Below are 115,343 nucleotides of genomic sequence, written 5' to 3'. Positions count from 1 at the left end.
GCAATAAACTGCGGGTGCTGGCGGTGTTCGCGGAAAATCGCCTGCCCGGCGCGCTGGCGCAAGTCCCTACCGCCCGGGAGCAGGGCTACGACCTGGTCTGGCCGATTATTCGCGGCTTTTATGTCGGCCCGAAAGTCAGCGATGCCGATTATCAGTGGTGGGTGGATACCTTTACCCGACTCCAGCAGACCGACGAGTTCAAAAAGCAACGCTCTCTGCGCGGGCTGTTTGAATTCAATCTGAACGGCAAAGCGCTGGATGAGTATGTCAAAGCCCAGGTTAACGACTATCGCGAAAAAGCGAAGGCGTTCGGACTGGCGAAATAGCGGAGACTGACCATGAGCGATCGTATTTTTGCCGCGATCTGGCTGACCCTGTGCCTGGCAGGGCTGGTGGTCGCCTGGCACATTAACAGCGAATACAGCTACGAACCGGTTGGGCCGCGCCCCTTTCCGCTAGGAATCATCGGCCTGATGCTGTTCTGCGCCCTGGCCCTGCTACTGCGTCATCCCGACCGCGTGGAGTGGCCGCAACAGCGCATTCTCCTGCGTTTACTGATCATGGTGGTGGTGCTGGTGGCTTACGCCCTCAGTTTTGAATGGCTGGGATTTCCGCTGGCCACCGCCCTGCTCACCGCGGTGTTCGGTCTGCTGTTCGGCGCGACGCTACCAGCGGCGCTGATTTCCGGCGCGGTGCTGGGTGCCGCTCTGTGGTACGCCTTTGATCGGCTGCTGGATGTCACCCTGCCGCTCGGCGCCTGGCTCAGTTAACGGAGAACGCTATGGATACCTGGATCTACCTTTCACAGGGTTTTGCGGTGGCGATGACCCCGGAGAATCTGGTCATTGCGCTGATCGGCTGCTTTGTCGGCACTATTGTCGGGCTGCTGCCCGGGCTGGGTCCGATTAACGGCGTGGCGATCCTGCTGCCGCTGGCATTCGCGCTGCATCTGCCGGCGGAATCGGCGCTGATCCTGCTGGCCACGGTGTATATCGGCTGTGAATACGGCGGACGTATTTCGTCGATTCTGCTCAATGTGCCGGGAGACGCGGCGGCGATCATGACGGCGCTGGACGGCTATCCGATGGCCCGCCAGGGACGCGGCGGGGTGGCGCTGTCGATCTCCGCCGTCAGTTCATTCTGCGGTTCCACCATCGCCATTTTAGGCATTATCCTGTTCGCCCCGGCGCTGGCCCAGTGGTCGCTGACTTTCGGCCCGGCGGAGTACTTTGCCCTGATGGTGTTCGCCATTGCCTGCCTCGGCAGCATGATGGCGCAGAATCCCCTGAAGTCGTTCCTGTCAGCGCTGATCGGACTGGGGCTGGCTACTGTCGGCGTCGACGCCAATACCGGCGTTTACCGCTTCACCTTTGATAACGTGCATCTCTCCGACGGTATTCAGTTTATTGTGGTGGTCATCGGCCTGTTCTCGGTTTCGGAAATCCTGCTGATGCTGGAAAGCACCAGCAGCGGCCAGACTCTGGTGCGGAAAACCGGGCGGATGCTGTTTAACGCCAGAGAGGCCGCCCAGTGTGCTGGCGCCACCCTGAGATCGTCGGTTATCGGCTTCTTTGTCGGTATTCTGCCGGGGGCCGGCGCCACCATCGCCAGCGCCATCACCTACATGACGGAGAAAAAAATCAGCGGCAACAGCGACAGCTTTGGTAAAGGCGATATTCGCGGCGTCGCCGCGCCGGAAGCGGCCAATAACGCCTCCGCCTGCGGATCGTTTATTCCGATGCTCACCCTCGGCGTTCCCGGATCCGGCACCACGGCGGTGATGATGGGCGCCCTGACCCTGTATAACATTACGCCGGGACCGACCATGTTCACCGAGCAGCCGGATATTGTCTGGGGGCTGATCGCCGCACTGTTGATCGCCAACGTGATGCTGCTGGTAATGAATATCCCGCTGATCGGCCTGTTTACCCGCATGCTGACCATTCCTTTGTGGTTTCTGGTGCCGGTCATCGCCGCTGTTTCCGCCGTCGGGGTTTATGCGGTACACAGCACCACCTTCGATCTGGTGCTGATGGTGGGCCTCGGGGTGTTAGGCTACATTTTGCGTAAAATGCATTTTCCGATGTCGCCGCTGATCCTCGGCTTTGTGCTCGGAGAGATGCTGGAGCAGAACCTGCGCCGGGCGCTGTCGATCAGCAACGGCGAGCTGGCGATCCTGTGGGGCAGCGGCGTGGCGAAGGGTTTGCTGTTGATGGCGGTGCTGGTCATTGTGATGCCGCCGCTGGTGAAATTGTGGCGCAAACGCCGCCAGAAACCGCTGCCGGAGGCCGGTTAACATAAAGACGGGGCATATGCGCCCCGTCTGACGATTAACCAGGGAGGAAATGCGTGATTTTTCCTCCCTTATCATTCTCAACACAACTCAATACATTGATTTTATTTATTTTTATTGGCCGATATCAACCGGTCCACGACTGATATGAGGCTTGTCAGCCATCTCCCGAAGCGCCCGGCTCATTATTTCTGTTCCGCGACCCAGAGACTCAGCGCCCGGCGGGAAATTTTAATCCCCCCTTCCCGGAGGCTGTCCGGCAGCCGGTACCAGCGCACGGGCTGCTGGAAGCGCGCCACCCGCCCTGCCAGCCAGCCCGGCAGCGCCGCCAGCAGCGCGTCGTCGGCGCACTCGACGATAGCCACCGGCCGCTGACCAAATTCCGCATCGGCGATCGGTACCACAAACGCCTGACGTACCTCCGGATGGGCGGCAATCACCCGCTCCACTTCCTCCGGCTGTATCCCCTCACCGCCGCTGAAAAACAGATTATCTTTACGGCCCAGCACCGTCAGACGTCCGTCGCGCATCTCGCCGCGGTCGCGGGTGGCGAACCAGCCCTGCTCATTGACCAGCGGCGTCAGTACTCCCTGGCGCCAGTAGCCGCTGGCGAGGCTGGCTGATTTAATCCAGATCTCGCCATCGACGATGCGCACTTCCCGACCGGGCAACGGCGCGCCGACGTCCGCCAGGCCATCGGCCCGTTTGGCGCACACCGTGGAGGCCAGTTCGGTCAGGCCATAGCCGCACCAGCAATGGATACCGCGCGCTTGCGCAGCCTGCGTCAGCGCCACCGGAATCGCCGCGCCGCCCAGCAGCACCGATTTCAGCGCCAGATGCGCTGCGCTGCCGTTTAACAGCCGCCAGAGCTGCGTCGGCACCAGCGAGGCGTGGGTACAGCCCGCCAGCGCCTGATCCAACGGGTGCATATCACGCACCACCAGCTGCGCCCCGGCCAACAGCCAGCGCCACAGAATCCCCTGACCAGAGACATGAAACAGCGGCAGCGACAATAGCCAGCTGTCGTGATGCGCCAGCGGGATCATCGCCAGTACTCCCTGGGCGCTGGCCAGATGCGCCGCCGCACTGTGGACCGCCGCCTTCGGCAGCCCGGTGGAACCAGAAGTCAGGGTCATGGAAACCAGGCGCTCCGCGCGCCATTCCACCGCGGCATCAACCGCCGCGTCCGCCGGCGCGTAAACCAGCGGCGCAACATCAGGCAAAGGAGAGGCGTTGAGCGCCAGCCCGAAATGCAGCGATAAATCCGCCAGCAGCGACGACAATAGCGCATCCGGTAACTGTGGATTGAGCGGCAGAACCCGCGCGCCGCACTGTAACAGCGCCAGCCAGCTCAGCAGGGCCTGCGGGCTATTCTTCGACCGCAGCGCTACCCCCTGTCCCTCGCTAACGCCCTGGGCGGCAAACCCGGCCGCCAGACGATCCACCTGTTGGCACAGGGTGTGCCAGTCCAGATTGTCATCCGCCAGGCGCAGCGCTGTCTCGCCGCCGCGCAGATGGCGCCAGTGGCGCCACGGCCAGTCAGCAAACGTCATAACAGCCTGTCCATCTCATCGGTTCCCCACAGCGGCAGAGAACTGTCCGGCCACGGGCGCAGCAGTTGCGCCTGCATCAGCGAGAGGGTATCAAGGCCCGGCACCACACCCGGCGTGAGCCAGGCGGCGATACGCGCCAGTTGCGTCAGGCCGAGGCTGGATTCGATTGAAGAGCTAATCACCGCCGTCATCCCCAGACGCTGCGCTTCGGCCACCTGCTCGCGGACGGTTTGCAGGTTCCCGGTGAGGGTGGGTTTAATCACCACCGCCCGCACCTCCGGCAGAGACTCCAGCACAAATCCCGGTTCGCGGACGGTTTCATCCCAGGCGATGGCAATCGCGGTTTCCCGGGCAAACTCCAGCGACTGTTCCGGCGTTTTGCAGGGTTCTTCAAGGAAGGCGATACGCGGGCGATATTGCGGGTTAAGGTATTTAGCGAACTGCCGGGCTTTCAGCGGCGTCCAGCTCCGGTTGGCGTCAAGGCGAAGAGTGAGGTCGGGAATCGCTTCCAGCAGCAGATTGGCCACCATACCGTCGCGCACCGCTTCATACAGGCCCACTTTGATTTTGGCGACTTTTTCGCCGGGCATGGCCTGCAGCGCGGCGAACAGTTCATCAGGATCGCCGCTGCACAGCGGCGCGGCGCGGTAATCAGCCGCCTGGGGCAGCGTGTCCTGTAGCTCCGCCAGCGCACAGCTAACGCCGAAGGCTACTGACGGCTGCTGTGCCGCCAGCGGCGAATCGCCGTCGCGCCAGGCTTCGCACCAGCGCAGCAGTTCATCGAGGGCATCCTCCACTGACTCAGCGCTAAACCCCGGCAACGGAGCGATTTCCCCCCAGCCCCGGCGTTCGCCCTCGGCCAGGCACAGGATCAGCCCATCGCGCACTTTCAGACGCCTGTCGCGCAGCACTACGCCGGCATCCATTGGCAGCTGATAGCGCCAGATTTGCACGCTGCGCATTACGGATTCCGTTTGAATTTACTGAAATCAGGCTGGCGTTTCTGATTAAACGCGTTGCGCCCTTCCTGACCTTCTTCAGTCATATAGAACAACATGGTGGCGTTGCCGGCCAGCTCCTGGAGGCCCGCCTGCCCGTCGCAGTCGGCGTTCAGCGCCGCTTTCAGGCAGCGCAGCGCCATCGGGCTGTTCTGCAGCATTTCGCGACACCAGCGCACAGTCTCTTTTTCGAGATCCCCCAGCGGCACCACGGTATTCACCAGCCCCATATCCAGCGCCTGCTGCGCGTCATACTGGCGGCACAGGAACCAGATCTCGCGGGCTTTTTTCTGGCCGACGATACGCGCCATATAGGAAGCGCCCCAGCCGCCGTCAAAGGAGCCCACTTTCGGGCCGGTCTGGCCGAAGATGGCGTTTTCCGCCGCAATGGTCAGATCGCACATCATGTGCAATACGTGGCCGCCGCCAATCGAGTAGCCGGCCACCATCGCCACCACCGGTTTCGGGCAAGTACGGATCTGGCGCTGGAAATCCAGCACATTCAGGTGATGGACCCCGGAGTCATCTTTATAACCGCCGTAATCGCCGCGGATTTTCTGATCGCCGCCGGCGCAGAACGCTTTGTCTCCTGCGCCGGTCAGGATAATAACGCCAATATTGTCGTCATAACGGGCATCGGCCAGGGCGTTAATCATCTCTTTCACGGTCAGCGGCCGAAACGCGTTACGTACTTCGGGACGATTGATGGTAATTTTCGCAATACCATCGCTGGATTTTTGGTAGCGAATATCCGTGTAACCTTCGGAGCAATCGTGCCATTCCACCGGGGCGTAAAGCAGTTGTTCATCTGGGTAGATCATGGTTGGTCCTTAGTGATATTGACGAAAAATCGTGTTCAGGCAGTGGGCGAAGGCGCCGGGCTGTTCCCGGTGCGCGTTATGGCCCGCCGCCATAATAGTATGGGAATGTACCGGCAGCGTCGCGGCAATTGCCTGAAATTTAGCATCGCGCTCGCCGCACAGATAGTGAACCGGTATCGCCAGTTGACGCAGCGCCGGGGTTAAATCCGGCTGGCGCCCCAGCGATGTGGCTTCAAGCATCGCCGCCAGCGCCTGCGGATCATTATTCCGGCGATCGGCCACCAGCTCGCGACGCTGCGCATCGCTCAGCGAAGAAAACACCGGCTGCTGATACCACGCCGCCAGCACCTGCTCCACAGGTTCGCCGCGCAGCCGCTGCGCCCAGTGGCGATCGGCGCGCAGACGTTGTTCGCGCAGCGCCGGGCTGGCGAGACCAGGGTTGCCCCCTTCAATGATCATGCCCTGTAGTCCGCGGCTATCGCCATGGCAGGCGTGATACATCGCCAGTCGGCCGCCGAGGGAGTAACCAATCAGCCAGTAGTTAAGTATGTTGTAACTAACCAGCGTATTATGCAGCCATTCACTGACCTGCTGAAAACTGTGCGCCGTACAGCCGGCCGAGCCGCCATGGCCCGGCAGATCGATAATCAATTGCGGCCAGCGGACGAAATCGCCGCGGGCCACCGGCAGCCATTCGCGGCGACTGCCGAGAAACCCGTGCAGCCATACCAGCCATGGCCTGTCACTGCCAGGCGCCGGCAGGTGCTGTGCGGCGAGTATCACAGTTGGCTCACCTGCGCCACCAGGTTTTGCAGAGTGCGGGCGCCGTCCTGTTCCGCAACCTTCAGCTCCACCAGGGTGGCTCCCGGGTGACGCCACGCATCCGCCACCACCTGTTGCAGCGTTTCCCGGTTGCCCGGCTGATGCCAGGGCAGGCCGAACATCGCCGCGGCATGATCAAAAGAGACATTCTGCGGCATGCAGTAAAAGCGCTCACGCTCACTGACCGGAGTCGGCAGCATTGAAAAGATCTGCCCGCCGTTATTGTTCACCACAATCAGTACAAAAGGCGCCGACGCCTGGCGCAGCAGCGCCAGGCTGTTGATATCGTACAGAGCCGATAGATCGCCAACCACCGCCAGCGTCGGGCGCGCCGTTGCCCGCTGTACCCCAGCCGCCGTGGCAATCAGGCCATCAATACCACTGGCGCCGCGGTTGCTGTATACCGGATAGCCCTGCGGCAACTGCGCCAGCGCGTCAATCAGACGCACCACCAGACTATTGCCGACAAATAACTGCCCCTGATGCGGCAGTAACTCGTTGATACGCTGCGCCAGTTGCGCTTCGCCGAAAGTGCCCGTGGCTGCCGCCGCCTGTCGCTGCGCCTCCACCGACAAATCCTCCACATCGGCGGCCCAGGGCGGGCGTTTTTCCGCCGGGTGCAGCGCCAGCCAGTCGCCAATGGGTGCAACCAGGCGCCGCCCGCGGTGGTGCGCCGGATCGAGCCGCCCGTTCAGCGAGTCGACAATCCAGTACTCCTCCGGCTGGCAGGCGGCCTGCCACTGCAACAGACGTTTACCGGTCAGACTGGCGCCAAACTGCACCACAATGCGCGCCTCATCCAGCCGCGTCGTGGCTTTACTGTTACTTAACCACAGGTCGGCACAGGGTAATGGCTGGCCGGTCTGGGACAGAACGTCGCCAATCAGCGGCCAGCCCAGGGTTTCCGCCCAGGCCGCCACCAGCGCGCCCTCCTCCGCCGTCAGGCGTCCGGCAACCACAATCCCTTTCTTCTGGCGCCAGAAAAACCAGTCGCGCCGCTGTACCGGCTGTAATTGATGGGCCATTTGCAGCCAGGGCGTTTCTGCCTGCCACCAGTCGCCGAGCGCCTGCTGCCATTCCACACCGGTATCGTCCATCTCGCCGTACAGCGGTTCGGCAAACGGACAGTTGATTTGTACCGCGCCAGCCGTCAGTTCCCCGAGCAAATTATCCACCGACGACACCAGCCAGCGGGCCGGTATATCCTGCGCCGGGCGCGGCAGGTTAAGCACCCCCGCGGTATGAGGACCAAAAATGCCCTGCTGACGAATCGCCTGATTGGCGCCGCAATCAATCAGTTCCGGAGGGCGATCGGCGGTCAACATGACCAGCCGCTCGCCGGTCAATCCCGCCTCAATCACCGCCGGGTACAGGTTCGCCACCGCAGTGCCGGAAGTAACGATCACCGCCACCGGTTCGCCACTGGCTTTAGCCAGCCCCAACGCCAGGTGCCCCAGACCGCGCTCGTCAAAATGGGTATGGCAGATAAACGCCGAATTCTCCGCCGCCGCCAGGGTCAGCGGCGTGGAACGAGAACCAGGAGCGATACAGATGTGGCGAACGCCATGGCGGGCTAAAGCTTCCAGAATGACCGCGGCCCAGCGGCGGTTGAATGCACTTATCGACATACTATTGTCCGGTGTCAATTTTGCCGACTCATTATAGGTGCTACGGCAAAGGTTATTTTGATATGTATCGGGAATCAGTACTCTAATTGTACCGCTATGGCACCAGCAGTGAGCGCAGTCCCGCAGCTTTATTATTTATTTCCTGCCACTCCTGCTGCGCATCGGAACCGGAGACAATACCGGCGCCGGCATACAGCCTGACATGATGCTGACTGACCTGCGCCGAGCGCAGCGCCACACAGAACTCGCTGCGCGGACCGGAAAGATAACCGGCAGACCCGGCGTACCACTGGCGCCCGAACGGTTCATGCGCGGCGATAAAGCGCCGGGCCACATCGCGCGGCAGTCCGGCGACGGCGGCCGTCGGCTGTAACAGATGTAAACACAGCGCATCGTCCGGCTCAGCCAGCCGGGTCCAGATACAGCGCCGCAGGTGCTGGACTTTACGCAGCCGCAGCACCCGGGCGGGCAACACCTCGAGCGACGCGACGTTACCCTGCAGGCGCTGGCAGATATCCTCCACCACCAGCATATTTTCACGCTGGTTTTTATCATCCTGTAGCAGCCACTGTGCGAGTTGCTGCGCCCGGCGATCGTCATCGTCGCCGACCACCGTGCCCGCCAGCGCTTCGGTACGCAGCTCGTCGCCGATACGCCGCCACAGACGCTCCGGCGAGGAACCGAGAAACGCTTCGCGGGCATCGAAGGCCATATAAAAATGATAGCAGCGCAGATTAACCTGGCGGCTGGCCGCCATCAGCGCCGCCGCGTCAACCGGCCGGGAAAACTGTAAGTCGCTGGCCCGGGCCAGTACCACTTTATCCAGCGCGCCGCCCGCAATAGTACGGGTAGCTAACTGCACCAGTTCACACCACGCCGCTTCACCGGGAAAGTGGTTTTCCTGGCGGATGTCGCGGCGCAGCGCCGGCAGCGGCTGCGCGGGCCGGAGCGCCCCCAGAAGCGCCCGGCATGCCGCTTGTTCTCCCGGCTTTAATGTGAGCGTCAGCGTCGCGCTGTCGCCCTGGCGCAGCCAGAGCAGGCGCGGTAAAAACAGCGCGCCACGCGCCGGATCGAAGGCATTCAGACCGCAGATACGGCTCTGCTGAGCGCCGGGAGAGTGTCGGAGAAAATCCTGCGCCGCCGGCAGTGAATCAAAGCGCGTTACCGCCCCCAGCGCCGCCAGCTCTTCATCGCCGTCGCGTTGCTGCCAGTAGAACTGCGGCCACATCGCCTGCGCGGCCAGCCAGGCCAGCGGATCAACGCCATCGCACAGCGAGACGGGTACCGACAGAGTATACAGCGCCGCAGAATCGGCAGGCGGTTGCTCCAGCGCCTGAAGAAGGTGGTGTAGCGCGGCATCAACGGCGTTCACATTAACCTCGGTATCCCGGAAAAACCCTGGATTATACGTGTTTAGTCAGGCAAAAAAAAATCCCACCCATTGGGTAAGATTTTTCAGCAAACCCACAGCGGCGCCGTGGGTCAATGCGTATCAGCGACGCGCCAGCAGCAGCCCCAACACCAGACCCGCCGCCGCCCCGACGCCAATTCCCCGCCAGGGTTTTTCATGGACATAATCATCCGCCCGATAGACGGCGCTTTTTGCCCGGTAATAGTAGCGATCGGAAGTGTGGCTGAGGCGCTTTTTGACATCGTTCAGCGCCTCTTCGGCGCGCGCTTTCAGCTCAATATATTTCTGGTCCGCCGGATCGCCGGACGAGCGCAGCACTTCTTCAAGGGTTTCACTTAATAATGTCAGATCGTCGTCCAGCTCCGCAGCATAGTGTCGTGAATTCGCAGACATAACCGTTCTCCATGTCAGAAAAAAGTGGTCTGGTAACTATAGACCAGGATCCGCGCTTGCTGCGCCCCCTCATCCTCTGGCCATACCGATATGCGGGATCCCGTCTTCGTCATATACCCCGGTTACCGCGACAAAGCCGAAATGACTATAGAACGGCTGTAAATGGGCCTGCGCCCCAAGATAAATGCTATGTTCAGGCCAGTGGCGGGCGCAGCTTGCCAGAGCCCGCTCCATCAACTGGTAGCCGAGCTTTTCCCCTCTGGCGCGGCTATCGACGATCACCCGGCCAATCACCAGCGGCTGATTTTCATCGGCGCTTTTCAGAATTCTCGCATACGCCACCAGTGAGCCGTCGCGCCAGCCCAGCAGGTGGCGATTATCACCCAACAGATCGTCGCCGTCGACATCCTGATAGGGACACTGTTGTTCCACCACAAATACCGCGCTGCGCAGTTGCAGTACCGCATACAGCGCCGGCACCGTGAGCTGCGCATGGTGTAAATCCTGCCAGTCAATCATGAAAGTCTCCTTGTTGATCCGGGTTAACAGTATACCCGCAGGCGTCCGGCAATTGTCAGCCAGAACCGCACTGGTTATTGTGGGACACGGGCAGGTATTTTTGTCATTAGCCGGGAGAGATTTTCATGGAATTGTTTTTTCTGGGCACATCCGCCGGCGTTCCAACCACGGAACGTAATGTCAGCGCCGTGGCGCTGAATCCACGCGATCAATCTGCGGCGTGGTGGTTGTTTGATTGCGGAGAGGCGACCCAGCATCAGATACTGCGCAGCCCGCTCAGCGCGGGAAAAATCGAAAAGATTTTTATTACTCACCTGCACGGCGATCATCTTTTTGGCCTGCCCGGCCTGCTGTGCAGCCGCTCAATGGCCGGCAGCCCGGCGCCGCTCGACATCTACGGTCCGCCGGGCATTAAAGCGTTTGTAGAAATGGCCCTGCAGATCAGCGGCTCCTGGACCGGCTACCCGCTGGCAATCACGGAGATCGGCGAAGGGGTAATTTTTGACGACGGCCAGTTAAAGGTCAGCGCCCGGGCGCTTAACCATCCGCTACTCAGTTTTGGTTTCCGGATTGAACAAGCCGAGCGTCCGGGTACCCTGGACGCCGCCGCGCTGATGCAGGCCGGCGTGGCGCCTGGTCCGCTGTTCCAGCGCCTCAAGCGCGGCGAAGCGGTACAACTGGAGGATGGCCGGATGATTGACGGCGCCGACTACCTGGGGGCGGCGCAGAAAGGCAAATCACTGGCGATTTTTGGCGATACCGCGCCAACCCCGGCGGCGCTGGCGCTGGCAAAAGATGTCGATCTGCTGGTCCACGAAACGACCCTGGAAGCCGCCATGGCGGAAAAAGCCAATAGCCGCGGTCACTCCACTACGGCGCAGGCCGCCATGCTGGCCCGTGAGGCCAATGTCGGTCGGCTGGTAATGACTCATTTCAGTTCACGCTACGATCTGGCGGGCTGCCAGCGCCTGCTGGCTGAGTGTCAGGCCATCTTCCCGGCCAGCGAACTGGCGGCGGATTTCTGCCATCTGACGCTGTAAAAATGCAAAAACCGCCAAACTCTCAGGCGGTTTTTAGCATCACAGCATGCGGATATTACATCAGCGGCTGCGCCATCTGCACCAGGCTAATCAGCGGCTGCGGCCAGACCCCTAACAGCAGCACCAGCAGCGCGGAAATCAGTACCACCACGCCACCTGCGGTGAACGCCCAGTTAGAGGGGGTATCGCGATTAAGCTGCTGCGGCGCATTGAGGTACAAACTTACCGTCACACGCAAGTAATAGTACAGGCCAATCGCCGAACCAATCACCACTGCCGCCGTCAGCCACCACAGTTGCGCCTGCACGCCCACCGCCAGTACATAGAATTTACCGATAAAGCCCAGCGTCATCGGAATACCGGCCAGCGACAGCATGACCACCGTCATTACCGCCGACAGCAGTGGTCGATGCCAGAACAGACCGCGGTAGGAGAACAGCGAGTCGGCATCCGGTCCGCGGTACGGGCTGGACATCAGGCTTACCACCCCGAAAGCGCCAAGGCTGCTGAACAGATAGCCCGCCAGATATACCCCGACGGTTTCCATTGACATCTGACCGCTTTGCAGCGCAATCAACGCCACCAGCAGATAGCCAAGATGAGAAATCGACGAGTAACCGAGCAGACGTTTGATGTTGCTCTGACCCAGGGCCATCAGGTTACCGAAGATGATGGAGACAAAGGCGATAATCCCCAGCACCACGCGTACCGCTTCGCTATTGCCCAGCGGGGCATACAGAAACAGGCGCATCACCACGCCGAAAATAGCAATCTTACTGGCGGTCGCGAGGAAGGCGGAAACCGGCGCCGGGGCGCCCTGGTAAACGTCCGGGGTCCACAGGTGAAACGGAACCAGCGACAGTTTAAAGCCCAGGCCGACAATCATCAGCCCCAGCCCTGTCAGCAGCAGCGGCTCATGCAGCATGTGATCCGACAGGCTCTTGCCGAGCGCGACAAACGACAGATCGCCGGATTCGGCATACACCAGCGCCATACCGAACAGCAGGAACGACGAGGCCGCGGCGGACAGGATGGTGTATTTAATACTGGCTTCCAGCGAACGCTTCTGGCGGAAGGCGTAGCCCACCAGGCCAAACAGCGGCAGCGAAATCAGTTCAATACCCAGGAACAGCGCCGCCAGATGATTGGCGTTGGCGAGCAGAATCCCCCCCAGCGCGGCAATCAGGACCAGCAGATAAAACTCTTCCCGGTTATCGTTGTAGCCCTGTAGCCAGGGATAGGCAAAGGTGCAGGTCGCCAGACTCGCCAGCAGCACCAGACCGGTGTACAGCATGGCGTAGCCGTCTACCCGCATCAGCGGCGTGACGTCCATCGCCCCCGCCTGGCCGACAAACCACAGCGACAGCAGCGCCGCGTTCAGACCAATGACCGACAGCGTGGCATTAATAAAGTGGTCGCGTCGCCACGCAATGGAGAGCATCACAACCACCACCGTCAATCCGACGATCAACAGCGGCAGTAGCGCGATCAGTTGTTGAGGAGTTATTGTCATGGCGAATTACGGCCTTGTAGTTGAAATTGAACTGGTAAACCACTGCTGGATATTACTCATCGCTGAATGCGAGGTATCCAGAATCGGCTGCGGGTAGAAACCGAGCAGCACCAGCAGCACCACCAGCAGCAGAATAATCGACACTTCGCGCAGCGACAGCCCCGGCAACGTCTGACTGGCGGCGTCGCTCTTCGGCTGGCCGAAATAGGCGCGATGCAGCATCGCCAGCGAATAGACTGAAGCAAACACCAGACCGAAGGTGGAGATAACCGTAATGGCCGGCACGACGTGGTAGCTGCCAAACAGAATCATAAATTCGCCGACAAAGTTACCGGTGCCCGGCATCCCGAGGGTGGCGACCGCAAAGAACATTGACAGCGCCGGCAGCCATTTAATCTTGCTCCACAACCCGCCCATCAGACGCATATCGCGGGTATGCAGACGTTCGTACAACTGACCGCAGAGAATAAACAGACCGGCGGCGGACAGACCGTGGGCGATCATCTGGATAACCGCCCCCTGGTAGGCCAACTGGCTACCGGTATAAATGGCGATCAGAACGAAGCCCATATGGGAGACTGAGGTATAGGCGATCAAACGTTTAATATCGTACTGCGTGAAGGCCATCCAGGCGCCGTAGAAAATACCGATAACCCCCAGCCACATAGCGATCGGCGCAAATTCGGCGGAGGCGTTCGGGAACAGCGGCAGCGAGAAGCGCAGCAGGCCGTAAGCCGCGGTTTTCAACAAAATCCCCGCCAGGTCGACGGAACCCGCGGTCGGCGCCTGGGAGTGCGCATCCGGCAGCCAGCCGTGCAGCGGCACCACCGGCATTTTCACCGCGAAAGCGATGAAGAAGCCGAGCATCAGCATCCACTCAACGGTATGGGACATCGGGGTTTTCAGCAGTTGCTGGTAGTTGAACGTCCACTCCCCGGTCGCGTTGTAGTGTACAAACACCAGGCCGAGAATGGCGATCAGCATCACCAGACCGCTGGCCTGGGTATAGATGAAGAATTTAGTGGCGGCGGTGATACGCGTCTTCCCGTCAGAGGCTTTATGGCCCCAGAGCGCAATCAGGAAGTACATCGGTACCAGCATCATCTCCCAGAAGAAGAAGAACAGGAACAGGTCGATGGCCAGGAAGACGCCGATGACCCCACCGAGGATCCACATCAGGTTGAGGTGGAAAAAGCCCTGATATTTTTGAATCTCATTCCAGGAGCAGAGTACCGCCAGCACCCCAAGCAGACCGGTCAGCACCACCATCAGCAGCGACAAACCGTCGATGGCCAGATGAATGCTGATGCCAAAGCGCGGGATCCACGGCAGGATAAATTCGGACTGCCACTGCGGCAAACCGGCCGCCTGGGTCAGAGAGTACCCGCCCTGCAACCAGAGCTGCAGGGAGAGGGCCAGCGTCAGCCCCATCGTAATCAGCGCTATCCAGCGCGGCACCTTGACGCCGAAACGCTCAGTTTGCCAGCAGAGGAATCCGCCGATGAAGGGTATTAGTATTAACCAGGGTAATAACATGACCGTCATTATTCCTTGTAAAAGTCCGGCTCAGGCTATCTTACTCGCCATACTGAACCCCGGCTGCGCTCGCAATCCTCACGTATTCCAGTACGCTGCGGTTGCTGCGCGCAGGCGGCGCCCAGTCTGGCTTCGCCGATAACGCCTGTCCTTCCGAACCTGATTTTTAACGCATTCTCACAAGAGAAAATTCACTTCAATTCCTGCCAACTCAGCGCAGTACCATCAGCAGCGCCAGCACCACTACGGCGCCGATGCTCATTGATGCCACATACCAGCGCAGATAGCCGTTCTCACTCAGCACCAGAACGCGTCCGGCGAGGCGGGAAAGCAGCGCAGGAATGTTCATCAGCGCATTCAGCGGATCGCTTTTCAGCAGCCAGGCTATGCCGAGGAACGGCTTAACAAACACTTTGTCGTACAGCCAGTCAAAGCCCCAGGCGTTATACCACCAGGTGCTGAGCAGACGGCCCGGCCCGCTGTCGGCAACGGCCGCCACCAGGCGACGTTTGCCCAGCCACAGCCCTGCGGCAATCAGAATACCGATAATCGCCACCACCCCGGAGGTGACCTCCAGCGCCATCTTACCGTCATGGCCGAAGTGACTTTCCGGCAGCACACCCGCCAGCGGCGGCGTAATCAGCGCCCCGACAAAAGTAGACAGCACCAACAGCACAATCAGCGGCAGATGATGGGTAATGCCTTTCCCGGCATGGGCGTGGATCTTCTCTTCACCATGGAAGACGATGAAAATCATGCGGAAGGTGTATACCGAAGTCAGGAACGCCCCAACCAGACCCGCCAGCATCAGGTAATGGTGGCCGCCGGCCGCCGCACCCCAGAGAATTTCATCTTTACTGTAGAAGCCCGCCGTCACTACCGGCAGCGCAGCCAGCGCGGCGCCGCCCACCAGGAAGCAGATATACACCAGCGGAATCGACTTACGCAGACCGCCCATCCTGAAGATGTTCTGCTCATGGTGGCAGGCCAGAATCACCGACCCCGAAGAGAGGAACAGCAGCGCTTTAAAGAACGCGTGGGTCATCAGGTGGAAAATCGCCGCATCCCACGCCTGCACGCCGAGCGCCAGGAACATGTAGCCAATCTGGCTCATGGTGGAATAGGCCAGCACGCGTTTGATATCGGTCTGCACCAGCGCCGCGAAACCCGCCAGCACCAGAGTAACCGCCCCGACAATCCCGACCAGATGCAGCACTTCCGGAGTCATCAGGAACAGGCCATGGGTACGGGCTATCAGATAGACCCCGGCGGTCACCATGGTGGCGGCGTGGATCAGCGCCGAAACCGGCGTCGGCCCCGCCATCGCATCGGCAAGCCAGGTCTGCAACGGCAACTGCGCCGATTTACCTACCGCGCCGCCCAGCAGCATCAGCGTCGCCCAGCCGAGCATCTGGTTGCCGTCAGCAAAGTGCGCCGGCGCCAGTTCGACCATCTCCCGGAAGTTGAGGGTGCCCAGCTCGTTGTAGAGAATAAACAGCGCAAAGGCGAGGAACACGTCGCCGACGCGGGTGACCACGAAAGCCTTCATCGCCGCGGCGCCGTTTTTCGGATCGGTATAGTAGAACCCGATCAGCAGGTACGAGCACAGCCCTACCCCTTCCCAGCCGAGGTACATCAGCAGCAGGTTATCCGCCAGCACCAGAATCACCATGCTGGCGATAAACAGGTTGGTATAAGCAAAGAAGCGCGAATAGCCCTCTTCACCGCGCATATACCAGGAGGCGAACATGTGGATCAGAAAACCAACGCCGGTAACCACTGACAGCATGGTCAGCGACAAGCCGTCCAGCACCAGGTTAAAACCGATATTGAAATTACCCACCGACATCCAGGTCCACAGCGGCAGGGTAAACGCCTGGCGGCCGTGATTCAGGAAATCGATACCGACGTAAGCAGTAACCAACGCCGCCAGCCCCACGGACCCGACGCCAACGGTAGCGGACAGATTTTCCGACCAGCGACCGCGGGAAAATGCCAGCAGCACATAGCCAAGCAGCGGCAAAAGAATAGTTAAAGCGAGCAGATTCATCCGCGCATCTCACTTACTGAATCGATATTCAGATTCTGGCGACGACGATGAAGCTGTAGCAGCAGCGCCAGGCCAATACTGGCTTCGGCGGCGGCAAGGCTAATCGCCAGGATATACATCACCTGACCGTCCGGCTGCCCCCAGTAACTGCCGGCCACCACGAACGCCAGCGCTGCGGCGTTAATCATGATCTCAAGGCTAATCAGCATAAAGAGCAGGTTGCGACGGATCACCAGCCCGGTCAGTCCAAGGACAAACAGGACAGCGGCGAAGATCAGTCCATGTTGTAACGGGATCATACGCGCTCCTCGGTTTTTCTTTTGGCGTCATCCGGACGGTTGCTGAGCACTTCGCCCTTGCGGTCTTCACGCCCGATATGAAAGGCCACCACCAGACCGGCCAGCAGCAGCATTGAGGCCAGCTCAACGGCCAGAACATATGGACCGAACAGCGTAATACCGACCTGTTTCGCGTCAATGACATTACCTTCAATGCCCTGATCGTTGAGAGTGAGGATGGCGTAAACCATCACCACCAGCAGCAGCGCGGACAGGATGCCAGGCCCAATCCACAGTTGTGGTTTGAGCCATTCGCGTTCCTGCTCGACAATCGAGTTACCGAGGTTGAGCATCATCACCACGAACACAAACAGCACCATGATGGCCCCGGCGTACACGATTATCTCCAGCGCACCGGCGAAATAGGCGCCGAGCGCAAAGAACACCCCGGAGATCGCCAGCAGCGAAACAATCAGATACAGCAAAGCGTGCACCGGATTGGTATGGGTGATCACCCGCAGGGTGGTCAGGACGGCCACAAGGGCGCAAACATAAAAAGCGAATTCCATTCCTGACTCCTTAAGGTAACAGGCCTTTGACGTCGATAGGTTTGGCTTCGTTTTCCGCCTCGCCCTTATCTTTGCCGTCGATTGCCATCCCCGCCATCCGGTAGAAGTTGTACTCCGGATATTTACCCGGGCCGGAAATCAGCAGGTCCTCTTTTTCATACACCAGATCCTGGCGTTTAAACTCGCCCAGTTCGAAGTCCGGGGTAAGCTGAATCGCCGTGGTCGGGCACGCCTCTTCGCACAGGCCGCAAAAAATGCAGCGCGAAAAGTTGATGCGGAAAAATTCCGGATACCAGCGACCATCCTTCATTTCAGCTTTTTGCAGCGAAATACAGCCCACCGGGCAGGCCACCGCGCACAGGTTACAGGCCACGCAGCGCTCTTCGCCGTCCGGGTCGCGGGTCAGAACAATACGCCCGCGGTAACGGGGCGGCAGATAGACCGGCTCTTCCGGATACATCTGGGTTTCACGTTTGGCGAAGGCATGCAGGCCTATCATCCAGATACTGCGCACCTGGGTGCCGAAACCCACCACTAATTCTTTCAAGGTCATGGTTTATTCACCCCTTATTGCGCCTGCCAGAGAATGACAGCCGCCGTCACCAACAGATTGACCAGCGTCAGCGGCAGGCACACTTTCCAGCCGAAGGACATTACCTGGTCATAACGCGGACGCGGCAATGAAGCGCGAATCAAAATGAACATCATCATGAAGAACGCGGTTTTCAGCGCGAACCAGATGAAGGGCGGTAACCACGGGCCATGCCAGCCGCCGAAGAACAACGTCACAATCAGCGCGGACACGGTCACAATCCCGATATATTCCCCGACAAAGAACAGCCCGAACTTCATCCCGGAGTATTCAATGTGGTAACCATCGGCCAGCTCCTGCTCCGCTTCCGGCTGGTCGAACGGGTGACGGTGACACACCGCCACGCCGGCGATAGCAAAGGTGACAAACCCGAAGAACTGCGGAATGACGTTCCACAGATGCGCCTGGTTATCAACGATAGCCGCCATATTAAAGGAGCCGGCCTGCGCCACCACGCCCATCAGCGACAGACCGAGGAACACTTCGTAGCTCAGGGTCTGCGCCGAAGCGCGCATCGCGCCCAGCAGGGAGTATTTGTTGTTACTGGACCAGCCGGCGAACAGCACCGCGTAAACCGCCAGCCCGGCCAGCATCAGGAAGAACAGGATGCCGATATTCAGATCGGCAACCACCCAGCTCGGGCTGACCGGCACAATCGCGAACGCCAGCAGCAGCGAGGTAAAGGCGATCATCGGCGCCAGGGTGAATACCACGCGATCAGAGAAGCGCGGTACCCAGTCCTCCTTGAAGAACATTTTGATCATGTCCGCCACCAGCTGGAGCGAGCCGCCCCAGCCAACGCGGTTCGGTCCGTAGCGGTTCTGGAACAGACCCAGCAGACGGCGCTCGCCGAAGCTCATGAATGCCCCGCAGGTGACCACCACCAGCAGAATAACAATCGCTTTCAGCACGCTCAGCAGGATGTCGATCACATCCGGTGTTAACCAACTCATTGCGCAGCCTCCTGCAGATTATCGAGACAGGCGCCGGCCAGCACCGGGGCAATGCCCGGCATCCCCATCGGTAATCCGACCTGCCCTGCCGTCAACCCCCCGGAGATTTCCAGCGGCAGCACCACAGTCTGCCCTTCATAGCTGAAGGAGACTCTGGCGCCGGCGTTAACGCCCAGACGGGCGGCATCCGCCGGGTTCAGACGCAGATACGGCTGCGGCATACGGCTCTGGAAGACCGGCGAACGCTGGGACATCTCGTCGCTGCCGAACAGGTGGTAATAAGGCGCGATGCGCCACTGGCCTTCCGCGGCCTGGAAATGGCCGGGCACGTCTGAGAAGTAATCCAGCCCGCCGCCAGCGGCTTCGATCAGGCGCACTCCGGGATCTCCGTGGCGCAGATGGCCGCCCACTTCCGCCTGGAATTTGTTCCACGCCTGCGGCGAGTTCCAGCCCGGCGCCCAGGCGAACGGGATTTGTGAACGCGGCGCATCCGGCTGGTTGTTACCTTCCATCGAGAAGGCGAACATGGTGTCTTTATCCTGCGGCTGGCGCGGCTCATGAACGCTGATATTCGCGCGCATCGCCGTACGGCCGCTGTAGCGGTGCGGTTCACGGGACAGTTTCTGACCGCGAATACGGAACGCGGCGTCCGGCGCGGCATCTTTAATACCTGCCAGTTGCGGCAGTCTGGCGATACAGGCGTCGATCACATGATCGAGCTGGGTCCAGTCCACCTCGCGGTTTTCCACGGTGCTGTGCAGCGAATGCAGCCAGCGCCAGCTCTCCAGCATCACCGCCTTACTGTCGTAATAGCCCGGATCGAAGACCTGGAAGAAACGCTGGGCGCGCCCTTCGTTGTTGATCACCGTACCATCGCTTTCCGCGAAGCTGGCGGCGGACAGCACCAGATGCGCGTTTTCCATAATCGCTGTGCGCTGATGGTCAATCACCATCACCAGCGGCGCTTTGGCCAGCGCGGCATCGACCCGCGCCGCAGAGGCGTGGCGATGCAAATCGTTTTCCAGCACGATAACCGCATCCGCGGCGCCGCTTTCCAGTTCGGCCAGCGCGGCATCAAGCGAACCGCCGCCGATCATACCAAGCCCGACGCTGTTTACCGCCCGGGCGACCATGGTGATGCCTACGTCAGCGCCGCGCCCTTTCAGAGCTTTGGCGACGTTTGCCGCTGCCTGCAGCACCGCAGTACTGCCGGCGTTAGTGCCGGAGATAATCAGCGGTTTTTTGGCTCCCGCCAGCGCCTGCACGATAACATCCACTTTGCCCTGCAGATCGCGGCTCAGGTCGTCAACCGCCGGGGCGTTGTTATCCAGAGCGTGGGCAATGGCAAATCCGAGGCGCGCCTGGTCTTCCACCGGCGCCCGGTAAGTCCAGGCGGCGATGTCGTCGAGACGAGTACTGTCGACGTTGGTCACAAACAGCGGATGTTTGGCGCGCTGACCGATGTTCATAATGGCGGCAATCTGCCAGTCCGCCACTTTCTGGGCGGCGGCCATTTCACGGGCCTTGCCTTTCACTGCCTGACGCACCGCCAGCGCCACCCGGGCACCGGTCTGGGTGATGTCTTCGCCGAGGATCAGCACCGCGTCATAGGATTCGATGTCGCGCAGCGCCGGAGTATGCACCCCGCTTTCGCGCAGCACTTTCAGCATCAGTTGCAGACGCTCCTGCTCGCCGGCGGCAATCCCGGTATAGAAGTTTTCCGCTCCGACCAGCTCGCGCAGCGCGAAGTTGCTCTCGACGCTGGCGCGCGGCGAGCCGATACCGATCACTTTCTTCGACTGACGCAGAATATCCGCCGCCCCCTGCATCGCCTGTTCGGCGTTGAGGTGGATCAGATCGTCGCCGCGGCGCTGAATCGGCTGACGCGGGCGATCTTTAAGATTGACATAGCCGTAACCGAAGCGGCCGCGATCGCACAGGAAGTAGTGGTTCACGGTACCGTTATAGCGGTTTTCAATGCGGCGTAGCTCACCATAGCGTTCGCCGGGACTGGTGTTACAGCCGATAGAACACTGCTGGCAGATGCTCGGCGCAAACTGCATATCCCATTTACGGTTGTAGCGTTCAGAGTGCGTTTTATCGGTAAACACCCCGGTCGGACAAATTTCCACCAGGTTGCCGGAAAACTCGCTCTCAAGCGTGCCATCTTCCGGACGCCCGAAGTAGACGTTGTCATGAGCGCCGTAAACCCCGAGATCGGTGCCGTCGGCATAATCTTTGTAGTAACGCACGCAGCGGTAGCAGGCGATGCAGCGGTTCATCTCATGGGAGATAAACGGCCCCAGATCCTGATTGCGGTGGGTACGTTTGGTAAAACGGTAGCGGCGGAAACTGTGACCGGTCATGACGGTCATATCCTGCAGGTGGCAGTTGCCGCCCTCTTCGCATACCGGGCAGTCGTGAGGATGGTTGGTCATCAACCACTCCACGACGCTTTCGCGGAACTGTTTCGCTTCCGCATCATCAATGGAGATATACGTACCGTCTGACGCCGGGGTCATACAGGACATCACCAGGCGGCCGCGGGTATCTTCCGCGTTCTGGTATTGCTTTACCGCACACTGGCGGCAGGCCCCAACGCTCCCCAGCGCCGGATGCCAGCAAAAGTAAGGAATATCAAGCCCAAGGGAGAGGCACGCCTCCAGCAGGTTGTCTGCCCCATTGACTTCATACTCTTTGCCGTCTACATGAATCGTTGCCATAGTCAGCATGCTTCCAGTTGGCCCGAATAACTTGTACCGTTCACGCCGGGCGGCATGCGCTGCCGCAGCGTGAATGGTAATGTTACTTTTCGGGCATTAATCAAAATTCTTTTATCACCGTCCCGCCGTTATGCTCATCAGGCGGGCGGCGGGCATCACCAGCGCGTTTTCAACAGGTTCGGCTGAATACCATTAATGGCATGGGTATTGCTGAACGGCTGTTTAATGCCCGCTTCGAATTCTTCGCGGAAATATTTAATCGCACTCTGCAGCGGTTCGACGGCCCCCGGCGCGTGCGCGCAGAAGGTCTTGCCCGGCCCGAGGAAGCGGCACAGTTGCTCCAGGGTTTCGATATCCCCGGGCTGCCCTTCGCCACGCTCAATGGCGCGCAAGATTTTCACGCTCCACGGCAGGCCATCGCGACACGGAGTACACCAGCCGCAGGATTCACGGGCGAAGAACTCTTCCAGGTTGCGCACCAGCGAAACCATACCTATTTCGTGATCCACGGCCATGGCCAGCGCGGTGCCCAGTCGACTCCCGGCCTTACCGATGCTTTCGAACTCCATCGGCAGATCGAGATGCGCTTCGGTGAGAAAATCAGTTCCGGCGCCGCCCGGCTGCCAGGCTTTAAACTTCAGTCCGTCGCGCATACCGCCGGCGTAATCTTCAAGGATTTCCCGGGCGGTGGTACCGAACGGCAGCTCCCAGAGGCCCGGATTTTTCACCCGGCCTGAGAAGCCCATCAGCTTGGTGCCGGCATCTTTACTTTGCGAAATGTTCTGGTACCACTCCACACCGTTAGCGATGATCGCCGGAACATTACACAGGGTTTCCACGTTGTTGACGCAGGTGGGTTTACCCCATGCGCCGGAGGAGGCCGGGAACGGCGGTTTGGAGCGCGGATTAGCGCGCCGCCCTTCCAGCGAGTTGATCAGCGCGGTTTCTTCGCCGCAGATATAGCGGCCGGCCCCGGTGTGGACAAACAGTTCAAAGTCAAAACCGGTACCAAGAATGTTTTTGCCCAGCAGCCCGGCCTCTGTGGCTTCGGCAATGGCGCGGCGCAGATGGTCGGCCGCCTCAATATATTCGCCACGCAGGAAGATATAGCCGCGATACGCTTTCAGGGCGAAGGCGCCAATCAGCATACCTTCCACCAGCAGGTGCGGCAGTTGTTCCATCAGCAGACGGTCTTTATAGGTGCCCGGCTCCATCTCATCGGCGTTACACAGCAGGTAACGGATATTCATGGATTCGTCTTTCGGCATCAGGCTCCACTTCAGGCCGGTGGAAAAGCCCGCCCCGCCGCGCCCTTTCAGCCCGGCGTCCTTCACCGCGTTGACCACGGCGTCCGGCTCCATGCCGGTCAGAGCTTTACGCGCCCCTTCATAGCCGTTTTTACTGCGATACTCATCCAGCCATACCGGTTGTTTATCGTCGCGCAGACGCCAGGTAAGCGGGTGAGTCTCGGCAGTACGAGTTATGGTTTTCATTTGTACTGCTCCAGAAGTTCAGGAATCGCTTCCGGGGTCAGATGACTGTGGGTATCCTCATCAATCATCATGGTTGGCCCTTTGTCGCAGTTACCCAGACAGCAGGTCGGCAGCAGCGTAAAGCGGCCGTCAAACGTGGTTTGACCCGGTTTAATCTTTAAATGGCTTTCGATAGCGGACTGGATCCCCTGGTAACCGGTGATATGACACACCACGCTGTCGCAGTAGCGAATAACGTGGCGGCCAACCGGCTGGCGGAAGATCTGGCTGTAGAATGTCGCCACCCCTTCCACATCGCTGGCGGGGATCCCCAGTACCTGGGCAATGGCGTTGATGGCGCCGTCCGGCACCCAGCCACGCTGTTTCTGAACGATCTTCAGCGCTTCAATGGACGCCGCACGCGGGTCTTCGTAGTGGTGCTTCTCGTGTTCAATCGCCTCACGCTCGGCCGCACTCAGCTCAAAAGCCTCGGTTTGTGGTTGTTGATTCTCGTGCATAATTAGCGATCCACATCAGACATAACAAAATCGATACTACCCAGATGGACTATCAGGTCAGACACCAGGCTGCCGCGCACCACGGCCGGGATCTGCTGCAAATGCGCATAACTCGGAGTGCGGATACGGGTACGGTAACTCATGGTGCTACCGTCGCTGGTCAGGTAGTAACTGTTGATCCCTTTGGTTGCCTCAACCATCTGGAAGGATTCGTTAGCCGGCATTACCGGGCCCCAGGACACCTGTAGGAAGTGGGTGATCAGGGTTTCAATATGCTGCAGCGTGCGCTCTTTCGGCGGCGGCGTGGTCAGCGGATGATCCGCTTTGAATGGGCCTTCCGGCATATTATTGAGGCACTGCTCAAGAATGCGCAGACTCTGGCGCAGCTCTTCTACTTTCAGCATCACGCGGGTATAGCAGTCGCTGACGCCGCCGCCCACCGGTACTTCAAAGTCAAAGTTCTGGTAGCCGGAATACGGGCGAACTTTACGCACGTCGAAATCAATCCCGGTCGCGCGCAATGCCGCGCCGGTACAGCCCCACTCCAGCGCCTCTTTCGCCGTGTAGGCGGCAACGCCCTGAGAACGGCCTTTCAGAATGGTATTGCGCAGCGCGGCCTTCTCGTAAGAGTCCAGGCGCTTCGGCATCCAGTCGAGAAAATCACGTAGCAGTTTATCCCAGCCTTTCGGCAGATCGTGCGCCACGCCGCCAATGCGGAACCATGCCGGATGCATACGGAAACCGGTGATGGCCTCCACTACGTCGTAAATTTTTTGCCGGTCGGTAAAGGCAAAAAACACCGGCGTCATGGCGCCGACGTCCTGAATGAACGTCGAGATGTACAACAGGTGGCTGTTAATACGGAACAGTTCGGAAAGCATGACGCGAATAACATCCACGCGCTCCGGCACCACAATGCCCGCCAGCTTTTCTACGGCCAGCACATACGGCATTTCATTGACGCAGCCGCCGAGGTATTCGATACGGTCAGTGTAGGGAATGTAGCTGTGCCAGGACTGGCGCTCACCCATTTTCTCAGCGCCGCGGTGGTGATAGCCGATATCCGGTACGCAGTCGACAATCTCTTCGCCATCAAGCTGCAGAATGATACGAAATGCCCCGTGGGAGGATGGATGGTTCGGCCCGAGGTTGAGGAACATGAAGTCCTCATTTTCACTGCTGCGCTTCATCCCCCAGTCTTCTGGTTTGAAGGTCAACGCCTCCATTTCCAGATCTTCTTTCTGCTTCGTCAGGACAAACGGATCGAATTCGGTGGCGCGCGCCGGGTAGTCTTTACGCAGCGGGTGTCCTTCCCAGGTCGGCGGCATCAGAAGACGCGTCAGGTGAGGATGGCCTTTAAACGTAATGCCGAACATCTCCCAGGTCTCACGCTCGTACCAGTTAGCGTTAGGAAACAGGGAGGTAAAGGTCGACACGTTGAGATCGTTTTCCGCCAGCGCCACCTTCAGCATGATGTCGCGGTTGCGTTCAACGGAAATCAGGTGATAGAAAACAGAGAAATCTGCCGCCGGCAGCCCGGCGCGGTGGGTGCGCAGACGCTCATCCATCCCGTGCAGATCGAACAGCATCGAATACGGTTTCGGGAGTTTGCGCAGGAAATCGCCGACTTCCAGCAATTGCTCACGCTTCACCCACACCACCGGAAATCCGGTGCGGGTAGCCTGAATGGTAAAGGCATCCGGCCCAAAACGGTTACGCAATTCGCCAATCACAGGATCATCAAGATGATCCCGGGTCTGCCATGCTGGCTGAGCGGCTTCTTGCGCGGTTAAATCGGTCATATTGTTCACCATTGCAAATGGTTTCTGGTGACTGTGCGGTGTGGCTTCGCGCTATAATTTATTGGTTTGCAAAGAGATTGCCCACGATGCACAGGCGCATATTAAATTTCGTCTGGTGTTCGCAGGTTAGTAACGGCAATGCGTTCCCCGCGCTTGCGCTCTTTTTCTGACTGCATGTTGGCGCGGTATACCCCCTGATCGCCAACCACCCAGGAGAGCGGGCGGCGCTCTTTGCCAATCGACTCCTGCAGCAGCATCAGCGCCTGCATATAGGCTTCCGGACGCGGCGGGCAACCGGGAATATACACATCGACCGGGATGAATTTGTCCACGCCCTGCACCACTGAATAAATATCGTACATCCCGCCGGAATTAGCACAGGCCCCCATGGAAATCACCCACTTCGGCTCCAGCATCTGGTCGTAAAGACGCTGAATAACCGGGGCCATTTTGGTAAAGCAGGTGCCGGCCACAACCATCAGGTCCGCCTGGCGCGGCGAGGCGCGCAGTACTTCCGCCCCAAAACGCGCTACGTCATGCACGGCGGTGAACGAGGTCACCATCTCCACGTAGCAGCAGGAAAGCCCGAAGTTATACGGCCAGATTGAGTTCTTACGGCCCCAGTTCACCATGTCGTGCAGGGCATGTTCGAGCTTGCCCATGTACACGCTACGGTGTACGTGCTGCTCCAGAGGATCGGTCACAATCTCCTGTTTTTGCAGGGGATAACGGTCATTCTCACCGTCGGGATCTATGCGGGTGAGCGTATAGTCCATCTTATTGCCTCGCTTTTACTGCGTATGACGATTAGTAACGCGGGTAGCGTCATGGTTAACCAGCTCGCGACGTGAGCGCGCGGGCGTCCAGTCCAGAGCGCCGATGCGTACCAGATAAACCAGACCAGCCAGCAGTACTAAAATGAAAATAGCGGCTTCGACGAACCCTACCCAGCCGCTTTCGCGAATGGAGGTTGCCCACGCATAGAGATACAGGGCTTCGACGTCGAAGATAACGAAAAACATCGCCACCAGATAAAACTTGGCGGAGAGACGTAAGCGGGCAGTACCGACAGAGTCAATACCGGATTCAAACGGGGTATTTTTATGGCGCCCGCGCGCCCTGCCGCCGAGAAACCAGGCGCCGGCCAGCATCAGGCAACACAGACCAATGGCAACGATAAAGAAGATAGCGAACGCCCAGTGGTGAGCAATAACTTCAGTGGATGTAGACATACTCATTGCTTACTCATCAAAAGCGGCGCTGTATCCACTGCTCTGACTGGCAGGTGAACGCCGCATCGATACAAAGGGAGGAGAAACCGTAACAACCGCCGCCAGAATTCAGACAGGCAACAATTTTGTTGAGGGTTTTACTCCTTTCCATAACCTTTTGTCAACTTTGACAAAAGTTACCACACATTAGTTTACAAAAACTCAAATTGTTTAACATTTCATGCCGGTCATGAAATCGCTCTCATTTCAGAGGGATTGTTGACCAGTTGAATCGTGTCCGTACCTCATGGAACATTCCTTTGTCCCCCTATTCTGGCAGGAAATGTTGTATATTCCTGCCCCCACGAAGGAGTAATTTTTTGATCCAGGACACGGTTTTGTTAATTCATATAAAAAAGAAACAACATTTCATATTTTTGTTTAACATTACCACCTCCGATCCTGGCGCCATTTTCGGGCAAAAAATCACCAGATGAGACGATTACCTCGTAATTACTGAGTGTTTCATTCGGGAATTCACATACTAAGGGTAATTGATCGACAAAAAAAGGCCACCCGCAATGTTTTTCATCACGGATGACCTTTTTTTACAGCTATACAGAGAAGGGAAAAACCTGCTACCGATATGATATCTGGCGGTTATTCAATGTCCCCTTCGATTAACATTCCTTTATCGCCCTCACCGTTTGATGCCACATAATGGTAAGGACTCTCGGTATTCTCCATGGCAAAAAACACCGCTTCCGCCAGTTCATTGTTGCACCTGGGGCTGCGGCACAGCAGATACTGAGTATCGGGCAGTGAAGGAAGACCATCGGACTTCCCCAGCACCCGTAGTTCCTGACTCATCATCTCAACCGGCCTTGCGGTAACGCCCAGACCGGCCTTAACAGCAGCGCGTACGGCGGCCAGCGTGGAAGCGACATAGGAAATGCGCCAGGGAATATTAGCGGCATTGAGGTGTTCAATAATCATATCGCGATACGGACTGGGTTCATCCAGCAACACCAGCGGCACAGACTCCCCGTTCAGGAAAACGTAATCCGCGGCACAGTACCATAGTGTTGGCGATGTCCTCAGCACAATACTCTGAGAACCAGGCGATTTCGCAGTTGTAACGACTAAATCGACCTCCTGCTGATTGAGCGTTTCCATGATAAACGGATTTCGCTTAACCCGAACATCCAGCGCCAGCTTGGGGTAAACGGAACTTACGCGATTCAGCACATAAGGGAGAATGGTATCCGCAGATTCATCTGACGCGCCTATCGTCAACACCCCCTGCAGGTTATTAAACATCAGGGAGGTACAGGCTTCATCGTTGAAGCGCAGGATCTTACGAGCATACCCCAGCAGTTGAATACCATGCTCGGTCAGGAGTTTGTTACGCCCGTGGCGGGCAAACAGTTCTTTCCCTACCAGTTGTTCCAGCCTCTGCATCTGCTGGCTGACCGCCGACTGGGTACGGCATACCGCGGCGGCGGCGGCGGCAAAAGTGTTCAAGTCGGCCACGGCGACGAATGTTCTTAGCAGATCAAGATCCAGATTGAGTATCGGACGATTAGCATTAATCATAATTTAATTCACTCGTAGGTTGCTCATTCTGGAGCTGCCCCGGTACTGTTGCTATGTGTCTATACTCGCCATCCCTTCATGCCGCAGGCGCGTCGCTGACGACCCACGCTTTGCCTTTAACGGATGTCTGCGCCGCTGCGTGGCATCCGTTCTGTAACCTGAAGGGTTGTTAGAGTATTTTTAACAAATAAAGCAATTCCATTTGAAGCATGCATCCAGCCTGTTTTTGCTTGTGCCTTAACGGCATCCTGCGCAATATTTCGTTCGCCGTATTGTTTACTGACAAGCAACTTTTATTGTCTTTGCGAACTTACAGAGAATAATATGCCGCGACTGCCAACATACAAACTTTCTCTCTGAACTGCCAGTCAGATTAATTAAAATCCGGCCACTTTTGTAAATTAATGTCGGGGAAACTTTTTCCCTCTTTACCTGTTAACTAATGGCCGTTCGGTGTAAAGAAAATCTAAAGAATCCCGGAGAGAGTAGATGGAAGGTGTCCTTTCATACTTTGAGGAGGCTAACTCAACTCGCACCGGATATCCTTATCGTACACCGGGTTTTACCGCAACCCGCAGGGGCACTTGCCAGCTATCTTAGCGCAAATTTAATCAAACGATAAGTTTTTATACGAATAATCTGATCTTATTCTCCTTTTATCTCAGTGCCCGGGCTGCTTCTTTGTCAAATTTCTACATCATCCATCACCCATAGCAATAAAAGCTAATCTCTGGTTACACTCACATTCACTCATTACATTAATAACCAATATTCCCTACATTTCATTAACTCTGCTAATGATTGATTCCGAAAAAGCCGTAGATAACTGTTTATAGTTACTAATGTAAATTACGGCCATCAATAATAATTAACTGATAAAGATTTTCCTGACTTTCATTGCTTTTCATTTCCGGCGCTCTCTGTCGCCAGCCGCAGAACATCATATTATGGATAATAAAAATAGCAGAATATCTGTTTACCCTTAAGCCGGTATCGCCTCACTAAAATTTACCGACCTTCGTTAGCCGATAACAACTTTTCTCCTGACCAACCTTCAAAACTTCGCGTCACAGGAGTAAATTTAAAACAATGCGCTTCCACGGCAGGAAGTCAGCAATTACACAATAAGGTCAAAGATCCATGTCTCCTATCGAAAAATCCAGCAAGCTCGACAATGTCTGTTATGACATCCGCGGCCCGGTACTGAAAGAGGCCAAACGCCTGGAAGAAGAAGGCAATAAAGTCCTGAAGCTTAATATCGGCAACCCGGCGCCGTTTGGCTTTGACGCCCCGGACGAAATCCTGGTGGACGTTATCCGCAATCTGCCTACCGCCCAGGGTTACTGTGATTCAAAAGGGCTCTACTCGGCCCGCAAAGCCATCATGCAGCACTACCAGGCCCGGGATATCCGCGATGTGACCGTGGAAGACATCTATATCGGCAACGGCGTTTCCGAACTGATCGTACAGTCCATGCAGGCGCTGCTGAACAGCGGCGACGAAATGCTGGTGCCGGCGCCGGACTACCCGCTGTGGACCGCGGCGGTCGCGCTGTCGAGCGGTAAGCCGGTTCATTACCTGTGCGACGAATCCGCAGGCTGGTTCCCGGACCTTGACGACATCCGCAGCAAAATTACCCCGAGAACCCGCGGGATTGTCATCATCAACCCGAACAACCCCACCGGAGCGGTGTATTCACGGGAACTGCTGGAAGAGATCGTGGAAATTGCCCGCCAGCACAACCTGATCATTTTCGCCGACGAAATTTACGACAAAATCCTTTACGACGACGCGCAGCACCACTCAATCGCCGCGCTGGCGCCGGATCTGCTGACCGTCACCTTTAACGGATTATCGAAAACTTACCGCGTGGCGGGTTTCCGCCAGGGCTGGATGGTGCTGAGCGGACCGAAAAAACACGCCAAAGGTTACATTGAGGGACTGGAGATGCTCGCCTCAATGCGCCTGTGCGCCAACGTTCCCGCTCAGCACGCCATTCAGACCGCGCTGGGGGGATATCAAAGTATCAGTGAGTTCATCATCCCCGGCGGCCGTCTTTATGAGCAGCGCAACCGCGCCTGGGAGTTGATTAACGATATTCCCGGCGTTTCCTGTGTGAAACCCCAGGGCGCGCTGTATATGTTCCCGAAAATTGACGCGAAACGCTTCAATATCCACGACGACCAGAAAATGGTGCTGGATTTCCTGCTACAGGAAAAAGTCCTGCTGGTCCAGGGCACCGCCTTCAACTGGCCATGGCCGGATCACGTGCGTATCGTGACCCTGCCGCGGCTCGACGATCTGGAAGCCGCAATTGGTAAATTCGGCAACTTCCTGTCCGGTTACCATCAATAACGCTCTGCGGGGGAAGAATTTGCATCTTCCCCCCTTCTCGCCGCACAATAGTTTTCCCATGCGGTAAAAACAGAGTGCACCATGAATCAGAGCCATTTTTTCGCCCATCTTTCCCGTCTGAAACTGATCAATCGCTGGCCCCTGATGCGCAATGTGCGTACTGAAAATGTTTCCGAGCATAGCCTGCAGGTCGCCATGGTCGCCCATGCGTTGGCGGCGATAAAAAACCGCCTGTTTAACGGTAGCGTCAGCCCGGAGCGTATCGCGCTGCTGGCGATGTACCACGATGCCAGCGAAGTGCTGACCGGGGATTTACCCACGCCGGTAAAATATTTTAATACCCAGATCGCCCATGAATACAAAGCGATAGAAAAAATCGCCCAGCAAAAACTGATCGAGATGATACCGGATGCGCTGCGTGATATTTTTGAACCGCTGATCGATGAGCAGCAGTACAGCGAGGATGAAAAAGCGCTCGTCAAACAGGCTGATGCGCTGTGCGCGTACCTGAAATGTCTTGAGGAATTATCGGCGGGCAATAACGAATTTCTGCTCGCCAAAGGCCGGCTGGAAAAAACCCTGGCCGATCGGCGCAGCCCGGAAATGGACTACTTCATGGACGTGTTTGTACCCAGTTTCCACCTGTCGCTGGACGAGATTAGTCAGGATTCGCCGCTCTGATAAAACGGACCGCCTCAGCGCGAGGCGGTCTGGCGACAGAGATCAGAAGGGGAACAATAGCGGCACCATCAGCACGCACACCACCATCACAATAATGGTAAATGGCACGCCAATCTTAACGAAATCGCTGAATTTATAATTACCAGGCCCCAGCACCAGGGTATTGACCGGTGACGACACCGGCGTCATAAATGCCGCCGAAGCCGCCATCGCGATAATCATCGCGAAGGGATACGGGGATACCCCCATGGTTTTCGCCGTCGCCAGCGCGATCGGCGCCATCAGCACCGCCGTCGCGGTATTAGAGATAAACAGCCCGATAGTGGCGCATAGTACAAACAGACAGACCATCATGATGTACGGTCCATGTCCGCCGCCCACATCCATCAGCCCACGCACAATTAAATCGACCCCGCCGGTTTTCTGCAGTGCCAGCGCAAAAGGCATCATCCCGACAATCAAAATAATGCTTGGCCAGTGGATAGCCTTATAGGCGCTCTCCACGCTGACGCAGCGGAATTTACCCATCAGCAGGCAGGCGATAATCGCGGCAATAGCATTGGGGATCTCATCGGTGAGCATCAGCGCCACCATCAGCGCCAGGCAGAAAATGGCGTGCGGCGCCTGGCTGTGGGCCGGCGAGGCTTCCCCCTCCTCCACCGGCAGGTTCATCACCAGAAAATCGCTGTTCTTTTGCCCTAACTGGCTGATCAGTTTCCAGTCACCAACCACCAGCAGGATATCGCCCAGCAAAACCGGCTCATCCGCCAGCGCCCCGGAGATGGCTTCGCCATTACGCTTCATTCCCACCACGTTCAAACCATAGCGGCTACGAAAACCGATTTGTCGCAGCGTTTTACCCGTCAGTTCCGACTCAGGGATCAGCGCCACTTCCGCCATTCCCACGTCCAGCGCCTGCTCGGAGAAATACTCGCCGCGCAGCACCATTGGCTCAAGCATCTGCTCGCTACAGAACTGGCGCAGATCCACGTCGGAGGCGGACATATCGATCAGCAACACATCCCGGGCGCGGAATTCGGTCACCCCATTAACATTGACGATAACCTTACGGAAGCGGCGCCAGCGCTCAACCCCAATAACATAGGCGCCATAACGCTCGCGCAGCTTCAGATCGTCCAGACGACGCCCAACCATCGGCGAACCCGGGCGAATCGCCAGGCGTCGCGCCCTGCCCGCCAGACGATAGGTTTTAATCAGATCCCGGAAGGTACTGCGCCGCCACCCCTGCTTACCGGCCATATCGTCCTGGCCCTTCAGGGCATAGCGCGCCACCAGCATATAGCCGATGCCCAACACCAGAATAATCAGCCCGATCGGCGTAACGCTAAAGAAAGAAAAACCATTTAACCCTTCGCGCACCAGCTCGCTGCTGACCACCAGGTTCGGCGGCGTCGCCACCAGCGTCATCATCCCGCTGATAAGGCCGGCAAAGCTGAGCGGCATCATCAGACGTGAAGGAGAGGTTTTCATGCGCGCGCATACGCTAAGCACCACCGGAATAAAGATAGCCACCACCCCGGTGGAACTCATAAACGCCCCCAGCCCGGCCACCGTCACCATCAGCAGCACCAGCATTTTAACTTCACTGCTGCCCGCCACCCTCACCAGCCAGGCCCCGAGTTTAGTGGCCACGCCGGTACGCACCAGACCATCGCCGATGATAAATAGCGCGGCAATCAGAATAACGTTTGGATCGCTGAAACCGGAAAACGCTTCATTCACCGTCAGCGTTCCGCTGAGCACAAAAGCAAGGATCACCAACAGTGCGACGACATCCATGCGCATTTTGTTGGTTGCGAATAACACCACGGCAATGAGCAGCAGGGTAAGCACCCAGATCAGTTCACGGTTCACAACGCTTCCTTGATTAAGATGACGGGTAAGGAGGAGGATGCCATAAAAAAGCCCTGACAATGCAGGGCTAAATCATGAGATTAGCGATTTTTAGTGATGATGACATCCCCGTTCGCTGATTTTTGAACCGCCAGTTCATCCAGCCGTTTGATCACCAGATCGACCTTATCAAGCTGTGGGGTATCCGCGGGCGCATTAACCGCGATGACGCGGCACCCGGCGGCAAGACCGGAGGCGACGCCTGCCGGCGCATCCTCCACCACCACGCACTCCTGCGGACTGAGCCCCAGCAGTTCGGCGCCCAACAGATAAGCGTCCGGCTCCGGCTTACCGCGCTGAACGCGCTCGGCGGTGACCAGCACTTCCGGCATCGGCAGATTAGCGACGCGGCGGCGCGCGGTCGCCACGGGCACAGAACCCGAGGTCACAATCGCCCACGGCACCCCAATACTGTTGAGCGTTTCGAGCAGTGCAATAGCGCCCGGGAGCGCGGTAATACCGTCGGTATCCTCTGATTCCACTTTCTCCAGCGCCAGAAACTCGCGCTGGATAGCCTCTTCGGACTGACCGGCAAGAAAATGGCGAATTGAGGTTATCGCCTGTTTACCGTGGATAAATGCCAGCAGCTCATCATGGGAGATTGCGTGCCGATCGGCGAACTGGCGCCAGGCGCGCTCCACCACCGGCAGCGAGTCGACCAGCGTCCCGTCGAGATCGAATAAAAAACCTTTACACTTCACGGCTGCCCCCGCCTCAGGCGTTAACGATTTGATTGATTTCATTAGCGCTCAGGTGATACTGACGCGGGCAGGCATGCCAGGCGTTAAGCATGCGCAGGTATTTTTCCCACATGGGCGTCTGGGCATTAAAACCGTGGGTGCCGGCATCAAAATGCGCGTAGCGGCCTTCGATATTAACCATAAAGCGCACATAGCCGAGGTAACGGGCTTCCGTGGCGGCATCGAAGCCCAGAAAGGTGACGCGGCGTTCATCAATGGATTGCGACGCGTCTTTCAGGTTGGTCCACGAAACGTGCAACGCATGATACATCTCCATAATGTCGATGATCTGGCGACAGGTTTCCTCGGTCAGTTGACCAAATTCGCGATCCAGCTCGCGCATCTGTAACCCATAGCCACGCTCAATGATGGTCTGCAGGCGACGATAGCGTTCAGCGTTATCCGGATCCAGCATGGTCATCATTTTGTACTGATTCGACAAAATCAGACGCTGGGCATTGGTCATTTCCATTTTTGACTCCTGTAGGCAGGCCTGGCCTGCTGAAAAAGAAAACCGCCACGGGGGCGCTCAATCAATTGCCTTCACTATGCCTTTTATACAGGGGATCCTTCAAGCGGGCTGGCGGCCGGTTAGCATCTCATCAGAGGCGAATAGCGTTGCCTGACGCCGCCATCGGCTGAACTCACAAATCGTCGAGAAACGTTTTATCCAGTTGCCGGAAGGCTTTCTTCAGCGTATCCGCCAGCGCCTGGTAATCCGGCTTGCGCTCCAGCGGCGCCAGCGCCTGGCCTGCCTCCTGCAGTTTACTACGCACATCATAAAACCACTGCAGCACCGAAGGCGGCAGCGGCGTGACGGAACGTTTACCCAACCACCACAGCCCCTGCATCGGCAAACTGACGGCAAACAGCGCCGTCGCCACCGCCGGCCCGAGCTGGCCGCCCAGCGCAATCTGCCAGGTTAAAGTGAAAACCGCGACCGGCGGCATAAAGCGGATAGCGAAACGGGTGGCGCGGATAATGCGATTTTCGATAAATACCGGGGCCAGCTGTTTTTCCATCGGCCACGTCTTCGCGTAATGCTGCCCTCTGCGAAACAGACTAAACCAGCTTACTGGCGCTTCAGGGGAGTTCGACATGGCTTTACCTCAACTTCACATATAAAAAATAAAATTTTTGTGCAAGATAACAACTACTGATAACAACGTTCAAAATATTTTGTCACGGCGGCCCTCGATCGGGTATCCTGTGCCAGCCAAAAGATGGTCGTAGCCGAAGATCTATGCGCCGTCAAATTATCGCATATAACGCCGCTGTCTGAAATTCACACAAAATGGCGTAAACTCATGAGTATTTCTTACATCATGCCTGAAAAGCAGTTCAGGGATGATGTTAATCATAAATGTCAGCGTCATCATGCGCTACGCTGAAAGACTAACTGACGTTTTTTTAGCCACGTATCAAAAATAGGTACTTCCATGTCGAGTAAGTTAGTACTGGTTCTGAACTGCGGTAGCTCCTCACTGAAATTCGCTATTATCGATGCAGTAAACGGTGACGAGTACCTTTCTGGTTTAGCCGAATGTTTCCACCTGCCGGAAGCGCGCATTAAGTGGAAAATGGACGGCAACAAAGAAGAAGCCGCACTGGGCGCCGGCGCAGCCCACAGTGAAGCCCTGAACTTCATCGTTAATAAGATCCTGGCACAGAAACCGGCGTTGTCTGCTCAACTGACGGCTATCGGCCATCGTATTGTTCACGGCGGTGAGAAATACACCCGCTCGGTGGTTATCGATGAGTCGGTCATTCAGGGTATTAAAGACGCGGCGCCGTTCGCTCCGCTGCACAACCCGGCGCATCTGATCGGTATTGATGAAGCGCTGAAATCATTCCCGCAGTTGGCCACCAAAAACGTGGCGGTATTTGACACCGCGTTCCACCAGACCATGCCGGAAGAATCTTACCTCTATGCCCTGCCGTACAAACTGTATAAAGAACACGGTATCCGTCGCTATGGCTTCCACGGCACCAGCCACTACTATGTGACCCAGGAAGCGGCCAAAATGCTCAACAAGCCGGTGGAAGAGGTTAACATCATCACCTGCCATCTGGGCAACGGCGGTTCGGTTTCCGCTATCCGTAACGGCCAGTGCGTCGATACTTCTATGGGTCTGACCCCGCTGGAAGGTCTGGTGATGGGTACCCGCTCCGGCGATCTCGACCCGGCGATTATTTTCCATCTGCACGATACTCTGGGCATGAGCGTTGACGCGATCAACAAGCTGCTGACCAAAGAGTCCGGTCTGCAGGGGCTGACCGAAGTGACCAGCGACTGCCGCTATGTGGAAGATAACTACCACGACAAAGCCGACGCGAAGCGTGCGATGGATGTTTACTGTCACCGTCTGGCCAAATACATCGGCTCCTACACCGCGCTGATGGATGGCCGCCTTGACGGTATCGTGTTCACCGGCGGAATCGGTGAAAACGCCGCCATGGTGCGCGAGCTGACGCTGGACAAACTGGGCGTGCTCGGCTTTGACGTCGACCATGAACGTAACCTCGCCGCCCGTTTCGGCAAGTCCGGCTTTATCAACAAGGAAGGCACCACCCTCGCCATGGTCATTCCGACCAACGAAGAGCTGGTTATCGCTCAGGACGCATCCCGCCTGACGGCCTGATTTCTCCACCGCCAGCCTCGCTGGCGGTGTTGTTTTACGTCACGCCAGAAACCGTTCTGACGTTAACGAGAGAGGTTACATCGTGTCCCGTACAATTATGCTCATTCCTACCGGAACCAGCGTCGGTCTGACCAGCGTCAGCCTCGGGGTTATCCGCGCTATGGAACGTAAAGGCGTTCGCCTGAGCGTCTTTAAGCCCATCGCCCAGCCGCGCTCCGGCGGCGATGCGCCAGATCAGACGACCACTATCGTGCGCAACAACTCTTCCCTGCCCGCCGCAGAGCCGCTGAAGATGAGCCACGTCGAATCTCTGCTGTCCAGCAATCAAAAAGATGTGCTGATGGAAGAGATCATCGCTCGCTACCATGAAAACACCAAAGACGCCGAAGTGGTGCTGGTGGAAGGCCTGGTGCCAACCCGTAAACATCAGTTTGCCCAGTCCCTGAACTTCGAAATCGCCAAAACGCTGAACGCGGAAATCGTTTTTGTGATGTCCCAGGGCACCGATACGCCGGAACAGCTCAAAGAACGTATTGAACTGACCCGCAGCAGCTTCGGCGGCGCTAAAAACGCCAATATCACCGGCGTTATCATCAATAAGCTGAACGCGCCGGTAGACGAGCAGGGCCGTACTCGCCCGGATCTGTCGGAGATCTTCGATGACTCTTCGAAAGCCAAAGTGGTCAACATCGATCCGCAGAAGCTGCAGCAGGCCAGTCCGCTGCCGCTGCTGGGCTGTATTCCGTGGAGCTTCGATCTGATTGCCACCCGCGCTATCGATATGGCTCACCACCTGAAAGCCACCGTGGTTAACGAAGGTGATATCAAAACCCGCCGCGTCAAATCCGTGACCTTCTGCGCGCGCAGCATCCCGCACATGCTGGAGCATTTCCGCCCGGGTTCCCTGCTGGTGACCTCCGCCGACCGCCCTGACGTACTGGTCGCCGCCTGCCTCGCCGCCATGAACGGCGTGGAGATCGGCGCCATTCTGCTGACCGGCGGTTACGAAATGGATGCCCGTATCGGTAAACTGTGCGAACGCGCTTTCGCCACCGGCCTGCCGTTATTTATGGTCAATACCAACACCTGGCAAACCTCTCTGAGCCTGCAGAGCTTTAATCTGGAAGTCCCGGTGGACGACCACGAGCGTATTGAGAAGGTGCAGGAGTATGTGGCCGGCTACATCAACAGCGAATGGATCGACTCGCTGTCCGCCTCTTCCGAACGCAGTCGCCGCCTGTCTCCGCCGGCATTCCGCTACCAGTTGACCGAACTGGCGCGCAAAGCCGGCAAACGCGTAGTGCTGCCGGAAGGCGACGAGCCGCGTACCGTCAAGGCGGCGGCGATCTGCGCCGAGCGCGGTATCGCAACCTGTGTGCTGCTCGGCAACCCGGACGAGATCACCCGCGTTGCGGCGGCCCAGGGTGTTGAACTGGGTACCGGTATCGAAATCGTCGACCCGGAAGTGGTGCGTGAAAGCTACGTTGCCCGCCTGGTCGAACTGCGTAAAAACAAGGGCATGACCGAAACCGTCGCCCGCGAACAGCTGGAAGACAATGTGGTGCTCGGCACCCTGATGCTGGAGCAGGACGAAGTGGACGGTCTGGTGTCCGGCGCGGTTCATACCACGGCCAACACTATTCGCCCGCCGCTGCAGTTGATCAAAACCGCCCCCGGCAGTTCGCTGGTCTCCTCGGTGTTCTTTATGCTGCTGCCGGAACAGGTTTACGTGTACGGCGACTGCGCCATCAATCCGGATCCGACCTCGGAGCAACTGGCGGAAATCGCCATTCAGTCAGCGGATTCCGCGGCAGCGTTCGGCATTGAGCCGCGCGTGGCGATGCTTTCCTACTCCACCGGTACCTCCGGCGCGGGTAGTGACGTCGAGAAAGTGCGTGAAGCCACCCGTCTGGCCCAGGAGAAACGTCCGGATCTGATGATCGACGGCCCACTGCAGTACGACGCCGCGGTGATGGCTGATGTGGCGAAATCCAAAGCGCCGGACTCACCGGTTGCCGGTCGCGCCACGGTGTTTATCTTCCCGGATCTCAACACCGGCAACACCACTTACAAAGCGGTACAGCGTTCCGCCGACCTGATCTCCATCGGGCCGATGCTACAGGGCATGCGTAAGCCGGTGAACGATCTGTCCCGCGGCGCGCTGGTAGACGATATTGTCTACACCATTGCGCTGACCGCGATTCAGGCGACCCAGATGTAAGCGGGTTTTAGCTGGTCATCAATGCCGGCCAGTGCCAACTGCGCCGGCATTTTTTTCGCCGCTACGGCGACGCTAAGTCAATAGCGCATTCATCTATCAGCGATTTTCTTTTTCTTATTTTTCTCCTGAACAGGTCATTTTTTCACCACAAAAAATTAGCACGCTATGCTTACTTAAGAGTTTTCTAAAATTTTTAACGACCTGTATCACATAACCCAATCGCGGCATCCTGGCCCGGTATCACCTTTGATTTTCATCATCTTTTCCCGCGCCATAACCATCAAAATATTTTATCCCTCTGGAAGTTCAATCACTCAGGAGATTATAAAAAATGGATAATCCATTAACCCCCCGTCAGGAGAAAGTCGGCCCCGGCGCCTGGTTTTCACTGGCATTTGCCGCAGTCTTTTTTTCCGGCCTGTTAGGCGGCAAAGAATGGTACGGCGTTTTTGATTTCACCACCCTTAACGGCGCCTTCGGGAAAGTAGTCAGTAAAGTCAGTACCAACGACGGCCAGCTGGAAACCGCCTTCAGCGCTTTCCGCGGTGCGGGCGGCCACGGCGCCATGGACGGTTTTCTGTTCGCCCTGGGCTTGATTCCGGCGGTAATGTTTGCCCTCGGGATGATTAATGTCCTGGAGCACTATGGCGCGCTGCGGGCGGCGCGCAAACTACTGACGCCACTGCTGCGTCCGCTGATGGGTATCCCCGGCGCCACCGGACTGGCTCTGATCGGCAGCCTGCAAAGCACCGATGTCGGCGCTTCCCTGACCCGCAATCTTGCCGATGAGAATGTGATTAGCGAAAAAGAAAAAGACATTTTCGCCATGTTCCAGTTTTCCGCCGGCGCCATGATTACCAACTTTTTCTCCTCCGGTGCCATTATCTTTACCCTTATCGCCGTCGATGGCTCCACAGTGGTTCCCACCTCCATCGGCGCCTGTATCGCCGTGATGTTTATCATGAAAATCGTTGGCGCCAACCTGATGCGGCTGTGGCTAAGCGTCGCCCCGGGAAAGAAAACTGACACCACCACTTCACAGGGAGAAACATCATGAGCGCACCCACCTCTAACCCGGTCATTACCGATATCTTTGTCGAAGGCGCGCGCAAGGGCTGGAATATCGCTACCACCAGCACCCTGCCCAATGTGGTGATGGCGTTCATTATCATAAAAGCGCTGAACATTACCGGCGCGCTGGACGCCATGGGGACCCTTTTCGCCCCGGTGATGGGCCTGTTCGGCCTGCCGGGCGAAGCCGCCGCGGTGCTGATTGGCGGCTGGATGTCGATGGGCGGCGGCGTCGGCGTGGCCATCGGGCTGTTTGATAAAGGCGTCCTGACCGGGGAGCATCTGGCTATTCTGGCGCCGGCGATTTACCTGATGGGTTCCCAGGTACAGTACCTCGGGCGCATTCTTGGGGTTATCGGCACCAACGCCCGGCGCATCCCGGCGATGATTATCATTTCCGTCATCAATGCCATGCTCGCCATGCTGCTTATGCGCGTCATTATCTGAAGCAAAAGGAATGTCGAATGGATCTGCAACAATACATCAAAGAGCTCAGCCTGCTGGTTAATGAGGACTGTGGTACCCGAACCCCTGCCGGGGTGGCGAAAATCGCCGCTATTCTCGACGAACTGTGGCGAGACGCAGGCTGGCATACCCGCACCGTCAACCTGGGCGAAGAAGTCGGTCCGGGCCTGCTGGTCACCAATAAGCCAGATGCCGAACGTTTCGATGTTCTGCTGGTCGGCCATATGGATACCGTCTTTCCGCCGGGTACTGTGGCGCAGCGCCCGCTGACCCATGACGAGCAGCGTCTCTATGGGCCTGGCGCGTCGGATATGAAGTCCGGCCTGCTGAATATTCTCTGGGCAATGCGCGATATGCCGCCGGAAGAGCTGGCGCGTCTTTCCATCGCTATTGCCATGAACCCGGATGAAGAGACCGGCTCGGTTCATTCCCGCGAATGGATTGGCCAACTGGCGCAGCGCGCCAGCGTCGCCCTGGTCTGCGAAGCCGCCCGGGTCGACGGTTCTCTGGTGAAAGCGCGTAAAGGCATGGCCCACTACCGGTTGACCTTTAGCGGCGTGGCCGCCCATGCCGGTAATGAGCCGGAAAAAGGCCGCTCCGCCATCACGGCGCTGGCCAATGCCGTCCTTGCCGTCAATGCGCTGGCCGATACCCGGCAGGGCACGACCCTGAATGTCGGCGTCATCAGCGGCGGTGATGCGCCGAATGTGGTCGCCGCCCACGCCTGCGCCGATCTCGACGTGCGTTTCTGGAACAATGAGGAACACACCCGGGTCGATGCGGCGCTCCGGGCGCTGTGCGAAAAAGGATATCTTGACGGGGTTACCACCCATCTGTCCTGCATGTCCCACACCCCGGCCATGACGCCGGGCGCCGGTACTGAAGAGCTGATGGCGCTGGTTGAACGCGCCGGTGAGCGGGAAGCGATCAATATCACCTGGCAGGCGGTCGGCGGCGGCAGCGACGCTAACCATATCGCTACGCTGGGCATTCCCACCATCGACGGGCTGGGCCCAATTGGCGGCGGATTTCACAGCCCGGCGGAGTACCTGGAAATCGCCTCTATTGAGCCGCGCATTCGCCTGCTGCGGCGCATTGTCTGCTTACTGTGACAACAATGGCGGCCAGTCTAACTGGCCGCCTCTTTCCCGTTCATTTGGTCAGTTACGGTCCTCTGCTATTCCCGCGTTTCCAGCCTCAGAGAAATCTGTGCTGCGACTTGCTCCGGACTACTGACCCGAAAGTCGCTTTGCTCCATATTGGGTTGAACCCGGACAACAAAGCTGATGTTCTGTCCCGCGATAACAGTATCGTGCTCCACCGGCGCTACCCCTTCCTGGTTAAGCAGTGATACAGCGCTGACCGGCGCACCCGAAAGCGCCAGTTGTCCTGGCGTGCGCATTTTCACTATCTGGCGCGTTTGTCCATCGACCATCATATTTGTTACAGCTATCAACACATTGCTTCTGGCTGTAAAACGAAATTCTCCCCGCGAATCCGCATCGCCGGTAAAAAAAACGCCTACCCGCCGTGGAGAAGGGCAAACAATAGAAACCTGAATCTCCTTCTCAGACAGCCGAAAATTTCCCTGAAGATTTTTAACAACATCACCCCAGACAATTTTGCCGTATTGAATTGATGGCTGTGACACCGCCATCCGGCACTCATCATCGGCATGTACCGGTTGCACTATAGTGAATAACATCAGTAAGCAAAAAGCAGGCAAACGGTATTGCCCTGAAAAAAGAGTCATTGGCATACTCCCTGATAACGTGCATAAAACGCTTGCGGATCGGACTCCTGCTCAGGACGATAATCGATCCGACAGCGGCGCTGTCCTCCCTGTCCTGCCAGATACAGTGCTTTAAGTTGAGAGAGGTTATTCACGAAGGCCAGACCATCATCAACCACCGTCACCACATAGTTGCCTTTCTCATCCTGAATCAGAGAACCACGCGCTGCGGGAGAACCATCGGCATGCTGCACTTTAATCACCGCGCGATTCACTTCCAGCACCCTGAATTCCACCTTACCGACTGAAGCATATCCGGCAGCAATAACGCGGGTACCATTCCCGACTTCAATATTACCCGGCAGTGTCGCGTTGTTAATTTCAATCCTGGCCCGACGGTATTCTGGTAATGCGGGAACAATCGCCTGCCCTTTCGCATCGGTCCAGACAGGACCCTGCGGTGTAGCGATTTCTACACCTCGTAATGGATATCCCAGAGATACTACCGCATAAGTATCCTTCACAGCATAAGGCGAGAATGTCACTCCTTTGTCGTGCGCAACAACCCCACCACTTAATGACACGCCATAATTACGATAGTGCTGCGCTGTACCAGCATTAATATTCAGACGGGTATAATGAAAATTGCTGTAAATACTCCCATTGAAGCTATCATTTTTTTGCTGCCAGTCTCGATCATAAGACAAACTATAGCGGGAATTCTCGCTGATGTTGCCATCCGCCTGCAGACCATATCGATGATTAACGCCATCTTTCCTGATGTAACTCCCGATACTGCGGTTCTCAAAAGGGATACTCAGGTGTAAATAAAAAACATCGTCGCCACTTTTATTCACTTGACGATTCCAGGATGCTGTCACACTGGCGCGTTTAAATGATTTACTCCATGACACCATCGTTGATTGCGAATCATCATCGTCATTGCGCCCCTCACTCATTAAATAACTGAAAGCCAATGTGCCCAATAAATCCTCCGACCAGGAAATACCGACAGAATAATCTTTTTGATACACCGTTGCGTTTTTATTTAATGCCTGAGCAAGATCCCGATAATTCTTACTACGCTGAGTCGATGTGGCAAAAATACTGGTATTGTCCGCTAAAGCCAGAAAAGCGGAGATCTCGGTTCCAGCTCCCCGACGATGGCCATAATCATCATTACTGAAACTGAACCGACCACTCAACCGTAGAAAACTCGACACCTGAAATGACAGCTCTGTGCCAGCGGACTGGTAACGCCGGGACAGAAGCCCTCCCACATTGACTTTACTGCGTAAGCCCGATGTCCATGCATTGCTCGCCGAGAGTACTATCGGCATGTCGTAATCGCTTTCCATATCCCGCACTCTTCCCAGAGCGATACTCATTCCTTTCGCCCTGGCGGGTCGCTTACCCGTCAATGCCGCCGCCGGAACAACAAAATGGTGCTCACGACCATCCGCCTCCACCACCTTAACATCCAGATTGGTGGAAATACTGTTTACCGGAACATCTTCAAAACGAAACGGTCCGGCGGTCACCATCGTTGAATAAACCAACTGCCCTGACTGCCATATTTCTACTCGAGCCTGGTTCGTAGAGGCCATCCCTTCCACAACAACGCCAGAGCCGCTATCAGCATTAAGCGCCTCCTCAGGAACTAACTGAGCACCAAGGATGGCCGGGATCGCCAACAACGTATTTCTGGCATTAATCTCTCCGGCCTGTATCGACTTTTTATGGTCAACAAACGTGTGCTGCACATAAGTATATTGAGATTCATTCTGCCGTTTGCCATCGTTATCCGTCATAATATGGCGACTGCGCAGTAACCAGTCCCCCATATTAACACCTCCTTCCAGAGAGGCCTGAGAGTAGCGAGATACCTCTCCAGAATAGTGATTTAACAGGGTGAACAAGGAATAATTCATCATCCCGGCAACCCCTCCCCGGGTATATACCCGGGATGAACCGGATTGCATATCAATCGCTTCGGCCGGTACCACCATGTCAATTCGCTCCCTGGAAGGGAGCAGAACAATCTGGACCCCGTCAAACATCTCGCGATAATCCGGACAACTATTTTTAGTTTGCGTCGCGACAGAAAACCTCTTCTCAGCTTTCAGCCCGCCATCTGCAAGAAATTGCTCATCCGCGCACAGATTACCTTCATCGTTAAAGGTTGCCAGAACCATTCCGCGTTCCTTACCGTTGATGCGTAAGGCCACTAAGTGTCTCCCCGGAAGAAAACGCGCCTCCCGGGAAAAGTAATCAGCAATATTACTGTCCAGCCCTCTTTCATTAATAATGCTGGTATTAAAAATCACACTTTCAGCATATACCGTGGCAATAACGACATGTGAAGCAACAAATCCGCTGACAATGCCGTTGCACCGGCGTAATACATTGCTTATTTGCATATTTTTAATTCGTATTATTAATTTACCAACTGTGCCGTCCATGAATCGACGTCAACACCATAGCGTCCGCCGGGAACAAATTTCACCTGCTGGTCCCCTTTAATATCTCGCTGTAAATTCACAAATATCTTTTCGCCAGGCAAAATATAAGTTTTTGGTAATGAGGCTTTATAACTGGAAGGTTGCAGAATTACACCGGGGTTTAACCGAATAATGTTTCGGGTAGGATTTTCTACCGATAGCTGCCTGTTTTTAATAGACCACTTCAGCAATTTCCAGGCAGTTGGGTTAACCGGAACGGAGCGTGGCTGAATGATGACAGGAATATCCTGCTGAATATTGATAGTCAAATAATTACCAGTTTGGTCCGCTGGCGGTATCCCTTCAAACATCACGCGCTTCAGGTGTTCCCTTTTCAACTCCCCCCTGGTTTGCAGAATAAACCTGACCTGCTGTACCTGCCCAGCCTCAACCCGAATGACAGGCTGAGTAACCAGTAATTTAACAGAACGATCTTCTTCAGGAAGGTCAACAACGCGAGTATAAAGTAATACCGGGAAAGGCTCTGTATTTTTAACATTAATCTGCCCCCCCATATTTTTTTCATCGATATTCAGTAGAATTTCTTCCGGGACTACTCCTGCGGCTGCTACAGAAAAAGAAAATACACTAAAAAAAAGAAATAAAATCACACCCGAAAAAAAATTAACGTGCAACATGTATTGTCCTCCATGACAACATATAAAAACACTGTAATATTGCGACATTCAGGAGACAACCCGTCTCATAGCAACCATCTGGCAAAATAAAATTCACTCAATAAAAATCACACCACCATTCAAACCCAAGACCTCCCCCCCAAATAAACACATACTAAAGAATACTATTTCGATAAAGCTACCGGGTATTCCCGGTAGCTTTAGCACATCAGAAGTTAAAGGTAGGAAATAGAAAATGTTGTGCTACCATTAAGCTTTGAACCAGTAACCCCATTACCGAGAATAGATTTATCCTGCAGCGCGACCTGCACTTTCAGTGGAAAAGTCGCTGTTGTAAATGCTACAGGAGTAGTGCTACCGTTAATCTCACCAACGGTAAAACTTCTTTTTCTGCTGCTATTATCCAAAGTCATTAACAGCCCATCACTTAACTGACCCCAGTTAGTTGTTCCCAGAGAGCTCTCCCTGACAATGACGGGTAAAGAAATCCCATCTGCAATAGCATCCTTACCAACTATAATAGAATAAGCGCCAAGTTTAACATCGGTTGACGTTCTCCCCAATCCACCCTGAAAACTAGTGCCGCCTTCCCCTTTAATAGTAATACCAGAAGCCCTGCTTTCAGGATTATTATCCAGCGCAGAAAATAACACTTTGGCCGGATTGTCACAGGTGATAGTCAGATTCAAATCTTTTGCATCCACCAGATGTTGACCAGAGTCGGGCATTGAACTTAAATTAATTTTATCAAAATCAACCACATTACTATCCAGAGAAGGCTGGCAGGCAGCAGTAATTAACTCACCTTTTATTTCCAGATTTACAGAGTTGGCGAATACTGAACACGACGCGCCCGTTAGCGCCAGAGTCAAAAGCGTTTTTTTAAATACCATCAGTAAGTCCTTTACTTGATAAATATCAATAACAAATTCATAACTGAATATATATTCAGAAATGAAATAAATTCCCCTCGTTGCGAGTCAATCAAGTATTACCCGATCAACTAACGATAAATTTAGAAAAAATAATTTACAAGGTCAATTGAATTTTCGGTTCCAGGAATAACACCTGACTCCATAAGAAACATATATAACTCAAGCAATAACTTCATTAACTCTGCTCCGGCAGAAAACAACCAGGAGATAAACCATAAAAAAATTCCTAATACATTATCTAAAAAACGCCACTATTATTTATGCATTCAACGTAACGCGAAATTTCATTCTCATTATGTATATATCTTCTCAATGCTTTCCACCAGAAAAAACATTCAGTCGGCGTGGATATTCGCGGAAATTAATCAGGTGAGGAATAAAAGATTCCCCCGCAAGAGGGAATCGTTCGCAGAAATGTGATAAACCGATGGTTTATTCCGGCTGCACGCTGTCATTATTTGCGTTACGGCTCATCCACAGCGCCAGCGCCTTCAGGGAATCCGGAGTGAACTCATCGCAGCGGGCAGTTATCTCTTCTGGCGACATCCAGCAAACTTCGCTGATCTCCTCTTCCTGCAGGGCGAAGGGCCCGTGGGAGACGCAGCTGAATAACCCGCCCCACACCCGGCAGTGCTGATCTTCGAAATAGAACTGACCATGTTCAGCAAACGGAACGCCGGCAATCCCCAGCTCCTCTTCCGCTTCGCGGCGAGCGGAATCGAGCAACACCTCTTCCGCCTGCACCACGCCGCCCGCCGTAGCATCCAGCATGCCCGGCAAGAAATCTTTGCTCTCAGTACGCCGCTGCACCAGAATCTTGCCCATCCCGTCATGCACCACGATATACGTCGCACGGTGGCGCAGGCGCTGCGCGCGCATCTGCTCCCGGGTCGCCTGCGCAATCACTTCATTGTCTTCGCTGACAATGTCCACCCATTCCGTGCCAGAAAAATCACTCTGCTCCACCATCGCGGAAACCTTCTTCAGGGCGCTCTAAACGGCGCGTTAATGTGAGTTAACGATGAATGACCAGCTCAGCAATGACCCGATCGTCGGCCAGATCGCGCACGCTCAGCGTGCCGTTTTCCAGCATCCCGTAACTGGCGCTGAAGCCCCCTTTCGGGATGCTCACTGAGCCGGGGTTAAATAATCCAATACCATCACGCCACTGTGCAACCGGAATATGCGTATGACCGGAGATAAAAATGTCTCCGGCACGCAGCGGCGGCAAATTATCCGGGCTATAGAGATGCCCGTGGGTCAGAAACAGACGGCACTCAGAAAGCAATATCTGCTGCCAGTCGGCGGTCACCGGAAATGCCAGCATCATCTGATCCACTTCGCTGTCGCAGTTGCCGCGCACCGCGATAATCCTGTCCGCCAGCGAGTTTAAACACTCAGCGACCTGCGCCGGCGCATACCCCGGCGGCAACGCATTGCGCGGGCCGTGGTAAAGCACATCGCCAGAAATAATCAACCACTGCGCGCCGCTGGTGTTAAAGCGCTCGACAATGCGCCGGGCGGCAGGCAATGAGCCGTGAATATCCGAAGCAAACATCAGTTTCATTGTCCGGTACCTCATCATCTCTTCAGGACGCAGAAAGGGAATGATACTGAATTTTTCGCCGCGCTTCAGCCGCTTACCTGGTCTGAAAGCGCCACAAACTGCTGTACCGACGCCCGCTGCCACTGGAACTGCGCATATTCCTCCAGCCGTGCCGGCAATGCGTCGCCGTTCAGCGCCAGACGATTAATCATCAGCGCCAAATCGGTATCGGCAATACACCACTCGCCGAACAGGTTCTGCTGCCCCTCAGGCAATAGCGTTTCAACATGGGCGATAAATTTCTCCGCCGCCTGACAACCCGCGGCGCTGAGCGGCGGCATACGGGCGCCGGAGAAAATCACCTCCGTCGGCCGCTCCTCGCGGATGGGCAACAAATCGCTGCGCAGCCACGCCTGAATTTGCCGGGCGCGGGCGCGCTTTTCCCGGTCTACCGGATAGATGCGCTCCCACACCGGCGGCGCAAAGCGTTCTTCAAGGTACTCATCAATCGCCGATGACTCGCTCAGGATAAACTCCTGCACCGCCAGCACCGGCACCCGACGCGTCAGTTGGTATCCCTGCCAGCCAGGCTGCAGATGCTGACCGCTGGCAAGGTCTACTGTCTGCAAAGTAAACGCCAGGCCTTTTTCCTTCAGGGCGACATAGACCGACATCACATAGGGGCTATGAAAGTGGGCATCGCTCCACAGGGTTATCACTGGCTGTTCCATAAAATCCTCATCGGCGAGTGGCAATTCAATGAACATATAACGAAACCTGATTTCTGTCACATCGGTAAATTGCATGTTCCTGCCAGCATGGCTTACCCGATGGGCGCCCTGCGTAACTTTGTGTATCATGACGCCAGCAATAATAAGGAGAAAGCCTGTATGCCATCGCACCCGGATGCCGTTATCCGCATCAAAAACCTGCGCCTGCGGACTTTTATCGGTATCAAAGAAGAGGAAATCAACAACCGTCAGGATATCGTCATCAACGTGGCGATTCACTACCCCGCCGCTCAGGCGCGCCACAGCGTTGATATCGACGATGCCCTGAATTACCGCACGATCACCAAAGCCATTATTGCCCACGTCGAGAGCAACCGCTTTGCGCTACTGGAAAAATTAACCCAGGATGTGCTCAATATCGCGTGCGATCATCCCTGGGTGACATATGCTGAAGTAGAGATCGATAAACTTCACGCGCTGCGCTACGCCGACTCGGTATCAATGACCATGAGCTGGCGGCGCTAAGCGCCACCGGGAGGTCATATGCGGATACTGGTTACTGGCGGTACAGGGTTAATCGGACGCCAGCTGTGCCGGCGGTTGCTGGCGTTACACCATCAGGTCACAGTGGTCACCCGCTCGCCAGACAAGGCCCACGCCCGCCTCGGGCCTGACGTCACCCTGTGGCAGGGGCTTGCGGAACGCCAGTCCCTGGACGATATCGACGCGGTCATCAACCTGGCCGGAGAGCCGATAGCCGACCGGCGCTGGACCGCCGCCCGCAAAGAGGCGCTGTGCCAGAGCCGCTGGCAGATAACCGAACGGCTGGTCGCGCTGTGTAAAACCAGTCGCCAGCCGCCGGCGGTATTTATCTCCGGTTCCGCCACCGGCTATTACGGCGATCTCGGCGAAGTCGTGGTGGCGGAAGACGAACCGCCGCACAACGAGTTTACCCATAAGCTCTGCGCCCGCTGGGAACAGATAGCCAGCGGCGCGCAAAGCGACCAGACCCGGGTTTGCCTGCTGCGTACCGGCGCAGTGCTGTCCCGCGAAGGGGGAATGCTCGGTAAGCTGCTGCCCCTGTTCCGCACTGGCGTCGGCGGGCCGATAGGCAACGGTCGCCAGTATCTGCCGTGGATTCATATCGACGATATGGTTAACGGCATTCTGTGGTTGCTGGATAACGATCTCCGCGGCCCGTTCAACATGGTTTCCCCTTATCCGGTGCGCAATGAGCAGTTTGCCCATACGCTGGGTCAGGTACTCAACCGTCCGGCCATTTTACGGGTGCCGGCGACGGCGGTGCGTCTTATTATGGGCGAAGCGGCGGTACTGGTACTGGGCGGGCAGCGGGCATTGCCGAAACGCCTGGAAGCTTCTGGCTTTGGTTTCCGCTGGTACGATCTGGAAGAAGCGCTGCGCGATATTATGCAATAACCTCAAATATCACGATCTTACGCCAGACATCACCTCATCAGCGGTGATGGCATCATTCATCGCGATATACTGTTCGCAGCGGGAATGTTAAGACCGGCCGTTAGATTGCCGGCGATTTTTGCGCAGGGGCGTCGCCAGGCCGGGGAGAAAACCGGCCTGCGGGTAAGACGGTCCCGGCGCAAAGGGCCAGGCCCCGTTTACGGTAGGGCGACCCTGTGCCGAAGGCAACCATAAGAGCGAGCGCTCCTCTCTTACTTCAATGCCCCTTTCAGGAACTGCTGTAGTCGCGGGCTGGAAGGATTGCCGAACACCGCCTCCGGCGTCCCCTCTTCCTCAATCAACCCCTGATGCAGGAAAATCACATGGCTGGAGACATGGCGCGCGAACTCCATTTCGTGGGTCACCACTACCATGGTTTTTCCTTCTTCAGCCAGCTGTTGCATGATGCGCAGTACCTCGCCGACCAGTTCGGGATCGAGGGCCGATGTCGGTTCGTCAAACAGCAGCACTTCCGGCTCCATCGCCAGCGCCCGGGCGATCGAGACCCGCTGCTGCTGGCCGCCGGACAGATGTACCGGATACTTGCCGCGCACCCGCTCGTCGATCCCCACCTTCTCCAGGTAGCGAATCGCCCGATCCCGGGCATCCTGCTTGCTCAGCCCCAGCACCTGTACCGGCGCTTCCATAACGTTTTCCAGCACCGTCATGTGGCTCCACAGATTGAAATGCTGGAACACCATGGTCAGCCGGGTGCGCAACAGTTGCAGCTGCTTTTTATCCGCTACCTTTAGCTGGCCGTCTTTATCACGCACCAGATGGATGTTTTGGTTATTAACGACGATCGTACCTTCACTGGGCTTTTCCAGAAAGTTAATACAGCGCAGAAAAGTGCTCTTCCCGGATCCAGAAGAGCCGATAATGCTGATAACATCCCCGGCCCGCGCTTTCAGGGAGACCCCTTTCAGCACTTCCAGTTCGCCGTAACGTTTATGCAGGTCAGTGACGCTTAATTTATAGTCGGCCATTAGTTGTCCACTCATTACAACGACGAAGGTTTCACATGCTGCAGCCAGCGCCGCTCCGCCTTACGAAACAGGCTGATCAATACCCAGGAAATACACAAATACAGCACGGCGGCAATGCCAAAGGCGGTAAACGGCTGGTAAGTCGCGGCGTTAATATCGCGGGCGATTTTCAGCAGATCCGGTACCGTGGCGGTAAACGCCAGCGCGGTGGAGTGCAGCATCAATATCACTTCGTTGCTGTAGGCCGGTAGCGCAATGCGCAGCGCCGACGGCAAAATAATGCAGCGATACAGCTTAAAACGCGAAAAACCGTATGCCCGGGCGGCCTCGATTTCCCCATGGGGCACCGAGCGAATCGCCCCGGCGAAAATTTCCGTGGTATAGGCGCAGGTGTTGAGGGTAAACGCCAGCACGGTACAGTTCAGACCGCTGCGGAAAAAGTCGCTGAGCATCGGCGTCCCTTTAACGATTTCCAGGGTATACATACCGGAGTAAAACACCAGCATCTGAACATACAGCGGCGTACCGCGAAAGACATAAGTAAACAGCCAGATGGGCAGGCGAACATATTTGTTCGACGATACCCGCCCGACAGCGAGAAACAGCGCCAGAATACCGCCCATCACCACTGATGAGATCAGCAGCCACAGGGTGATCGCCACGCCGGTAAAGCGGTAACCATCGGTCCACAGCAGCGATTTCCAGTACTCCTGGATAATCTCAATCACAGATCCGCCCTCCTGACGCCCACCGAATAGCGCCGTTCAAGCAGCAGTAAAATACCATTGGATACCGTAGTGAAAATCAGATAGATAGCCCCGCAGACAATGGCGAAATAGAACGGCTCCCAGGTGCTTTTCCCCGCCAGTTGGGTAGCTTTAACCACATCTTCCAGACCGAGCAACGACACCAGCGCGGTCGCTTTCAGGATCACCTGCCAGTTATTGCCGATCCCCGGCAGCGCAAAACGCATCATGGCCGGAAACAGAATGCGTCGAAAAGTCTGCGACGGACTAAAACCAAAAGCCGTCGCCGCCTCAATATGCCCTTTTGGCACGGCCATCCAGGCGCCGCGAAAAGTTTCGGTAAAATAGGCGCCGTAAATAAAACCCAGTGTAATGATCCCGGCAATCATGGGATCGATATCGATTTGCGACATACCCAGCGCGTCGGTCACTACGTTCAGCGCCATTTGCAGACCGTAAAAAATCAGCAGCATCAATACCAGATCGGGCACGCCGCGGATCAGTGTGGTATACCCTTCAAACACCAGGGCCAGCGGCCGGTTGCGCGACAATTTCGCCGCTGCGCCGGCCAGGCCTATCGCGACTGAAAGCAGCACGGAACTGATGGCCAGCTCCAGGGTAACGAGCGCCCCTTTAAAAATCACTTCTGAAAAACCATACAGCATGGCGCTTTTTTCCTGCCGTCAGTATCTGTTCAGTTTCAGCCTGCCCGCGGTGGGCAGGCGCGATAAGGACGTGGATTAACCACCATAGATATCAAAGTTAAAGTATTTGTCTGACAGCTTCTGATAAGTACCGTCGGCGCGCATATCGGCAAAGGCCTTATTCAGCGCTTCAAGCAGCTCTTTGTCCTCTTTACGCAGACCAAATCCGGTACCCACGCCGAAGATTTTCTCATCTTTAATCGATGGGCCGCCAAACTGGTAGTCTTTACCCGCCGGGTGTTTCAGGAAGCCTTCGCTGGCGGCGACTTCATCCTGGAACGCGGCGTCGATACGTCCGGCGGCCAGGTCAGCGTAGATATTTTCCTGTCCCTGATAAGAGACAATTTCTACCCCTTTCGCCGCCCAGTGGGTATTACCGTAGGTCTCCTGAGTGGTACCCTGCAGGACGCCGACTCGCTTGCCTTTCAGCGCTTCCAGGGTCGGCTCAATGCTTGAACCTTTGGCCACCACCAGCCGGGAGTTGGCCGCGTACAGTTTGTCGGTGAACGCGATTTCCTGCAGACGTTTTTCAGTGATCGACAGCGAAGAGACGATAATATCGACTTTTTTCGCTTTGAGAGAAGGGATCAACGCATCCAGCGGGTTTTCGACAAATGAGCACTGCGCTTCAATACGCTTACACATCTCTTTAGCCAGATCGATATCAAAGCCGATCAGCTCCCCTTTATTATTTTTCATCTCAAAGGGGGCGTAGGTCGGATCGGTACCGATGCGCAGATTTTTCGGGATGGCGGCGAAAACGTTGGAGACGCTGGAAAATGCCAGTACCAGAGAAAGGGCAATTACCTTCTTGTTCATACTTATCCTCAATAGACTATATTCAGAACCTGACCGCCAGGCTTTCGGGCCTTTGGTCGCATCAGGCTCTTCTTTCCTGAACCCTTTTTATAAGGACAAATTGCAGGTTTCGTGCCACATCACGCCGCGACGATACCCGGCCAGCTTTCTGAGCGGCAGCACACTGCCGCACGCGACCGCTGACGCGCGCGCCATTATAATGCATAACTAGCACCAAAATAGTGCTAATTATGCATATCGCACCACAACGGCGCACCGAAACGTAGCGCGCCGCTAACCTGAAATTCCCCTGCCTGGGCCGTTCAATGGCCAACTTACAGACTACGGGAAAGTATCATTCACCGTAAACATTAAAATCAAAGTACTTTTTGGCAAACTTATCGTAAGTACCATCCTGGCGCATCTCCGCCAGCGCTTTATCCAGCGCGGCCTTCAGCTCCGTCTCGTCTTTACGCAGGCCAACCCCGGTACCATCGCCAAAATACTTTTTATCTTTCACCGACGGGCCGGCGAAAGCAAAATCTTTCCCCGCTGGCTGCTTCAGGAAACCTTCGCTGGCCGCGACTTCATCCTGTAATGCCGCATCCAGCCGCCCTGCCGCCAAATCGGAGTAAATCAGATCCTGATTCTGATAGGCCACCACATCCACACCTTGCGAGCGCCAGTTGTCGTTGGCATACGCTTCCTGAGTCGAGCCCTGCAGAACGCCGACATGTTTGCCTTTCAGGCCGTCCAGAGAGGGCAGAATCGGCGAGCCTTTAGCGGCAATCAACCGCGAATCGGCGGCGTACAGTTTGTTGGAAAACGCAATCTCCTGCTCACGTTTGGCGGTGATCGACAGTGAAGAGATAATCGCATCAATTTTCTTCGCCTTCAGCGAAGGGATCAGGGCGTCAAAATCGCTACCTACCCAGCTACACTGCACCTGAATGCGCCGGCACAGTTCATTACCCAGATCGATATCAAAGCCGACAAAATCTCCTTTCGCGTCTTTGGAAGAAAAAGGCGCATAGGTGGCATCCGTACCAATACGAATACTCTGCGGAAGGGCTGCGAACGCGCTGGCGCAAAACAGGCCGGACAGCAGAGACAAGGCGAAAATCTGCTTCTTCATAGTAACCCTCTGTGTGGTGGCTTTTATCATGATGTTGTGTGGTACTGACTCCCTGAAGTCATTAGCACGTCTCATGCCACTTTTTCACCGGGCCGGGAAATGTAAACAGAAAGTTGCATAACAATTCAGGGCACCGCAAGATAACAGTTTTCCCTACCCTGAAAAAATTCCTCAATGCTAAAATCTCCCTGCCACAGCTTCAGGATTTGATCCCGCATACACTATTGCACCAGTATCGGGCAGCGGTTTGCACTGCTCTCGGACTCAGACCACATAAATCAGCTTCCGGCGCCGGACCAGCGGGTGAACAGATCTTCGCTCAGCGTAATGTCAAACTGATCCAGTACCCGATTAACCGTTTGATTGATAACCTCATCCAGGGTCGCCGGGCGATGGTAAAATGCCGGTAGCGGCGGCATGATCAGCGCCCCCATCTCCGCGGCCTGCGTCATCAACCGTAAATGACCGAGGTGCAACGGCGTTTCACGTACGCACAATACCAGCGGACGGCGCTCCTTCAGCACCACATCCGCCGCCCGGGTCAGCAGGCCGTCGGTATAACTGTTAACGATGCCGGAAAGGGTTTTGATCGAACAGGGCAGGATCGCCATGCCATGGGTTTTAAACGAGCCGGATGAGATGCTGGCGGCGATATCCCGGGCATCATGTACCACATCCGCCAGTCCCTGCACCTCACGCAGGGTAAAATCCGTTTCCAGCCCCAGGGTCTGGCGCGCCGCCTGGCTCATCACCAGATGGGTTTCCACTTCCGGCACCGACTGTAACACCTGCAGTAAACGGACCCCATATATCGCGCCGCTGGCGCCAGAAATACCGACAATCAGTCGTTTCATGACTTTCGCCTGCAATAAATCAACAATGATGCGGGGGAGTATAACAGGAGTTGCCCGCAGGCAAAGAAACCGGCCTGTGCCAGATAGCAGAGGCCGGGAAAGGGCTTACCCTTCGTTATGCATTTCCAGACTTTCCACTTCGTTCTGACGCTGCAGCGCTTTGGCATCGTCGTTACGCAGGGATTCGAGATATTCCAGGTACTGCAAATCGACATCTTTGGTCACGTAAACACCGTTGAACACCGAACATTCGAACTGCTGAATATCCGGGTTTTCGGCGCGAACCGCTTCCACCAGATCGTCCAGGTCCTGGAAAATCAGCGCATCGGCGCCGATTATCTGGCGAATTTCGTCGACTTCGCGGCCATGGGCGATCAGTTCATTGGCGCTCGGCATATCGATACCATAAACGTTCGGGAAGCGAATCTCCGGGGCGGCGGAAGCCAGATACACTTTTTTGGCTCCGGCTTCGCGGGCCATCTCAATGATCTGTTCTGACGTCGTGCCACGCACAATGGAATCATCCACCAACAGAACGTTCTTATCGCGGAACTCCGCCCGGTTGGCATTCAGCTTGCGGCGTACCGATTTACGGCGCAACTGCTGGCCGGGCATGATAAAGGTGCGGCCGACATAACGGTTTTTCACAAACCCCTGGCGATACGGTTTACCGAGAATACGGGCAATTTCCAGCGCGATATCGCAGGAGGTTTCCGGAATCGGGATCACCACATCAATGTCCAGATCTTCCCACTCGCGGGCGATCTTTTCGCCCAGCTTTTTGCCCATCCCCACCCGGGCGCTGTAGACCGAAATCTTATCGATGAACGAATCCGGACGGGCGAAGTAGACATACTCGAACAGGCAGGGATTGCTGGTCGGGTTATCGGCGCACTGGCGGGTAAACAGCTGGCCGGTTTCCGCGATATAGACCGCTTCACCCGGCGCCACGTCGCGCAGAAACTCAAAGCCCAGGGTATCCAGCGCCACGCTTTCCGAAGCCACCATATACTCGCTGCGGCCATCGCCCACGTCGCGCTTGCCCAGCACCAGCGGGCGGATACCGTTCGGATCGCGGAAGGCGACCATACCGTGGCCGATGATCATCGCCACACAGGCGTACGCGCCGCGAATCTGGCGGTTAGTGGCGGCGACCGCCGCGAAAATGTTATCGGGCTCCAGCGGGTAATGGCGGAAATTATCCAGCTCGCTGGCGAAGATGTTGAGCAGGATTTCCGAATCGGAGGTGGTATTGATATGGCGGCGTTTTTCTTCAAACAGTTTTTTACGCAGCTCGTGGGCGTTGGTCAGGTTGCCATTGTGGGCCAGGGTAATACCGTACGGCGAGTTCACGTAGAACGGCTGCGCCTCAGACGCGCTCGAGCTCCCGGCGGTCGGGTAGCGTACGTGGCCGATCCCCATATTCCCCTGCAGACGCTGCATATGGCGGGCTTCAAACACATCATTCACCAGGCCGTTGGCCTTACGCAGACGGAAACAGTTGTTCGCATCAATTGTGATGATGCCTGCGGCATCCTGCCCACGGTGCTGAAGCACCGATAACGCGTCATAAATCGACTGGTTTACCGGCATAACACCGGCGATACCGACAATACCGCACATGTTGTCTTTTCCTCACTAAGCCACAGCCCGGGCCCTATGACCGGGGCAAGAAACTTGACGAGCCTTGCAGATAGTCAAAAAACCACCTGATGATGAAACTGAAGTGCGGAATAAGCTGCGACTTCTGCCAGTCTTCGCTTTTAGACAGACCGGTGAAGGTATCCAGAAAGAACAGAATGGCGGCGACAATCAGTACGCCGCGTAACGCGCCGAAACAGACTCCCAGCACCCTGTCTGTCCCCGACAGGCCAGTTTTTTCCACCAGCGCCCCGATCACATAATTCACGATGGCGCCGACGATAAGCGTCGCAATAAACAACACCGCGATCGCTATACCATTACGAACCAGTTCCTCTTCAAAGCCAGTGAACCAGACAGCCAGGTAAGTGTAGTAGTGACTGGCGACAAAGAAAGCGCAGCCCCACGTCACCAGCGACAACGCTTCGCGCACAAACCCGCGGATCAGGCTAACCAGACAGGAAAAACCAATCACCGCAATAATGGCGTAATCTATCCAGACCATGAATGTGTCCCACGATAAATCACCCCGACGTCCGGTTCGGGGCGCATTCTAACAGAAAAAGAAAACGTTTGCGTAGGGATTTCCTGTCCCTGCGTAAATAAAAATGGCGCTGAAAAAATCTTCAACGCCAGCGTTAAAACTTCGCCCCGACACAGGAAAGCGGCGCATTATTTCCGCCGCTCAATCCACGCCGGCGCCGGAAATAACAGATTAACGCGCACTATAGTTCATCACCACGCCGCTCAGGCCGGAAAGCCGGTTCAGCTCGCCCAGCGATGCTTTAAGCTTATCCCGGGAGGCGTCCGGCCCCACCAGAATGCGGGTGATTTTACCCTGCACCGGCGTAGAGGGCACGGTATACACCCGGTACCCGGCGCCGCGCAGTTTGCCGACGATTTCATTGACCTTATCGGCGTTCTTCAACGCGCCGAGTTGTACCACATAGGCTTTACCGGCGGGGGCATCCTGCGGCGCAGTCTGCTGAGCCGTCTGGGTACCTGGCGTCGGTTCCGGCTTCGGCGCTGGTTCAGGCTTCGGCTTTACGGCCGGCGCTGGTTTCGGCTGCGGTTTTTCAACTGGCGCTGGCTTTGGTTGCGGGCGCGGTATCGGGACTTCATCAATACCGGCGCCGTTATCTACCGGCAACGCCGCGGTATTAAACGCCGGCGATGTCGCCGTACTGGCCCGGACCTCTTCCCCTGCCCCTTCCGGCGGCTGGGAAGGTAGCGCCTGGCTGGCGGTCGGCAACATATCCGGCTCATCGGTATCCCCGGGCTTTGGCACCAGCGGAATCGCGGCGAACTGGTCCTGATAATGCTTCTTTTGACCATCCAGCAGACCGGGCAGCACAATAACCCCCAGCGCCACCAGGACGATGGTACCCACTAAACGGTTCTGAAATTTACTCGCCACCTTTTCTCCCCGTATCCAACACGACCATCACCTGCGCCACGGTATGGAACGAACCGCAAACCAGCACGATATCCTGCGGCCGCGCGTCACGCAACGCCGCGCGCCAGGCATCGGCCACGCAGGCAAATACCGTCCCCTGGCCAAGGTGTTCAATTAATTGCTCCGCCGTCGCGCCGCGCGGCCCTTCCAGAGGAGCACAATACCAGCTATCCACCTGCGGCGACAGGTGGGCAAGCGTTCCGGCAATATCTTTATCATGCAACATGCCGATCACCGCCAGCACCCTGCCCCGTTCAGGCAACTGCGCCAGCCGGGAAGCCAGATACTGCGCGGCATGGGGATTATGAGCGACATCGAGGATCACCCGCGGCTGTAAAGCTACCGTCTGGAAGCGACCGGGCAAAATAGCGCCAGCGATCCCGGCGCGAATAGCCTCGTCGCTGGCCGGAATACCGCTGGCGCGCAGCGCGGCTAACGCCGTGGCGGCATTAGGCTGCGGCACCTGCGGTAGGGGCAATCCACTGAGGACGCCATGCATATCGCGAAAATCCCAGCTATCGGCGTGCAGCTGGTAGTCCCAGTCAACGCCGCGGCGCTGCAACTGCGCGCCCTTCTCGCGGGCAACCCCGGCAATGGTTTCCGGCATGTCCGGCTCCCCCACCACCGCCGGCCTGGCGGCGCGGAAAATGCCGGCTTTCTCACGCCCGATACTCTGGCGATCCGGTCCCAGCCAGTCGGTATGGTCCAGCGCAATACTGGTGATAACCGCTACATCGGCATCGACGATATTGGTGGCGTCGAGACGCCCGCCGAGACCCACTTCGAGGATCACCACATCCAGCGCCGCCTGCTGAAACAACAGCAGCGCCGAAAGGGTGCCATATTCAAAATAGGTTAACGAGGTTTGTTGGCGATGCGCCTCAATTTGGGCAAACGACGCGGTGTGCAGCGCCTCCGGCAGTTCGTCGCCCTGAATCCGCACCCGTTCGGTATAGCGCACCAGATGGGGCGAACTGTATACCCCCACCCGATAACCAGCGGCCATCAGCATCGCTTCCAGGGTCCGGCAGGTGGTGCCTTTACCGTTGGTGCCGGCAACCGTAAATACCTTCGGCGCCGGTTTCAGTACCCCGAGGCGCTGCCCGACGGCGCGCACCCGGTCCAGCCCGAGATCGATGGTTTTACTGTGCAGGTTTTCCAGATAAGAAAGCCACGTGGCCAGGGGCGACGTGGCTTGCGGTAACGATTTAATATCCATGATGCCCGTTCTACGCTACGGTTCAAAAGTTCCAGGGGTAGCGCCGTACCCGGCATTACCCCTGATGAACAATCAGCCCTGCTGTTCCTGTTCCGGTTCATCCGGCTGTTCGGCGACCGGTTCCACCACCGGCAGCGGCTCGGCCTGCGGCGCCGGCAGATTCATCAGCTTAGCCAGAATGCTCGCCAGCTTCAGACGCATCTCCGGACGACGGACGATCATATCGATCGCCCCTTTCTCGATCAGGAACTCACTGCGCTGGAATCCCGGCGGCAGTTTTTCACGTACCGTCTGCTCGATAACCCGTGGGCCGGCAAAGCCGATCAGCGCCTTCGGTTCGGCGATATTGAGATCCCCGAGCATGGCAAAACTGGCGGAAACGCCGCCCATGGTGGGATCGGTCAGGACTGAAATATACGGCAGACCGCGCTCCTGCATTTTCGCCAGCGCCGCCGAGGTCTTGGCCATCTGCATCAGCGACATCAGCGCTTCCTGCATCCGGGCGCCGCCGGAAGCGGAGAAACAGATTAGCGGACAGTTGCCTTCCAGCGCCTGCTCTACGGCGCGGACAAAACGGGCGCCGACCACCGAGCCCATAGAACCGCCCATAAAGGCGAATTCAAACGCCGCCGCCACAACCGGCATACCGTACAGCGTCCCTTTCATCACCACCAGCGCGTCTTTTTCGCCGGTCTCTTTCTGGGCGGACGCCAGACGATCCTTGTATTTCTTGGAATCTTTAAATTTCAGAATATCTTTCGGTTCCAGCTCGCTGCCCAGCTCCACCAGCGAATCTTCGTCCAGCAGGCTGTGCAGGCGGTCGCGGGCCGACATACGCATATGGTGATCGCACTTCGGGCAGACCTCAAGGTTGCGTTCCAGCTCGGCGCGGTAGAGTACCTGGCCGCAGCTGTCGCATTTGGTCCACACCCCTTCCGGAATACTTGCTTTACGGGTAGGGGTTACATTGCTTTTATTGAGAATTCGTTCAATCCAGCTCATTGATGACCTTTCTGCCTGAACCTGGCTACACCCGACCCGCCGTTAATCGCGCAGGCCGGCATAAATACCAGTATTGTTTTCAGGGGGATATCCCGTCATACCTCGCATCCCAGGCGCATGCGCTTTCCTGTGACGCAAACTATTCCGGGCAAGACACCCCCGAGCCCATAAATGGTGCTCATTAAAACATAACGGCTGACGACTTGGGATAAAAAAGTGGTCGAACCGCGTAATACGTCTTATTTTGACTGACGCGCCGCCGCGCGCCGGTGGCGAATAATTTCCACCACGCCGGGTAAAATCGACACCACAATAATGCCGACAATCAGTAATTTAAGATTTTCCTGAATCATCGGAATGGTGCCAAAGAAGTAACCGGCATACGTGAACAACAGCACCCACAGCAGCGCGCCAATCACGTTATAGGCGGCGAAATGACGATAGGACATATGCCCCATTCCCGCCACGAAGGGCGCAAAAGTACGCACAATCGGAACAAAGCGCGCCAGAATAATCGTCTTGCCGCCGTGCTTTTCATAGAACTGATGGGTTTTGTCCAGATAGCTGCGGCGGAAAATTTTCGAATCCGGATTACTGAATAACCGTTCACCGAACAACCTGCCGATGGTGTAGTTCACCGCATCGCCGACAATGGCGGCGACCAGCATCAACAACACCATCAGATGAACGTTGAGGTCATTGGTTTCCAGCGATGCAAGCGCGCCGGCGACAAACAGTAATGAATCGCCAGGCAGGAACGGGGTCACCACCAGGCCGGTTTCACAAAACAGGATCAGAAACAGTATCGCGTACACCCAGATGCCGTATTCGGCCACCAGTTCCGCAAGGTGTACGTCAATGTGCAGAATAAAATCAATCAGAAAGCGAATAATATCCATTATGTTAGCCTTTGGTCACGACACTCAGTCCGCCAGAAACAGCGGACCCATGGGCGGCTTCGGCAGGTCGAAACGATCCGGGTAATCCACAGACACCAGATACAGTCCTTCCGCCTTTGCCGTTGCTGCCGCAAGCGTTCGGTCCTTTGCCGCCAGCAGCTCAGCCATCCAGCTCTCCGGCCGGTTTCCGCAGCCCACTTCCATCAGGCTGCCAACAATATTCCGCACCATATGATGAACAAACGCGTTCGCTTTAATATCCACCACCACATATGCACCATAACGGGTCACGTTAATGTGCATCACGTTGCGCCACGGCGTGCGCGACTGGCACTGTACCGCGCGAAACGAGGTAAAATCATTTTCCCCCAGCAGGCACCGGGCGGCGCGCTGCATGCGCTGCGCGTCCAGCGGCAGGTAAAAATGGGTCACCCCCTGGCCCAGCACCGCCGGACGCAAGCGCTGATTATAAATGATATAGCGGTATCTGCGCGCCGTGGCGCTGAAACGAGCGTGGAAATCATCCGGCACCGCTTTTACCCAGCGCACCGCAATATCCGCCGGCAGGTTAGCGTTAACCCCCAGTGTCCAGGCCGCCTCTTTACGCTGCGCCGTGGTATCGAAGTGCACCACCTGTCCGGTGGCGTGAACGCCGGCATCGGTGCGCCCGGCGCAGAATACGCCGATCGGCTCGTTGGCCACCCGGGAGAGCGCTGTTTCCAGCTTCTCCTGCACGCTACGCACTTCCTGCTGGCGCTGCCAGCCGTAGTATTTGCGGCCGTCGTACTCGATACCGAGGGCGATTTTATACAGCGGCTTTTCTTCCGGCGCCAGCATCAGTACAGATACTCCTGCAGCAACTTCTCCGCCGTTTTCACCGCCATCAGCGCGCCGCCGAAGCGTACGTTATCCGCCACGGACCAGAACTGCACCTGCTCGGGCATGCCGTAGTCGTTGCGCACGCAGCCGACGGAAAGCTGCACACTACCGGAGGCATCCCCCACCTGGGTCGGGAATTCATGCTCTTCAGAGAGTACGATATCTTCGCCGCGCGCCAGCGCGTCCCGCGCCTCTTCAGCGGATAACGGACGCAGCGCTTCCATGCTGACCATCTGGGCGTGGCCGTAGAATACCGGCGACTGCACACAACTGGCGGAGATCAACAGACCCTCGTCCTGGAGGATTTTGCGCACCTCGTCAACGATGCGCCGCTCTTCGCGCACGCTGCCTTCGCTGTCCGGAAGCAACGGCAGCATATTGAACGCCAGCTGGCGACCAAAATGGTCATCCTCATCAATCGGCATCCCGTTGAGTAGACGCGCGCTCTGGCCGGCCAAAGCGTCGACCGCTTTTTTCCCCTGCCCGGAGACCGACATCAGGCTGGTCACCTGAACGCGCGACAGTCCGCCCTGTTCCATCAGTGGTTTCAGCGCTGCCAGCAACTGGCTGGTGAGACTATCCGCCACCGCCACCAGATTACGGTTGCGGTAATCCGCCAGTACGTAAGGATTCACCTCCGGCACCACCAGCGGCACATCCGGCTCAAGGGCGAACAGGCCGCTGGAGTCAATCACCAGGCAGCCGGCGTTCGCCGCCTCTTCGGCATAGCGCGCCGCCGCCTGCTGACCCGCGACAAAAAACGCCAGTTGCGCCTGAGTCCAGTCAAACTCTGCGGCATCCTGCACCCGCAGCGTTTTACCGGAAAAACGCAGCGTTTCGCCGGCGCTTGCTTCACGGGCCAGCGCGTACAGTTCCCCCACCGGAAACTGGCGTTCGGCCAGCAGCTCAAGCAAGGCCTCACCCACGGCGCCGGTGGCGCCCAGTATGGCAATATTCCAGCCTTCAGACATGGTGGTTTACTCCAGACAATAAAAACGACGCCCCCTGGCGCTGGACGCCAGAGAGCGATAAGACAGTATTACGCTGCCGGACTGACGGCGTTAAAACCCAGTTTTTGCAGCGTTTGCGCCGCCTGCGGGTCATCGCACACCACTTCCAGAGACGACCATTCCCGGCGCTCCTGGTAGTACTTGCGCAGCCTGTCGAACTCGCCGGGCCGGTTGGCGACCAGACGCAGCGCAGCATCATCGCGGCGCACATCATACACCAGATGAACCAGTCTTTTCAGCGTTGCCTGATCGAGCGGGCCATGCAGCGCAATACGCCCAAATTCCGGGGCTGGCAGCAGGGTATCCAGCGGCACCTGTTGCCGTTGGCCGATAAACTGACTAAAAGCCTCAAAAACCTGAGTGGTGCCGCGCGCTTTCCCCTCCAGGGTATAACCGGCGATATGGGCGGTACCAATATCGGCCCGGGCCAACAGTTGCAGATTCAAATCCGGTTCCGGCTCCCAGACATCCAGCACCACGCTCAGCGCCTGTCCCGCCGCCAGCCGGCGCAGTAAAGCCTCGTTATCGACCACCGGACCGCGACAGGCGTTAATCAAAATACAGCCCGGCTTCAGGGCGCTAATCAACGCCTCGTCGGCCAGGTGCCAGGTGTTATAGGGGCCATCTTTAAATAGCGGGGTGTGGAAAGTGAGAACATCGGCTTCCCGCACCAGGGTGTCCAGCGCCAGAAACTCGCCCGGTTCTCCGCGGTCGGCGCGCGGCGGATCGCACAACAGCGTACGAATCCCCAACGCTTCCAGCCGCGCCTGCAGGCGCCCGCCGACATTGCCCACCCCAACAATCCCCACGCTCCGATCCGCCAGCGAGAAACCATCGCGTTCGGCCAGCATCAACAGCGCGGAAAAAACATACTCCACCACGGCAATGGCGTTGCACCCCGGTGCCGCGGAAAACGCAATCCCCGCCTGGCGCAGCCAGTCCTCATCGACATGATCGGTGCCCGCGGTGGCGGTACCGACAAACTTCACCGGCTTGTCGTTCAGTAATGCGGCATTCACTTTGGTGACCGAACGCACCATCAGCGCATCGGCATCGTCCAGCTCACCCTGCGGCAACGGACGCCCCGGCACCGCTTTCACTTCCCCCAGCCGGCTGAACAGCTCGCGCGCATAGGGCATATTTTCATCGACGACAATTTTCACGCTACGGTACCTGTTTGTGCACGCCATACGGCGGATAAGTGTGCCATAATCTCGCCACCCGGTCCTGGTCCGGGCCGTTTTTTTTCATTCAAGGACTCAACGCGATGCAATCTATTCCGGGCCCTTCCGCCCGCCCTCCCGGCGTTCCTCCCGACCCCCTCTCACCCCTTGCCGCTCAACCGCTGTCCAGCCAGCAGCGCACCACTCTTGAACGGCTGGTGACGCGCATCATCGCCCTGTCGCAACAGCAAAGCGCTGAAGTCTGGGCCGGACTGAAACACCATTTAACGCTTAAAAATGGCGATCCCCTGTTATCACGCCACTTTGCGGCGGCTGAGCAATACCTCAACCAGCGCCTGCTGCAGGCCGAAGGGTTACTGGAAAACCGCCAGACTCTGCATCAACTGAGCGAACTGCTGCAGCAGGGCAATAATCGCCAGGCGGTGAGCGACTACATCCGCCAGCAGTTCGGCCATACCGTGTTGAGCCAGCTGAGCGGGGAACAGCTGAAAAACGTGCTGGCTCTGCTGCGCGACGGCCAGTTAACCATTCCGCAGCCGCAGCCGCGTCCGGCCACCGGGCGCCCGCTACTGCCGGCGGAGCACCATGCCCTGAATACCCTGGTCACCCGGCTGGCGGCGGCGACCGGCGAATCCCCCAAACAGATCTGGCAGTCAATGCTGGAACTGAGCGGCGCTCCCCGGATAGAGACCATTTCAGCAAAATATTACGCCCTGCTGGCCAGTTGGCTCCAGGCCAGACACAGTCTGACTCAACAGTCGGCGCCGACGCTGCACATCCTGCAAAGCATGCTGAAACAACCGCTGGAAAGCGGCGAATGGCGGATGCTGAGCGATTATCTGCAACAGCAGTTTCAGGCCACGCCGCAGACAGCGCTGACGCCGGTGCAAATTCAGGATGTGGTGAATCACCTGTTCCTGCGCCGCGCCGCCAGCCTTCACGACATCTCAGACCACGATCCCTCGCCGATCGCCGCGCCGGTGGTGGCGCCGCTGACCGGCCTGGTAGAACGCCTCAGCGCTCGCCCGCTGGCCGCGGCGATCCTCCTGCTGGCGGCGCTGGTGCTGCTGTGGCTGGTACTGTAACGTTTCAAGCCGGCGGGGAGATCCGGCGGCGAAACGCCACCAGCGTCACCACAATTCCCACCGCCGCCGATACCGCCCCCGCAAGGAAGACCGACGGATAGCCCAGCGAGGTCGCCAGCAGGCCGCTAAGCGGGCCGGTGACGCCGTACGAAATATCCTGAAACGCCGCATAGCCGCCAAGGGCGGTACCGCGCACCTGCGGCGGCACCCGTTTGACGACCTCAACGCCGAGGGCCGGGAAAATCAGCGAACAGCCGCAGCCGGTGAGCGCCGCCCCAAGCAGGGCCACCCACTCCAGCGGCGCCTGCCACAGCAGGAGCAATCCGCAGGTCTCCACCAACAGCGACACTATCGCCACGTTAACGCCGCCAAAACGATCGGGCATCCAGCCAAACAGCACGCGCACCAGCACAAAAGCGCCGCCAAATGCCGTTAACGTAAAGCCCGCCATTGGCCAACCGCGGGTCGAAAAATAGAGCGACACAAAAGTGCCGATTACCGCGAAACCGACCCCCTGCAGAGCCAGCCCCAGCCCCGGCTGCCAGATCATCCCGACCACGCTCCACAGCGAGGGGCGCTCTCCTTTCTGGGCCGGCACCCGTTTTACCGTGCCGTTAAACGCCCAGGCCAGCAGCGGCAGCACAATGGTGACCGCCGCCAACGCGGCGAAGCCCCACTGCTGGTGAATTAACAGCCCCAGCGGCGCGCCGACGGCCAGCGCGCCATAGATTGCCATGCCGTTCCACGACATCACTTTGCCGGATCGCGCCGGTCCCACCAGCCCCATCCCCCAGGTCAGGGTGCCGGTCAGCAATTGGCTTTCGCCAAATCCGAGAATCAGCCGGCCGACAATCAGCAGAGCGAACTTCGCCAACGCGGAAACCGGCAACAGCGCCGCCAGCAGCCACGCCACCCCCGCCAGCCCGCAGGCCAGCATCCCCTGCAGCGCGGTGCGCTTTGCCCCTTGCTGATCCGCCAGACGCCCGGCGTAGCCGCGGGTTAAGACCGTGGCCAGAAACTGAATACCGACCGCCACGCCGACCATGGTGTTACCATAGCCCAGCTCATGATGGACAAACAGAGGAATCACCGGCAGCGGAATGCCGACCGTCATGTAGGTCAGGAAAACGGCAAACGCAATTCGCAACAGCGATGGGTTAGCCGACGCAGATTTTGTTTTTTGAGTCACACTGGACATGAATTCTTACTCCATCAGACAGCAGAGTAAGGCGGGAAAAGCCACGCCCTCGCCACCTGAGTATCAGGTCAGGCGTTGGTTAACGTAAAACGCTTACGCAATATCGCAAGATATTGAGGGAGTGGCAGTTTGCCAGGGGAATGAAAGGCTGTCAATCATCAAAAAAATATATCGAACAGGCGCCAGCCCCGGCTTGCCGGCAACAAAAAAGGGAAAGCCGCTTTACGGACTTCCCCTGCTGTTACAGCCAGACTGAAACGGTTATGCGCGGTACTTGCGCATCACCAGAGTGGCGTTGGTGCCGCCGAAGCCAAAGCTGTTAGACATTACCGTGGTCAGTTGACGCTCAGTTGGCTCGGTAACAATGTTCAGCCCCCGGGCCTGTTCATCCATTTCTTCGATGTTGATGCTCGGCGCCACAAACCCGTGTTCCAGCATCAGCAACGAATAGATGGCTTCCTGAACCCCTGCCGCCCCGAGGGAGTGGCCGGTCATCGCTTTGGTAGCGGAAATGGCCGGGGTATTGTCGCCAAACACTTCGCGGATCGCCCACAGCTCTTTAACATCGCCCACCGGCGTGGAAGTCCCGTGGGAGTTAAGATAGTCAACCGGGGTATCGAGGTCGTTCATCGCCATCTTCATGCAGCGCACCGCGCCTTCGCCCGACGGGGCTACCATATCCGCGCCGTCAGAGGTCGCGCCATAGCCGACGATTTCCGCATAGATATGCGCGCCGCGCGCCAGCGCGTGCTCCAGTTCTTCAACCACCACCATACCGCCGCCGCCGGCGATGACGAAGCCGTCGCGGTTGGCATCATAGGTACGGGAGGCTTTTTCCGGTGAGTCATTATATTTGGTGGACAGCGCGCCCATGGCGTCAAACTCACAGGCCATTTCCCAGCACAGCTCTTCGCCGCCGCCGGCAAAAACAATGTCCTGTTTCCCCAACTGGATCTGCTCGACAGCGTTGCCGATGCAGTGCGCAGAGGTGGCGCAGGCGGAACTGATGGAGTAGTTAACGCCGTGAATTTTGAACGGCGTGGCCAGACAGGCGGAAACGCCGGACGCCATGGCTTTGGTCACCACATAGGGACCGACCGCTTTCAGGCCACGCGGGCCGCGCATTGCGTCAGCGCCGAATACCTGGAATCTTGGCGAACCGCCGCCGGAGCCGGCGATCAGACCAACGCGCGGGTTATTCTGATACTGTTCTTCCGACAGGCCGGAATCCTGGATGGCCTGCTCCATTGACAGGTAAGCGTAGACAGATGCATCGCTCATGAAACGCACAACTTTGCGATCGATGAGGCCGGTAGTGTCCAGTTTCACATTGCCCCATACGTGGCTGCGCATACCGGAATCTTTCAGTTCCTGAGAGAAAGTGATCCCTGAGCGCCCTTCACGCAGAGATGCCAGAACTTCCTGCTGGTTATTACCGATGCTGGAAACAATGCCCAGGCCAGTAATCACTGCACGTTTCATTCAATACCTCTTCCTACTGCACGTAAATTTTAAGAATTCGACAGGCACAATAGCGTACAGATGTACGCCGAACAAGTCCGATCAGCATATTAGTCTATAAATTTGCGCACCTGCACACACATCGTTAAGATCGTCACACTGCCTGCCAGACGAGCAACTTACGTGAAACAATCCCCTATTCAGTCCGCCAGCCTGCATTTTAACGAAGAGGGTACACCTGTATCCCGAGAATTCGACGACGTCTATTTTTCCAACGACAACGGTCTGGAAGAAACCCGCTACGTTTTCCTGACCGGCAACCGAATCCCGACGCGTTTCGCCGCACACCCGCGGCCACTGTTTATCGTCGCTGAAAGCGGTTTCGGTACCGGGCTGAATTTCCTGACGCTCTGGCAGGCATTCACGCGCTTTCGCCAGCAACAGCCGCAGGCTGCGCTACAGCGCCTGCACTTTATCAGCTTTGAAAAATATCCCCTGACCCGCCGCGACCTGGCGCTGGCCCATCAGCGCTGGCCGGAGCTGGCGCCCTGGGCCGACGAACTTCAGCAGCAGTGGCCGGAGCCGTTTGCCGGCTGCCACCGCCTGCTGCTTGACGGTGGTCGGGTGACGCTCGATCTGTGGTTTGGCGATATTAATGACACTTTGTCACAGCTTGATGACAGCGCTAACCAGCAGGTCGACGCCTGGTTTCTCGACGGCTTTGCGCCGGCGAAAAATCCCGATATGTGGACGCCGGCGCTGTTCAACGCCATGGCTCGTCTGGCGCGTCCGGGCGGCAGCGTCGCCACCTTCACCTCCGCCGGTTTTGTCCGCCGCGGGCTGCAGGAGGCCGGCTTCACGATGCGCAAGCAAAAGGGATTCGGACGCAAACGCGAAATGCTTACCGGCAGTCTGGAACGGCCCGTCGACAGCGCGCCGCGCAGCCCGTGGTATTTGCGCCGCGCCGCCTCCGCCGGCGGCGAGATAGCGCTGGTCGGCGGCGGTATTGCCAGCGCGCTACTCAGTCTGGCGCTGCTGCGTCGCGGCTGGCGAGTCACGCTATACTGCGCAGATGACGCGCCGGCACAGGGCGCTTCCGGCAATCGCCAGGGCGCGCTCTATCCGCTACTCAGCCATGCGGATGACACCCTGACCGGGTTCTTCACTCATGCCTTCAGCTATGCCCGGCGCCTGTACGATAGCCTGCCGGTAGCTTTTGATCACCAATGGTGCGGCGTAACCCAACTGGCGTGGGATGAAAAAAGCCGCCACAAAATTGATCAGATGCTGGCGCTCGGCCTGCCCGAGACTATCGCCCACGGACTCTCCGCGCAGCAGGTCGCTGAACGCTGCGGACTGGAAACCCACTGCGGCGCTATCACCTATCCGATGGGCGGCTGGCTGTGCCCGGCGCAGCTGACTACCGGCGCCATTGCGCTGGCCAGTAGTCAGGGGCTGCAAGTACAGTACCACAAACGGGTACAGAAACTGGCCAATCAAAGCGGCTGGACAATAGACTTCGCCGATGGCAATTCAGCCCACCACGAGGTACTGGTACTGGCGAACGGCTGGCAGATCAGTCAGTTTGCCTGGACGGAAATGCTGCCGGTCTACCCGGTAGGCGGCCAGGTCAGCCATATCCCCACCACGAGGCAACTGGCGCAGTTAACCCAGGTGCTGTGCTACGACGGTTATCTGACCCCTCACCATCCACAGCGCCGCGAGCACTGTATCGGCGCCAGCTACCATCGCGGCGTAGCGCAAATTACCTGCAATGCGGCAGATCAGTTGCACAACCGCCAGCGATTAATTGACTGCCTGCCGCAGGCCCGCTGGACTTATGACGTGGATATCAGCGCCGGAGAGGCCCGCTGCGGCGTGCGCTGCGCGACCCGCGATCATCTGCCGCTGGTGGGTCAGGCCCCGGACTATCCGGGCACTCTGACGCAGTATGCTACGCTGCGCGACGATCTGCGCGCCGCTAAGCCAATCGCCGCGGCGCCAGCGCTGGAAAACCTGTATCTCCTCGGCGCGCTGGGCTCCCGGGGGCTGTGCAGCGCGCCGCTGGCGGCGGAGATCCTCGCCGCCCAGATAAGCGGCGAACCACTGCCCGCCGGTGCCGCCACGCTGGCGGCGCTCAGTCCGAACCGCTACTGGATACGCAAATTGCTGAAGGGGAAACCCGTTATCGTCTGACCAGCCATGGAAAAAATATCCCGGACCCAATACACTGCCTGACAGACGCAAGGAGCGCCGAACAGGAATATCAATTAATGACCAGGGATAGATTCAAACTGCTTATTGCTTATGGCTTTCTCGCTCTTTCATCCGCCATATTGCTGTCTATTTCCGTCATCATATTGAAAAGCACTGGAGAGATACTGTCCGATGGCTGCGTACCGGGTCAATTTTCGCGCGTCACAGGGGTGGGAGAGGATATTTGCATCACGGAACATCCGCTAATTTATTTTCTCTCGGTGATAGCCAGAGCCCTGATGGGCCTGCTGCCAGGCGTTTTATCTGTAGTAATTATTCTCTGGCTGATTGGGATTCCGTCAAGGACGGGTCGGCGAAAAAACATTCGCCGACGCCGCCAGTGATATCAGCGCCGGCGCAATAAAAAGTTACAGCGCGCAGGGGGGATGTTCCTCCGTAAGCTTTACACACGTCCAGCCGGAAGTGGACGGCATAATCGCGCGGTTATGATTGCGCCTGCCGCCAGAGTTTGTCCCACATCTCCAGCACCAGCGCCTGATCGCGTGGGGAAAGTTCCCCGGCGTGGATAGCCTTTTCCAGACTGTGAGTCACATTTTGATATACCGCCTGCGCGCAATGATCTTCCCCCGCTTCCAGTTCAGCCACCGCCAGCGTCAGGTGGCCGCGCAGATAACCGCTGGCAAACAGTTCATCATCACTGGCATGCTCCACCATGTCGTCAATCAGCGCCAGAATGCGAGCTTCAAATTCCGCGATCATCGTATTTCCTCTTGTTGCATAGCGATTAGTTCAGATCTTCCGGCCACGGAAACTGTTCCGCTGACAGCGCCGGCGTATTGTAATAATTGCCCAGAGCGGCAATCAGCCGCGCCGGTCTTGCCGGGATCCCATGCTCCAGATAGGCCATGACCTGAGCATGGACCCGGCGCTGGAAGGCGATGCGATCGGGCTCGAAATCCCCTTCCAGGTTGTCACAACTGACATTGAAAGGAAATCCCGCGGCCACGCAGAACAGCCAGTCCAGCGCCTGAGGTTTCACTTCCACATCTTCAAACTGCCCCTGGGTGGCGCGATCCCGACCGTCCGGACAATACCAGTAGCCAAAATCAACCAACTCGCGGCGCGCCTTACCGGCGATACACCAGTGGGAAATTTCATGGATCGCGCTGGCGTAAAAACCGTGGGCAAAGACAATCCGGTGGTAAGGGATTGCGTCATCGGCGGGCAAATAGATGGGCTCATCGTCCCCCTTCACCAGCCGGGTATTAAATTCTTCAGCAAAACAGCCGTTAAAAATATCAATCAGCTGTTGATAGTGGTGCTCGACACAACTCATATTCACAACGTTCCCAGCCATTGCATCAACTGCTGTCCGTGGCTATCAAACAGCAGTTTGGCGCTCATCACCAGTGAGACAATGACAATCATCGGGCGGATTAGCCGCTGCCCTTTACTGAGCACCAGCCGCGATCCCATCCTTGCCCCACAAAACTGACCGGCCATCATCACAAAACCGGTCCCCCAGACAACTTTACCGCCGATGATAAACAGCAGCAGCCCGCCAATATTCGATGTCGCATTCAACAGCTTGGCGTGCGCTGTCGACTTTGCAAGGTTATAGCCGCACAGCGTCACATACGCCAGAGCATAAAACGACCCAGCCGCCGGGCCAAAAAAACCATCGTAAAACCCCACACAGCCGCCGGCGACCAGAGCAAACGGCAGGCCGTACAGGCGCCGCTGACGGTCTTCTTCGCCGAGCCGGGGCATCAGCAGAAAATAGAGCCCGATACAGATAATCAGGAGCGGTAGGATCTGGCGCAGAATATCGGAATTTACATGCTGCACCAGCAGCGCCCCGGACATGGAGCCGATAAAGGTCATCAGGACATTCAGTTTCTGCTCGCGCAGATTCACCACTTTACGGCGAATAAAATAGAGTGTGGCAGAAACCGAGCCGCCGCAGGCCTGCAGCTTGTTGGTCGCCAGCGCCTGGGCCGGCGACATACCCGATGACAGCAGCGCCGGAATCGTCAACAGCCCGCCGCCGCCGGCAATAGAATCAATAAACCCGGCGAGCATGGCGACCAGAAACAGCACCGCCAACGCCAGGGGAGACACCACAAACCACTCCATCACACACCATCCCAACCGCGGAGTTACCCGGTTATTTTTTGCCGCGCATTATGACACGTCCGCAGATGTCCGACGAATCGTTTGCTACTGGCGGACAATAAAAAACCCGAATTTACCATTCGGGTTGAGTCGATAACCGATGCCGAAAATAACCGCCAGTTAGAGTACGTGCTCATCCAGCAGCGCCTGACAGGAGGCCGGCAACGGCGGCGGCGTCTTCTTCTTCGGCGGCGTGCTACCGGGCACAGGAGGCGCAAACCAGCTCTGCAGCTCGGCGCCGCAGCCGTCGCCCGGCGGCGGTAGCGGCTGATCTTCGCACTCCAGGCTTCCCGCCGGACAGCGCAGGCGCACGTGCATATGGGCGCGATGAGCAAACCACGGCCTGACCTTACGCAGCCAGTCGCGGTCGGCCCCAGCCTCTTCGCACAGGCGCAGTTTAATCGCCGGATTGACGAAAATGCGCGTTACGTCGTTATCTTTAGCCGCCAGTTTGATCAGGCTGCCGATTTTCGGCTGCCACAGCGAATCCACCACCCGCTTGCCGTCCCGGGACACCAGATCCAGCGCCTGCGGCTTCAGGAGCTGCGCGGGGGTCCAGCGAGTCTGCGGCAGTTGCAGGAAGATATCGACATCCAGACCGCTCTGGTGGCTGGCGTGGCCGCTATTGAAGCGTCCGCCGGCAGGCATCCCCATATCCCCTACCAGTACGGTGCCCAACCCGAGATTTTTTACCTGCATGCTCAGGCGCTGAATAAACAGCACCAGATCCGGATGGCCAAAATAGCGGCGCTGGTCGGTACGCATCACCTGGTAATCCGTTGACGCCAGCGGCAGCGCCTCGGCGCCGACGATACAGCCATTGGAAAACGCCCCGATAGACTGGGCGCTGCCGGGAATCGGCTGGGTCACTTTCTGCCACGGCGTCGCGGCGCCGACAGCGGCGCTGGCGACCAGCGCCAGCAGAGCAATCAGGGTTTTCTTCATGGCATCACCAGCGCGGCAGAGTGGTCGAAACATCACCGTTTTGCGCCCGCTGGCGCAGAAGATGATCCATTAATACAATAGCCATCATCGCTTCGGCGATCGGCACCGCGCGGATCCCGACGCAGGGATCGTGGCGTCCGCGGGTCACCATTTCTACCTCTTCGCCGAAGCGGTTCAGCGTCCGCCCGGGCACCATAATGCTGGAGGTCGGTTTCAGGGCGATATTGGCCACGATCTGCTGGCCGCTGCTGATACCCCCGAGAATACCGCCGGCATGGTTGCTCTGAAATCCCTCGCGGGTGATCTCATCGCGATTCTCGCTGCCGCGTAAACCCACCACGCCAAACCCGTCGCCAATCTCCACCCCTTTCACGGCGTTAATGCTCATCAGCGCATGGGCAATATCGGCGTCGAGCCGATCGAAAACCGGCTCGCCCAGGCCTGGCGGCACGCCGTCAGCCACCACCGTTACCCGCGCGCCAATGGAATCGCCCTCTTTCTTCAGGGCGCGCATCAGTTCGTCCAGCGTCTCAATCTTGTCCGGATCCGGGCAGAAAAACGGATTCTGCTCCACCTGATCCCAGTCCTTAATCGCCAGCGGAATGTCACCCATTTGGGTCAGACAGGCGCGGATAACGATAGCGTATTTCGCCGCCAGGTATTTTTTAGCAATCGCCCCCGCCGCTACGCGCATGGCGGTTTCACGGGCTGATGAGCGGCCGCCGCCGCGGTAATCGCGCAGGCCGTATTTCTGTTCGTAGGTATAATCGGCGTGGCCGGGACGGAACACATCTTTAATGGCGCTGTAATCCTGGGAACGCTGGTCGGTATTTTCAATCAACAGGCCGATACTGGTGCCGGTAGTCACCCCTTCAAACACCCCGGAGAGGATCTTCACCTGGTCCGGCTCCCGGCGCTGGGTGGTATAGCGCGATGTCCCCGGACGGCGCCGGTCCAGATCGTGTTGTAAGTCGGCTTCGCTGAGGGCGATGCCCGGCGGTACGCCGTCGACAATACATCCCAGCGCCAGCCCGTGTGATTCACCAAAAGTGGTAACGCGAAAAACCTGTCCAATCGTATTCCCGGCCATCACGGCTCCTTACCGTTGTCATCGTTATATATGGCAGATAAATATACGGGCGACCCGCGCCCGCGCTCAGGGATTAGTCCCGGTAGATGCTGAAGTGCTCCCGCGCCGCCATCAGTTGCGCTTTGGTCAACATAAAGACGCCGTCCCCACCGTTATCAAACTCCAGCCAGGTGAACGGCACGTCCGAATACTGCTCCATCAGATGTACCATGCTGTTGCCAACCTCACAAATCAGCACCCCGTCATCCGCCAGATAATCCGGCGCGCAGGCCAGGATTCGCCGGGTCAGTTTCAGACCATCGCTGCCCGCCGCCAGCCCCAGCTCAGGTTCGTGGCGATATTCGCCGGGCAGATCGGCCATATCTTCAGCATCGACATACGGCGGGTTAGTGACGATGATATCGTATTGTACCTTCGGCAGGTCGCGGAACAGATCGGAACGGATCGGCGTGACGTTATGAATCATGCCGTGTTCTTCGATGTTACGCTCGGTAACGGCCATGGCGTCCGGTGAAATATCCACGGCGTCCACTTCCGCCTCCGGGAACGCGTAAGCACAGGCGATCGCAATACAGCCGCTACCGGTGCACATATCGAGAATATGCTCCGGCGCGCGCTCAATCAGCCCGGAAAAATGGTTATTGATCAGTTCGCCGATTGGCGAGCGCGGCACCAGTACCCGTTCGTCGACATAAAATTCGTGGCCGCAAAACCAGGCTTTATTGGTCAGGTAGGCCACCGGAATGCGCTCATTGACCCGGCGGATCACCCGCTCAACAATGCGGTGGCGTTCGCTGGACGTCAGGCGACAGGTGCGCATATCTTCCGGGATATCCAGCGGCAGGTACAGTGTAGGCAATACCAGTTGCACAGCTTCGTCCCACGGATTATCAGTGCCGTGACCATACCAGATCCCGGCGGCGCTGAAGCGGCTGACGGCCCAGCGCAGCATGTCCTGAATGGTGTGCAGTTCACCGACTGCCTCATCAACGAAAATTTTGTCCACTTTGCCCTCCGCAGGCGATTCGCGCTGTTAATTCAGCGGCTAGTTTGCCATGAAGACGGTCACAAATCAGCAGGCAAGCGCGAAACAGCGCGCGGATAGCCGGCTTTTCTTTAATCATGGGCGCTAAAGCGGGTAAACTGGCGTCAGCAAAAATAACGATGAGAGAAGTATGAAAAAGAAAGCGACACTCAGCGGGGAGGACCAGGCGCTGTTTCGCGAACTGATGCGCGGCACGCGCGAGCTGGTTCAGGATACGATTGTCCACCTCCCGACGCGGACAAAACTGCGCGAAGTGCCGGAAAAGCGCCTGCTCCAGGAGCAGGCCGACGCCAGCCACTATTTTTCTGATGAATTCCAGCCACTGCTGGCCAGTGAAGGGCCGGCCCGCTACGTACGCGAAGGCGTCAGCCATTTTGAGCTAAAAAAACTGCGCCGCGGCGACTATTCCCCGGAGCTGTTTCTCGATTTGCATGGCCTGACCCAGCTACAGGCCAAACAGGAACTGGGCGCGCTGATCGCCGCCTGCCGGCGTGAACATATCTGGTGCGCCTGCGTCATGCACGGCCATGGTAAACATATTCTGAAGCAGCAGACGCCGCTGTGGCTGGCTCAGCATCCGCACGTGATGGCATTCCATCAGGCGCCGAAAGAGTACGGCGGCGATGCCGCGCTGCTGGTATTAATAGAAGTGGAAGAGTGGCAACCGCCCGAACTGCCCTGAATAAGGCAGCCCGCAGCGGACTATTGTCTTCAGTGAGCGATTCGGCAAGCCCCCCGGGATCGGGCGACTGAACGACCGTCCGCAGGTTTAAATCGCTTTGGCGATTCTCAGGTTGCAGGGGCTCATCTGCCAGTTAAATTCCCCATTCCCACCTTCAGCATCCAGCGTGACGCTGGCAATTGCCGAGGTGCAGAACATCGGCGGCGTCTCCTGCGGGCACAGCTCGGACACCAGATAGCCCACCAGAGGCAGGTGGGAAACCACCAGCACCGAGGCCACCCCTTGCTGAGCCAGCGTATGGAGATAAGCGCCAACCAGTCCGATATCGCCGCACGGAGTCAGCTCCGGCAGCACCTCTTCCTGAGCCGGAAGCGCCAGCGTCTCTCTCAGCACATCCAGCGTCTGTTCTGCACGCAGATAGGGACTGACCAGAACCCGCTCTACGTCCACCTGCTGACCTTTCAACCAGATAGCCATTTGATGAGATTCATCGCGCCCGTGCTGGGTCAGAGGACGAACCGCATCGCTGGCGGCATCAAGAGCTGCGTCGCCGTGACGCATAATTAAGACTTGCATATTGCACCGCTGTTGTTGACCAGAAACGCCGCTGAGACCCGGCAAATAAGGAAATAACGCCAGGGCCTTGCGGCGGTTGGGCATTGTGCCTTATCCGTACATCGAATGAAACGCAGTGTTTTACCTCATTGCTGTAAGTATAGTCAATCACTGTTTACAAAATGAGCACAGGCAGCTACTGCGCAGGTTTTGCTGCAACCGGCTGCGGCGCTGGCGGCCAGAAATGCTCACCGCTTTGCGCCATCGCCAGCAACCGCTCGCAGGGCGCAAAACGCTCGCCATAACGCGCCGCCAGTTGCTGCAACTCCGCCACCGCTTCCCGGGCGCCGAGAACATCCAGATAGCGGAACGGCCCGCCGCGAAACGGCGGAAAACCGATGCCGAACACCGCGCCAATATCACCGTCGCGCACACTGCGCACCACCCCTTCATCCAGGCAGCGCACCGCCTCATTCAACATCATCATTACACAGCGCCGGGCAATCTGCTCGCCGCTAAGGTGCGCTTTCGGCGCCACACCCAGCAGCGAGTATATCGCTTCATCCGGACGTTTTTTGCTTTTACGCCCTTTCGCCGGATAAAGATAGAAACCGCGATTATTTTTTCTCCCTTTGCGATCGTCGTTCAAAATCGCCGCTACCGCTGTCGGCGCGGTAAAGCGCGGACCATAAGCCTGCTCAAGAATGGGAATAATTTTTGTCCCGACATCAATGCCAACCTCATCGAGCAACTGGATGGGCCCGACCGGGAAGCCAAAATCCAGCAGCGCATCATCAATGTGCTCTATCGGCTCCCCTTCCACCAGGCAGCGCAGCGCTTCGTTGACATAGGGAGCGAGGATCCGGTTGACATAAAACCCGGCGCTATCGCCCACGACAATCGGCGTTTTACCCTGCGATTTCGCCAGCCTGACAATAGTGGAAATCGTTTCCGCGCTGGTGCCGGTATGGGGAATAACTTCCACCAGCGGCATTTTATCCACCGGACTGAAATAGTGCAGGCCAATCACCTGCTCCGGGCGGCGCGCCCGGGCAGCGATTTCGCCGATCGGCAACGATGACGTATTAGAGGCGAACAGCGTATGGGGAGCGGCGAATTGTTCGACTTCATCCACCATCTGCTGCTTGAGCGCTAAATCTTCGAAAACCGCCTCAATCACCACATCGCGCCGGGCAAATCCCCGGTAGTCGGTAGCGCCGGAAATCAGCGCCATCTCTCTGGCGCGCTGCGCCGCGTTGATATGGCGCCGCTGCACTTTACGGCTGAGTAAATCCCAGCTATAGCGCAGAGCATGGTTAATCCCCGCGCTATTGATATCTTTTATGCGCACCGGCAGTCCGGCTTTAAGCGCCGTGACCGCGGCAATCCCGCCGCCCATCAGACCGCCGCCCAGGATACCTACCGACTGAACCGGTAGCGGCGGCGCATCGCTGCCGGGATCTTTTTTCAGTTCAGTGCTGGCAAAGAAAATCCCGCGCAGCGCCGCAGACTGGGGCGACATCGCCAGTTCACCAAACGCCCGGGCCTCCGCAGCGTAGCCATTGCCGCTGCCCTGGCTAATGCCGGTTTTCACCACCTCGATAATCCGCGCCGTCGCCGGATAGTTACCGCGGGTTTTCTGTTCGGTCTTGCGGGAAACCACGGAAAACAGCAGCGAACGCGCCAGCGGACCGGCCATAATGCGCTCGGCGAGCGGCAGGCTGCGGGAAGGTTTGCCCTTTTTCGCCAGCGCCGCCGCGGCATCGGCAAGAATCGATACCGGAACAACGTCATCCACCAGACCCATTTTCAGCGCCTGACGCGGCCGAATATGTTTGCCGGTGAGGATCATCTCCAGCGCCCGACTCAGGCCGATCAGACGCGGCAGACGCTGCGTGCCGCCGGAACCTGGCAACAGCCCCAGTTGTACTTCCGGCAGGCCGAGCGCTGTTTTACCGTCATCGCTGCAGATTCGACGATGGCAGGCCAGCGCCAGTTCCAGACCGCCCCCCAGGCAAGGGCCATGGATTGCGGCCACCACCGGTATCCCCAGCCCGGCGATATCGTTCATAATCTGCTGCCCCTGACGAGCCAGCGCTTCGGCTTCATCGGCGCGCTGGCAGGCGGCAATCATGTTAATGTCCGCCCCGGCGATAAAGTTGTCCGGCTTGCCGGAAATAAAGACAACCCCCTCCAGCCCGCTACGGGATTTCAGTTCGCGCAGAATTGCCCGTACCTGCTCGCCAAACGCCGCCTGTAGGGTATTCATCTTTTCGCCTGGCACGTCAATGGTAATCACCGCGACATTGTCCGGGCGCACGGTCATACGAAATGCGGATGTGGTTTCCATTATTCAGCCTCCAGTACCATGGCCGCGCCCAGGCCGCCCGCCGCGCAGGCGGTGACCAGCCCGAGACCTCCGCCCCGGCGCCGCAGTTCATTGAGCGTTTGGGTAATCATTCTGGCGCCGGTGGCGGCGAAAGGATGGCCGTAGGCAATAGATCCTCCCAGCACATTGAAACGCGCGTCATCCACCTCGCCGGTCGCTTTCTCTCTGCCGAGCACTTCCCGGGCAAAACGATCGCTGGAAAGCATTTTCAGATTCGCCAGCGTCTGGGCGGCAAAGGCTTCGTGCATATCAAACAGAGTAAGATCGCCAAGCGTGATGCCGGCCCGATCCAGCGCCAGCGGCGTTGCCCACGCCGGCCCCAGCAGCATATCCTGCCAGACATCAATGGCGGTAAACGCATAACTACGCAGATAGCCGAGCGGCGTCAAACCCAGCGCCTTCGCCCGGGATTCCGTCATCAGAATAACCGCTGCTGCGCCGTCGGTGAGGGGCGTGCTGTTGGCCGCCGTTACAGAGCCGTGCCGGCGATCGAAGGCCGGACGCAGCTTTGCGTAATCGGCCAGACTGCTGGTTTTACGGATGTTGTTATCTTCCGCGAACGGTTCCCGGTATGGCGGCACATAAGCAGTCATGACCTCATCGCTTAGTTTTCCCTCCTCCCAGGCTCTGGCAGCCAGTTGATGGGAACGATGCGCCAGCGCATCCTGCTGTTCGCGGCTGATTTGATGACTTTTTGCCATCTGTTCCGCAGTATCCCCCATTCTTAATCCGGTAGAATATTCCGCCACCGCCGGGGGCACCGGTAGCAGGTCCCGGGGGCGCAGGCGAGAAAAGAGTTTCAGTTTCTGGCCGAGAGTACGCGCTTTACTGGCATCCACCAGCACCCTGCCGAGGGTTTTACTGACCCCAATCGGCAATACCGAAGAGGAGTCCGCACCGCCGGCGATACCAGCCTGAATCGTCCCGGCCATCAGACTTTCCGCCACATTGGCTACCGCCTGGAAACTGGTGGCGCAGGCGCGGCTGACGCTATAAGCATCAGTATGGATGTTCATGCCGGTACCCAGCACAATTTCCCGGGCGATATTGGGCGCTTCCGGCATCTGTACCACCTGGCCGAATACCAGTTGATCTATCTCCTGTGCCGGAATACCGCTTCTTGCCAGCAGTTCCGCAACCACTATTTTTCCCAAATCAACGGCGGGAACGCCATGGAAGGCCGTCGCCTGGCGGGCAAACGGCGTACGTAATCCGCTGATAATCGCGATACGATCCCCCTGACGGGTTACCAGCGGTAATGCCTGATTCATAACACGCCCCTGTTAAACTGTTCAGCGCCAAAGTGGTCTGACCTGATATTAGTTTTAACTAAATATTTACATACAGCCAACAGGTAATAGAAAAAATGCGAGGACAAACACGAATTTAAAAACCGCTAAACGTTTCTGGTAACACCCGGTGAGAGAACGCGGAAAATAAACCAGACAATCGCGCCAGCGGCGATTCCCGCCATAAAACGACAAAACCCAAAAAACGTATTTTTTGGGTTTTGTATACCGCTACTGCCGGCTCCGGAAACGAAGTCGCGACAAAAACAAGAAATTAACGCAGGCCCAGCTGGAAAATCAGGGTTTCTGCTTCGCAGCAGAATACAAAATCGATATCCATACGTACACCATCAGCTTCATCTGTAAAGCGGGTAGTAATCTGGCAAGGCTCTGATTCAACGCCACGGGCCTTCGCCGTCAGCGCCGCCAGTGTTTCTTCGGCCTCTGCTTTAGTAGCGAAAACGCGGCTGTAAGACGCGGTACAATCGGAGTTGTCCATGATGGTGCCAACATCCATACAGCAGCAAACCGGGGTTTCATCAGCACTGCATTTACTCATTATGATTTCCTCTGTATTTGGCGCACCCGCTGGTGCTTCAATAAATATCGATATATTTTACGCCCCGTCGTCAGCCCTCTCCAGTCGAGAATAAAGCAAACCCTCTTTAGTGACGGAAATCACACTTAAAAATGATCTAAAACAAATCCGGTCCTGGACAGAGCGTGACTAAAGCGGCAAATTTGCCAGCCAGATCTCGTTTCCACGATCATATTTGAAAAATTCCATAAACAAACTTGCAACATATCATCTGGTCCGACCTATACTCTGGCCACTGGTCTGATTTGTATGTCATGCACCAGCCCCTACACTTCGCGCTCCTGTTACGGTATGTAACATTGCTTGAATAAAAATAAATGATGAGGTTTTGGTCATGAGCCAGAAAAACCTGTTTGCTAAGTCAACTCTCGCTATCGCAGTGGCACTGGTTTCATCCCAGGCGTGGTCTGCTGGCTTCCAGTTAAACGAATTTTCTTCCTCTGGTCTGGGCCGGGCCTATTCGGGGGAAGGCGCAGTTGCTGATAACGCGGGCTCCGCCAGCCGTAACCCGGCAACCATTATGATGTTCGACCGTCCGATGTTCTCTGGCGGCGCCATTTTCGTCGACCCTGGCGTGGATATTTCCGGGACATCGCCGACCGGAAAAAGCCTTAATGCGGACAATATCGCCCCCACCGCCTGGGTACCGAATCTGCATTTTGTCGCGCCGATTAACGACCAGTTCGGCTGGGGGGCATCGCTGACCTCCAACTATGGCCTGGCGACCGAGTACAACAACAGTTATGCGGCCGGTTCCATGGGTGGTAAAACTGACCTGGAAACCCTGAACCTCAATCTGAGCGGCGCATACCGTCTGAACCCGAACTGGAGCTTCGGCCTCGGCTTTAACGCAGTCTATGCTAAAGCGAAAATTGAGCGCTACGCCGGCGACCTCGGCCAGATTATCGCCGGGCAGTTGGTTCAGAGCGGTGCGGCACAAACTCCACAGGGCGCAGCGCTGGCGCGGTCAGCGGCAGGAATTCCTGCGGATACCCAAATCGCCCGCCTGAAAGGCGACGAGTGGGGATTTGGCTGGAACGCCGGTATTCTTTATGAAGTGGATAAAAATAACCGCTACGGCTTTACCTACCGTTCTGAAATAAAAATCGACTTTGATGGCGATTATCGCAGCCAGTTACCGTCTTCCTTAAACCAGTATCTGGGCGTTTATGGCCTGCCGTCAGGCACCGATGGCAATACAGTCGGCGGTTCATTGTCGCTGCATCTGCCGGAAATGTGGGAATTGTCAGGCTACAACCGTGTCGCGCCGAAATGGGCGGTGCACTACAGCCTGACCTACACCAGTTGGAGTCAGTTCAAAGAACTGAAAGCCACCGGCGGCAACGGCGAAACCCTGTTCTATAAAGACGAGAGCTTTAAAGACGCTTATCGTATCGCACTGGGTACCACCTACTATATGGACGACAACTGGACACTGCGTACCGGTATCGCCTTTGATGACAGCCCGGTGCCAGCCCAGACCCGTTCCATCTCCATTCCTGACCAGGATCGCCTGTGGCTGAGCGCCGGGGCTACCTATGCCTTTAACCAGGATGCGTCGGTGGACGTTGGGGTATCGTATATGCATGGCCAGCACGTGAATGTTAACGAAGGCCCTTACACTTTCCGCTCAGAAGGCAAAGCCTGGCTGTACGGTATGAACTTTAACTACGCGTTCTAATCCCTCAGCAAAGCCGCAACCATCGGGAAGCGGCTTTATCCTGACCATAAAAAAGGTGAGCCGCAAACGCTCACCTTTTTTGTCTGTTCCTGAACACGCCACCGACTCAGCAGTTGATGGCGCCGTGGTTCAACAGAGAGACTATTCGGAATCGATATCCTTCAGATCGCCCTCAATCGCTTTGGCGTTGGGGTTTTCCTGGGGCTTCAGCTCGCCGCCGTTGGCGATAAAGTCATGACGCTGGAAGTAGGCTTCACGCACCATAATGTACGGGTCGGAAGACTGGCGCAGCAGGCCATCGGAATCCAGTAACTGGGCGCGGGTTTCAATCCCCTCCACCGTCCATTTACCAATCGACAGCGGCCAGGTCAGCCATGACAGCACCGGATAGAAATCATCCGCCATATCGCCCACGTCTTCACGCAGGGTGAAGCTGCCATAAATCGGCAGATGCAGATACGGGCCATAACCTACGCCATAACTGCCCAGCGTACTGCCGAAACGGTTCGGCTCCATCCGCTGCAGTTTCGGGTTTGCCATACCAGCCACATCGATTAACCCCCCCATCCCCAGCACGGTATTGAGGAAGAAACGAGTAAAGTGCACCATCCCCTGGTAAGGTTTCCCTTTCAGGAAATAGTTCACCATGGTGGCCGGTTCTTCGAGGTTGCTGGTGAAATTGCTCAACCCATTACGCGCAGGCTGCGGCACGTAGTCGCGCCAGGCGACGGCAACAGGACGTACAATGTACGGATCCAGTACATTGAAGTTAAAGTTGTACATAGAACGGTTAAACCCTTCGAACGGGTCCGAACGCCCCTGTTGCTCATCGTTAGCCGAACTGGCGCATCCTGTTAACAGCGTCATCGCCAGAGCCAGTCCGGTTACGCGAAATTTCATAAAGGTCTCCCTGTAAATATGGCATCCCGATTCAGGGCTGTTGTCGGGAAACGATCACGCTCAGCGGTTGTTGACGCTCCAGCGCCGTAAATGCGCTTTCGCCATACCAGTCGCCGGCGCGTCGCTCGGGCGTCCCATCCGGCGAGATATGGACCCTGACAACTCCCTGCTGCAAGGACGATAATAATCTGTTCGGCATCATGGCGCTGGTATCGTCAAGCGTGACCGTCAGCGGGAAATGACTTAAAGGAATTCTCTTCACCGCCACCGGTACTTCAGATGCCTGTTCGCCAACCGAAACAAAAACCACCCCGCTTTCAGGCAGGGATTTTTCAGCTTCAGACGAAAGCGTGATTGTAACAGTAAGTTTCACTGTGTCTATGCCCGCTTCCACTTTCGCCTGGCTGATACTACGTTCAATGATGGCACGTCGTTGGTCATTTTGTGGCAGAATGCGCAGCAAAATTTGCCAGGCGCCGATCGCCTCCTGGTAGTTCTGCTGTTCAAAAGCGTTAAACGCCAGCAGCGACAGCGCCCGGACGTTAGTATGGTCAGCGCGCAGCACTTCACGCAGCAGCTGGCTGCCCAGTTGATTATCCTGAGGGTCTGCCGAACGGGTCAATACTTCAGCATAGCCCAGCTTGACCTCTTCATTGTTCGGCGCGCGCTTATAGGCCTGCTCGAACGCCTGGGTGGCGGTAGTGGCGTTATTCATCACCATCCCGATACGACCCAGCATGACCCAGCTTTCAATATTTTCCGGATACTCCTGCAGGCGGGTGCGCAGCCCCAGCCCCAGACGCGCCATCTCCTCCATGGTCAGCGGCGCCGCGTCCTGATCCATCACGCGCTTCATCAGTTCCGGAGTCTGGGCGGTAACTGCCCGCCATTCCTGCACCCGCGGCAGGCCAGTGGTTTTAATAAACACGCCAATACTCAGCACCGCCAGCGCAATCACCCCCGGTAACAGCGCCCAGCGGCTTACCGGCTGCGCCGCCGCAGCCTCCGACTGTTCCGGAATATCCTGCAGCAGGTTGTGTTGCAGTTCCGCCACCATGCGACTGCGCTCTTCTTCATTCTCCGGCGGGTTGTCCTCTTCCAGCTCTTTCAGACGGCTTTCAAAAAACGCCTGATTGAGCGCATCCCTGTCCGGCGCCGCGGCTTTTCCCCACGGGTAGAACATCACCCCGGCGACGCTCAACAGCAGTACGGCAATTACAATGATAATGACGGTCATTCTCGCATCCTTTCACGCTTTAGCAGCCGCTGCAGGCGCTGCTCTTCACTCTCGCTTAAATGCGTTTGCTCCGCCGCGCCCTGCGGGCGACGGGCGCGCCTGACGATCACCACCGCGCCGCCGACCACAAACAGCGCCGGCAGCAGCCAGAGAATCAGCGTCGACGGCGTCAGGGGCGGATCGTAAGTCACGAAGTTGCCGTAGCGGTCCACCATGTACTCAATGACCTGCTGCTTATTTTTCCCCTGCTGCATCAGCTCATACACTTTCTCACGCATATCGGAGGCAATCATGGCATTGGAATCGGCAATGCTGTTATTCTGGCACTTCGGGCAGCGCAGTTGCTCAGTCAACTGGCGAAACTGCTGCTCCTGGGCTTCGTCCTTAAACTGATAGGTATCAATGGCCGCCTGCGCGCCGAGCGGCAGCAAAAATGCCAGCAGTACAATCAGAATACGCTTCACGAACCGGCCTCCTTACTGTATTTGTCCCACAGCGGTTTGATCTCCTGCAGCCAGACCCGATCGTTAAGATCGCCGGCGTGACGATAGCGGATGATCCCTTTGCCGTCGATCAGGAAGGTTTCCGGCGCGCCGTAAACCCCGAGATCCAATCCCAGCATGCCGTTGCCGTCAAACAGACTCAGGGCATAGGGGTTGCCTAAATCATTAAGCCAGCCGATCGCTTTCTGGCGATCGTCTTTATAGTTCATGCCGACCACCCGCACGCCTTGCGCAGACAGGCGGTTCAGATACTGGTGCTCCGCGCGGCAGGTGGGGCACCAGGTCGCCCACACGTTCAGCAGCAGCGGCTTACCGTCGATCAGTACGGACTGATCCCAGACTTTGCCGGGCTGATCCAGTGATTCAAGACGAAATACCGGTACTGGTTTGCCGATCAGCGCCGACTCCAGACGGGTCGGATCGTCACCGTCGGCGTTACGCATCAGCTGCCACATCAGCGCCAGCGCCAGGATTAAAAATAGCCCCAGCGGGATAAACAGCACCTTACGGTTCATTTCGCCTCCTTCAGCGTTTTACGCAGGCGATAACGGGGATCCAGCATACACAGCAGCCCGCCGAGCGCCATCAACATGCCGCCATACCAAATCCAGCGCACAAAGGGCTTGTAATACAATCTTACCGCCCAGCTACCGTCTTCCAGCTCTTCCCCCAGCGCCGCATACAGGTCGCGGGTCAGGCCGCCGTCGATAGCCGCTTCGGTCATCATCATCCGGTTACTATTGTAGAAGCGTTTTTCTGCCCGCAGGGTAGCTTCATGCTTGCCGTTGCGGGTGACATCGATAATCCCGACGCCGCCGCGCCAGTTCGGCCCGGTCAGGTCATGAACATCGCGGAATACGAAATGATATTGATGAATATCCACGCTATCGCCGGACTTCATTCTGACGTCGCGCTCAATACTGTAATTCTGGCTGAAAGCGATGCCGACAACCGTCACGGCGAGGCCGAGATGGCCCAGTACCATGCCCCAGTGGCTCCGCGAGAGCTTACCCAGCCCCTTCAGCAGCCCCTGCCGATCGGTGGCGCGCTCATGCACTTCCATCAGCGCCAGCAGGAAAACCCAGATAGCCATCAGCAGCCCGACTACCGTCATGGCTTCGATACGATCCTGCATCAGCCACGGCAGCAGCACCGACAGCGCCACGGTCACCACCAGCGCGATAATCAACCGACCGCGCAGCTTGTGCGGCTCGTCGCGTCGCCAGCGCACCAGCGGGCCAATCCCCAGCAGCAGGGCAAACGGCGCCATCAGAATAGTAAACAGGCTATTAAAGAACGGTTCGCCGATAGAGATACTGCCCAGCCCCAGTTGCTTGTGCACCAGCGGCAGCAGCGTGCCGAGCAGCACCACCAGCATGGCGGCCATCAGCAAAATATTATTGCCCAGCAAGAACGATTCCCGGGACCACAGTTCATTATTCACCCGGGCGCGCACTTTGCCGCCCTTCACGGCATACAGCAACAGCGAACCGCCGATAACAATCACCAGGAAAGCGAGAATAAACATGCCCCTTGACGGGTCAGAGGCGAACGAATGTACCGATACCAGCACCCCGGAGCGCACCAGGAAGGTGCCCAGCAGGCACAGCGAAAAGGCAGCGATCGCCAGCAGTACCGTCCAGGCTTTAAAGCTGCCGCGTTTTTCGGTGACCGCCAGCGAGTGCATTAACGCGGTCCCCACCAGCCACGGCATGAAGGAGGCATTCTCCACCGGATCCCAGAACCACCAGCCGCCCCAACCCAGCTCATAGTAGGCCCAGGCCGACCCCAGTACGATACCGACGGTCAGGAATACCCACGCCGCCTGGGTCCACGGACGCGACCAGCGCGCCCAGGCGGTGTCCAGACGCCCGGCCATCAGGGAAGCAATCGCGAACGCAAAAGCCACGGAAAAACCGACATAGCCCATGTACAGCAGCGGCGGATGGAAAATCAGCCCGATATCCTGCAGCATCGGGTTCAGATCGCGCCCGTCGATGGGGAAATCGGGCAGCGTGCGGGTAAACGGGTTAGAGGTCAGGATGATAAACAGCAAAAAGCCGAAGTTGATCATCCCCATCACCGCCAGCACCCTGGCCACCGCGTCCTCGGGCATACCGCGGCTAAAGATCGCCACGGCAAATGTCCAGGCGCTCATCAGTTGCACCCACAGCAACAAGGAACCTTCATGAGCCCCCCAGGTGGCGGCGATCCGATACCACACCGGCAGTTCCAGATTTGAGTTGCTGGCCACGTACAACACAGTGAAATCGTTGACCACAAAGGCGTAGACCAGTACCAGAAACGCCGCGGTGATCGACAAAAACAGCGCCCAGGAGAGCGGGCGCGCCAGCGCCATCAGGCGGGCATCCTGGCGCGATGCCCCCCACTGCGGATAGACGCTCAACAGAAAAGAGATGCCCAGCGCCAGGCACAGCAAATAATTGCCAATTTCCGGCATCATGAGTGGTTATCCTTCCCATCGCCCATGGCCACGTGATTCTTTTCCATCGCCTTTTCAATTTCCGGCGGCGTATAGTTTTCATCGTGTTTGGCCAGCACTTCTTTCGCCACGATCAGATCGCCGGACTCCAGCACGCCCTGCGCCACCACGCCCTGCCCTTCGCGGAACAAGTCCGGCAGAATGCCTTCATAACTGACGCTCACCACGCCGCGCGCGTCATACAGTTTGAAATTCACTTTCAGCGTTTCGTTATCGCGTTTCACGCTGCCCGGCATCACCATGCCGCCGATGCGCAGGCGCTGGCCAGGTTCCGGTTTCTGACCGGTTTCGTCTTTACCGTAAACCACTTCACCCGGCGTATAGAAGAGATCGATATTCGAACGCAGCGCATACAGCACCAGCGAGATGGTCAGACCCAACCCTATCAACACCGACAGGGCGAGCCAGAGACGAGTTTTGCGACGTGTATTCATCTATTTTTCCTCCGCCGTTGCCCGCTGACGGGCCGCCTGCACGCGTTGCTCACGCGCGTGCTGACGACGTACTTCCAGTATTAACGAACGACGCTGCCACCAGGTATGCAGCACCAGTACAGCCAGCGGCGCCAGAGTAAACGCGACCGCCAGCCAGACATAAAAGGCGTATCCGCCCATGGCGAAGAAATCCTGCCATCCACTAAACGCGCTCTTCATTGCGTGTTGCTCCCTTTATTTGCCAGCTCTGCCACCCAGGGTCGGCGGTGCTCCTGTTGTAGAATCAGGTTACGCAGGCGCATCAGCGTCAGCGTAACGAACAACGCCAGAAAACCGAAAATCGTCCAGCGCAACGGCGTACGCATTGAGGGGTCGATGGTTTTCTGCATATTGGTCGACCCCTGATGCAGGGTGTTCCACCATTCGACGGAGAAGTGAATAATCGGCAGATTGACCACGCCCACCAGCACCAGAATGCCGGCGGCGCGGCCCGCAAGGCGCCGATCGTCAAACGCGTTATACAGCGCAATAGCGCCGATATATAAAAACAGCAGCACCAGTTCCGAGGTGAGCCGGGCGTCCCACACCCACCAGGTGCCCCACATCGGTTTTCCCCATGCCGAACCGGTCACCAGGGCAATAAAGGTGTAAACCGCGCCGACCGGGGCCATCGCCGCCATGGTCAGATCGGCCATTTTCATCTGCCAGACCAGCCCGATAAACGCCGCGATGGCCATGGAAGCATAAATGCCCATCGACCAGATTGCCGCCGGAACGTGCAGATACATGATTCGGTAGCTTTGTCCCTGCTGATAATCCGCCGGCGCATAGACAAAGCCCCAGACGCAGCCCACCACCAGCAGCACGGCGCTAATCAGCCCCAGCCACGGAACGAAACGACCGCAAAGGGTGTACAGCCGTTCCGGTTTAGCTAATTGATGTAATGCTTTCCACATGCTTCGCTCACTCTTTGTGCCAGAATAGCGCCCATCCGGGACGTTGAAGTTATTGTATGCTTACCCGTAGCGCCGCCGCCGTGGCGAACGGACTCAGGGTCGCGCTACCGGCCAGGAATGCGCCGAGGATCGCCAGATAACCGTCCAGCGGCATCCCCATTTGCGCCGCATCCACGGCGGCGGTAGCAAAAATTAATAACGGAATGGTTAGCGGTAATACCAACAAACTGAGCAGCACGCCACCGCGCCGTAGCCCAACCGTGAGCCCCACCCCGATCGCGCCGATAAAACTGAGCGTTGGCGTGCCCAACAGCAGCGTTAACGCCATGGCATACCAGCTGTAAATATCCAGTCCCAGCAGCATCGCCACCAGCGGCGACAGAATAATCAGCGGCAGACCGGTGACCACCCAGTGAGCGATTACTTTCGCCAGCACGACCGCCGGCAAAGGCAGCGGCATCAGCATCATCTGTTCCAGCGAACCATCCAGCCAGTCATCGCGGAACAGTCGCTCCATCGCCAGCAGGGAAGAGAGCAGCGCGGCCACCCAGATAATCCCCGGCGCGATACGCTGCAACATCTGCGGCTCCGGGCCGATGCCCAATGGGAACAGGGTAATCACCATCAGGAAAAACCACAGCGGGTTAACGATTTCCGCACCCTTGCGAAACGCCAGGCGAATTTCCCGCTTAATAATTTGCCCGATCATTGCCCGACCACCTCCCCGGCGGTGAGCCGGATACTGCGCAGCGGACAGACCAGCGCGCGCAGCGGTTGATGGGTGGTGAGAATAACGGCGCCGCCCCGCCCGACATGCTGCTCCATTTTGACGGTGAGCTTCTCAATACCCGCCACATCCAGCGCGGTAAAAGGTTCATCAAGGATCCACAGCGCGGCATCGCTCAGCCACATCCTGGCCAGAGCGACCCGGCGCTGCTGGCCGGCGGACATTTGCGCCACCGGCACATCCTCATAGCCGAGCAGTTCAACCTCTTCCAGGGCCTGCCAGCGCGCCTGGCGGGTGGAATGCGGGTGATAAAAACGTAGATTCTCATCCGGCGTCATCACACTTTTAACGCCGGACTGATGACCGAGCCACAGTAGATTACGATGCCAGATATCCCTGGCCCGGGAAATCAATTCCCCCTGCCAGAATACTTGTCCGTTATCCGGGCGCGCCAGCCCGGACAGAATGCGCAGCAGGGAGGTTTTCCCCGCGCCGTTATGACCGGCGACCTGCACCACTTCCCCACCCTGCACAGAAAATGATAGCCCGCTGAACAGTTCCCGTTCATCGCGAATGCAGGTAAGTGCTTTGGCCTCAAGCATGAGGAAATGGCTCCTTATTCATCATGAATGTGAATCATACCATATACAGGTAAGCACACCGAAGTCGCGCAAAAACCCAAAGCATCACCCGAAAGGGGTAATCTTATTGATCAGATCAAAAAGAGCCCGAATTGTCTGACATCCGCCCGGAATTGACTAAAAAGCGCTACGCTTAAAAACGCTCATCTCGTCAAAACAGGATACTTCTATGGCCCCAACTGATTCCCATACCGAAGCTAAACCAGAGGTCGATAGTGAAGAAAAAATACAGGGTCGGGAGATTGAAGTAGACGAAGATCGGTTGCCATCCCGGGCGATGGCCATCCACGAACATATCCGCATGGACGGCGAAAAAGAGCTGGAGCGCGACGCGATGGCCCTGCTGTGGTCGGCTATCGCCGCCGGACTGTCGATGGGCGCTTCGCTGCTGGCTAAAGGCATCTTTCACGTTCAACTGGCCGACATTCCCGGCGGTATGGTGCTGGAAAACCTTGGCTACACTTTCGGATTTATCATCGTCATCATGGCGCGCCAGCAGTTGTTTACCGAGAATACCGTCACGGCGGTGCTACCGGTCATGCAAAAACCCAGCGGCGGAAACCTGGTGCTGCTATTACGACTGTGGGGCGTGGTACTGCTCGGTAACCTGATCGGTACCGGGCTGGCCGCGGCGGCGTTTGAGTTTATGCCCATCTTTGACGACGCCACCCGGGCGGCGTTTGTCTCCATCGGCAAAAAGGTGATGGAAAATCCGCCGCTGGAAATGTTTTCCAACGCCATTATTTCCGGCTGGTTAATCGCCACCATGGTGTGGATGTTCCCGGCGGCGGGCGCGGCGAAAATCGTGGTAATTATTCTGATGACCTGGCTTATCGCCCTCGCCGACACGACCCACATTGTGGTGGGCTCGGTGGAAATTCTCTATCTGGTCTTTAATGGCGATCTTCACTGGAGCGCCTTTATCTGGCCATTCGCCCTGCCGACGCTGGCGGGAAATATCGTCGGCGGTACGTTTATTTTCGCGCTGCTCAGCCATGCCCAGATACGTAACGACATGAGCAACGAGCGTAAAGCCCGCAACCGCGCACAGGCGAAAAAGCCGTCGATAACCGGGGATTCCGCCAGTTCCTGAGGCCATGTAAGGGTCGCCTGATGGCGAGAGAATGACCAAACGGACGGCTAACGGCTTAACCTGTCAGGAAAAACAGGTATACTGGCGGCGCCGCGTCCCCTTAGTTAAATGGATATAACGAGCCCCTCCTAAGGGCTAATTGCAGGTTCGATTCCTGCAGGGGACGCCATTCCAACCAGTTTTTCCTTTACCGCCCCCGCGAACGCTACGCCGGAATTAAGGCGCCTTAGTCGCTGCCAGCCTGCGCTTCCATGGCCAGACCCGCGTCGGTATTTCTTTGCTGCAGCAGACTATAGCGGGCTATCAGTTGCCTCAGGCGCGCCTCCGCCAGCCTCTGCTGCTCCGGCGGCAACGGTTGCCCGACAGGGGCCTGTTCCAGCTGGCGCAGCAACTCCTCCAGCGGCACCACCGTGGTTAACGACTGCTGAATAGTAAACAGCGTCGCCCTCAGTTCGCTGGCCATCAGCTCATTGCCGGGCCGATCGGTCAGTCGACTGACCCGCGTCGCCAGTTGCTGCAACTGCTGCATCCCCTGATACCAGGCTGCCAGCTCTTTTACTGGTGTCGCCGAGGCATTTAATTGCCGCCGCCACTGCTGCGCCAGTAACCGAACTTCGGCCTCCTGCGGCCACAGCGCCTGGACCTGCTCCACCAGACGCATGGCGTAACGCACGCTCCAGTCCGGCGGCAGGACGGAAAGCTGATCCAGTTGCCCCTGGGTCTGGCGGATAAATTCGTGGACCGGCGGCGATGTCCTCCATAGCACCTGTACCTCCTCAGCGGACAGCGGCGTGGTCATCTGCTTTGGCAGCGCCGGCAACTGTGGCGTCCGGGGCTCCGGCCGCAGTAATAGCCACCAGCCAGCCGCGACGACGGCGATAATCACCAGCATCGCCGCCATACCGGCGACAAAAAGCTGCCATGCTTTCACCGGCGCGCGCGGCGTTTTCAGCGGCGCCGCGGGCGCCGATATCAGGGGGAGCGCGCACACCGACGACGATTCCGCCATGCAGGCCCGGTATGACGTCTGCCCGGCAGAAACATCAGGCATCGCATCCGCGGCCGCAACTACCGCAGAGGCTGGGGTGGCTGCGGCACTGGGTATCTGCGGCTGCAACACATCATCATGATGGCAATTTTCCAGACGGGTCGCGGCGTGCTGAATCCGCTCTCTTAGTGTCGCAATCTGGCACAGCGGCCGTAGTCCCTGGCTCACCAGCCCCTTTTCCAGGCAGGACAACCGCTGCATCGCCTGATACAGCGCCGGCAAATCGCCGGACGTACAAGTCAGGGTCTCCAGCATCTGTTGCAGACGTCGACTCAGGCCAATCAGAATTTCGACGCGGGCATGCACCTGACGCGGCCACAGAGCGCTCCACTGGTGAGCAATTAAGGTTTCGAGAACCGCCAGACCTTCATTCAACCCCTCGATTCTGGCGAGGTGAAGACGGATCAAGGTATACCAGGCGGCAGTCTGCAATTCGACGCCATTGCGTTCAAAAAGCGCCAGACACAGTTTCTCCGCGCCAGGCCAGTCCACCTCCGGGCACTCAGGATGGGAAAACTTTTCGATTTCGCTACGCAACAGGGAAAACTCGGAAAACCCGCGCGGATCGTCACCGGAGTTAATATCGATGGTACTCATAAGTATAATTGTGCCGCCAGCACATTCATCCACGATAAATTTCCGGGCAACGCCGGATATTTTAAAATAATCGGCTCCCGATGCCGGAAACTGACATTCTCTGGCGAATTGAGATGACAATCACACCACCACGACACATTTTCGCCAACGACGCCCGGGGATTTACTGATAGCGCGGTTAACCTGGCCATCGCCGTAACCAGAATGCTGTTTTGTATAATTTGGCCCGATATCTGCCAGGGTGCGGCCAGGCAATAACGGGAATAGATTGCCACTACTGAAATCACCTGTCACCGGAAACTTCAGGAACCTTTTAGTATTTTTTCGCTTACCCGTACCAGATACGCCTGTCAGAATATTAACGCGTACTTCAGGCGCTTCATTCCGGAATGAATCGGCCATAAGTCTCCCTCTGCCATAAAAATAACGACACGGTTCCAGGTGCTCTTCACTGCCGGCGGATGATAGAACAAAACTCCACTTACGATCAACTTTACAGATCAATGATCTACGTTAAACCACAACACAAGAGACTTCAACCAAACAACAACGACATGTTGTTTGGTTGATGGACAAAATCAACCGCTATCCTTGCTGTAATTTATCCTTTCTAAAGATATTTATCCGGTATCAAAACTCAAATTCTGAATTATACATGATAGCAAGATTTAATATTGACATCAGTATCAGAAATGATCCCGCCACAAAAAAACTAACCATGCATAAAATATTACCATGTCACATCACCGGCAACGTTTCGGGAGAAAAAATCGCTTATCGTTTCTTGTGCGAGATTTTTTCAGCATCGTCGGTAAAATGGCCATTTTCTCAATACAAAAATTGCTGTTTATTTTAACCCCGCTGAAAGAATTCTCATTCTCTATAATAATGCCAGGCTCTGTTCTTTTTGTGCTAAATTCATTAGCCAAAACGATGAACGCCATTCAATTGAACGCCCGTGTGTTGGCAAAATAAAAACGCTTTATCCGTCAGGATACTTCTTAAGAAATGACTTAATCATGAAAATACCGCCAGGCATGTAACAGCATTCACTGTTCAGGCTGGCGGCAATCGTGGTACCGCGGGTCATGCCACCGGCTGATAATGCCAGGCACACAGAAAGGAGTCTATCGCCGCCGAGGCCAGTTGCTCCAGCCACTGCGGATCGACCGGCTTCAGCTCGATCAACGCCGCCGGCAGCGGATATCCCATTACCGCCCCAAGAAATGCTGCCGCCTGAATAGCGGGATTGCTGAGGGTTATCTCTCCGCTATCGCAGGCCTGGCGCAGGGCTTCAGCCAGCGTCTGGAGTATGCGTTGCGACTGGCGCTGCTGCAGTGTGGTATATAACTCCGGCCGCTGCATCAGCACCTGGATAAGCAGCCGATGGAAATGAAGATTCTGCGGATGGTAAAAATGCCCCTGTACCACCCCGGCAATCCGCCTGAGGCGCTGCGGAAAATCGTCTTCACTGGCCGCCAGGATATCGCGGATTGACGGCTGCATCTGCCCATTGAGAAAGTTGAACGTCTCCAGCAATAGAGCATCTTTGCCGGAGAAATGGTTATACAAAGTCTGGCGCGTAGTGCCCGCACGGGTGGCTATCATATCCAGCGACACATCCAGACCATGTTCCAGAAACATTTCGCAGGCAGCCTGCACGATTTTGGGCCGGGCTTTCATCGGACGCCCCGGAGAATTCGCCATAGTTGTCAGTTCCTTGCAGACGGGCTCTGAAGAGCCCGGAAAATCAACGTGTTGTTTTGAACTTCATCATCCCGCGCTGGACCAGCACAAAGAATAACGGCACAAACAACAGCGCCAGTAGTGTGCCAGAAATCATCCCGCCGATCACCGCCGTCCCTATCTCACGGCGACTGGCGGCCCCGGCGCCAACCGACAACACCAGCGGAATAGCGCCGGCGACAAAGGCCAGTGACGTCATGATAATTGGTCGCAATCGCTGCCGGGCCCCCTCAAGGGTTGCCGCCATCAGCGCCTCACCCGCCAGCATCCTCGTCTGGGCAAACTCAACGATCAGAATGGCGTTTTTCGCGGAAAGCCCCATCGTGGTCAGCATCCCCACCTGGAAATAGATGTCATTTTGAAACCCCAGTAGCCCGGATGCCAGTACCGCCCCGAGAATCCCCAGCGGGATAATCAGCATCACCGCCAGCGGGATCGACCAGCTTTCATACAAAGCCGCCAGACACAGGAAAATAAATCCCACCGAAACCAGATAGATCCACAGCGTCTGACCGGAAGAGGCCTGCTCCTGATAAGACAGACCGCTCCATTGCAGACCAAACCCCTGCTGACCATCAATAATGCGGGCGATTTCCGTCATCGCCGACCCGGAACTCTCTCCGGACACCGCCGCCCCCTGGAACTGAATCGCCGACAGCCCGTTAAAACGCTGTAGCATCTGTGGACCGGTTGACCATTTCACATCGGCAAAGGAGGCAAATGACGCCATACTGCCGCTGCTGCCGCGCACAAACCACTGAGCGATATCCTCGGGGTTCGATCGCCACTGGGCGTCACCCTGCATATAGACTCTTTTGACCCGACCGCGATCGATAAAATCGTTGATATAGGCGCCGCCCCAGGCGCTCGACAGGGTATTGTTGATATCCGCCTGCTGTAATCCCAGCGCGCTGGCTTTTTGCTGATCGACATTAACCTGCAACTGATCTTTCTCTTCCAGCGTGTTCAGCCGCACGGCATTCAGTAATGGATTTTCCTGCGCTTCGCTCAGCACCTGCCGCTGAGCCTGTAGTAGCGCGTCATAACCAGCGGACGACTGATCCTGCAGCCACAGTTCAAAACCGCTCGACTGCCCCAGCCCGCGTACCGCAGGGGGAGATAACACGCTGACCTGCGCATCGCGGTAATTTTTAAAGTAGCGATTGGCGCGATTGATAATCTGCGCCGCGCTGTTCTCCTCCCCGGAACGCAGATCCCACTGCTTCAGCTCGGCAAACGCCATGCCGACATTCTGCCCGCTACCGGCATTGTTGCGTCCCACCACCATAAAAATCACATTCAGGTTGTCCTTTTCTTGCGTCATGAAATAGTCGGCAATCTGATTGGCGATTTGCTGCGTTTTCGCCATCGGAGTGCCGGTCGGCGCGGAAAACTGAATCATTACTGACCCCTGATCCTCTTCCGGTAAAAAACCGGTGGGCATTTTCTGGTACTGCCAGAGCATCAGCGCCACCAGCGCCAGCGCGATCAGACAGGCGCGCAGCGGCCTTGCGGCAATGATCTGCAGACTACGCAGATAGCCGCGCTGGCTGCTGTCCATCCCGCGGTTAAACCACGAGAAGAACCGCCCGTGCCGGGCGCTGCCAGGTTTCAGCAGCGCCGCACACAGCGTTGGCGTCAGGGTGAGCGCCACCAGCGCCGAAAGGCCCATCGCCGACACAATAGTGACTGAAAATTGCCGATAAATAATCCCCACCGAGCCGCCAAAAAAGGCCATCGGCACAAATACCGCCGACAGCACCAGCGCAATACCAATCAGCGCGCCGGAGATCTCCTGCATCGATCGCAGAGTGGCATCCCGGGCGCTAAGTTGCTCCTCATGCATCACCCGCTCAACGTTTTCCACCACCACAATGGCGTCATCCACCAGCAGGCCTATCGCCAGGACCATGGCGAACAGAGTCAGGGTATTGATGCTGTAGCCCAGCAGCGCCAGGATACCGAAGGTGCCAAGCAGCACCACCGGAACTGTGATGGCCGGGATTAGCGTCGCGCGCCAGTTTTGCAGGAACAGGAACATCACCACCACCACCAGAATGATGGCTTCCACCAGGGTTTGAACAACGCCTTCAATCGAGACGGTAACAAACGGCGTGCTGTCACGCGGGTAGGCCACCTCCAGGCCGTCAGGAAACTGCGACTTCAGGCTTTCCACTACGTTGCGTACATTTTCCGCTGTCTCCAGCGCGTTGGCGCCGGACGCCAGTTGAATGGAAATCCCCCCTGACGGATAGCCGTTAAGTCGGGTCTGGTTCTGGTAGTTTTCGGCGCCGATTTCAACCCGCGCCACATCCCGTAGCCAGACCACCGAGCCGTCGCTGTTGCTCTTGAGGATAATGTTTTCGAATTGCCCGGCCGTTTGCAGCCGGGACTGGGTGGTGACAGTCGCGTTCAGCACCTGCCCGGAAACCGTCGGCAACGCCCCCAGTTCGCCGCTGGTGACCTGGGCGTTCTGGGCTTCAACAGCGCTCTGCACATCCGACGGCATCAGTTGATAGCTATTCAGTTTCACCGGATCCAGCCAGATACGCATCGCATATTGCGAACCGAACACCGTGGTTTCACCCACGCCGTCAACCCGGCTCAGCGGATCCTGCAGGCTGCTGACCAGATAGTCGTTAATGTCCACCGCGCTCATCCGTCCGCTTTTGTCATACAGCGCCACCACCATCAGGCTATCGCCCTGGGATTTGGTCACCGTAATCCCCTGCTGTTGTACCTCCTGCGGCAGGCGAGTGGTTGCCTGGTTTACCGCATTTTGCACCTGAACCTGCGCGATATCCGGACTGACTCCCTGATTAAAACTCAGGCTGATACGCGTCTGCCCCGCCGAGCTGCTGGTCGATGAAAAATAGAGCAACCCATCAATCCCTTTGATCTGTTGTTCAATCACCTGAGTGACGCTGTCTTCCACAGTTTCTGCCGAAGCGCCGGGGTAGTTAGCCGTCACGGTAACCCCTGGCGGGGCGATATCGGGATATTGTTCAACGGTCAAAAGGAAAATCGCCAGCGTACCGGCGGCCATGACGCAGATGGCCAGTACAGCGGCAAAGACCGGACGAAAAATGAAAAAACGCGCCAGCATTCATTACCCCTTACGCAGAACGTTAAGACAGACACGGCATTGTTACATGTCTGCATCAAATAATTTACTTTACAGTAAAGTAAATTATTTGGAGAGGCAATCATCATGGTGGAAATATCGTCAGTCAAAGGGGGCAGAAAAGCTAATTGATTGCATTAGCAGGTTTTTTATTTTATGCGCCAGCAGGGTAACCGCTACCGCCGGGCTTGCCTGCCAGAACGCCACAGGCCGGGACAAACCACGCCCCGGGTGCAGAATTCATCCACAAATCAATTTGTTGAACAGCATCGATTCATTATTAAAACCAGTAAACCACGCCTTTTCCTTTTGAGCGTGGACCCGGTGAGTCATCAGAACGGCCGCTTCACGCCAGGATGCCGTTCTGACCAGTCAGTACCACTACGGCTCAGCGATAGACCACCGTGACAATGGCGCTTTGCGGATGCCCGTTCAGCGCCACGCTGTAGACTTCAGAAATTCGCCCATCTTTATTTTTCAGGTCTGATACATTTTCTACCGGCGCCGTCCAGGTGATGGGTTGACCGGCGCTATCACAGGTCATGTTCATGGAATTATGGTTTTGAGTGACATTACACATGGGCTCCACAATCTGACCAATAAAATGAATTGTGCCGCCATCCGATTTGGCATACAGCGCGCTGGAAAAGAAAAAACAAACAGCGGGGAACAACAATCGTTGCGAGTAAACTTTCATCACATGCTCTCCAGAGACTGTTGCCATCCATGGAGTTGGTTTTTAATCCTCCTGAAAAATAATACAATAGAATATATAACTAAGATTTTGATTTTTTCGTTAAAAATAACTAATCGCCGACAAAAACCCGTAAATGTAAGTAAATATTTCCCAATAATTTCCGAACCTGCAACAACCCTGGTCACTTACCGTCAGCCACTCAAGTACCTGGCGTGGAGACGCGTTCCCGGCGCTCTATTTATTGACCTCGGGCACGAGCCGCGAAACCTTATGGCGGACGCCAGAGCGATGGATATGTCAGCCAGCGCTAACATTTCCGCCAGTACCGACCTGACCCTGAAAATAAGAAAGGTGAAAACCAACCATGATTTTCACCTTTTTATCGCCCCGTCTTTCCGACACGGACTCACATCAGCCCCTACCGCTGCTGATTCTGCAATAACTTCGCCATATTGATCGCTTCAATCACTTGCACACGATTGACGCGCGGGCTGTTGGAATCCAGTACCTGCTGCCAGAGCGCTATCGCCCGTTGATAGTTCGCCAGCATGAACGCATCCCCGGCCAGCAGCATAAGTGCGGTCACTTCGCTGTCGTCCAGCCGTAGCGCGTTATCGATCATCTCCTGAACGCCCGGAGTGATATGCTGCCCCGCCTGGTAATAGAGCACTGTCGCCAGCGCCGAATACAACTGCGGGTTTTCACCGCGCAGCGCCAGCGCCCGCTGATAGGCGAGCAGCGCATTGCCGTAGGCATTACGGTAAAGATAATATTCCCCCAGTTCCGCCCATAGCACACTGTCCTCTGGCGTGGCGCGAATTTTATCCTGCAACCGGACAAGCTGCCTTTCCTGCTGCTGCGCGGCAGTGAAATTATTCAGCGGATCGGCAAGGCGCTGCTGCTCGGCGACCACCGCCGCCAGCCGCGGCGTCATAACATATCCTCCCGCGCACAGCACAACAACGATCGCCGCCAGCCCAACGACCAGCGCCACACCCCGGCCCGATCCCCCCCTGCGCTCCGGCTCGCGCAGCGGCAGATCGTGTTCCAGCTCGTGGCAAAACGCCGCGAGCCGCGAAGGATCCACAGCGCGCTGCGCGCTCGTTGTCTGGTAGCGCCAGACGCTGGCGGATACGCGCCCCAGAGCGCTACCGTGGCGCCGCGTTCTCCGCCACAGCGGCCACAGTAACCCAACCAGGGTTATCAGCGACAGCATTGTCAGGGCGCTCATGGCTCTCCTCTCCTGCGCTGGCGCCGGATCGCCAGACCCGCCGTCAGCGCAACGGCGAATAGCATCACCATCGGCAGCCCCCAGAGCAGCGCAGTTCCGGCATTAAGCGGTGGGCTGTAGCGCACAAAGTCCCCGTAACGCTGGGTCATAAAAGCCATAATCTCGGCTTCCCCTTTGCCCTCTCTGACCATGGTAAACACCTCGTGGCGCATACTGACCGCCACCGGCGCATTGGATTCCAGCAGGTTCTGGTTCTGACACTGCGGGCAGCGCAACTGGCCGGCAATGCCCAGCGCGACCTGCTGCTGTTCGCGGCTATCGAACGCCCAGGTATCGACAACCTGGCCGCAGGCAAGCGGAGCCATTAGTAACGCCACCAGTAACAGGATGCTTTTAACCATAGACGCCTCTCCCCCGCCACCAGCCGCTCAGCGCGCCGACGATCATCAACAGACCGCCGCCCCAGATCCAGCGCACGCCCGACTGGACATAAAACCGCATCGCATAGCGGTTTTCACCGGTTTTTTCACCCATCACCGTGTACCAGTCGTTAACCAGTCCCCAGGCGACGCCGGGCTCCATCATTTGTTGATTACGCGCCCCGTAAAATCGCCGCTCCGCTGTCAACTGCCTAATAGGTTTATCGCCACGGCGCACCGCAATGGTCGCCAGCTCAGTCGTGTAATTATCCCTGGCCATCAGTTGTAGCGATTGAAACTCAAAGCGATATCCCGCCAGCGCAACACTCTCTCCGGGGGAAAGATTGACGCTTACCTCTTCCTTACTGACGGAAGAGAGCGCGATGCCCAGCGCAAACAGCGCCACGCCGCTATGGGCCAGGGCGCCCGGTAAGCGGCGACGCAAACGTTGCCCGGGCTGGCACCACCAACGCGCCGCGGCCCAGCCGGCCAGCGCGCCGGCCAGCGCCGGCGCAATCCCCCAGGCGGACAGCGCCAGCCCTGCCGCCAGACCGATAACCAGCGCGCCAACAGACTGCCAGCGCGCCTGACTCATGGCCGTTTTCCACCCGCCCCCGGCGCTCAGGCCGAGCAGCAGTAGCATCAACAGACCAAAAGGCAGCAGCGCGCTGTTAAAATACGGCGCGCCCACCGAAATTCTCCCCCACCCGGACAGGCTGTAGAGCATCGGGTAGAGAGTACCCACCAGCACAATCAGCGTCACCGCGCCGAATAACAGCAGGGTCACCAGAAGCGCCATCTCCCGGGAACGCCAGTCAAAGCGCGCTGCCGCCTGCCAGGCCTGCGCCCGCCAGGCATACAGCGCCAGCGCGCCAATACTCAGCAGCGCAAACAGGGCAAACATCGGCACCGCGCGCACGTTATCCAGCGCAAAAGCATGCACCGATACCAGAATACCGGAGCGCACAATCAGCGTGCCCAGCAGCGCCAGAATAAAAGTGATGATCGCCAGCAGTAGTGACCAGTGGCGAAAAATACCGCGCATCCGGGTGACATACAGGCTGTGCAGCAGTGCGCTGGCGGTCAGCCACGGCAGCAGAGAGGCATTTTCCACCGGATCCCAGAACCACCAGCCCCCCCAGCCCAGTTCACTGTAGGCCCACCAGGAACCAAGAATGATCCCCAGCGTTAGCGCGCACCAGGCGGGTAGCGCCCAGCGCCAGCAGATCCATGCCACCGGCGCGCTGAAACCGCCGCGCAGCAGCGCCGCCTGGGCAATCGCGGCGCTCACCGTCAAACCGCCATAGCCGAGGTAAAGCAGCGGCGGATGGAGGATTAACCCAATATGCTGGAGCATAGGGTTGAGATCCCGGCCCTCAACGGCCGGCGGGAAGATGCGTACGAAAGGATCGGAAAAACACACAATGAAAATCAGCAGGGCAAAGGTAATACACGCCAGCAGCGCCTGGGTCAGCGGGAACAGAGCATCGGTGTCTTTGCGGTAGCGCCAGGCGAACAGCGCCGACCATCCACAAAGCAGCAGCACCCACAGCAGCAGCGAACCTTCATGACCGCCCCATACCGCTGCTGTCTTAAGTAATAGCGGCAGCGCGCGATGGCTGTGCTGGGCAACGTAAACGACGGAAAAATCATCCTGCAGGAAGCTCAGCGTCAGGGCGCCGAAGGCAAACGCCAGCAGCCCGAATTGCAACAGCGCCCAGTGAGACACCAGGCGCTGAAGTATGCGCAACCCCGGAAAGAGCGCCAGCGCCATTGCGGCGCTGACGCCACAGGCCAGCAGTAATGCAATAAAACCAGATTCAGGCAACATCGTTCGGAGAACCACCTTATCAGGTTTATGCGACGGTTAACTGCCCCGCATAAAGGATGAAGAAACGCAGTAACAGTACACCGACCAGACTCATGCTGCACACCACCAGCAATCCATAGTGTGAACGCAAGCCTGAAGCCCATTTTTTCAATAGCAGCGGCGCCACAAAACCAACGCCGACCACCCCCAGCCAGAACCACCAGGTCCAGAATCCACCGCCCAACGCCGCCGCCAGGGCGCGCATTTTGCCGTCGTCCCCCAGCGCCAGACCGGCAAAAAACGCCGCCAGCAGGAAGATTTCCAGCCACACCACCGGCGTTTCGATGCGATGAAGAAAATGCGCCTCTTCATTGTGCGGATTGCTGCGATGGCGCCAGGCCAGAGCGATCAGCGCCACCGCGGCCCCTGACGAAATACCGGAGAACAGGAACAGCGCCGGCAGGATCGGGTTATTGAGGAACGGGTAGGATTTCAGCGCTGAAAGCAGGAAACCAGTATAAGCGCCCAACAACACCGCCAGCACCAGCATCAGCGCTTCCAGCGATCGCATCACCGGCGTCAGCCAGCTCAGTAGTTTGGCCACCAAACCGAACCCGGGCAGCCAACGCTTCTGTAGCGCGACAACCTCATTTTCAAAGATTTTAGCCAGCCAGATCACCAGTACCGCCATGTAGACCTGGAACAGCATCACCCCCATCGACATAACGGAAGTAAAACTGTAATGGAACATCAGTTTCCAGAAGGTCCACGGACGGGTAAGGTGGAAAATCAGGATCAGCAGTCCGAGAATAATGGTGGCCGGCGCCAGCACCAGCGTCGTACGCATCAGGGTGCTCTGCGCGGTACCCGCCGCCGGATATAAGCGGCGCAGCAGCACCGCCAGCGTCACCAGCCCCGCCGAAATACCGATCAGGAACAGATAAATCGCGATCGGCCAGTCCCAGACCAGCGATTCAAAATGAAAAGCGGAAGTTGCAGGCGTCATTGGCTAACCTCCCCATACTTAAACGGAACGCGATACAACTTCGGCCTGGTTCCCAGGGCAATCTTATAGCGGTAGGTGGTCTTCTCATGCAGCAGACGCGACACCTCGCTATTCGGATCGTCAAGGTTGCCAAACGTCAACGCCTTCGTCGGACACGACTCCACGCAGGCCGGCAATTTGCCTTGTTTCAGGTTCGTTTTACGACAGAAATCGCATTTATCCGCGGTACGGTTCACCGGATGGATAAAGCGCACGCGGTACGGGCAGGCGGCGATGCAATACTGACATCCAACGCACAAATCCGGATTAACATCGACTATCCCGCTGGCCGCATCGCGGAACGATGCGCCGGTCGGGCAAACGTCGACGCAGGGCGCATCATCGCAATGCTGGCATGAGTGACGGAAGAAACGGTACTTCACGTCAGGGAATGTGCCGATCGGATCGCTGCGCAGGATCTGCAGCCGCGATACCCCTTCCGGCACCTGATTGACCTCGCGGCAGGCATCCATACAGGCCGTACAGCCGATGCACAACGACTCGTCGTGCACCATGCCATAACGCACACCATTAATATTCAGGGTCTGCGCCACCACGCGTCCGGAAGTGCCGCTGATAGCAATCAGCGCCCCCATCCGGGAGATAAACTGGCGTCGCGAGCAACTCATGGCTGCTCCTTACCCGGATGTACCGAAGCCGGGTTAAAGCTCGGGTTATTGCGCTGATCGCTATGGCAGTCCACGCAGAGCTTGATGCGCCCCTTATCATTCAGAGCCTGCATCTTATCCTGCTGCGGGTGCAACTGGTGACAGCTGGCGCAAGTCACTTTCGCCACATGTACATCATGAGGCCAGAACGCCTTTTGCAACTGCTCAGGCAAATGGCAGGTCATACAGACACTGTTCTGTTGCTCCACGCTGTACATCGGATCGTTAAAGCGCATGACATCCTTCACCCCCTCGCGGTGGTGCAGGGACGGATTGCCGTGGCAATTAGTACAGGTTACTGCCAGTTCATTCGCCGGATTAACAACCGACGCATGTTTCCCATGCATCCCGTCTTCATCCGTTTTATGGCACTTCAGGCAGGCGGCGTCCGGATTACGCTGCGGCGCAACCTCCCAGCGGGTGCCGCTTTCCGCCGGGGTGGCCGGGGAGGAGGCCAATCCGGGCAATGCCCACACCAGGCTTGACGCCAGCACCCCGGCAGTTAATAACGAACGTAATACGCTCATATTCACTCCATTGTTTAAACCGCCCCCGCAGTGAGGGCGGATTCAGGGGTTATTGGCTCAGCAGTCCTGCTTTGCGCGCCTGCTCATCCCACTGGGGAACCACGGTTTTCAGGAACTCTTGTTTGTCAGCTTTGATCTGCTGCATGTCCAGGCCCACAGCTTTCTGGGCTTTTTCCTTCGTAGAAATATCCGGTAGTTCGATCTCATGGGTAATCCCTTTCGTCGCCAACAGGCGGACCAGTTTAGTGCGCGCATCCGCGGCTTTATCCAGCGCGCTGCCCAGCATACGCAGCCCTTCATCCGGGGCGTGCATCTGAATGCCGTGGGAGGCAATGGAAAGATCCCAGCGCCACTGGGCGTGACGGATATCCATCAGGATCGGTTTCATTTCCGCGTCGGTGGCGCCGGCATCCCAGGCCGCTTTGGCTTCAAAGTGGGCGTGAACCAGCTGATCTTCCACCTTCAGCTTCAACTCCTGAATCGCCTTCTTACGCTGGGCGACAATATCCTGCAGCGCCGCTTTGTCCTGGGTGTGGCAGTTCGCGCAAGTCTGAGCGAAGGTATCGAACGGGTTGCCGATTTTGTGGCTGGTGTACAGCTTGCCTTCAGCGTTCTGCAGTTTCGGCATGTGGCAGTCAATACAGGTCACGTTATTTTGACCGTGAACGCCGACGCGCCAGGTTTCATACTCGGGGTGCTGCGCCTTCAGCATCGGCGCTTTTGACAGCGAGTTAGTCCAGTCGGAGAAAGCAATCTTGTCGTAGTACTGCTCCATCGCTTCTACGGAAGTGCCGTCATCCCAGGGGAATTTCACCGCTTTATTGTCCCCGTCGAAGTAGTACTCAACGTGACACTGGCCGCACACCATCGACTGCTGGTCGAAACGACCGGCTTTATCAAACGGCTTGTCGATAGCTTCCATCGCCCGCGCCGCATAGGGGCGAGAGAGCGCCAACGCCGGTTTTCCCTGCGCAAAGTCGGCGGAAGCGGTGTTGTGGCAGTCGGCGCAGCCGAGGTCGTTAACGACTTCCGGGCCGCCGCGCGCCCATTTACCGTGGAAGTAGCCGTCTTCCCCGTCTTTCTGGATCAGACGCGCCACATCCGGGCTTTTACAACTCCAGCAGGCCATCGGCAGCGGACCGTCTTCGGCGTCCTTCGGCGCGCCGGTACGCAGCGTTTCACGCACATCCGTCACCGCGTAAGCGTGACCGCGGGGCTTGTTGTAGTCGCGGGAGAAAGGATAACCGGCCCATAAAATCACCAGGCGCGGGTCTTCTGCCAGCGCATCTTCACGTTCAGACTGCTCGCTGGTGGCTTTCCATGAATTGTATTGATCGACATGTTGCCCGGCGAACTTGTCGTTGCGGGCTTCAACCGGCGCGGCATTCGCCGACGCCGTGGTCTCAGAGGCATGTGCGGGCATTAACAAAAAAAGGCTGGTTAATATGCCCCATAAACAGGTGACTTTCATGTTTATCCTGGCCATAGGTGCTTTTCCAAATTAAGCCACCAGGCGGCAGCTATTTCTATTTATCCACTGGATGGCGACAGCAAATAAGCCATCATGACATTACTCATGAGAACAATTAACAAAACCCACACAAAAAATATTGTCTTCGATCAAATGTAAAGATTTCTCCAGAAATAAATGAAATGTTTTTTGAACTTTGTCGCAAATAATCGAACAGGCAACGTTTATTTTCATCGCAGCGTGTTGTTGAAACAAAAAGAATAATCTCAGGCAGGGAATGTAAAATCAGAAAACGCCCTTTATCTACAGCGCCCGGCAGCGCGAGGATCCAGAGGAGATGCGGCCTGGAGGGCTCTCTGGCGAAGGCTCGCTACGCCCCCAAAGGGAACCAATATTCCGCCCGGAAGCCCACTAACCCTAATTGGGTATTTTTTGAATACTGATAAAACATTATAATAAACTGGAGGTTTTATTATTTAATAAAAATCAAACGACCCATTTCAGTAAATCCCTAATCTTTTTTATTTCCCTTCATTACCTTTATATCCGGGTAAATCGCTATTCAACAAGTTACTGCGAATAATTATCAATAACAGTACCATGATAATTAGCGCCATGGGTTTTATAAGCGGATATATCGGGGATACCGCGGCAGGAATCATATCCCGGCCTAAAACAACCCAAACGCCATCACAACCTGAAGCCGTTTCAGATGCTCAACAGCGGCGATTCAGGACTACCGCCGCCGTAGCTATTCCACCTCAATCTCGGCAATGCGCATCTCACTACCGCCATCGGTGCGAATTTCCCACGACCCGCATAACGGACACGGCATACCGTGCTCCTGCGCGACAAAGGCCTGGCTACAGTGGAAACACCATCCCTTAGCCGCCACGGTGCGGATATGAAAATGAGCCCGTTCCGCCAGCGTATTGCGACTGGCGGCCGCCAGTCCGGTTTGTAACGCCTGCGCGTCAATACAGGCCAGCGCGCCGATATCCAGCCACACCTGCAGGACGCGTTGAAAGTGCCGGGTTTGCGCCTGCTCTTCCAGTACCTGAATGACCCCCTGGGCCAGTGACAGTTCATGCATACTAATAATACCTATTCGAAATCATTAACTATTTCCGCCAGTAAAAACTCATTATTTCCGATCTATCTGGCAAATGATACAAAAGTATAATAAAGTAAATCATCCAGTTATATCCAGAGCTTATATAAAAAGATCCTTTTTATGCCATTTCACCCACCCCGAAAATAGTGAAGTTTTATTAATGTTTAATTTTAGATAATAATTCTTATTAAGATTTGTGTTTATCAAAATTTTAACACCAGGATTATTTTCCTACCCCTTTAGTGGTATGAGAATAATCACCAACACACTGTTATTTATTATTTTTATTACCTCCCTTTAACGTAATAGCACCTGAAACGCTTCGCTTCAAATTATTTAAGGAAAAGTGAAATTAACGTGAACTTAATTGATACCTGTCAATTAAATGATTCGTAAAAGTACTATTTTGCAGACAACAAAAAAGAAAAACCTTCCAGATTCGGGAGAGATGCAATGTCAGAAGGACCTAATACATTCCTTAACCACGGCATCAGTCGCCGTGACTTTATGACCCTGTGCGCCGCGCTGTCGGCGTCCATGGGGTTGAGCAGCACCGCCTCCGCACAACTCACTGAAGCCATGGCCTCTCCTGCCCGTCCGCCGGTTATCTGGATAGGCGCCCAGGAGTGTACTGGCTGTACAGAATCCTTGTTGCGCTCCACCCACCCAACGATTGAAAACCTGGTACTGGATGTCATTTCGGTGGAGTACCACGAAGTGCTTTCCGCGGCTTTTGGGCAGCAGGCCGAAGACAACAAACACCACGCCATAGAGCGCTACAAAGGCAAATATGTTCTGGTCGTGGATGGCTCAATCCCGATGAAGGATGGCGGCATCTACTGTATGGTCGCCGGTAAGCCTATTTCAGAACACATCAGGGAAGCCGCCGCTGGCGCGGCCGCGGTGATCGCCATTGGCTCCTGTTCCGCCTGGGGCGGGGTACCGGCCAGCGGCAGCAACCCTACCGGCGCCGTGTCGCTCCAGGAAGTGATCCCCGATATTCCGGTCATTAACATTCCTGGCTGCCCGCCTAACCCCCACAACTTCCTGGCCACCGTCGCTCACGTCATTACCTTCAACCGGGCGCCGAAACTGGATAGCAAAAACCGTCCGCTGTTCGCCTATGAGCGTTTAATTCACGAAAACTGCGAACGCCGCCCACATTTTGACGCCGGTCGTTTCGCCCGCGAGTTCGGCGATGAGGGGCACCGCCAGGGCTGGTGCCTGTTCCACCTCGGCTGCAAAGGCCCGGAAACCTACGGTAACTGTTCCACTCTGGAATTCTGCGATGTCGGCGGCGGTATCTGGCCGGTCGGCATCGGTCACCCCTGTTATGGCTGTAACGAAGAGAACATTGCCTTTAAGAAAGGCATCTTCCAGTTGGCGGAAGTCCAACAGCCGACTCCGCGCGCTCAGGTGCCGGAGGTGAACCGTATCGAAGGCGGCAAAGTTTCTTTAACTGCGGTAGGCCTGCTGGGAGCGGTTGTTGGCGCCGTTGGCGGTGTCAGTATCATGGCGGTCAAACGACTTGGTCGCCCGCAAGGCCATGAAGAGACTCCGGAAAAACGGGAGGATCGGCATTGAACAGGCGGAACTTCGTTAAAATCGCGTCAGGCGGGATGCTACTGGCGGGAATAACGCCCGCAGCCCAGGGGGCCGCAGCAAATAAGCCGCCCATTCCTGGCGCCCTCGGTATGCTATTTGACTCCACGCTATGTGTAGGTTGCCAGGCGTGCGTGACCAAATGCCAACAAATCAACCATCCGGTAGCCAATGAACACCGGGCGGATACTTATGCGAACGGCGACAGTACCTGGTCGGTCAACGACAAGCTGAGCCCCTATACCAACAATATTATTCAGATCTGGCGCAGCGGCGACGGCACGCACAAGAACCAGGAGCAGGACGGCTACGCGTTCATTAAAAAGCAGTGCATGCACTGCGTGGATCCCAACTGTGTGTCCGCCTGTCCGGTTTCGGCGCTCAAAAAGAATCCCAAAACCGGTATCGTCACCTACGATCCTTCAATCTGTACTGGCTGCCGCTACTGCATGGTGGCCTGCCCGTTCAACGTCCCCAAATACGATTACGACAACCCCTTTGGCTACATCCACAAATGCGAGTTGTGTAACCAGAAAGGCATTGAGCGACTCGATAAAGGCGAACTGCCGGGCTGTACCGAAGTCTGCCCTACCGGGGCGGTCATCTACGGCACCCGGGAAGAGCTACTGGCAGAGGCGAAGAAACGTCTGGCGCAGCAGGCCGGCAGCGAATATCCCTACCCGCGCCAGCGGGTCGGCGGCAGCGATGTCTACCTGCACCCGGTTGCCGAATATCAACCGCACATTTACGGCGAAACCGAGGGCGGCGGTACCCAGGTACTGGTGCTCTCCGGCGTTAAGTTTGAACATTTTGGCTTGCCGGCGCTGGATCCGCTGGCCACCGGCGCCCGTTCGGAACACGTTCAGCACACGCTGTATAAGGGCATGGTATTACCCGCCGCCGCGCTGGTAGGCATCACCTGGCTGGTACGACGCAACAGCAAAAAGAACGGACACGATAATTCCCATAAGGAGGACGGCCATGAGTGATCATGCGCATGTGCTGCGCCCGGTTGGCGGTAAGCTGTTCACGCTGAGCATCAGGATTTTAGCGCCTATCGCCGTGATCTGTTTGCTGCTGATCGCCAAACGCCTGGTCATCGGTCTGGGAGATGTCACCGATCTCAACGGCGGGTATCCCTGGGGGATCTGGATCGCCTTCGATCTGCTGATCGGCACCGGCTTCGCCTGCGGCGGCTGGGCGCTGGCCTGGGCGGTGTATGTATTCAACCGCGGCGAATATCACGATCTGGTGCGCCCTGCCCTGCTCGCCAGTCTGTTCGGTTATTCCCTTGGCGGCCTGTCGATTACCATCGATATGGGGCGTTACTGGAACCTGCCGCACTTCTTTATGCCGGGCTATTTCAATACTAACTCGGTGCTCTTTGAAACCGCGGTGTGTATGACTATCTATATCGGCGTGATGAGCCTGGAAATTCTCCCGGCGCTGCTGGAAAGGCTGGGCTGGAAAGTGCCCCTGCGCCGCCTGAACGGTATGATGCTGTTTATCATCAGCCTCGGCGCGCTGTTGCCGTCCATGCACCAGTCGTCCATGGGATCGCTGATGATGGTCGCGGGCTACAAGGTGCATCCGCTGTGGCAGAGCTATGAACTGTTGCCGCTGTTCTCGCTGTTCACCGCGTTCCTGATGGGCTTCTCAATCGTTATTTTTGAAGGTTCGCTGCTGAAAGCCACCAACACCGTGTCGATGGATGAAACACCGCTGTTCCGCAAACTGAGTAACGTCATCAAAGTAATGCTGTGGCTGTTTGTAATTGTACGCATCGGCGAAATCGTGATTAACGGCAAGCTGCCGCTGGTATTTGTCGGCGATCTCTACACGTGGATGTTCCTGGCGGAGCTCAGCCTGCTGATCATACCGCTGGCGCTTCTGCACAGCCCGCTGAGCCAGAGTAGCGCCCGGGCGCTGTTCATCAGCGCGCTGTCGCTGCTGCTGGGCGCCGCGCTGTGGCGTATGAACTACTCGCTGATCGCTTACGATCCGGGTAATGGCTATCACTACTTCCCGAGCGCCAGCGAATTGCTGATTTCAATTGGTTTCGTCGCCATTGAGATTGTCGCGTACATTCTGATTATTCGTTTACTGCCAATTTTACCTGCGCAACCGGACCGCAAAGCGTCACAACAGGATGAGGTAACACCATGAGTCAACGTATCACTATTGATCCCATCACCCGTATCGAAGGCCATCTGCGGATCGACTGTGAAATAGAACAGGGAAAAGTGGTCAAGGCCTGGTCCTCCGGCACCATGTGGCGCGGCATGGAGGAAATTGTCCGCGGGCATGACCCCAGAGACGCGTGGATTATCCTGCAGCGTATCTGCGGAGTCTGCACCACTGTTCACGCCATCGCCTCGGTGCGCGCCGTGGAAAACGCGCTGAAAATGGAGATTCCGGTTAACGCTCAGTACATCCGTAACCTGATTCTCGCCGCTCACCAGATTCACGACCACATCGTGCATTTCTATCAACTGTCGGCGCTGGACTGGGTGGACATCACCTCGGCGCTGCAGGCCGATCCGGACAAAGCCGAAGCGATGCTGAAAGGGGTATCCAGCTGGTCGCTGAACAGTTCGATGGAATTCACTAAGGTGAAGCAGCGCATCCAGGCGCTGGTGGATAGCGGCCAGTTGGGGATCTTCGCCAACGGCTACTGGGGCCATCGCGAGATGAAACTTTCCCCGGAAGTGAACCTGATCGCCGTCGCCCACTACCTGCAGGCGCTGGAGTGCCAGCGCGATGCCAACCGCATTGTGGCGATTCTGGGCGGCAAAACGCCGCATATCCAGAACCTCGCGGTAGGCGGCGTCGCCAACCCTATCAATCTCGACGCCCCGAGCGTGCTCAATCTTGAGCGCCTGATGTATGTGAAATCCTTTATCGATCGCCTCGGCGATTTCGTTGAGCAGGTTTATAAGCCGGATGCGGTGATCTTCGCCGCCAGCTACCCGGAATGGCTGAAGCTCGGCCAGGCCGCCGATCACTATCTGGCGGTACCGGAACTGCCGGTCGACCGTAAAGGCGAAACTTTCCGCCTGCCGGGCGGCTACATGCAGGGCGTGGACTTCTCAACCTTCCGGCCGATCGCCAGCCATAACGACGCTTATCTGATCGACGGTATAGAAGAAAGCGGTAAGCACGCCTGGTATAAAGATGACGAGCCGCAGAAACCCTGGCAGGGCGAAACCCGGCCAAACTACACCGGCTGGGAAGAGGACGGTAAATACTCGTGGGTTAAAGCGCCCACCTTCTACGGCAAACCGGTGGAAGTGGGACCGCTGGCCTGGCTGCTGTGCGGCCTTGCGGCAAAACACGACGGCACTCTCAGACACTATAACGGCATGAGCGCCCTGTTCCAGACTCTGACCGGCGAAGCGCTAACCACAGAGCAGTTGCAGTCCACCTGGGGACGCATTCTCGGCCGCGCGGTGCGCACCGGCGTACTCCAGGACTCCCTGAGCGAACAGTACCAGTTGCTGATCGACAATATCGGTCGCGGCGATACTGAAGCCTTTATCAAACCCGAGTTTCCGGCCGGAGAGATCCGCGGCGTCGGGTTCGAGGAAGCCTCGCGCGGCATGCTGTCGCACTTTATCGTTATCAAGGACGGTAAGATTGCCAACTACCAGGCGGTGGTGCCCTCCACCTGGAACGCAGGCCCGCGCAACTTCAACGACGAACCGGGCCCCTATGAAAGATCGCTTATCGGTACGCCGGTGGACGATCCAGAAAAACCGCTGGAAGTGGTACGCACCATCCACTCGTTCGATCCCTGCATGTCCTGCGCAGTGCATATGGTGGATCTGACCGGGAAAACCCTCAGCAAAGTGAAGGTCCTGTAATAATGAATACGCTGTTACTGGGAATTGGCAATCTGTTGCTCAGCGATGAAGGCGTCGGGGTAAGAGCGATTGAAGCGCTGGAACAGCGCTTCGCCTTCCCGCCCGACGTCGAGCTGCTGGACGGCGGTACCTCCGGTATGGAGTTGCTGGACGCCATGGCCAGTCGGGATTTACTGATTGTTATTGACGCCGTGCAGAGCCATCAGGAAGCCGGAAGCGTCTTTATTCTTGAAGACGGCGACGTGCCGGCGCTGTTCACGCGCAAAATATCCCCGCACCAGTTGGGGCTGGCGGACGTACTGATGGCGCTGAAAATGACCGGGGAATTTCCCCGTAAACTGGTGCTGATCGGCATCGAACCGGCCTCGCTGGCGCCGGGAATGACGCTGACCCCTACGGCTCTCCAGGCGATGGAGGTCGCGCTGCGCGAAACGCTACGTATTCTGGAAAGCCACGGCATGTCCGCTGTCGCCCGCAAGGAGGAAGTATGTGCAGCGAACTGATCCATGACATTACCGGCCATGAAATCTCCCCTGCGGCGCTGCTTGAAGCCCAGTTTCTGCAGGTCGCCCGGCAAAATATGGCGGACCTACCGTTTTATCGTCGCCATATCCCGGTGAGAGCCTGCGGCTTTCGGGTTTATGAAGATCAGTGGTTCGGCGCGATGCTGACACCGTGGATGATGGAATTGATGGTGCTGCCCGGCCCCGGGCAGCAGTGGCCGCGGCGCCCGGTCGGCGAACGAATTGGTCTGGAATTTCCCACCGGAAATCTGGCATTCCGGGTCGGCGAGATGGCCGGTCTCCACTACCTGGCCTGCTCGCTAATGTCGCCCCTTGATGCGCATCTCAGCGCGGAACAGGCGCTGGCGCTGGCGGAAAATAGTGTCACTCTGGCGCTTTCTCTGCCGGTACGCGAAGAGCCGCCGGCGGTGAACGCCAGCCGGCGCGCGCTACTGCGCGGTAAAGTCGCCTGACGGGCTTTTCAGAAAACAAGATGTAGAGGTACAGGTATGTGTCTGGGTGTGCCCGGAAAAATTATCGCCATCGGGGAAAGTATTGATCATCCCGCCACGGTCGAAGTCAACGGTATCAAGCGCCAGGTGAATATTTCGCTGGTCTGTGAGGACGGCGATGCCCCGGCGGATTTACTCGACCGCTGGGTGCTGGTGCATGTCGGGTTCGCCATGAGCATTCTCGATGAGCAGGAAGCGACCGAAATGCTGGATGCACTGCGCAGCGTGACCGGCGAGGCCTGGTTGCAAGATTGACCGGCTGTTTTGCGACCCGCCCGGCGCCGCGCATGGTAATCCCTGGCGGTGCGGGGTTTTTATCGTTGAAAAACGCGCAACGCTATAATTAATCTAACCTTTTCTGACAATTCACGAAAAGACACACAATTAACGCAGCTATTCTGTGGGATATCTTGTTTCCCCCCGGGTTTGGCGGTACATTAGCCGCGAATTCAGGCCCTGCGGCGTTCAGTTTCCCTGAATCCGTAGTCAGGAAACCTCAATCCCCTGAAGACAATCAGATAAAGCAGCCCTCAACGGGCGCGGAGCAATGAACGTGAAATACTTTTTGATGGGAATCTCGGTGATTCTGCTGCTCTGGGCGGGCACATTCTTCCTGATGGTGGAATAGTTTCGCAGCGGGTCCAGAGAAGACAGGAGCCTGCTGGCTCCTGTCCGGTTAGCGACAAAGCCAAAAAACGGCGTTTTTTGGCTTTGTGGTTTAAGGCCGACAATCAATAAATAGATTTTCCCCTTCATATTCCGATCGGTATCGGTCAACTTCGCAGCAAACCTGAGACTGGTCTTGCACTTCACCGCAGCCTGACGGCTTCTCCCGGCATTTACGCAGGCTGATCTTCGGCGGCTGATTTCTGGTGGCCCGGCAGCAGGCCATCGGCCCGGAACATCGCCTTAATACCGCGCACCGCCTGGCGGATACGATCGCTGTTTTCTATCAGCGCAAAGCGCACATGGGTATCCCCATAATCGCCAAAACCAATCCCTGGCGATACGCACACTTTCGCCTCCTGAAGGAGCTTTTTGGCGAACTCCAGCGACCCCATCGCGGCGTAGGGTTCCGGGATTCTGGCCCACACATACATGGACGCTTTCGGGCGCTCGACCATCCATCCCGCCTCATGCAGCCCTTTTACCAGCACATCGCGACGACGTTTATATTGTTCGGCGATATCGCGTACGCACTGCTGTTCGCCTTCCAGCGCGGCGATAGCCGCCACCTGCAGCGGCGTAAAAGTACCGTAATCGTGATAACTCTTAATACGCGCCAGCGCGCTCACCAGCTCCTGGTTACCCACCATAAAGCCAATACGCCAGCCGGCCATGTTGTAGCTTTTCGACAGGGTAAAGAACTCCACCGCCACATCGCGCGCCCCCGGCACCTGCATGATCGAAGGCGCTTTCCAGCCGTCGTAGACGATATCGGCATAGGCCAGATCGTGCACCACCAGCACATCATAACGCTTCGCCAGCGCCACCACTTTCTCAAAAAATTC

The 115,343-nt window shown here is 57.0% G+C and carries 112 protein-coding genes and 1 tRNA gene (2 of these 113 cut by a window edge); 27 read left to right on the top strand and 86 right to left on the bottom strand.

Annotated elements, in window-relative coordinates:
* The 3 genes in view from AQ981_RS16255 to AQ981_RS16245 are tightly spaced (at most 12 nt apart) and all read left to right on the top strand, a layout consistent with a single transcriptional unit that may run on beyond the window.
* On the top strand, positions 1-326 hold the 3' end of the coding sequence (locus AQ981_RS16255) for a Bug family tripartite tricarboxylate transporter substrate binding protein (RefSeq protein ID WP_058912791.1). The gene continues 655 nt to the left of window position 1, outside the view; the window shows 326 of its 981 coding nt (coding positions 656-981); its start codon lies beyond the left edge, outside the window; its stop codon occupies positions 324-326.
* 12 nt (positions 327-338) lie between these two features.
* Positions 339-770 (top strand): tripartite tricarboxylate transporter TctB family protein, encoded by a 432-nt coding sequence (locus AQ981_RS16250; RefSeq protein WP_058912790.1) that lies wholly within the window; start codon positions 339-341, stop codon positions 768-770.
* Between the two features lie 11 nt (positions 771-781).
* On the top strand, positions 782-2,296 hold the full coding sequence (locus AQ981_RS16245; protein ID WP_058912789.1) for a tripartite tricarboxylate transporter permease: 1,515 nt from the start codon (positions 782-784) through the stop codon (positions 2,294-2,296).
* Between the two features lie 182 nt (positions 2,297-2,478).
* Here the strand turns inward: AQ981_RS16245 and menE are convergent, their stop codons facing one another.
* The 8 genes from menE to AQ981_RS16205 form a co-directional block, all read right to left on the bottom strand.
* Complete coding sequence (menE, locus tag AQ981_RS16240; protein ID WP_058912788.1) at positions 2,479-3,846, bottom strand: o-succinylbenzoate--CoA ligase; 1,368 nt, start codon at positions 3,844-3,846, stop codon at positions 2,479-2,481.
* Complete coding sequence (gene menC, locus AQ981_RS16235; RefSeq protein ID WP_058912787.1) at positions 3,843-4,808, bottom strand: o-succinylbenzoate synthase; 966 nt, start codon at positions 4,806-4,808, stop codon at positions 3,843-3,845. The genes menE and menC overlap by 4 nt, the downstream gene beginning before the upstream one ends.
* Positions 4,808-5,665, bottom strand: a complete 858-nt coding sequence (gene menB, locus AQ981_RS16230) for a 1,4-dihydroxy-2-naphthoyl-CoA synthase (RefSeq protein WP_058912786.1) — start codon at positions 5,663-5,665, stop codon at positions 4,808-4,810. Before menB ends, menC begins: the two co-directional genes overlap by 1 nt.
* A gap of 9 nt (positions 5,666-5,674) precedes the next feature.
* Positions 5,675-6,448 carry a 2-succinyl-6-hydroxy-2,4-cyclohexadiene-1-carboxylate synthase gene (gene menH / locus AQ981_RS16225; protein WP_058912785.1) on the bottom strand — a complete coding sequence of 258 codons (774 nt, stop codon included), beginning with the start codon at positions 6,446-6,448 and terminating at the stop codon, positions 5,675-5,677.
* Complete coding sequence (menD, locus tag AQ981_RS16220; protein ID WP_058912784.1) at positions 6,445-8,115, bottom strand: 2-succinyl-5-enolpyruvyl-6-hydroxy-3-cyclohexene-1-carboxylic-acid synthase; 1,671 nt, start codon at positions 8,113-8,115, stop codon at positions 6,445-6,447. Before menD ends, menH begins: the two co-directional genes overlap by 4 nt.
* A gap of 94 nt (positions 8,116-8,209) precedes the next feature.
* Complete coding sequence (gene menF, locus AQ981_RS16215; protein WP_058912783.1) at positions 8,210-9,487, bottom strand: isochorismate synthase MenF; 1,278 nt, start codon at positions 9,485-9,487, stop codon at positions 8,210-8,212.
* A gap of 120 nt (positions 9,488-9,607) precedes the next feature.
* Positions 9,608-9,919, bottom strand: a complete 312-nt coding sequence (gene elaB, locus AQ981_RS16210; RefSeq protein WP_058912782.1) for a stress response protein ElaB — start codon at positions 9,917-9,919, stop codon at positions 9,608-9,610.
* A gap of 69 nt (positions 9,920-9,988) precedes the next feature.
* Positions 9,989-10,438: a GNAT family N-acetyltransferase gene (locus AQ981_RS16205; protein ID WP_058912781.1), complete on the bottom strand. Its 450-nt coding sequence runs from the start codon at positions 10,436-10,438 to the stop codon at positions 9,989-9,991.
* 125 nt (positions 10,439-10,563) lie between these two features.
* On the opposite strand from AQ981_RS16205, the gene rnz reads away from it, so the two are divergent.
* Positions 10,564-11,478 (top strand): ribonuclease Z, encoded by a 915-nt coding sequence (gene rnz, locus AQ981_RS16200; protein WP_058912780.1) that lies wholly within the window; start codon positions 10,564-10,566, stop codon positions 11,476-11,478.
* Between the two features lie 55 nt (positions 11,479-11,533).
* On the opposite strand, the gene nuoN is transcribed toward rnz, so the two are convergent.
* The 15 genes from nuoN to AQ981_RS28150 form a co-directional block, all read right to left on the bottom strand.
* Positions 11,534-12,991 carry an NADH-quinone oxidoreductase subunit NuoN gene (nuoN, locus tag AQ981_RS16195; RefSeq protein WP_058912779.1) on the bottom strand — a complete coding sequence of 486 codons (1,458 nt, stop codon included), beginning with the start codon at positions 12,989-12,991 and terminating at the stop codon, positions 11,534-11,536.
* 6 nt (positions 12,992-12,997) lie between these two features.
* Entirely contained in the window at positions 12,998-14,527 is a 1,530-nt protein-coding gene (nuoM, locus tag AQ981_RS16190; RefSeq protein WP_058912778.1) for an NADH-quinone oxidoreductase subunit M, read from the bottom strand.
* A 211-nt stretch (positions 14,528-14,738) separates the two neighbouring features.
* Positions 14,739-16,577, bottom strand: coding sequence for an NADH-quinone oxidoreductase subunit L (nuoL, locus tag AQ981_RS16185; RefSeq protein WP_058912777.1), 1,839 nt, complete (start codon positions 16,575-16,577; stop codon positions 14,739-14,741).
* Entirely contained in the window at positions 16,574-16,876 is a 303-nt protein-coding gene (gene nuoK / locus AQ981_RS16180; protein WP_058912776.1) for an NADH-quinone oxidoreductase subunit NuoK, read from the bottom strand. The genes nuoL and nuoK overlap by 4 nt, the downstream gene beginning before the upstream one ends.
* On the bottom strand, positions 16,873-17,424 hold the full coding sequence (gene nuoJ / locus AQ981_RS16175; RefSeq protein WP_058912775.1) for an NADH-quinone oxidoreductase subunit J: 552 nt from the start codon (positions 17,422-17,424) through the stop codon (positions 16,873-16,875). Before nuoJ ends, nuoK begins: the two co-directional genes overlap by 4 nt.
* A gap of 10 nt (positions 17,425-17,434) precedes the next feature.
* Positions 17,435-17,977: an NADH-quinone oxidoreductase subunit NuoI gene (gene nuoI / locus AQ981_RS16170; protein WP_058912774.1), complete on the bottom strand. Its 543-nt coding sequence runs from the start codon at positions 17,975-17,977 to the stop codon at positions 17,435-17,437.
* 14 nt (positions 17,978-17,991) lie between these two features.
* Positions 17,992-18,969: an NADH-quinone oxidoreductase subunit NuoH gene (gene nuoH, locus AQ981_RS16165; protein ID WP_058912773.1), complete on the bottom strand. Its 978-nt coding sequence runs from the start codon at positions 18,967-18,969 to the stop codon at positions 17,992-17,994.
* Entirely contained in the window at positions 18,966-21,692 is a 2,727-nt protein-coding gene (nuoG, locus tag AQ981_RS16160; RefSeq protein WP_058912836.1) for an NADH-quinone oxidoreductase subunit NuoG, read from the bottom strand. The genes nuoH and nuoG overlap by 4 nt, the downstream gene beginning before the upstream one ends.
* Positions 21,693-21,847: 155 nt before the next feature.
* A complete protein-coding gene (gene nuoF, locus AQ981_RS16155; protein WP_058912772.1) occupies positions 21,848-23,185 on the bottom strand; it encodes an NADH-quinone oxidoreductase subunit NuoF in 1,338 nt (445 codons plus the stop codon).
* A complete protein-coding gene (nuoE, locus tag AQ981_RS16150) occupies positions 23,182-23,682 on the bottom strand; it encodes an NADH-quinone oxidoreductase subunit NuoE (protein WP_058912771.1) in 501 nt (166 codons plus the stop codon). The genes nuoF and nuoE overlap by 4 nt, the downstream gene beginning before the upstream one ends.
* A 2-nt stretch (positions 23,683-23,684) precedes the next feature.
* Positions 23,685-25,496, bottom strand: coding sequence for an NADH-quinone oxidoreductase subunit C/D (gene nuoC, locus AQ981_RS16145; protein WP_121500677.1), 1,812 nt, complete (start codon positions 25,494-25,496; stop codon positions 23,685-23,687).
* A gap of 89 nt (positions 25,497-25,585) precedes the next feature.
* Positions 25,586-26,260: an NADH-quinone oxidoreductase subunit NuoB gene (nuoB, locus tag AQ981_RS16140; protein WP_058912770.1), complete on the bottom strand. Its 675-nt coding sequence runs from the start codon at positions 26,258-26,260 to the stop codon at positions 25,586-25,588.
* A gap of 15 nt (positions 26,261-26,275) precedes the next feature.
* Complete coding sequence (gene nuoA, locus AQ981_RS16135; protein ID WP_058912769.1) at positions 26,276-26,722, bottom strand: NADH-quinone oxidoreductase subunit NuoA; 447 nt, start codon at positions 26,720-26,722, stop codon at positions 26,276-26,278.
* 633 nt (positions 26,723-27,355) lie between these two features.
* A complete protein-coding gene (lrhA, locus tag AQ981_RS16130; RefSeq protein ID WP_058912768.1) occupies positions 27,356-28,291 on the bottom strand; it encodes a transcriptional regulator LrhA in 936 nt (311 codons plus the stop codon).
* 116 nt (positions 28,292-28,407) lie between these two features.
* A complete protein-coding gene (locus tag AQ981_RS28150) occupies positions 28,408-28,581 on the bottom strand; it encodes a hypothetical protein (protein WP_249226324.1) in 174 nt (57 codons plus the stop codon).
* A gap of 850 nt (positions 28,582-29,431) precedes the next feature.
* On the opposite strand from AQ981_RS28150, the gene AQ981_RS16125 reads away from it, so the two are divergent.
* Both AQ981_RS16125 and yfbR read left to right on the top strand, forming a co-directional pair.
* Positions 29,432-30,646, top strand: a complete 1,215-nt coding sequence (locus AQ981_RS16125; RefSeq protein WP_058912767.1) for a pyridoxal phosphate-dependent aminotransferase — start codon at positions 29,432-29,434, stop codon at positions 30,644-30,646.
* Between the two features lie 81 nt (positions 30,647-30,727).
* A complete protein-coding gene (yfbR, locus tag AQ981_RS16120) occupies positions 30,728-31,327 on the top strand; it encodes a 5'-deoxynucleotidase (protein WP_058912766.1) in 600 nt (199 codons plus the stop codon).
* 42 nt (positions 31,328-31,369) lie between these two features.
* On the opposite strand, the gene AQ981_RS16115 is transcribed toward yfbR, so the two are convergent.
* The 4 genes from AQ981_RS16115 to yfbV form a co-directional block, all read right to left on the bottom strand.
* Entirely contained in the window at positions 31,370-33,202 is a 1,833-nt protein-coding gene (locus tag AQ981_RS16115; RefSeq protein WP_058912765.1) for an SLC13 family permease, read from the bottom strand.
* A gap of 80 nt (positions 33,203-33,282) precedes the next feature.
* Positions 33,283-33,984 (bottom strand): sugar phosphatase, encoded by a 702-nt coding sequence (locus AQ981_RS16110; RefSeq protein WP_082683209.1) that lies wholly within the window; start codon positions 33,982-33,984, stop codon positions 33,283-33,285.
* The gene (locus AQ981_RS16105) at positions 33,956-34,453 is read right to left on the bottom strand and encodes a YfbU family protein (protein WP_058912763.1); all 498 of its coding nucleotides are present in this window, start codon (positions 34,451-34,453) and stop codon (positions 33,956-33,958) included. The genes AQ981_RS16110 and AQ981_RS16105 overlap by 29 nt, the downstream gene beginning before the upstream one ends.
* Before the next feature lie 172 nt (positions 34,454-34,625).
* Positions 34,626-35,081: a terminus macrodomain insulation protein YfbV gene (gene yfbV, locus AQ981_RS16100; protein ID WP_058912762.1), complete on the bottom strand. Its 456-nt coding sequence runs from the start codon at positions 35,079-35,081 to the stop codon at positions 34,626-34,628.
* A gap of 339 nt (positions 35,082-35,420) precedes the next feature.
* Here yfbV and ackA point away from each other — a divergent pair, with 339 nt between their 5' ends.
* From ackA to AQ981_RS16075, 5 genes are all read left to right on the top strand, one after another.
* Positions 35,421-36,623 (top strand): acetate kinase, encoded by a 1,203-nt coding sequence (gene ackA / locus AQ981_RS16095; protein ID WP_058912761.1) that lies wholly within the window; start codon positions 35,421-35,423, stop codon positions 36,621-36,623.
* Positions 36,624-36,705: 82 nt separating this feature from the next.
* Positions 36,706-38,844, top strand: coding sequence for a phosphate acetyltransferase (pta, locus tag AQ981_RS16090; protein WP_058912760.1), 2,139 nt, complete (start codon positions 36,706-36,708; stop codon positions 38,842-38,844).
* A 331-nt stretch (positions 38,845-39,175) separates the two neighbouring features.
* Positions 39,176-39,901 (top strand): nucleoside recognition domain-containing protein, encoded by a 726-nt coding sequence (locus AQ981_RS16085; protein ID WP_058912759.1) that lies wholly within the window; start codon positions 39,176-39,178, stop codon positions 39,899-39,901.
* On the top strand, positions 39,898-40,362 hold the full coding sequence (locus AQ981_RS16080; RefSeq protein WP_058912758.1) for a YjiG family protein: 465 nt from the start codon (positions 39,898-39,900) through the stop codon (positions 40,360-40,362). Before AQ981_RS16085 ends, AQ981_RS16080 begins: the two co-directional genes overlap by 4 nt.
* Before the next feature lie 17 nt (positions 40,363-40,379).
* Positions 40,380-41,492 carry a M20 family metallopeptidase gene (locus tag AQ981_RS16075; protein ID WP_058912757.1) on the top strand — a complete coding sequence of 371 codons (1,113 nt, stop codon included), beginning with the start codon at positions 40,380-40,382 and terminating at the stop codon, positions 41,490-41,492.
* Positions 41,493-41,557: 65 nt separating this feature from the next.
* On the opposite strand, the gene AQ981_RS16070 is transcribed toward AQ981_RS16075, so the two are convergent.
* The 7 genes from AQ981_RS16070 to yfcF form a co-directional block, all read right to left on the bottom strand.
* Positions 41,558-42,139 (bottom strand): DUF1120 domain-containing protein, encoded by a 582-nt coding sequence (locus AQ981_RS16070; RefSeq protein WP_154675942.1) that lies wholly within the window; start codon positions 42,137-42,139, stop codon positions 41,558-41,560.
* On the bottom strand, positions 42,130-44,574 hold the full coding sequence (locus tag AQ981_RS16065) for a fimbrial biogenesis usher protein (protein WP_082683208.1): 2,445 nt from the start codon (positions 44,572-44,574) through the stop codon (positions 42,130-42,132). Before AQ981_RS16065 ends, AQ981_RS16070 begins: the two co-directional genes overlap by 10 nt.
* On the bottom strand, positions 44,550-45,251 hold the full coding sequence (locus AQ981_RS16060) for a fimbria/pilus chaperone family protein (protein ID WP_058912754.1): 702 nt from the start codon (positions 45,249-45,251) through the stop codon (positions 44,550-44,552). Before AQ981_RS16060 ends, AQ981_RS16065 begins: the two co-directional genes overlap by 25 nt.
* A 215-nt stretch (positions 45,252-45,466) precedes the next feature.
* The gene (locus tag AQ981_RS16055; RefSeq protein ID WP_058912753.1) at positions 45,467-46,144 is read right to left on the bottom strand and encodes a DUF1120 domain-containing protein; all 678 of its coding nucleotides are present in this window, start codon (positions 46,142-46,144) and stop codon (positions 45,467-45,469) included.
* Positions 46,145-46,618: 474 nt separating this feature from the next.
* Positions 46,619-47,155, bottom strand: a complete 537-nt coding sequence (yfcD, locus tag AQ981_RS16050) for an NUDIX hydrolase YfcD (protein ID WP_058912752.1) — start codon at positions 47,153-47,155, stop codon at positions 46,619-46,621.
* Positions 47,156-47,201: 46 nt separating this feature from the next.
* Positions 47,202-47,753, bottom strand: a complete 552-nt coding sequence (gene yfcE / locus AQ981_RS16045; protein ID WP_058912751.1) for a phosphodiesterase — start codon at positions 47,751-47,753, stop codon at positions 47,202-47,204.
* A gap of 65 nt (positions 47,754-47,818) precedes the next feature.
* Positions 47,819-48,463: a glutathione transferase gene (yfcF, locus tag AQ981_RS16040; RefSeq protein ID WP_058912834.1), complete on the bottom strand. Its 645-nt coding sequence runs from the start codon at positions 48,461-48,463 to the stop codon at positions 47,819-47,821.
* A gap of 159 nt (positions 48,464-48,622) precedes the next feature.
* Here yfcF and folX point away from each other — a divergent pair, with 159 nt between their 5' ends.
* The gene (gene folX, locus AQ981_RS16035; RefSeq protein WP_058912833.1) at positions 48,623-48,988 is read left to right on the top strand and encodes a dihydroneopterin triphosphate 2'-epimerase; all 366 of its coding nucleotides are present in this window, start codon (positions 48,623-48,625) and stop codon (positions 48,986-48,988) included.
* A gap of 18 nt (positions 48,989-49,006) precedes the next feature.
* On the top strand, positions 49,007-49,900 hold the full coding sequence (locus tag AQ981_RS16030; RefSeq protein ID WP_058912750.1) for a TIGR01777 family oxidoreductase: 894 nt from the start codon (positions 49,007-49,009) through the stop codon (positions 49,898-49,900).
* A gap of 251 nt (positions 49,901-50,151) precedes the next feature.
* Here the strand turns inward: AQ981_RS16030 and hisP are convergent, their stop codons facing one another.
* The 15 genes from hisP to pdxB form a co-directional block, all read right to left on the bottom strand.
* Complete coding sequence (gene hisP / locus AQ981_RS16025; RefSeq protein WP_058912749.1) at positions 50,152-50,925, bottom strand: histidine ABC transporter ATP-binding protein HisP; 774 nt, start codon at positions 50,923-50,925, stop codon at positions 50,152-50,154.
* A gap of 14 nt (positions 50,926-50,939) precedes the next feature.
* A complete protein-coding gene (locus AQ981_RS16020; protein ID WP_058912748.1) occupies positions 50,940-51,653 on the bottom strand; it encodes an ABC transporter permease in 714 nt (237 codons plus the stop codon).
* Positions 51,650-52,336 (bottom strand): histidine ABC transporter permease HisQ, encoded by a 687-nt coding sequence (locus AQ981_RS16015; protein ID WP_058912747.1) that lies wholly within the window; start codon positions 52,334-52,336, stop codon positions 51,650-51,652. Before AQ981_RS16015 ends, AQ981_RS16020 begins: the two co-directional genes overlap by 4 nt.
* Before the next feature lie 75 nt (positions 52,337-52,411).
* Positions 52,412-53,194: a histidine ABC transporter substrate-binding protein HisJ gene (gene hisJ, locus AQ981_RS16010; protein ID WP_058912746.1), complete on the bottom strand. Its 783-nt coding sequence runs from the start codon at positions 53,192-53,194 to the stop codon at positions 52,412-52,414.
* A 334-nt stretch (positions 53,195-53,528) separates the two neighbouring features.
* A complete protein-coding gene (gene argT, locus AQ981_RS16005; protein WP_058912745.1) occupies positions 53,529-54,308 on the bottom strand; it encodes a lysine/arginine/ornithine ABC transporter substrate-binding protein ArgT in 780 nt (259 codons plus the stop codon).
* A 278-nt stretch (positions 54,309-54,586) separates the two neighbouring features.
* Complete coding sequence (locus AQ981_RS16000; protein ID WP_058912744.1) at positions 54,587-55,162, bottom strand: UbiX family flavin prenyltransferase; 576 nt, start codon at positions 55,160-55,162, stop codon at positions 54,587-54,589.
* 105 nt (positions 55,163-55,267) lie between these two features.
* Positions 55,268-56,785 (bottom strand): amidophosphoribosyltransferase, encoded by a 1,518-nt coding sequence (gene purF, locus AQ981_RS15995; RefSeq protein ID WP_058912743.1) that lies wholly within the window; start codon positions 56,783-56,785, stop codon positions 55,268-55,270.
* A gap of 34 nt (positions 56,786-56,819) precedes the next feature.
* Positions 56,820-57,308 carry a colicin V production protein gene (cvpA, locus tag AQ981_RS15990; protein WP_058912742.1) on the bottom strand — a complete coding sequence of 163 codons (489 nt, stop codon included), beginning with the start codon at positions 57,306-57,308 and terminating at the stop codon, positions 56,820-56,822.
* A gap of 210 nt (positions 57,309-57,518) precedes the next feature.
* Positions 57,519-58,220, bottom strand: coding sequence for a cell division protein DedD (dedD, locus tag AQ981_RS15985; RefSeq protein WP_058912741.1), 702 nt, complete (start codon positions 58,218-58,220; stop codon positions 57,519-57,521).
* Positions 58,210-59,478 carry a bifunctional tetrahydrofolate synthase/dihydrofolate synthase gene (folC, locus tag AQ981_RS15980; RefSeq protein WP_058912740.1) on the bottom strand — a complete coding sequence of 423 codons (1,269 nt, stop codon included), beginning with the start codon at positions 59,476-59,478 and terminating at the stop codon, positions 58,210-58,212. The genes dedD and folC overlap by 11 nt, the downstream gene beginning before the upstream one ends.
* Before the next feature lie 72 nt (positions 59,479-59,550).
* The gene (gene accD, locus AQ981_RS15975; protein WP_058912739.1) at positions 59,551-60,480 is read right to left on the bottom strand and encodes an acetyl-CoA carboxylase, carboxyltransferase subunit beta; all 930 of its coding nucleotides are present in this window, start codon (positions 60,478-60,480) and stop codon (positions 59,551-59,553) included.
* Between the two features lie 239 nt (positions 60,481-60,719).
* On the bottom strand, positions 60,720-61,379 hold the full coding sequence (locus tag AQ981_RS15970) for a DedA family protein (RefSeq protein ID WP_058912738.1): 660 nt from the start codon (positions 61,377-61,379) through the stop codon (positions 60,720-60,722).
* Positions 61,380-61,403: 24 nt separating this feature from the next.
* Positions 61,404-62,216 carry a tRNA pseudouridine(38-40) synthase TruA gene (truA, locus tag AQ981_RS15965; RefSeq protein WP_058912737.1) on the bottom strand — a complete coding sequence of 271 codons (813 nt, stop codon included), beginning with the start codon at positions 62,214-62,216 and terminating at the stop codon, positions 61,404-61,406.
* The gene (locus AQ981_RS15960; RefSeq protein ID WP_058912736.1) at positions 62,216-63,229 is read right to left on the bottom strand and encodes an aspartate-semialdehyde dehydrogenase; all 1,014 of its coding nucleotides are present in this window, start codon (positions 63,227-63,229) and stop codon (positions 62,216-62,218) included. Before AQ981_RS15960 ends, truA begins: the two co-directional genes overlap by 1 nt.
* A gap of 68 nt (positions 63,230-63,297) precedes the next feature.
* On the bottom strand, positions 63,298-64,431 hold the full coding sequence (pdxB, locus tag AQ981_RS15955) for a 4-phosphoerythronate dehydrogenase PdxB (protein WP_058912735.1): 1,134 nt from the start codon (positions 64,429-64,431) through the stop codon (positions 63,298-63,300).
* A gap of 104 nt (positions 64,432-64,535) precedes the next feature.
* Between pdxB and flk the strand changes: the two genes are divergently transcribed.
* Positions 64,536-65,537 (top strand): flagella biosynthesis regulator Flk, encoded by a 1,002-nt coding sequence (gene flk, locus AQ981_RS15950; protein WP_058912734.1) that lies wholly within the window; start codon positions 64,536-64,538, stop codon positions 65,535-65,537.
* 4 nt (positions 65,538-65,541) lie between these two features.
* Here the strand turns inward: flk and AQ981_RS15945 are convergent, their stop codons facing one another.
* On the bottom strand, positions 65,542-66,735 hold the full coding sequence (locus AQ981_RS15945) for an MFS transporter (protein ID WP_058912733.1): 1,194 nt from the start codon (positions 66,733-66,735) through the stop codon (positions 65,542-65,544).
* A gap of 261 nt (positions 66,736-66,996) precedes the next feature.
* Positions 66,997-68,217 (bottom strand): beta-ketoacyl-ACP synthase I, encoded by a 1,221-nt coding sequence (gene fabB / locus AQ981_RS15940; RefSeq protein ID WP_058912732.1) that lies wholly within the window; start codon positions 68,215-68,217, stop codon positions 66,997-66,999.
* A 162-nt stretch (positions 68,218-68,379) separates the two neighbouring features.
* Between fabB and mnmC the strand changes: the two genes are divergently transcribed.
* Both mnmC and AQ981_RS15930 read left to right on the top strand, forming a co-directional pair.
* Entirely contained in the window at positions 68,380-70,392 is a 2,013-nt protein-coding gene (gene mnmC / locus AQ981_RS15935; RefSeq protein ID WP_058912731.1) for a bifunctional tRNA (5-methylaminomethyl-2-thiouridine)(34)-methyltransferase MnmC2/FAD-dependent 5-carboxymethylaminomethyl-2-thiouridine(34) oxidoreductase MnmC1, read from the top strand.
* A 77-nt stretch (positions 70,393-70,469) separates the two neighbouring features.
* Positions 70,470-70,796, top strand: coding sequence for a hypothetical protein (locus AQ981_RS15930; RefSeq protein ID WP_058912730.1), 327 nt, complete (start codon positions 70,470-70,472; stop codon positions 70,794-70,796).
* A 100-nt stretch (positions 70,797-70,896) separates the two neighbouring features.
* Here AQ981_RS15930 and AQ981_RS15925 read toward each other — a convergent pair whose 3' ends face one another.
* From AQ981_RS15925 to prmB, 6 genes are all read right to left on the bottom strand, one after another.
* Complete coding sequence (locus AQ981_RS15925) at positions 70,897-71,172, bottom strand: YfcL family protein (protein WP_058912729.1); 276 nt, start codon at positions 71,170-71,172, stop codon at positions 70,897-70,899.
* A 25-nt stretch (positions 71,173-71,197) separates the two neighbouring features.
* A complete protein-coding gene (locus tag AQ981_RS15920) occupies positions 71,198-71,749 on the bottom strand; it encodes an elongation factor P hydroxylase (protein WP_058912728.1) in 552 nt (183 codons plus the stop codon).
* Between the two features lie 2 nt (positions 71,750-71,751).
* Positions 71,752-72,549, bottom strand: coding sequence for a sulfite exporter TauE/SafE family protein (locus tag AQ981_RS15915; RefSeq protein ID WP_058912727.1), 798 nt, complete (start codon positions 72,547-72,549; stop codon positions 71,752-71,754).
* A 159-nt stretch (positions 72,550-72,708) separates the two neighbouring features.
* A complete protein-coding gene (gene mepA / locus AQ981_RS15910; RefSeq protein ID WP_058912726.1) occupies positions 72,709-73,533 on the bottom strand; it encodes a penicillin-insensitive murein endopeptidase in 825 nt (274 codons plus the stop codon).
* A 4-nt stretch (positions 73,534-73,537) separates the two neighbouring features.
* Positions 73,538-74,623, bottom strand: coding sequence for a chorismate synthase (gene aroC, locus AQ981_RS15905; RefSeq protein WP_058912725.1), 1,086 nt, complete (start codon positions 74,621-74,623; stop codon positions 73,538-73,540).
* Between the two features lie 73 nt (positions 74,624-74,696).
* The gene (gene prmB, locus AQ981_RS15900) at positions 74,697-75,629 is read right to left on the bottom strand and encodes a 50S ribosomal protein L3 N(5)-glutamine methyltransferase (RefSeq protein WP_058912724.1); all 933 of its coding nucleotides are present in this window, start codon (positions 75,627-75,629) and stop codon (positions 74,697-74,699) included.
* A 169-nt stretch (positions 75,630-75,798) separates the two neighbouring features.
* Between prmB and smrB the strand changes: the two genes are divergently transcribed.
* Positions 75,799-76,350 (top strand): endonuclease SmrB, encoded by a 552-nt coding sequence (gene smrB / locus AQ981_RS15895; protein ID WP_058912723.1) that lies wholly within the window; start codon positions 75,799-75,801, stop codon positions 76,348-76,350.
* Between the two features lie 87 nt (positions 76,351-76,437).
* Here the strand turns inward: smrB and sixA are convergent, their stop codons facing one another.
* The 4 genes from sixA to AQ981_RS15875 all read right to left on the bottom strand — a co-directional run bounded on the left by sixA (position 76,438) and on the right by AQ981_RS15875 (position 81,142).
* Positions 76,438-76,926: a phosphohistidine phosphatase SixA gene (sixA, locus tag AQ981_RS15890; protein WP_058912832.1), complete on the bottom strand. Its 489-nt coding sequence runs from the start codon at positions 76,924-76,926 to the stop codon at positions 76,438-76,440.
* Positions 76,927-77,101: 175 nt separating this feature from the next.
* Positions 77,102-79,255 carry a fatty acid oxidation complex subunit alpha FadJ gene (fadJ, locus tag AQ981_RS15885; RefSeq protein ID WP_058912722.1) on the bottom strand — a complete coding sequence of 718 codons (2,154 nt, stop codon included), beginning with the start codon at positions 79,253-79,255 and terminating at the stop codon, positions 77,102-77,104.
* Complete coding sequence (fadI, locus tag AQ981_RS15880) at positions 79,255-80,565, bottom strand: acetyl-CoA C-acyltransferase FadI (RefSeq protein ID WP_058912721.1); 1,311 nt, start codon at positions 80,563-80,565, stop codon at positions 79,255-79,257. Before fadI ends, fadJ begins: the two co-directional genes overlap by 1 nt.
* Before the next feature lie 292 nt (positions 80,566-80,857).
* Positions 80,858-81,142, bottom strand: a complete 285-nt coding sequence (locus AQ981_RS15875; protein WP_058912720.1) for a YfcZ/YiiS family protein — start codon at positions 81,140-81,142, stop codon at positions 80,858-80,860.
* Between the two features lie 373 nt (positions 81,143-81,515).
* On the opposite strand from AQ981_RS15875, the gene fadL reads away from it, so the two are divergent.
* On the top strand, positions 81,516-82,862 hold the full coding sequence (gene fadL, locus AQ981_RS15870; protein WP_058912719.1) for a long-chain fatty acid transporter FadL: 1,347 nt from the start codon (positions 81,516-81,518) through the stop codon (positions 82,860-82,862).
* Positions 82,863-83,003: 141 nt separating this feature from the next.
* On the opposite strand, the gene mlaA is transcribed toward fadL, so the two are convergent.
* Genes mlaA through ccmA form a run of 10 tightly spaced genes read right to left on the bottom strand, consistent with a single transcriptional unit; the run spans position 83,004 to position 90,724 of the window.
* Positions 83,004-83,762 (bottom strand): phospholipid-binding lipoprotein MlaA, encoded by a 759-nt coding sequence (gene mlaA, locus AQ981_RS15865; protein ID WP_058912718.1) that lies wholly within the window; start codon positions 83,760-83,762, stop codon positions 83,004-83,006.
* Between the two features lie 31 nt (positions 83,763-83,793).
* Positions 83,794-84,999: a c-type cytochrome biogenesis protein CcmI gene (gene ccmI, locus AQ981_RS15860; protein ID WP_058912717.1), complete on the bottom strand. Its 1,206-nt coding sequence runs from the start codon at positions 84,997-84,999 to the stop codon at positions 83,794-83,796.
* Entirely contained in the window at positions 84,996-85,463 is a 468-nt protein-coding gene (locus tag AQ981_RS15855) for a cytochrome c-type biogenesis protein (RefSeq protein WP_058912716.1), read from the bottom strand. The genes ccmI and AQ981_RS15855 overlap by 4 nt, the downstream gene beginning before the upstream one ends.
* On the bottom strand, positions 85,460-86,017 hold the full coding sequence (locus tag AQ981_RS15850; protein WP_058912715.1) for a DsbE family thiol:disulfide interchange protein: 558 nt from the start codon (positions 86,015-86,017) through the stop codon (positions 85,460-85,462). Before AQ981_RS15850 ends, AQ981_RS15855 begins: the two co-directional genes overlap by 4 nt.
* Positions 86,014-87,966 carry a heme lyase CcmF/NrfE family subunit gene (locus AQ981_RS15845; RefSeq protein WP_058912714.1) on the bottom strand — a complete coding sequence of 651 codons (1,953 nt, stop codon included), beginning with the start codon at positions 87,964-87,966 and terminating at the stop codon, positions 86,014-86,016. The genes AQ981_RS15850 and AQ981_RS15845 overlap by 4 nt, the downstream gene beginning before the upstream one ends.
* Positions 87,963-88,439, bottom strand: a complete 477-nt coding sequence (ccmE, locus tag AQ981_RS15840; RefSeq protein WP_058912713.1) for a cytochrome c maturation protein CcmE — start codon at positions 88,437-88,439, stop codon at positions 87,963-87,965. Before ccmE ends, AQ981_RS15845 begins: the two co-directional genes overlap by 4 nt.
* On the bottom strand, positions 88,440-88,658 hold the full coding sequence (ccmD, locus tag AQ981_RS15835) for a heme exporter protein CcmD (RefSeq protein WP_058912712.1): 219 nt from the start codon (positions 88,656-88,658) through the stop codon (positions 88,440-88,442).
* Positions 88,655-89,395, bottom strand: coding sequence for a heme ABC transporter permease (locus AQ981_RS15830; RefSeq protein ID WP_058912711.1), 741 nt, complete (start codon positions 89,393-89,395; stop codon positions 88,655-88,657). The genes ccmD and AQ981_RS15830 overlap by 4 nt, the downstream gene beginning before the upstream one ends.
* Before the next feature lie 49 nt (positions 89,396-89,444).
* Positions 89,445-90,104 carry a heme exporter protein CcmB gene (ccmB, locus tag AQ981_RS15825; protein WP_058912710.1) on the bottom strand — a complete coding sequence of 220 codons (660 nt, stop codon included), beginning with the start codon at positions 90,102-90,104 and terminating at the stop codon, positions 89,445-89,447.
* Positions 90,101-90,724, bottom strand: coding sequence for a cytochrome c biogenesis heme-transporting ATPase CcmA (ccmA, locus tag AQ981_RS15820; RefSeq protein WP_058912709.1), 624 nt, complete (start codon positions 90,722-90,724; stop codon positions 90,101-90,103). The genes ccmB and ccmA overlap by 4 nt, the downstream gene beginning before the upstream one ends.
* Before the next feature lie 208 nt (positions 90,725-90,932).
* Here ccmA and AQ981_RS15815 point away from each other — a divergent pair, with 208 nt between their 5' ends.
* Positions 90,933-91,856: a formate/nitrite transporter family protein gene (locus tag AQ981_RS15815; RefSeq protein WP_058912708.1), complete on the top strand. Its 924-nt coding sequence runs from the start codon at positions 90,933-90,935 to the stop codon at positions 91,854-91,856.
* Positions 91,857-91,950: 94 nt separating this feature from the next.
* Positions 91,951-92,025, top strand: a tRNA-Arg gene (locus tag AQ981_RS15810).
* Between the two features lie 57 nt (positions 92,026-92,082).
* Here the strand turns inward: AQ981_RS15810 and AQ981_RS15805 are convergent.
* From AQ981_RS15805 to hypA, 13 genes are all read right to left on the bottom strand, one after another.
* Positions 92,083-93,501 carry a VasL domain-containing protein gene (locus AQ981_RS15805; protein ID WP_058912707.1) on the bottom strand — a complete coding sequence of 473 codons (1,419 nt, stop codon included), beginning with the start codon at positions 93,499-93,501 and terminating at the stop codon, positions 92,083-92,085.
* Positions 93,498-93,902 (bottom strand): hypothetical protein, encoded by a 405-nt coding sequence (locus AQ981_RS15800; protein WP_058912706.1) that lies wholly within the window; start codon positions 93,900-93,902, stop codon positions 93,498-93,500. The genes AQ981_RS15805 and AQ981_RS15800 overlap by 4 nt, the downstream gene beginning before the upstream one ends.
* Before the next feature lie 684 nt (positions 93,903-94,586).
* Complete coding sequence (locus tag AQ981_RS15795; protein WP_058912705.1) at positions 94,587-95,207, bottom strand: TetR/AcrR family transcriptional regulator; 621 nt, start codon at positions 95,205-95,207, stop codon at positions 94,587-94,589.
* 43 nt (positions 95,208-95,250) lie between these two features.
* Positions 95,251-98,352 carry an efflux RND transporter permease subunit gene (locus tag AQ981_RS15790; RefSeq protein ID WP_058912704.1) on the bottom strand — a complete coding sequence of 1,034 codons (3,102 nt, stop codon included), beginning with the start codon at positions 98,350-98,352 and terminating at the stop codon, positions 95,251-95,253.
* Between the two features lie 406 nt (positions 98,353-98,758).
* Positions 98,759-99,067 (bottom strand): hypothetical protein, encoded by a 309-nt coding sequence (locus AQ981_RS15785; RefSeq protein ID WP_058912703.1) that lies wholly within the window; start codon positions 99,065-99,067, stop codon positions 98,759-98,761.
* A 418-nt stretch (positions 99,068-99,485) separates the two neighbouring features.
* Positions 99,486-100,298 (bottom strand): heme lyase NrfEFG subunit NrfG, encoded by an 813-nt coding sequence (gene nrfG, locus AQ981_RS15780; RefSeq protein WP_058912702.1) that lies wholly within the window; start codon positions 100,296-100,298, stop codon positions 99,486-99,488.
* Positions 100,295-100,699 carry a heme lyase NrfEFG subunit NrfF gene (nrfF, locus tag AQ981_RS15775; protein WP_058912701.1) on the bottom strand — a complete coding sequence of 135 codons (405 nt, stop codon included), beginning with the start codon at positions 100,697-100,699 and terminating at the stop codon, positions 100,295-100,297. The genes nrfG and nrfF overlap by 4 nt, the downstream gene beginning before the upstream one ends.
* Positions 100,692-102,548: a heme lyase CcmF/NrfE family subunit gene (locus tag AQ981_RS15770; protein ID WP_071608914.1), complete on the bottom strand. Its 1,857-nt coding sequence runs from the start codon at positions 102,546-102,548 to the stop codon at positions 100,692-100,694. Before AQ981_RS15770 ends, nrfF begins: the two co-directional genes overlap by 8 nt.
* A 25-nt stretch (positions 102,549-102,573) precedes the next feature.
* A complete protein-coding gene (gene nrfD, locus AQ981_RS15765; RefSeq protein WP_058912700.1) occupies positions 102,574-103,533 on the bottom strand; it encodes a cytochrome c nitrite reductase subunit NrfD in 960 nt (319 codons plus the stop codon).
* Complete coding sequence (gene nrfC / locus AQ981_RS15760) at positions 103,530-104,201, bottom strand: cytochrome c nitrite reductase Fe-S protein (protein WP_058912699.1); 672 nt, start codon at positions 104,199-104,201, stop codon at positions 103,530-103,532. The genes nrfD and nrfC overlap by 4 nt, the downstream gene beginning before the upstream one ends.
* Positions 104,198-104,767 (bottom strand): cytochrome c nitrite reductase pentaheme subunit, encoded by a 570-nt coding sequence (nrfB, locus tag AQ981_RS15755; RefSeq protein ID WP_058912698.1) that lies wholly within the window; start codon positions 104,765-104,767, stop codon positions 104,198-104,200. The genes nrfC and nrfB overlap by 4 nt, the downstream gene beginning before the upstream one ends.
* Before the next feature lie 49 nt (positions 104,768-104,816).
* Positions 104,817-106,238: an ammonia-forming nitrite reductase cytochrome c552 subunit gene (nrfA, locus tag AQ981_RS15750; RefSeq protein WP_338031300.1), complete on the bottom strand. Its 1,422-nt coding sequence runs from the start codon at positions 106,236-106,238 to the stop codon at positions 104,817-104,819.
* Between the two features lie 751 nt (positions 106,239-106,989).
* Positions 106,990-107,331, bottom strand: coding sequence for a hydrogenase maturation nickel metallochaperone HypA (hypA, locus tag AQ981_RS15745; RefSeq protein WP_058912696.1), 342 nt, complete (start codon positions 107,329-107,331; stop codon positions 106,990-106,992).
* Between the two features lie 474 nt (positions 107,332-107,805).
* Here hypA and hybO point away from each other — a divergent pair, with 474 nt between their 5' ends.
* Genes hybO through hybG form a run of 7 tightly spaced genes read left to right on the top strand, consistent with a single transcriptional unit; the run spans position 107,806 to position 114,087 of the window.
* Positions 107,806-108,936: a hydrogenase 2 small subunit gene (gene hybO, locus AQ981_RS15740; RefSeq protein WP_058912695.1), complete on the top strand. Its 1,131-nt coding sequence runs from the start codon at positions 107,806-107,808 to the stop codon at positions 108,934-108,936.
* Entirely contained in the window at positions 108,933-109,943 is a 1,011-nt protein-coding gene (gene hybA, locus AQ981_RS15735; RefSeq protein ID WP_058912694.1) for a hydrogenase 2 operon protein HybA, read from the top strand. Before hybO ends, hybA begins: the two co-directional genes overlap by 4 nt.
* On the top strand, positions 109,936-111,120 hold the full coding sequence (gene hybB, locus AQ981_RS15730) for a Ni/Fe-hydrogenase cytochrome b subunit (protein ID WP_058912693.1): 1,185 nt from the start codon (positions 109,936-109,938) through the stop codon (positions 111,118-111,120). The genes hybA and hybB overlap by 8 nt, the downstream gene beginning before the upstream one ends.
* The gene (hybC, locus tag AQ981_RS15725) at positions 111,117-112,817 is read left to right on the top strand and encodes a hydrogenase 2 large subunit (RefSeq protein WP_058912692.1); all 1,701 of its coding nucleotides are present in this window, start codon (positions 111,117-111,119) and stop codon (positions 112,815-112,817) included. The genes hybB and hybC overlap by 4 nt, the downstream gene beginning before the upstream one ends.
* Before the next feature lie 2 nt (positions 112,818-112,819).
* A complete protein-coding gene (locus tag AQ981_RS15720; RefSeq protein ID WP_058912691.1) occupies positions 112,820-113,320 on the top strand; it encodes a HyaD/HybD family hydrogenase maturation endopeptidase in 501 nt (166 codons plus the stop codon).
* On the top strand, positions 113,305-113,793 hold the full coding sequence (hybE, locus tag AQ981_RS15715; RefSeq protein ID WP_058912690.1) for a hydrogenase-2 assembly chaperone: 489 nt from the start codon (positions 113,305-113,307) through the stop codon (positions 113,791-113,793). Before AQ981_RS15720 ends, hybE begins: the two co-directional genes overlap by 16 nt.
* A gap of 36 nt (positions 113,794-113,829) precedes the next feature.
* Positions 113,830-114,087 (top strand): hydrogenase maturation factor HybG, encoded by a 258-nt coding sequence (hybG, locus tag AQ981_RS15710; protein WP_058912689.1) that lies wholly within the window; start codon positions 113,830-113,832, stop codon positions 114,085-114,087.
* A gap of 231 nt (positions 114,088-114,318) precedes the next feature.
* On the opposite strand, the gene AQ981_RS28675 is transcribed toward hybG, so the two are convergent.
* Both AQ981_RS28675 and alaC read right to left on the bottom strand, forming a co-directional pair.
* Positions 114,319-114,609: a hypothetical protein gene (locus AQ981_RS28675; RefSeq protein ID WP_249226323.1), complete on the bottom strand. Its 291-nt coding sequence runs from the start codon at positions 114,607-114,609 to the stop codon at positions 114,319-114,321.
* A gap of 62 nt (positions 114,610-114,671) precedes the next feature.
* Positions 114,672-115,343 carry the 3' portion of an alanine transaminase gene (gene alaC / locus AQ981_RS15700; RefSeq protein ID WP_058912687.1) on the bottom strand. It continues 570 nt past the right edge of the window, so 672 of the gene's 1,242 nt are visible here — the last part of the coding sequence; its start codon lies beyond the right edge, outside the window; the stop codon is at positions 114,672-114,674.

It is taken from the genome of Entomohabitans teleogrylli, from assembly GCF_001484765.1.
Classification (GTDB): domain Bacteria; phylum Pseudomonadota; class Gammaproteobacteria; order Enterobacterales; family Enterobacteriaceae; genus Entomohabitans; species Entomohabitans teleogrylli.
Note: the sequence above shows the minus strand (reverse complement) of the source record. Positions and strands in the feature narration are given on the sequence as shown.

Excerpts from the sequence above, each read along its gene's own strand:
- AQ981_RS16250 (WP_058912790.1), top strand. The coding sequence starts at position 339 with ATGAGCGATCGTATTTTTGCCGCGATCTGGCTGACCCTGTGCCTGGCA.
- AQ981_RS16245 (WP_058912789.1), top strand. The coding sequence starts at position 782 with ATGGATACCTGGATCTACCTTTCACAGGGTTTTGCGGTGGCGATGACC.
- menE (WP_058912788.1), bottom strand. The coding sequence starts at position 3,846 with ATGACGTTTGCTGACTGGCCGTGGCGCCACTGGCGCCATCTGCGCGGC.
- menC (WP_058912787.1), bottom strand. The coding sequence starts at position 4,808 with ATGCGCAGCGTGCAAATCTGGCGCTATCAGCTGCCAATGGATGCCGGC.
- menB (WP_058912786.1), bottom strand. The coding sequence starts at position 5,665 with ATGATCTACCCAGATGAACAACTGCTTTACGCCCCGGTGGAATGGCAC.
- menD (WP_058912784.1), bottom strand. The coding sequence starts at position 8,115 with ATGTCGATAAGTGCATTCAACCGCCGCTGGGCCGCGGTCATTCTGGAA.
- elaB (WP_058912782.1), bottom strand. The coding sequence starts at position 9,919 with ATGTCTGCGAATTCACGACACTATGCTGCGGAGCTGGACGACGATCTG.
- AQ981_RS16205 (WP_058912781.1), bottom strand. The coding sequence starts at position 10,438 with ATGATTGACTGGCAGGATTTACACCATGCGCAGCTCACGGTGCCGGCG.
- rnz (WP_058912780.1), top strand. The coding sequence starts at position 10,564 with ATGGAATTGTTTTTTCTGGGCACATCCGCCGGCGTTCCAACCACGGAA.
- nuoN (WP_058912779.1), bottom strand. The coding sequence starts at position 12,991 with ATGACAATAACTCCTCAACAACTGATCGCGCTACTGCCGCTGTTGATC.
- nuoM (WP_058912778.1), bottom strand. The coding sequence starts at position 14,527 with ATGTTATTACCCTGGTTAATACTAATACCCTTCATCGGCGGATTCCTC.
- nuoL (WP_058912777.1), bottom strand. The coding sequence starts at position 16,577 with ATGAATCTGCTCGCTTTAACTATTCTTTTGCCGCTGCTTGGCTATGTG.
- nuoK (WP_058912776.1), bottom strand. The coding sequence starts at position 16,876 with ATGATCCCGTTACAACATGGACTGATCTTCGCCGCTGTCCTGTTTGTC.
- nuoJ (WP_058912775.1), bottom strand. The coding sequence starts at position 17,424 with ATGGAATTCGCTTTTTATGTTTGCGCCCTTGTGGCCGTCCTGACCACC.
- nuoI (WP_058912774.1), bottom strand. The coding sequence starts at position 17,977 with ATGACCTTGAAAGAATTAGTGGTGGGTTTCGGCACCCAGGTGCGCAGT.
- nuoH (WP_058912773.1), bottom strand. The coding sequence starts at position 18,969 with ATGAGTTGGTTAACACCGGATGTGATCGACATCCTGCTGAGCGTGCTG.
- nuoG (WP_058912836.1), bottom strand. The coding sequence starts at position 21,692 with ATGGCAACGATTCATGTAGACGGCAAAGAGTATGAAGTCAATGGGGCA.
- nuoF (WP_058912772.1), bottom strand. The coding sequence starts at position 23,185 with ATGAAAACCATAACTCGTACTGCCGAGACTCACCCGCTTACCTGGCGT.
- nuoE (WP_058912771.1), bottom strand. The coding sequence starts at position 23,682 with ATGCACGAGAATCAACAACCACAAACCGAGGCTTTTGAGCTGAGTGCG.
- nuoC (WP_121500677.1), bottom strand. The coding sequence starts at position 25,496 with ATGGTGAACAATATGACCGATTTAACCGCGCAAGAAGCCGCTCAGCCA.
- nuoB (WP_058912770.1), bottom strand. The coding sequence starts at position 26,260 with ATGGACTATACGCTCACCCGCATAGATCCCGACGGTGAGAATGACCGT.
- nuoA (WP_058912769.1), bottom strand. The coding sequence starts at position 26,722 with ATGAGTATGTCTACATCCACTGAAGTTATTGCTCACCACTGGGCGTTC.
- lrhA (WP_058912768.1), bottom strand. The coding sequence starts at position 28,291 with ATGATTAATGCTAATCGTCCGATACTCAATCTGGATCTTGATCTGCTA.
- AQ981_RS16125 (WP_058912767.1), top strand. The coding sequence starts at position 29,432 with ATGTCTCCTATCGAAAAATCCAGCAAGCTCGACAATGTCTGTTATGAC.
- yfbR (WP_058912766.1), top strand. The coding sequence starts at position 30,728 with ATGAATCAGAGCCATTTTTTCGCCCATCTTTCCCGTCTGAAACTGATC.
- AQ981_RS16110 (WP_082683209.1), bottom strand. The coding sequence starts at position 33,984 with ATGAAATCAATCAAATCGTTAACGCCTGAGGCGGGGGCAGCCGTGAAG.
- AQ981_RS16105 (WP_058912763.1), bottom strand. The coding sequence starts at position 34,453 with ATGGAAATGACCAATGCCCAGCGTCTGATTTTGTCGAATCAGTACAAA.
- yfbV (WP_058912762.1), bottom strand. The coding sequence starts at position 35,081 with ATGTCGAACTCCCCTGAAGCGCCAGTAAGCTGGTTTAGTCTGTTTCGC.
- ackA (WP_058912761.1), top strand. The coding sequence starts at position 35,421 with ATGTCGAGTAAGTTAGTACTGGTTCTGAACTGCGGTAGCTCCTCACTG.
- AQ981_RS16085 (WP_058912759.1), top strand. The coding sequence starts at position 39,176 with ATGGATAATCCATTAACCCCCCGTCAGGAGAAAGTCGGCCCCGGCGCC.
- AQ981_RS16080 (WP_058912758.1), top strand. The coding sequence starts at position 39,898 with ATGAGCGCACCCACCTCTAACCCGGTCATTACCGATATCTTTGTCGAA.
- AQ981_RS16075 (WP_058912757.1), top strand. The coding sequence starts at position 40,380 with ATGGATCTGCAACAATACATCAAAGAGCTCAGCCTGCTGGTTAATGAG.
- AQ981_RS16070 (WP_154675942.1), bottom strand. The coding sequence starts at position 42,139 with ATGCCAATGACTCTTTTTTCAGGGCAATACCGTTTGCCTGCTTTTTGC.
- AQ981_RS16065 (WP_082683208.1), bottom strand. The coding sequence starts at position 44,574 with ATGGACGGCACAGTTGGTAAATTAATAATACGAATTAAAAATATGCAA.
- AQ981_RS16060 (WP_058912754.1), bottom strand. The coding sequence starts at position 45,251 with ATGTTGCACGTTAATTTTTTTTCGGGTGTGATTTTATTTCTTTTTTTT.
- AQ981_RS16055 (WP_058912753.1), bottom strand. The coding sequence starts at position 46,144 with ATGGTATTTAAAAAAACGCTTTTGACTCTGGCGCTAACGGGCGCGTCG.
- yfcD (WP_058912752.1), bottom strand. The coding sequence starts at position 47,155 with ATGGTGGAGCAGAGTGATTTTTCTGGCACGGAATGGGTGGACATTGTC.
- yfcE (WP_058912751.1), bottom strand. The coding sequence starts at position 47,753 with ATGAAACTGATGTTTGCTTCGGATATTCACGGCTCATTGCCTGCCGCC.
- yfcF (WP_058912834.1), bottom strand. The coding sequence starts at position 48,463 with ATGGAACAGCCAGTGATAACCCTGTGGAGCGATGCCCACTTTCATAGC.
- folX (WP_058912833.1), top strand. The coding sequence starts at position 48,623 with ATGCCATCGCACCCGGATGCCGTTATCCGCATCAAAAACCTGCGCCTG.
- AQ981_RS16030 (WP_058912750.1), top strand. The coding sequence starts at position 49,007 with ATGCGGATACTGGTTACTGGCGGTACAGGGTTAATCGGACGCCAGCTG.
- hisP (WP_058912749.1), bottom strand. The coding sequence starts at position 50,925 with ATGGCCGACTATAAATTAAGCGTCACTGACCTGCATAAACGTTACGGC.
- AQ981_RS16015 (WP_058912747.1), bottom strand. The coding sequence starts at position 52,336 with ATGCTGTATGGTTTTTCAGAAGTGATTTTTAAAGGGGCGCTCGTTACC.
- hisJ (WP_058912746.1), bottom strand. The coding sequence starts at position 53,194 with ATGAACAAGAAGGTAATTGCCCTTTCTCTGGTACTGGCATTTTCCAGC.
- argT (WP_058912745.1), bottom strand. The coding sequence starts at position 54,308 with ATGAAGAAGCAGATTTTCGCCTTGTCTCTGCTGTCCGGCCTGTTTTGC.
- AQ981_RS16000 (WP_058912744.1), bottom strand. The coding sequence starts at position 55,162 with ATGAAACGACTGATTGTCGGTATTTCTGGCGCCAGCGGCGCGATATAT.
- purF (WP_058912743.1), bottom strand. The coding sequence starts at position 56,785 with ATGTGCGGTATTGTCGGTATCGCCGGTGTTATGCCGGTAAACCAGTCG.
- cvpA (WP_058912742.1), bottom strand. The coding sequence starts at position 57,308 with ATGGTCTGGATAGATTACGCCATTATTGCGGTGATTGGTTTTTCCTGT.
- folC (WP_058912740.1), bottom strand. The coding sequence starts at position 59,478 with ATGGATATTAAATCGTTACCGCAAGCCACGTCGCCCCTGGCCACGTGG.
- accD (WP_058912739.1), bottom strand. The coding sequence starts at position 60,480 with ATGAGCTGGATTGAACGAATTCTCAATAAAAGCAATGTAACCCCTACC.
- AQ981_RS15970 (WP_058912738.1), bottom strand. The coding sequence starts at position 61,379 with ATGGATATTATTCGCTTTCTGATTGATTTTATTCTGCACATTGACGTA.
- truA (WP_058912737.1), bottom strand. The coding sequence starts at position 62,216 with ATGCTGGCGCCGGAAGAAAAGCCGCTGTATAAAATCGCCCTCGGTATC.
- AQ981_RS15960 (WP_058912736.1), bottom strand. The coding sequence starts at position 63,229 with ATGTCTGAAGGCTGGAATATTGCCATACTGGGCGCCACCGGCGCCGTG.
- flk (WP_058912734.1), top strand. The coding sequence starts at position 64,536 with ATGCAATCTATTCCGGGCCCTTCCGCCCGCCCTCCCGGCGTTCCTCCC.
- AQ981_RS15945 (WP_058912733.1), bottom strand. The coding sequence starts at position 66,735 with ATGTCCAGTGTGACTCAAAAAACAAAATCTGCGTCGGCTAACCCATCG.
- fabB (WP_058912732.1), bottom strand. The coding sequence starts at position 68,217 with ATGAAACGTGCAGTGATTACTGGCCTGGGCATTGTTTCCAGCATCGGT.
- AQ981_RS15930 (WP_058912730.1), top strand. The coding sequence starts at position 70,470 with ATGACCAGGGATAGATTCAAACTGCTTATTGCTTATGGCTTTCTCGCT.
- AQ981_RS15925 (WP_058912729.1), bottom strand. The coding sequence starts at position 71,172 with ATGATCGCGGAATTTGAAGCTCGCATTCTGGCGCTGATTGACGACATG.
- AQ981_RS15920 (WP_058912728.1), bottom strand. The coding sequence starts at position 71,749 with ATGAGTTGTGTCGAGCACCACTATCAACAGCTGATTGATATTTTTAAC.
- AQ981_RS15915 (WP_058912727.1), bottom strand. The coding sequence starts at position 72,549 with ATGGAGTGGTTTGTGGTGTCTCCCCTGGCGTTGGCGGTGCTGTTTCTG.
- mepA (WP_058912726.1), bottom strand. The coding sequence starts at position 73,533 with ATGAAGAAAACCCTGATTGCTCTGCTGGCGCTGGTCGCCAGCGCCGCT.
- aroC (WP_058912725.1), bottom strand. The coding sequence starts at position 74,623 with ATGGCCGGGAATACGATTGGACAGGTTTTTCGCGTTACCACTTTTGGT.
- smrB (WP_058912723.1), top strand. The coding sequence starts at position 75,799 with ATGAAAAAGAAAGCGACACTCAGCGGGGAGGACCAGGCGCTGTTTCGC.
- sixA (WP_058912832.1), bottom strand. The coding sequence starts at position 76,926 with ATGCAAGTCTTAATTATGCGTCACGGCGACGCAGCTCTTGATGCCGCC.
- fadJ (WP_058912722.1), bottom strand. The coding sequence starts at position 79,255 with ATGGAAACCACATCCGCATTTCGTATGACCGTGCGCCCGGACAATGTC.
- fadI (WP_058912721.1), bottom strand. The coding sequence starts at position 80,565 with ATGAATCAGGCATTACCGCTGGTAACCCGTCAGGGGGATCGTATCGCG.
- AQ981_RS15875 (WP_058912720.1), bottom strand. The coding sequence starts at position 81,142 with ATGAGTAAATGCAGTGCTGATGAAACCCCGGTTTGCTGCTGTATGGAT.
- fadL (WP_058912719.1), top strand. The coding sequence starts at position 81,516 with ATGAGCCAGAAAAACCTGTTTGCTAAGTCAACTCTCGCTATCGCAGTG.
- mlaA (WP_058912718.1), bottom strand. The coding sequence starts at position 83,762 with ATGAAATTTCGCGTAACCGGACTGGCTCTGGCGATGACGCTGTTAACA.
- ccmI (WP_058912717.1), bottom strand. The coding sequence starts at position 84,999 with ATGACCGTCATTATCATTGTAATTGCCGTACTGCTGTTGAGCGTCGCC.
- AQ981_RS15850 (WP_058912715.1), bottom strand. The coding sequence starts at position 86,017 with ATGAACCGTAAGGTGCTGTTTATCCCGCTGGGGCTATTTTTAATCCTG.
- AQ981_RS15845 (WP_058912714.1), bottom strand. The coding sequence starts at position 87,966 with ATGATGCCGGAAATTGGCAATTATTTGCTGTGCCTGGCGCTGGGCATC.
- ccmE (WP_058912713.1), bottom strand. The coding sequence starts at position 88,439 with ATGAATACACGTCGCAAAACTCGTCTCTGGCTCGCCCTGTCGGTGTTG.
- ccmD (WP_058912712.1), bottom strand. The coding sequence starts at position 88,658 with ATGAAGAGCGCGTTTAGTGGATGGCAGGATTTCTTCGCCATGGGCGGA.
- AQ981_RS15830 (WP_058912711.1), bottom strand. The coding sequence starts at position 89,395 with ATGTGGAAAGCATTACATCAATTAGCTAAACCGGAACGGCTGTACACC.
- ccmB (WP_058912710.1), bottom strand. The coding sequence starts at position 90,104 with ATGATCGGGCAAATTATTAAGCGGGAAATTCGCCTGGCGTTTCGCAAG.
- ccmA (WP_058912709.1), bottom strand. The coding sequence starts at position 90,724 with ATGCTTGAGGCCAAAGCACTTACCTGCATTCGCGATGAACGGGAACTG.
- AQ981_RS15815 (WP_058912708.1), top strand. The coding sequence starts at position 90,933 with ATGGCCCCAACTGATTCCCATACCGAAGCTAAACCAGAGGTCGATAGT.
- AQ981_RS15805 (WP_058912707.1), bottom strand. The coding sequence starts at position 93,501 with ATGAGTACCATCGATATTAACTCCGGTGACGATCCGCGCGGGTTTTCC.
- AQ981_RS15800 (WP_058912706.1), bottom strand. The coding sequence starts at position 93,902 with ATGGCCGATTCATTCCGGAATGAAGCGCCTGAAGTACGCGTTAATATT.
- AQ981_RS15795 (WP_058912705.1), bottom strand. The coding sequence starts at position 95,207 with ATGGCGAATTCTCCGGGGCGTCCGATGAAAGCCCGGCCCAAAATCGTG.
- AQ981_RS15790 (WP_058912704.1), bottom strand. The coding sequence starts at position 98,352 with ATGCTGGCGCGTTTTTTCATTTTTCGTCCGGTCTTTGCCGCTGTACTG.
- AQ981_RS15785 (WP_058912703.1), bottom strand. The coding sequence starts at position 99,067 with ATGAAAGTTTACTCGCAACGATTGTTGTTCCCCGCTGTTTGTTTTTTC.
- nrfG (WP_058912702.1), bottom strand. The coding sequence starts at position 100,298 with ATGAGCGCCCTGACAATGCTGTCGCTGATAACCCTGGTTGGGTTACTG.
- nrfF (WP_058912701.1), bottom strand. The coding sequence starts at position 100,699 with ATGGTTAAAAGCATCCTGTTACTGGTGGCGTTACTAATGGCTCCGCTT.
- AQ981_RS15770 (WP_071608914.1), bottom strand. The coding sequence starts at position 102,548 with ATGTTGCCTGAATCTGGTTTTATTGCATTACTGCTGGCCTGTGGCGTC.
- nrfD (WP_058912700.1), bottom strand. The coding sequence starts at position 103,533 with ATGACGCCTGCAACTTCCGCTTTTCATTTTGAATCGCTGGTCTGGGAC.
- nrfC (WP_058912699.1), bottom strand. The coding sequence starts at position 104,201 with ATGAGTTGCTCGCGACGCCAGTTTATCTCCCGGATGGGGGCGCTGATT.
- nrfB (WP_058912698.1), bottom strand. The coding sequence starts at position 104,767 with ATGAGCGTATTACGTTCGTTATTAACTGCCGGGGTGCTGGCGTCAAGC.
- nrfA (WP_338031300.1), bottom strand. The coding sequence starts at position 106,238 with ATGAAAGTCACCTGTTTATGGGGCATATTAACCAGCCTTTTTTTGTTA.
- hypA (WP_058912696.1), bottom strand. The coding sequence starts at position 107,331 with ATGCATGAACTGTCACTGGCCCAGGGGGTCATTCAGGTACTGGAAGAG.
- hybO (WP_058912695.1), top strand. The coding sequence starts at position 107,806 with ATGTCAGAAGGACCTAATACATTCCTTAACCACGGCATCAGTCGCCGT.
- hybB (WP_058912693.1), top strand. The coding sequence starts at position 109,936 with ATGAGTGATCATGCGCATGTGCTGCGCCCGGTTGGCGGTAAGCTGTTC.
- hybC (WP_058912692.1), top strand. The coding sequence starts at position 111,117 with ATGAGTCAACGTATCACTATTGATCCCATCACCCGTATCGAAGGCCAT.
- AQ981_RS15720 (WP_058912691.1), top strand. The coding sequence starts at position 112,820 with ATGAATACGCTGTTACTGGGAATTGGCAATCTGTTGCTCAGCGATGAA.
- hybE (WP_058912690.1), top strand. The coding sequence starts at position 113,305 with ATGTGCAGCGAACTGATCCATGACATTACCGGCCATGAAATCTCCCCT.
- hybG (WP_058912689.1), top strand. The coding sequence starts at position 113,830 with ATGTGTCTGGGTGTGCCCGGAAAAATTATCGCCATCGGGGAAAGTATT.